This window comes from Isoptericola sp. Y581 (assembly GCF_059445475.1).
The window spans coordinates 245,477-359,680 of record NZ_JCAIUK010000001.1 but is presented as its reverse complement, the minus strand read 5'-3'; the positions used below and the strand labels follow the sequence as shown (position 1 = coordinate 359,680).

Annotated in this window: 98 protein-coding genes, 3 tRNA genes and 1 pseudogene (1 of these 102 running past the window's edge); 34 read left to right on the top strand and 68 right to left on the bottom strand. The window is 73.0% G+C overall.

What is annotated here, in order from left to right:
- The 3 genes in view from AC1C2W_RS01685 to AC1C2W_RS01675 are tightly spaced (at most 1 nt apart) and all read right to left on the bottom strand, a layout consistent with a single transcriptional unit that may run on beyond the window.
- On the bottom strand, nt 1-141 hold the 5' portion of the coding sequence (locus AC1C2W_RS01685; RefSeq protein ID WP_495412191.1) for a class I SAM-dependent methyltransferase. The gene continues 1,002 nt to the left of window position 1, outside the view; only the first 141 of its 1,143 coding nucleotides appear in the window; its start codon is at nt 139-141; its stop codon lies beyond the left edge, outside the window.
- A 1-nt stretch (nt 142) separates the two neighbouring features.
- The gene (locus AC1C2W_RS01680) at nt 143-1,384 is read right to left on the bottom strand and encodes a class I SAM-dependent methyltransferase (protein ID WP_495412190.1); all 1,242 of its coding nucleotides are present in this window, start codon (nt 1,382-1,384) and stop codon (nt 143-145) included.
- A complete protein-coding gene (locus tag AC1C2W_RS01675; RefSeq protein WP_495412189.1) occupies nt 1,381-2,412 on the bottom strand; it encodes an NAD-dependent epimerase/dehydratase family protein in 1,032 nt (343 codons plus the stop codon). Before AC1C2W_RS01675 ends, AC1C2W_RS01680 begins: the two co-directional genes overlap by 4 nt.
- Nucleotides 2,413-2,594: 182 nt before the next feature.
- Here AC1C2W_RS01675 and AC1C2W_RS01670 point away from each other — a divergent pair, with 182 nt between their 5' ends.
- The 4 genes from AC1C2W_RS01670 to AC1C2W_RS01655 are packed head-to-tail and all read left to right on the top strand — an operon-like array spanning nt 2,595 to nt 8,285.
- A complete protein-coding gene (locus tag AC1C2W_RS01670) occupies nt 2,595-4,646 on the top strand; it encodes a glycosyltransferase (protein WP_495412188.1) in 2,052 nt (683 codons plus the stop codon).
- On the top strand, nt 4,643-5,992 hold the full coding sequence (locus tag AC1C2W_RS01665; protein ID WP_495412187.1) for an O-antigen ligase family protein: 1,350 nt from the start codon (nt 4,643-4,645) through the stop codon (nt 5,990-5,992). The genes AC1C2W_RS01670 and AC1C2W_RS01665 overlap by 4 nt, the downstream gene beginning before the upstream one ends.
- On the top strand, nt 5,989-7,086 hold the full coding sequence (locus AC1C2W_RS01660) for a glycosyltransferase family 4 protein (protein WP_495412186.1): 1,098 nt from the start codon (nt 5,989-5,991) through the stop codon (nt 7,084-7,086). Before AC1C2W_RS01665 ends, AC1C2W_RS01660 begins: the two co-directional genes overlap by 4 nt.
- The gene (locus AC1C2W_RS01655; protein ID WP_495412185.1) at nt 7,083-8,285 is read left to right on the top strand and encodes a glycosyltransferase; all 1,203 of its coding nucleotides are present in this window, start codon (nt 7,083-7,085) and stop codon (nt 8,283-8,285) included. Before AC1C2W_RS01660 ends, AC1C2W_RS01655 begins: the two co-directional genes overlap by 4 nt.
- Here the strand turns inward: AC1C2W_RS01655 and AC1C2W_RS01650 are convergent.
- The 9 genes from AC1C2W_RS01650 to AC1C2W_RS01610 all read right to left on the bottom strand — a co-directional run bounded on the left by AC1C2W_RS01650 (nt 8,233) and on the right by AC1C2W_RS01610 (nt 18,261).
- Nucleotides 8,233-9,447, bottom strand: a complete 1,215-nt coding sequence (locus AC1C2W_RS01650; protein WP_495412184.1) for a glycosyltransferase — start codon at nt 9,445-9,447, stop codon at nt 8,233-8,235. The two genes, AC1C2W_RS01655 and AC1C2W_RS01650, sit on opposite strands and share 53 nt — an antisense overlap.
- Nucleotides 9,444-11,297, bottom strand: a complete 1,854-nt coding sequence (locus AC1C2W_RS01645; RefSeq protein WP_495412183.1) for a polysaccharide biosynthesis tyrosine autokinase — start codon at nt 11,295-11,297, stop codon at nt 9,444-9,446. The genes AC1C2W_RS01650 and AC1C2W_RS01645 overlap by 4 nt, the downstream gene beginning before the upstream one ends.
- Nucleotides 11,294-12,448: a glycosyltransferase gene (locus tag AC1C2W_RS01640; protein ID WP_495412182.1), complete on the bottom strand. Its 1,155-nt coding sequence runs from the start codon at nt 12,446-12,448 to the stop codon at nt 11,294-11,296. The genes AC1C2W_RS01645 and AC1C2W_RS01640 overlap by 4 nt, the downstream gene beginning before the upstream one ends.
- Before the next feature lie 105 nt (nt 12,449-12,553).
- Nucleotides 12,554-13,156 (bottom strand): aminoacyl-tRNA hydrolase, encoded by a 603-nt coding sequence (gene pth, locus AC1C2W_RS01635; protein WP_495412181.1) that lies wholly within the window; start codon nt 13,154-13,156, stop codon nt 12,554-12,556.
- Nucleotides 13,157-13,265: 109 nt separating this feature from the next.
- A complete protein-coding gene (locus AC1C2W_RS01630; RefSeq protein WP_495388108.1) occupies nt 13,266-13,886 on the bottom strand; it encodes a 50S ribosomal protein L25/general stress protein Ctc in 621 nt (206 codons plus the stop codon).
- 301 nt (nt 13,887-14,187) lie between these two features.
- Entirely contained in the window at nt 14,188-15,333 is a 1,146-nt protein-coding gene (locus tag AC1C2W_RS01625) for a glycosyltransferase (RefSeq protein WP_495388109.1), read from the bottom strand.
- Nucleotides 15,334-15,372: 39 nt separating this feature from the next.
- On the bottom strand, nt 15,373-16,356 hold the full coding sequence (locus AC1C2W_RS01620; RefSeq protein WP_495388110.1) for a ribose-phosphate diphosphokinase: 984 nt from the start codon (nt 16,354-16,356) through the stop codon (nt 15,373-15,375).
- On the bottom strand, nt 16,353-18,020 hold the full coding sequence (glmU, locus tag AC1C2W_RS01615) for a bifunctional UDP-N-acetylglucosamine diphosphorylase/glucosamine-1-phosphate N-acetyltransferase GlmU (RefSeq protein WP_495388111.1): 1,668 nt from the start codon (nt 18,018-18,020) through the stop codon (nt 16,353-16,355). The genes AC1C2W_RS01620 and glmU overlap by 4 nt, the downstream gene beginning before the upstream one ends.
- A 169-nt stretch (nt 18,021-18,189) precedes the next feature.
- Nucleotides 18,190-18,261, bottom strand: a tRNA-Gln gene (locus AC1C2W_RS01610).
- 222 nt (nt 18,262-18,483) lie between these two features.
- Between AC1C2W_RS01610 and AC1C2W_RS01605 the strand changes: the two genes are divergently transcribed.
- A complete protein-coding gene (locus tag AC1C2W_RS01605) occupies nt 18,484-19,083 on the top strand; it encodes a TetR/AcrR family transcriptional regulator (protein WP_495388112.1) in 600 nt (199 codons plus the stop codon).
- A gap of 57 nt (nt 19,084-19,140) precedes the next feature.
- Here the strand turns inward: AC1C2W_RS01605 and fdhA are convergent, their stop codons facing one another.
- Entirely contained in the window at nt 19,141-20,364 is a 1,224-nt protein-coding gene (fdhA, locus tag AC1C2W_RS01600) for a formaldehyde dehydrogenase, glutathione-independent (protein WP_495388113.1), read from the bottom strand.
- A 133-nt stretch (nt 20,365-20,497) separates the two neighbouring features.
- On the opposite strand from fdhA, the gene fdhD reads away from it, so the two are divergent.
- Together fdhD and AC1C2W_RS01590 are read left to right on the top strand one after the other, a co-directional pair.
- Nucleotides 20,498-21,388: a formate dehydrogenase accessory sulfurtransferase FdhD gene (gene fdhD, locus AC1C2W_RS01595; RefSeq protein WP_495412180.1), complete on the top strand. Its 891-nt coding sequence runs from the start codon at nt 20,498-20,500 to the stop codon at nt 21,386-21,388.
- Entirely contained in the window at nt 21,385-23,730 is a 2,346-nt protein-coding gene (locus tag AC1C2W_RS01590; protein ID WP_495412179.1) for an FdhF/YdeP family oxidoreductase, read from the top strand. Before fdhD ends, AC1C2W_RS01590 begins: the two co-directional genes overlap by 4 nt.
- A gap of 22 nt (nt 23,731-23,752) precedes the next feature.
- On the opposite strand, the gene AC1C2W_RS01585 is transcribed toward AC1C2W_RS01590, so the two are convergent.
- Complete coding sequence (locus tag AC1C2W_RS01585) at nt 23,753-24,421, bottom strand: TetR/AcrR family transcriptional regulator (RefSeq protein WP_495412178.1); 669 nt, start codon at nt 24,419-24,421, stop codon at nt 23,753-23,755.
- A 104-nt stretch (nt 24,422-24,525) separates the two neighbouring features.
- Here AC1C2W_RS01585 and AC1C2W_RS01580 point away from each other — a divergent pair, with 104 nt between their 5' ends.
- From AC1C2W_RS01580 to AC1C2W_RS01565, 4 genes are all read left to right on the top strand, one after another.
- Nucleotides 24,526-25,395, top strand: coding sequence for an alpha/beta fold hydrolase (locus AC1C2W_RS01580; RefSeq protein WP_495388117.1), 870 nt, complete (start codon nt 24,526-24,528; stop codon nt 25,393-25,395).
- A gap of 15 nt (nt 25,396-25,410) precedes the next feature.
- Nucleotides 25,411-25,701 carry a hypothetical protein gene (locus AC1C2W_RS01575; RefSeq protein WP_495412177.1) on the top strand — a complete coding sequence of 97 codons (291 nt, stop codon included), beginning with the start codon at nt 25,411-25,413 and terminating at the stop codon, nt 25,699-25,701.
- Nucleotides 25,702-26,023: 322 nt separating this feature from the next.
- Nucleotides 26,024-26,527: a MarR family winged helix-turn-helix transcriptional regulator gene (locus tag AC1C2W_RS01570; RefSeq protein WP_495388119.1), complete on the top strand. Its 504-nt coding sequence runs from the start codon at nt 26,024-26,026 to the stop codon at nt 26,525-26,527.
- 52 nt (nt 26,528-26,579) lie between these two features.
- Nucleotides 26,580-27,824, top strand: coding sequence for an MFS transporter (locus AC1C2W_RS01565; RefSeq protein ID WP_495412176.1), 1,245 nt, complete (start codon nt 26,580-26,582; stop codon nt 27,822-27,824).
- 13 nt (nt 27,825-27,837) lie between these two features.
- Here AC1C2W_RS01565 and AC1C2W_RS01560 read toward each other — a convergent pair whose 3' ends face one another.
- The 7 genes from AC1C2W_RS01560 to AC1C2W_RS01530 form a co-directional block, all read right to left on the bottom strand.
- Nucleotides 27,838-28,635 carry a serine hydrolase gene (locus AC1C2W_RS01560; protein ID WP_495412175.1) on the bottom strand — a complete coding sequence of 266 codons (798 nt, stop codon included), beginning with the start codon at nt 28,633-28,635 and terminating at the stop codon, nt 27,838-27,840.
- The gene (locus AC1C2W_RS01555; protein WP_495412174.1) at nt 28,635-29,450 is read right to left on the bottom strand and encodes a type 1 glutamine amidotransferase; all 816 of its coding nucleotides are present in this window, start codon (nt 29,448-29,450) and stop codon (nt 28,635-28,637) included. The genes AC1C2W_RS01560 and AC1C2W_RS01555 overlap by 1 nt, the downstream gene beginning before the upstream one ends.
- Nucleotides 29,451-29,452: 2 nt before the next feature.
- Entirely contained in the window at nt 29,453-30,721 is a 1,269-nt protein-coding gene (locus AC1C2W_RS01550) for an ABC transporter ATP-binding protein (protein WP_495412173.1), read from the bottom strand.
- Nucleotides 30,714-31,730, bottom strand: a complete 1,017-nt coding sequence (locus tag AC1C2W_RS01545) for an ABC transporter ATP-binding protein (RefSeq protein ID WP_495388123.1) — start codon at nt 31,728-31,730, stop codon at nt 30,714-30,716. Before AC1C2W_RS01545 ends, AC1C2W_RS01550 begins: the two co-directional genes overlap by 8 nt.
- 17 nt (nt 31,731-31,747) lie before the next feature.
- Entirely contained in the window at nt 31,748-32,680 is a 933-nt protein-coding gene (locus AC1C2W_RS01540) for an ABC transporter permease (RefSeq protein ID WP_495412172.1), read from the bottom strand.
- Nucleotides 32,673-33,677, bottom strand: a complete 1,005-nt coding sequence (locus AC1C2W_RS01535) for an ABC transporter permease (protein ID WP_495388125.1) — start codon at nt 33,675-33,677, stop codon at nt 32,673-32,675. Before AC1C2W_RS01535 ends, AC1C2W_RS01540 begins: the two co-directional genes overlap by 8 nt.
- 90 nt (nt 33,678-33,767) lie before the next feature.
- Nucleotides 33,768-35,429 (bottom strand): peptide ABC transporter substrate-binding protein, encoded by a 1,662-nt coding sequence (locus AC1C2W_RS01530; RefSeq protein WP_495412171.1) that lies wholly within the window; start codon nt 35,427-35,429, stop codon nt 33,768-33,770.
- A gap of 628 nt (nt 35,430-36,057) precedes the next feature.
- Between AC1C2W_RS01530 and AC1C2W_RS01525 the strand changes: the two genes are divergently transcribed.
- A complete protein-coding gene (locus AC1C2W_RS01525) occupies nt 36,058-36,738 on the top strand; it encodes a putative endonuclease domain-containing protein (protein ID WP_495412170.1) in 681 nt (226 codons plus the stop codon).
- 68 nt (nt 36,739-36,806) lie between these two features.
- On the opposite strand, the gene AC1C2W_RS01520 is transcribed toward AC1C2W_RS01525, so the two are convergent.
- The 10 genes from AC1C2W_RS01520 to AC1C2W_RS01475 all read right to left on the bottom strand — a co-directional run bounded on the left by AC1C2W_RS01520 (nt 36,807) and on the right by AC1C2W_RS01475 (nt 50,400).
- Nucleotides 36,807-37,400 (bottom strand): hypothetical protein, encoded by a 594-nt coding sequence (locus AC1C2W_RS01520; protein ID WP_495412169.1) that lies wholly within the window; start codon nt 37,398-37,400, stop codon nt 36,807-36,809.
- A gap of 214 nt (nt 37,401-37,614) precedes the next feature.
- On the bottom strand, nt 37,615-38,979 hold the full coding sequence (gene lat, locus AC1C2W_RS01515) for an L-lysine 6-transaminase (RefSeq protein ID WP_495412168.1): 1,365 nt from the start codon (nt 38,977-38,979) through the stop codon (nt 37,615-37,617).
- Nucleotides 38,980-39,036: 57 nt separating this feature from the next.
- The gene (locus tag AC1C2W_RS01510) at nt 39,037-39,507 is read right to left on the bottom strand and encodes an Lrp/AsnC family transcriptional regulator (protein ID WP_495388130.1); all 471 of its coding nucleotides are present in this window, start codon (nt 39,505-39,507) and stop codon (nt 39,037-39,039) included.
- Nucleotides 39,504-41,459: an ABC-F family ATP-binding cassette domain-containing protein gene (locus AC1C2W_RS01505; protein WP_495412167.1), complete on the bottom strand. Its 1,956-nt coding sequence runs from the start codon at nt 41,457-41,459 to the stop codon at nt 39,504-39,506. Before AC1C2W_RS01505 ends, AC1C2W_RS01510 begins: the two co-directional genes overlap by 4 nt.
- Before the next feature lie 13 nt (nt 41,460-41,472).
- A complete protein-coding gene (locus tag AC1C2W_RS01500) occupies nt 41,473-42,663 on the bottom strand; it encodes a glycoside hydrolase family 76 protein (RefSeq protein WP_495412166.1) in 1,191 nt (396 codons plus the stop codon).
- Nucleotides 42,664-42,743: 80 nt separating this feature from the next.
- A complete protein-coding gene (locus tag AC1C2W_RS01495; protein ID WP_495388133.1) occupies nt 42,744-45,809 on the bottom strand; it encodes an alpha-mannosidase in 3,066 nt (1,021 codons plus the stop codon).
- A 66-nt stretch (nt 45,810-45,875) separates the two neighbouring features.
- On the bottom strand, nt 45,876-46,793 hold the full coding sequence (locus AC1C2W_RS01490) for a carbohydrate ABC transporter permease (protein WP_495412165.1): 918 nt from the start codon (nt 46,791-46,793) through the stop codon (nt 45,876-45,878).
- Nucleotides 46,793-47,722, bottom strand: a complete 930-nt coding sequence (locus AC1C2W_RS01485; RefSeq protein ID WP_495412164.1) for a carbohydrate ABC transporter permease — start codon at nt 47,720-47,722, stop codon at nt 46,793-46,795. Before AC1C2W_RS01485 ends, AC1C2W_RS01490 begins: the two co-directional genes overlap by 1 nt.
- Before the next feature lie 4 nt (nt 47,723-47,726).
- Complete coding sequence (locus AC1C2W_RS01480; RefSeq protein ID WP_495412163.1) at nt 47,727-49,085, bottom strand: ABC transporter substrate-binding protein; 1,359 nt, start codon at nt 49,083-49,085, stop codon at nt 47,727-47,729.
- A 79-nt stretch (nt 49,086-49,164) separates the two neighbouring features.
- Nucleotides 49,165-50,400 carry an ROK family transcriptional regulator gene (locus AC1C2W_RS01475; protein WP_495412162.1) on the bottom strand — a complete coding sequence of 412 codons (1,236 nt, stop codon included), beginning with the start codon at nt 50,398-50,400 and terminating at the stop codon, nt 49,165-49,167.
- A gap of 171 nt (nt 50,401-50,571) precedes the next feature.
- Here AC1C2W_RS01475 and AC1C2W_RS01470 point away from each other — a divergent pair, with 171 nt between their 5' ends.
- Nucleotides 50,572-51,555 carry an acetylxylan esterase gene (locus AC1C2W_RS01470; protein WP_495412161.1) on the top strand — a complete coding sequence of 328 codons (984 nt, stop codon included), beginning with the start codon at nt 50,572-50,574 and terminating at the stop codon, nt 51,553-51,555.
- A 287-nt stretch (nt 51,556-51,842) separates the two neighbouring features.
- Here AC1C2W_RS01470 and AC1C2W_RS01465 read toward each other — a convergent pair whose 3' ends face one another.
- From AC1C2W_RS01465 to AC1C2W_RS01430, 8 genes are all read right to left on the bottom strand, one after another.
- Nucleotides 51,843-52,781, bottom strand: coding sequence for a 4-(cytidine 5'-diphospho)-2-C-methyl-D-erythritol kinase (locus tag AC1C2W_RS01465; RefSeq protein WP_495388139.1), 939 nt, complete (start codon nt 52,779-52,781; stop codon nt 51,843-51,845).
- The gene (gene rsmA / locus AC1C2W_RS01460; RefSeq protein WP_495388140.1) at nt 52,778-53,653 is read right to left on the bottom strand and encodes a 16S rRNA (adenine(1518)-N(6)/adenine(1519)-N(6))-dimethyltransferase RsmA; all 876 of its coding nucleotides are present in this window, start codon (nt 53,651-53,653) and stop codon (nt 52,778-52,780) included. The genes AC1C2W_RS01465 and rsmA overlap by 4 nt, the downstream gene beginning before the upstream one ends.
- A gap of 45 nt (nt 53,654-53,698) precedes the next feature.
- Nucleotides 53,699-55,072 carry a resuscitation-promoting factor gene (locus AC1C2W_RS01455; protein WP_495412160.1) on the bottom strand — a complete coding sequence of 458 codons (1,374 nt, stop codon included), beginning with the start codon at nt 55,070-55,072 and terminating at the stop codon, nt 53,699-53,701.
- Between the two features lie 345 nt (nt 55,073-55,417).
- Nucleotides 55,418-56,725, bottom strand: coding sequence for a resuscitation-promoting factor (locus tag AC1C2W_RS01450; RefSeq protein ID WP_495412159.1), 1,308 nt, complete (start codon nt 56,723-56,725; stop codon nt 55,418-55,420).
- 259 nt (nt 56,726-56,984) lie between these two features.
- A complete protein-coding gene (locus AC1C2W_RS01445; RefSeq protein ID WP_495388143.1) occupies nt 56,985-58,091 on the bottom strand; it encodes an aggregation-promoting factor C-terminal-like domain-containing protein in 1,107 nt (368 codons plus the stop codon).
- 262 nt (nt 58,092-58,353) lie between these two features.
- The gene (locus AC1C2W_RS01440) at nt 58,354-59,394 is read right to left on the bottom strand and encodes a TatD family hydrolase (RefSeq protein WP_495388144.1); all 1,041 of its coding nucleotides are present in this window, start codon (nt 59,392-59,394) and stop codon (nt 58,354-58,356) included.
- Nucleotides 59,395-59,399: 5 nt separating this feature from the next.
- The gene (metG, locus tag AC1C2W_RS01435) at nt 59,400-61,022 is read right to left on the bottom strand and encodes a methionine--tRNA ligase (RefSeq protein ID WP_495388145.1); all 1,623 of its coding nucleotides are present in this window, start codon (nt 61,020-61,022) and stop codon (nt 59,400-59,402) included.
- Between the two features lie 63 nt (nt 61,023-61,085).
- Nucleotides 61,086-62,354, bottom strand: a complete 1,269-nt coding sequence (locus AC1C2W_RS01430; protein WP_495412158.1) for a PQQ-dependent sugar dehydrogenase — start codon at nt 62,352-62,354, stop codon at nt 61,086-61,088.
- Nucleotides 62,355-62,445: 91 nt separating this feature from the next.
- On the opposite strand from AC1C2W_RS01430, the gene AC1C2W_RS01425 reads away from it, so the two are divergent.
- Nucleotides 62,446-62,622 (top strand): hypothetical protein, encoded by a 177-nt coding sequence (locus tag AC1C2W_RS01425; RefSeq protein WP_495412157.1) that lies wholly within the window; start codon nt 62,446-62,448, stop codon nt 62,620-62,622.
- Between the two features lie 50 nt (nt 62,623-62,672).
- Nucleotides 62,673-63,275: an isochorismatase family protein gene (locus AC1C2W_RS01420; protein ID WP_495412156.1), complete on the top strand. Its 603-nt coding sequence runs from the start codon at nt 62,673-62,675 to the stop codon at nt 63,273-63,275.
- A gap of 144 nt (nt 63,276-63,419) precedes the next feature.
- Here the strand turns inward: AC1C2W_RS01420 and rsmI are convergent, their stop codons facing one another.
- Nucleotides 63,420-64,349 carry a 16S rRNA (cytidine(1402)-2'-O)-methyltransferase gene (gene rsmI / locus AC1C2W_RS01415; protein ID WP_495412155.1) on the bottom strand — a complete coding sequence of 310 codons (930 nt, stop codon included), beginning with the start codon at nt 64,347-64,349 and terminating at the stop codon, nt 63,420-63,422.
- A 34-nt stretch (nt 64,350-64,383) separates the two neighbouring features.
- Here rsmI and AC1C2W_RS01410 point away from each other — a divergent pair, with 34 nt between their 5' ends.
- Nucleotides 64,384-66,168, top strand: coding sequence for a dolichyl-phosphate-mannose--protein mannosyltransferase (locus AC1C2W_RS01410; protein WP_495412154.1), 1,785 nt, complete (start codon nt 64,384-64,386; stop codon nt 66,166-66,168).
- Between the two features lie 66 nt (nt 66,169-66,234).
- Here AC1C2W_RS01410 and AC1C2W_RS01405 read toward each other — a convergent pair whose 3' ends face one another.
- The 12 genes from AC1C2W_RS01405 to AC1C2W_RS01350 form a co-directional block, all read right to left on the bottom strand.
- Nucleotides 66,235-67,704 carry a beta-N-acetylhexosaminidase gene (locus AC1C2W_RS01405; RefSeq protein WP_495412153.1) on the bottom strand — a complete coding sequence of 490 codons (1,470 nt, stop codon included), beginning with the start codon at nt 67,702-67,704 and terminating at the stop codon, nt 66,235-66,237.
- Between the two features lie 136 nt (nt 67,705-67,840).
- The gene (locus AC1C2W_RS01400; protein WP_495412152.1) at nt 67,841-69,367 is read right to left on the bottom strand and encodes a hypothetical protein; all 1,527 of its coding nucleotides are present in this window, start codon (nt 69,365-69,367) and stop codon (nt 67,841-67,843) included.
- Nucleotides 69,368-69,845: 478 nt separating this feature from the next.
- Nucleotides 69,846-71,282 (bottom strand): IS1380 family transposase, encoded by a 1,437-nt coding sequence (locus AC1C2W_RS01395; RefSeq protein ID WP_495412151.1) that lies wholly within the window; start codon nt 71,280-71,282, stop codon nt 69,846-69,848.
- 59 nt (nt 71,283-71,341) lie between these two features.
- A complete protein-coding gene (locus tag AC1C2W_RS01390; RefSeq protein WP_495412150.1) occupies nt 71,342-71,680 on the bottom strand; it encodes a hypothetical protein in 339 nt (112 codons plus the stop codon).
- Nucleotides 71,681-71,940: 260 nt separating this feature from the next.
- Nucleotides 71,941-72,189: an RHS repeat-associated core domain-containing protein gene (locus tag AC1C2W_RS01385; RefSeq protein WP_495412149.1), complete on the bottom strand. Its 249-nt coding sequence runs from the start codon at nt 72,187-72,189 to the stop codon at nt 71,941-71,943.
- 186 nt (nt 72,190-72,375) lie between these two features.
- Nucleotides 72,376-72,756 (bottom strand): hypothetical protein, encoded by a 381-nt coding sequence (locus AC1C2W_RS01380; protein ID WP_495388154.1) that lies wholly within the window; start codon nt 72,754-72,756, stop codon nt 72,376-72,378.
- Between the two features lie 933 nt (nt 72,757-73,689).
- On the bottom strand, nt 73,690-75,087 hold the full coding sequence (locus tag AC1C2W_RS01375; protein ID WP_495412148.1) for a site-specific integrase: 1,398 nt from the start codon (nt 75,085-75,087) through the stop codon (nt 73,690-73,692).
- A 5-nt stretch (nt 75,088-75,092) separates the two neighbouring features.
- Nucleotides 75,093-75,323, bottom strand: coding sequence for a helix-turn-helix domain-containing protein (locus AC1C2W_RS01370; protein ID WP_495388158.1), 231 nt, complete (start codon nt 75,321-75,323; stop codon nt 75,093-75,095).
- Nucleotides 75,324-75,539: 216 nt separating this feature from the next.
- Nucleotides 75,540-75,612 (bottom strand) — tRNA-Ala (locus AC1C2W_RS01365).
- Nucleotides 75,613-75,662: 50 nt separating this feature from the next.
- Complete coding sequence (locus AC1C2W_RS01360; protein WP_495412147.1) at nt 75,663-77,054, bottom strand: hypothetical protein; 1,392 nt, start codon at nt 77,052-77,054, stop codon at nt 75,663-75,665.
- A gap of 97 nt (nt 77,055-77,151) precedes the next feature.
- Nucleotides 77,152-77,526, bottom strand: a complete 375-nt coding sequence (locus AC1C2W_RS01355; RefSeq protein ID WP_495412146.1) for a VOC family protein — start codon at nt 77,524-77,526, stop codon at nt 77,152-77,154.
- Between the two features lie 56 nt (nt 77,527-77,582).
- The gene (locus tag AC1C2W_RS01350) at nt 77,583-78,224 is read right to left on the bottom strand and encodes a GNAT family N-acetyltransferase (RefSeq protein WP_495412145.1); all 642 of its coding nucleotides are present in this window, start codon (nt 78,222-78,224) and stop codon (nt 77,583-77,585) included.
- 120 nt (nt 78,225-78,344) lie between these two features.
- Here AC1C2W_RS01350 and AC1C2W_RS01345 point away from each other — a divergent pair, with 120 nt between their 5' ends.
- Nucleotides 78,345-79,001, top strand: a complete 657-nt coding sequence (locus AC1C2W_RS01345; protein ID WP_495388162.1) for a 5-formyltetrahydrofolate cyclo-ligase — start codon at nt 78,345-78,347, stop codon at nt 78,999-79,001.
- 88 nt (nt 79,002-79,089) lie between these two features.
- Here the strand turns inward: AC1C2W_RS01345 and AC1C2W_RS01340 are convergent, their stop codons facing one another.
- Nucleotides 79,090-81,810: a penicillin acylase family protein gene (locus tag AC1C2W_RS01340; RefSeq protein ID WP_495412144.1), complete on the bottom strand. Its 2,721-nt coding sequence runs from the start codon at nt 81,808-81,810 to the stop codon at nt 79,090-79,092.
- A 102-nt stretch (nt 81,811-81,912) separates the two neighbouring features.
- Here AC1C2W_RS01340 and AC1C2W_RS01335 point away from each other — a divergent pair, with 102 nt between their 5' ends.
- The 3 genes from AC1C2W_RS01335 to mscL all read left to right on the top strand — a co-directional run bounded on the left by AC1C2W_RS01335 (nt 81,913) and on the right by mscL (nt 83,692).
- Complete coding sequence (locus tag AC1C2W_RS01335; protein ID WP_495412143.1) at nt 81,913-82,263, top strand: FmdB family zinc ribbon protein; 351 nt, start codon at nt 81,913-81,915, stop codon at nt 82,261-82,263.
- 153 nt (nt 82,264-82,416) lie between these two features.
- On the top strand, nt 82,417-83,181 hold the full coding sequence (gene cpaB, locus AC1C2W_RS01330) for a Flp pilus assembly protein CpaB (RefSeq protein ID WP_495412142.1): 765 nt from the start codon (nt 82,417-82,419) through the stop codon (nt 83,179-83,181).
- Between the two features lie 100 nt (nt 83,182-83,281).
- Nucleotides 83,282-83,692: a large conductance mechanosensitive channel protein MscL gene (gene mscL / locus AC1C2W_RS01325; protein ID WP_495412141.1), complete on the top strand. Its 411-nt coding sequence runs from the start codon at nt 83,282-83,284 to the stop codon at nt 83,690-83,692.
- Nucleotides 83,693-83,724: 32 nt separating this feature from the next.
- Here the strand turns inward: mscL and AC1C2W_RS01320 are convergent, their stop codons facing one another.
- Nucleotides 83,725-83,925 carry a hypothetical protein gene (locus AC1C2W_RS01320; RefSeq protein WP_495388166.1) on the bottom strand — a complete coding sequence of 67 codons (201 nt, stop codon included), beginning with the start codon at nt 83,923-83,925 and terminating at the stop codon, nt 83,725-83,727.
- Between the two features lie 46 nt (nt 83,926-83,971).
- On the bottom strand, nt 83,972-88,144 hold the full coding sequence (locus AC1C2W_RS01315) for a PDDEXK-like endonuclease domain-containing protein (RefSeq protein ID WP_495412340.1): 4,173 nt from the start codon (nt 88,142-88,144) through the stop codon (nt 83,972-83,974).
- Nucleotides 88,145-88,779: 635 nt separating this feature from the next.
- Here AC1C2W_RS01315 and AC1C2W_RS01310 point away from each other — a divergent pair.
- On the top strand, nt 88,780-90,021 hold the full coding sequence (locus AC1C2W_RS01310; protein WP_495412339.1) for an MFS transporter: 1,242 nt from the start codon (nt 88,780-88,782) through the stop codon (nt 90,019-90,021).
- Nucleotides 90,022-90,118: 97 nt separating this feature from the next.
- Here the strand turns inward: AC1C2W_RS01310 and AC1C2W_RS01305 are convergent, their stop codons facing one another.
- A complete protein-coding gene (locus AC1C2W_RS01305) occupies nt 90,119-90,646 on the bottom strand; it encodes a DinB family protein (protein WP_495412140.1) in 528 nt (175 codons plus the stop codon).
- Between the two features lie 315 nt (nt 90,647-90,961).
- On the opposite strand from AC1C2W_RS01305, the pseudogene AC1C2W_RS01300 reads away from it, so the two are divergent.
- Nucleotides 90,962-91,284: pseudogene (locus AC1C2W_RS01300) on the top strand (DUF8462 domain-containing protein).
- Between the two features lie 29 nt (nt 91,285-91,313).
- On the opposite strand, the gene AC1C2W_RS01295 reads toward AC1C2W_RS01300, so the two are convergent.
- Nucleotides 91,314-91,389: transfer RNA gene (locus tag AC1C2W_RS01295), tRNA-Arg, on the bottom strand.
- Between the two features lie 90 nt (nt 91,390-91,479).
- On the bottom strand, nt 91,480-92,709 hold the full coding sequence (locus AC1C2W_RS01290; RefSeq protein ID WP_495388168.1) for an ROK family transcriptional regulator: 1,230 nt from the start codon (nt 92,707-92,709) through the stop codon (nt 91,480-91,482).
- Nucleotides 92,710-92,848: 139 nt separating this feature from the next.
- Between AC1C2W_RS01290 and xylA the strand changes: the two genes are divergently transcribed.
- Nucleotides 92,849-94,015 carry a xylose isomerase gene (xylA, locus tag AC1C2W_RS01285; protein WP_495412139.1) on the top strand — a complete coding sequence of 389 codons (1,167 nt, stop codon included), beginning with the start codon at nt 92,849-92,851 and terminating at the stop codon, nt 94,013-94,015.
- A 97-nt stretch (nt 94,016-94,112) separates the two neighbouring features.
- A complete protein-coding gene (locus AC1C2W_RS01280) occupies nt 94,113-95,645 on the top strand; it encodes an FGGY family carbohydrate kinase (RefSeq protein WP_495412138.1) in 1,533 nt (510 codons plus the stop codon).
- A gap of 212 nt (nt 95,646-95,857) precedes the next feature.
- Here AC1C2W_RS01280 and AC1C2W_RS01275 read toward each other — a convergent pair whose 3' ends face one another.
- The 3 genes from AC1C2W_RS01275 to AC1C2W_RS01265 are packed head-to-tail and all read right to left on the bottom strand — an operon-like array spanning nt 95,858 to nt 97,478.
- A complete protein-coding gene (locus AC1C2W_RS01275; protein ID WP_495412137.1) occupies nt 95,858-96,097 on the bottom strand; it encodes a hypothetical protein in 240 nt (79 codons plus the stop codon).
- 20 nt (nt 96,098-96,117) lie between these two features.
- Nucleotides 96,118-96,678 (bottom strand): dihydrofolate reductase, encoded by a 561-nt coding sequence (locus AC1C2W_RS01270; protein ID WP_495388172.1) that lies wholly within the window; start codon nt 96,676-96,678, stop codon nt 96,118-96,120.
- Nucleotides 96,675-97,478 carry a thymidylate synthase gene (locus AC1C2W_RS01265; RefSeq protein WP_495388173.1) on the bottom strand — a complete coding sequence of 268 codons (804 nt, stop codon included), beginning with the start codon at nt 97,476-97,478 and terminating at the stop codon, nt 96,675-96,677. Before AC1C2W_RS01265 ends, AC1C2W_RS01270 begins: the two co-directional genes overlap by 4 nt.
- A 193-nt stretch (nt 97,479-97,671) precedes the next feature.
- Here AC1C2W_RS01265 and AC1C2W_RS01260 point away from each other — a divergent pair, with 193 nt between their 5' ends.
- Both AC1C2W_RS01260 and AC1C2W_RS01255 read left to right on the top strand, forming a co-directional pair.
- Entirely contained in the window at nt 97,672-98,262 is a 591-nt protein-coding gene (locus AC1C2W_RS01260) for a hypothetical protein (protein WP_495388174.1), read from the top strand.
- Nucleotides 98,263-98,377: 115 nt separating this feature from the next.
- Nucleotides 98,378-99,754: an NAD(P)/FAD-dependent oxidoreductase gene (locus AC1C2W_RS01255; RefSeq protein WP_495412136.1), complete on the top strand. Its 1,377-nt coding sequence runs from the start codon at nt 98,378-98,380 to the stop codon at nt 99,752-99,754.
- A 27-nt stretch (nt 99,755-99,781) separates the two neighbouring features.
- Here AC1C2W_RS01255 and sigJ read toward each other — a convergent pair whose 3' ends face one another.
- Nucleotides 99,782-100,699, bottom strand: a complete 918-nt coding sequence (gene sigJ, locus AC1C2W_RS01250) for an RNA polymerase sigma factor SigJ (protein WP_495412135.1) — start codon at nt 100,697-100,699, stop codon at nt 99,782-99,784.
- A 35-nt stretch (nt 100,700-100,734) separates the two neighbouring features.
- Nucleotides 100,735-101,487 (bottom strand): SDR family oxidoreductase, encoded by a 753-nt coding sequence (locus AC1C2W_RS01245; RefSeq protein ID WP_495412134.1) that lies wholly within the window; start codon nt 101,485-101,487, stop codon nt 100,735-100,737.
- A gap of 112 nt (nt 101,488-101,599) precedes the next feature.
- Between AC1C2W_RS01245 and AC1C2W_RS01240 the strand changes: the two genes are divergently transcribed.
- The 5 genes from AC1C2W_RS01240 (at nt 101,600) to AC1C2W_RS01220 (ending at nt 106,294) form a co-directional block, all read left to right on the top strand.
- Nucleotides 101,600-102,109, top strand: coding sequence for an OsmC family protein (locus AC1C2W_RS01240; protein WP_495412133.1), 510 nt, complete (start codon nt 101,600-101,602; stop codon nt 102,107-102,109).
- Nucleotides 102,106-102,996 carry a hypothetical protein gene (locus AC1C2W_RS01235; protein ID WP_495412132.1) on the top strand — a complete coding sequence of 297 codons (891 nt, stop codon included), beginning with the start codon at nt 102,106-102,108 and terminating at the stop codon, nt 102,994-102,996. Before AC1C2W_RS01240 ends, AC1C2W_RS01235 begins: the two co-directional genes overlap by 4 nt.
- A gap of 19 nt (nt 102,997-103,015) precedes the next feature.
- The gene (locus AC1C2W_RS01230; protein WP_495412131.1) at nt 103,016-103,531 is read left to right on the top strand and encodes an SRPBCC family protein; all 516 of its coding nucleotides are present in this window, start codon (nt 103,016-103,018) and stop codon (nt 103,529-103,531) included.
- A gap of 10 nt (nt 103,532-103,541) precedes the next feature.
- Nucleotides 103,542-104,822: an aspartate aminotransferase type Ic gene (locus AC1C2W_RS01225; protein WP_495412130.1), complete on the top strand. Its 1,281-nt coding sequence runs from the start codon at nt 103,542-103,544 to the stop codon at nt 104,820-104,822.
- 272 nt (nt 104,823-105,094) lie between these two features.
- Nucleotides 105,095-106,294: a hypothetical protein gene (locus AC1C2W_RS01220; protein ID WP_495412129.1), complete on the top strand. Its 1,200-nt coding sequence runs from the start codon at nt 105,095-105,097 to the stop codon at nt 106,292-106,294.
- Between the two features lie 105 nt (nt 106,295-106,399).
- Here the strand turns inward: AC1C2W_RS01220 and ehuA are convergent, their stop codons facing one another.
- The 4 genes from ehuA to ehuB are packed head-to-tail and all read right to left on the bottom strand — an operon-like array spanning nt 106,400 to nt 109,475.
- Nucleotides 106,400-107,185, bottom strand: coding sequence for an ectoine/hydroxyectoine ABC transporter ATP-binding protein EhuA (gene ehuA / locus AC1C2W_RS01215; protein WP_495388183.1), 786 nt, complete (start codon nt 107,183-107,185; stop codon nt 106,400-106,402).
- A gap of 28 nt (nt 107,186-107,213) precedes the next feature.
- Nucleotides 107,214-107,861, bottom strand: a complete 648-nt coding sequence (ehuD, locus tag AC1C2W_RS01210; protein ID WP_495388184.1) for an ectoine/hydroxyectoine ABC transporter permease subunit EhuD — start codon at nt 107,859-107,861, stop codon at nt 107,214-107,216.
- A complete protein-coding gene (ehuC, locus tag AC1C2W_RS01205; protein ID WP_495388185.1) occupies nt 107,858-108,604 on the bottom strand; it encodes an ectoine/hydroxyectoine ABC transporter permease subunit EhuC in 747 nt (248 codons plus the stop codon). Before ehuC ends, ehuD begins: the two co-directional genes overlap by 4 nt.
- Before the next feature lie 4 nt (nt 108,605-108,608).
- Entirely contained in the window at nt 108,609-109,475 is an 867-nt protein-coding gene (ehuB, locus tag AC1C2W_RS01200; RefSeq protein WP_495388186.1) for an ectoine/hydroxyectoine ABC transporter substrate-binding protein EhuB, read from the bottom strand.
- 411 nt (nt 109,476-109,886) lie between these two features.
- Between ehuB and AC1C2W_RS01195 the strand changes: the two genes are divergently transcribed.
- Complete coding sequence (locus tag AC1C2W_RS01195) at nt 109,887-110,657, top strand: GntR family transcriptional regulator (RefSeq protein ID WP_495412128.1); 771 nt, start codon at nt 109,887-109,889, stop codon at nt 110,655-110,657.
- 55 nt (nt 110,658-110,712) lie between these two features.
- On the opposite strand, the gene AC1C2W_RS01190 is transcribed toward AC1C2W_RS01195, so the two are convergent.
- Nucleotides 110,713-112,119: a serine hydrolase domain-containing protein gene (locus AC1C2W_RS01190; RefSeq protein ID WP_495412127.1), complete on the bottom strand. Its 1,407-nt coding sequence runs from the start codon at nt 112,117-112,119 to the stop codon at nt 110,713-110,715.
- A 117-nt stretch (nt 112,120-112,236) separates the two neighbouring features.
- Here AC1C2W_RS01190 and AC1C2W_RS01185 point away from each other — a divergent pair, with 117 nt between their 5' ends.
- Both AC1C2W_RS01185 and AC1C2W_RS01180 read left to right on the top strand, forming a co-directional pair.
- Nucleotides 112,237-113,292 (top strand): ATP-binding cassette domain-containing protein, encoded by a 1,056-nt coding sequence (locus AC1C2W_RS01185; RefSeq protein ID WP_495388189.1) that lies wholly within the window; start codon nt 112,237-112,239, stop codon nt 113,290-113,292.
- A complete protein-coding gene (locus tag AC1C2W_RS01180; protein ID WP_495388190.1) occupies nt 113,289-114,125 on the top strand; it encodes an ABC transporter permease in 837 nt (278 codons plus the stop codon). Before AC1C2W_RS01185 ends, AC1C2W_RS01180 begins: the two co-directional genes overlap by 4 nt.
- The last annotated feature ends 79 nt before the right edge of the window (nt 114,126-114,204 follow it).

Sequence of the window (114,204 nt, the reverse complement as noted above, 5' to 3'; positions counted from 1 at the left end):
GTCGGGCGGGTCGTCGGGCGCCGGAAAATGGTCGGCCGCGGGCTGGTCGCCCAGGTCCAGCACGACGTCGCCGTCGGCGGAGCGGCACCACCGGCACCGCCAGGCGGCGACCGGCCGGTCGCCGACGGCCGCGCGGGCCACGTCAGGTACCCGGCTCGAAGACCTCGAGGTGCGGCAGCGCGACGAGGAGCTTTCCGCCCCAGTCCGCGACGTGCGCGAGCTGTGTCGAGATCTCCTTGCGCAGGTTCCACGGCATGATCACGACGTAGTCCGGGCGGGCCTCGTCCAGCGCCTCGGGCGCGTGCACGGGGATGTGGGTGCCCGGGAGGAAGCGGCCGTGCTTGTAGGGGTTGCGGTCCACGGCAAACTCGAGCAGGTCGGCGCGCACACCGCAGTGGTTGAGCAGGGTGTTGCCCTTGCCCGGCGCGCCGTACGCGACCACCCGCTCGCCCCGGCGAGCCCGCTCGATCAGGAAGTCCAGGAAGTCGTTGCGTACCTGGGCGACCTGCCGCGCGAACCCGCTGTGACCCTCCACGGTGTGCAGACCCGCGCTCGCCTCCAGAGCCAGTACCCGCTCGACCGCTGGGCTCGGGACGGGCGCGTGCTCGCTCGGCGCCGACCAGGTGCGCAACGAGCCGCCGTGACTCGGGAGCTCCTCGACGTCGACGACGGCCAGGCCCGCCGCGGCGAGAACGCGCTGCGTCGTGAGCAGCGACAGGTACGAGAAGTGCTCGTGGTAGATCGTGTCGTACTCGTTGCCCTCGATGAGCCGGAGCAGGTGCGGGATCTCGATGCTCACGCGGCCCTCGTCCGCGACGAGGGCGCGCAGGCCCTTGGCGAAGTCGACGATGTCCGGCACGTGCGCGAAGACGTTGTTCGCGACGACCAGATCTGCCCGTCCGTGCTCGTCGGCGACACCCTTGCCCGTGGCCTCTCCGAGGAACTCCACGACCGTCGGGATGCCACGCTCGACGGCGGCCGCCGCCACGTTCTCCGCGGGCTCGATCCCAAGGCTCCGGATCCCCCGGTCACGCACGTGCTGGAGGAGATATCCGTCGTTGCTCGCGACCTCGACGACGAAGGCGTCGGGACCGAGCACCAGCTGCTCCACGGCACGGTCCACGAACCGCCGCGCGTGCTGCACCCACGAGTCCGAGAACGACGAGAAGTAGGCGTAGTCGGTGAAGATCTCCTCCGCCGGGATGTACGCGGGCAGCTGCACCAGCAGGCATTGCGTGCACACGCGGACGTGCAGCGGGTAGAACGTCTCGCCCTGATCGATCTCGTCGGCGCGCAGGATGCGCTCGCACGGAGGCGACATCCCGAGGTCGACGAACGTGCGCGTCAGCTCCGTGCCGCACAGCCGACACTTCGGGGCGCTCATGCGTTCACCCGCATTCGAAGAGTGGAGAGGTCGAGGGCTCCGCTGTCCGCCAGCGCGTGGATCCTTCGGAGGCGCACGTAGCGCGCGCCGTCAAAGTCTTCCGCCGTCAGACCGCGTGCACCGGCGTCCGTCCAGATCTCCCGGATGCCGTCCGCCACGGTCCAGCCCGGGGCGGCAGCGGGGAGCTCGTCGCGGATCCGCGTGAAGTCGACGCGATAGTTGCGCGCGTCCGCGCCGGCACCGTCGGCGAACGTCACCGGCGCCCCGGTGATCTCGCTGACCTGCTCGGCCACCGTGCGGATCTGCATGACATCCTCGTCCCGCCCCACGTTGTACGCGCGGTCGTGAACCACCTCGCAGGGCGCCTCGATCGCAGCCAGGAAGGCACGCGAGATGTCCTCGACGTGCACGAGGGGGCGCCACGGGCTCCCGTCGGACTGCAGCCGCACCTCGCCCTGGGTGAACGCGGTGCCGGTGAGGTTGTTAACGACGATGTCGGCGCGCAGCCGCGGGGAGGACCCGTACGCGGTGGCGTTGCGCAGGTAGGTCGGCGAGAAGGCGTCGTCCGCGAGCGCCGAGATGCCACGCTCGGCGTGCACCTTCGAAGCTCCGTACGGGGTGACGGGGTGGAAGTCGGAAGCCTCGTCGACCGGAGCATCACCTGCCGCCCCGTACAGGGAGCACGACGACGAGAAGAGGAACCGGGGCACGCCCGCGGCCTTCGCCGCCTTCGCCATGCGGACCGCGCCGTCGGTGTTCACGGAGTACGTGGCCTGCGGGTTGAGGTGCCCCACCGGGTCGTTGCTGATCGCGGCGAGGTGGACGACGGCGTCGAACCCTTCCAGGTTCTCCGGTCGGGCGTCCCGCACGTCGCCGGTGCGCTGCTCGTAGCCGCGCACCGGCGGCCCGAAGTCGCAGCCGTCGTACCAGCCGGCGTCGAGACCCACAACCTCGTGCCCGGCCGCCTGCAGGAACGGGACGAGCACGGCACCGATGTAGCCCCGGTCGCCATCAACGAGCACCCGCATGGTCCACCCCCAGTTTCGTTGGTCGGCGATCCTGCGGACACGTCCCGCAAGTTCAGCCGTCTCGACGCTAACCAGCGCCCGCCGCGAGCCGTAGACGCAGCGGGGGTGAATTCGTCCTCAGCCCGGGTGATTGCTGCTCCGGGACATTCCGGTGCTGTGCCGCACCGGTCAGGATCGAGCGCATGAGAGTACTGCGCGTCTCGCACAGCGCCGTCGTCGATGCGTGGCGCGCGCGGGAGCGGGAGCTGCGCGCGCTCGGGCACGACGTGCGCACGCTGTCCGCGCAGGCGTGGGACGAGGGCGGCCGGCGCGTGCCGCTGGAGCCGCGGCGCGGCGAGCTCGTGCGCGGGGTGCGCACCCTCGGCCGCCACCCGGCGCTGTTCGTCTACTCCCCCGGGCCACTGTGGCGCGCGCTCGGCGAGCGCTGGGACGTCGTGGACGTGCACGAGGAGCCGTTCGCCCTCGCGACCGCGGAGGTGTTGGTGCTGCGGCGGCTGCGCGCGCTCGTGGACCGGCGGCCGGCTCCCCCGGTCGTCCTGTACTCCGCGCAGAACCTGGACAAGCGCTACCCGTGGCCGTTCCGGTCCATCGAACGGCGCGCACTGCGCGCGGCGGCGGGCGTCAGCGTCTGCAACGACCGCGCGGGCGAGATCCTGCGCGCCAAGGGTGCCCGGGGCACGGTCACGACCATCCCGCTGGGCGTGGACCTCGAGGAGCTCCGCCCCGGCCACGACGGTTCCCCCGAGGCATCGAGGGCCGACGGCAAGGTGCGGGTCGACGGCGCGGTGCGGGTCGGCTACGCCGGCCGCCTCGCGCCGCACAAGGGGGTGGCCGTGCTGCTCGACGCGGTGGCGGGCGACGACCGGCTGTACCTCGATATCGCGGGCGACGGCCCTGACCGGGCCGTCGTCGAGCGGGCTGCCCGCGTGCTGGGAGCACGGGTGCGGCTCCACGGCGCGCTGTCGGGGGACGCGCTCGCAGACTTCTACCGCTCCGTGGACGTCCTCGCCGTCCCCTCCCTCGACACCCCCGGGTGGGTCGAGCAGTTCGGCCGCGTCGCCGTCGAAGCCATGGCGTGCGGCGTCCCCGTCGTCGCGTCCGACTCCGGCGCGCTGCCCGACGTCGTGGGCGGCGCCGGGCTGCTGGTGCCGCCCGGGGACGCCGGCGCCCTGCGCGCCGCGCTGCTGCGGGCGGGCACCGAACCGGGGCTCGCAAGCCGGCTGCGGGCCGCGGGCACCGAGCGGGCCGCGTCGTGCTCGTGGCCGCAGGTCGCGCGGTGGCAGGAGGCGCTCTACCGCGCCGCCGTCGCCGGGTCGCCCACCGGGAACGCCACGACCACTGAACCCACCGCGAGCACAGAGACCCCCCGGGGGCCGGCCGTCGCGCCGCCCGAGGTGGTCGTCGTGGCCTACGGGTCCCCGGACCTGCTGCGCGCCGCGCTGGAACCCCTGGCGGGCAAGTACCTCCTGACGGTGGTCGACAACTCCTCGATGCCGCGGATCCGCGAGCTCACCGAGCTCGCAGGCGGTCGCTACCTCGACCCCGGCCGCAACGGCGGCTTCGCCGCGGGCGTCAACCACGCGCTCGCCCACCGCCAGTCGCCCGGCACCGACGTGCTGCTGCTCAACCCGGACGCGGTGATCGCCCCGGAGGACGTGCTCTCACTGCAGCACGCGCTGCGCGCCGGGCCCCGGACCGCCAGCGTGGGCCCGCGGCAGGTCGACGACGCCGGGGTGCCCGCGCGCGTCGTCTGGCCGTTCCCCAGCCCCGCGGGCGCGTGGCTCGAGGCCGTCGGGCTGGGGCAGCTGCGCCGCACCCCCGCGGCCCGGTCGTTCGTCATCGGGTCGGTGCTGCTGCTGCGGGCCGAGGCCCTGGCCGAGGTGGGCGGGCTCGACGAGCGCTTCTTCCTCTACGCCGAGGAGACCGACTGGGCGTACCGGGCGGTGCGGGCGGGCTGGCGGCACGCCGTGGTCGAGGCCGTGCGGGCCACGCACGTCGGCGGGGCCACGAGCAGCGACCCGACGGTCCGCGAGCTCCGGTTCCACGCGTCCCAGGAGCGCTACTTCCGCAAGCACCACGGGCCGGTCGGGTGGGCCGCTGTCCGGGGCGCGGTCGTGGCGGGCTCCGCGGTGCGCGCCGTCGTCCTGCCGGGCGACCGCGCTCGCGAGGCGCGCCGCCGCCTGCGGCTGTACCTGCGCGGCCCCGTCCGCGCCGGGTCCGGACTGGCCCCGTGAGCGCCGTCCCGCTCCGCGCGGTCTCCGCCCGGTTCGCCGTCGCCCTCGTCGTCGGCGTGCTGCTGCTCGCGACGGGGTTCCTCGTGCCCGTCGAGCCGAGGCTCGCGCTGGCCGTCGCCGGCGGCCTGCTGCTGGTCGGCCTCACCGCCCTGCGCGCCGAGGCCCTGCCCCTGGCGAGCATGGCGACCCTCGTGGTGATCGCGCGCGCCGGCGGCGAGTCGGTCAACCTCTCCGTGAGCGACGCCGTGCTGTTCGTCGCGTTCTGGGCGGCCGTCGTCCTCGCGCCGCGCCCGTTCTCCCCGCCCCTGCGCGCCCTGCTGTGGCTGACGGTGGTCTACCAGGTGGCAACGCTGTTCACCGTGATCGCCAACCCCTACCAGGCGAACACGGTGGAGTGGTTGCACGCGTGGCTCCTCACCGGTGGCGCGCTCGTCGTCGGGTGGGCGGTGGGGCGCTCCGGCAGCGCGTCCCTGGGCCTCGCGCTCTTCGTGGGCGGCGCCTGCGCGATCGCCCTCCTCACGCTGGTCGCGGCCGCGACGACCTACGCGACGACGGGCGAGCTCGCCCCCGTCTACCTGGACCAGCCGTGGGGGATGCACAAGAACTTCATCGGCTGCGTCCTCGGCTTCGCCGCCACCGTGGCATACGCCCGCCCCTCCTGGCTGGCCTGGCCGCGCGTCCTGACCTGGGGGGTCTTCTGGCTCTGCACCGTGGGCGTCGTCGCCTCGCAGGCCCGGCAGGCCCTGATCGGGCTGGGGGTCGCCGTCGTGGTCCTCGCGCTGCGGCCCGAGCCCGGCCGGCGCCGTAACCTCGTCGTGCTGCTCGCCGTCGTGCCCGCGATGTTCGCCGTGGTCTCGATGGTGCGCGAGCAGCTCGAGTCGGGCAACGAGTTCAACTCCGCGTACACGCGGCTCACCTGGTACCAGCAGGCGATCGAGGTGTGGCAGTCCAGTCCCTGGGTCGGGGCCGGGCTGCGCTGGTGGACGGCGGGCCGCACCGAGTACGGCTTCCAGCCGCCCAACGCCGAGCTGGAGGTGCTCACCTCCAGCGGGATCGTGGGCCTCGTCGGCTTCCTCGTCCTGATGCTCGGGTCCGTCATCGTGCTCTGGCGGGTCGACCGCCGCTTCGGCACGCTCGCCGCTGCGCTCGTGCTGAACCGGTTCGTGCAGGGGCAGTTCGACCTGTTCTGGGTCTCCGTGCAGGTGTCGGTGCCGTTCGTGCTCGCCGGGGTGGTGCTCGGCGCCCGGGCATGGGAGCAGGCAAGGGCCGCGCCCCCGCGGTTGCTCGTCATCCCGGAACTGGTGGCGACGGTGTCTCCGCCCGCGCGCACGGAGGTGCCGGCATGAGGGTGCTGCACGTCGTCGTGACCGACGCGTTCGCCGGGGTGGAACAGCACGTCGCGCGCCTCGCAGAGGCGCAGTCAACGCTCGGTCACGCCGTCACGGTCGTGGGCGGCGAGCCGCGCGGGATGGCCGCGCATGCCCCGCACGCGCGGCACGTGCCCGCCGCGACCCTGCCGGCCGCGGCACGCGAGGTCCGCCGCGCCGCGCGCCACGTCGACCTCGTGCACGTGCACATGACGGCGGCCGAGATCGCCGCCGGCCTCGGGCTCACCGGCGTGCCCGGCGCCCCGCCGGTCGTCACGACCCGCCACTTCGCGCTGCGCCGGGGTTCGGGGCCGCTGGGGCCCGCGGTGGCGCTCGTCGCCGCCCACCGGGTGCGGGCGCAGATCGCCATCTCGCGGTACGTCGCGGAGGCCGTCGAGGGTGCGAGCACGGTCGTGCCCCCCGGCCTCGACCCGGCCACCGATCCGCCCGACGTCGGCGCGCGGTCGTCCGTCGTGCTCGTCGCTCAGCGGCTGGAGGCCGAGAAGGACACCGCCACCGCCCTGCGGGCCTTCGCCGCCTCCGGCCTCGCTACGCACGGATGGTGCCTGAAGGTCGCCGGCGACGGCGCGCTGCGGGGCGCCCTGACAAGGCACGCCGCCGAGCTCGGCGTGGGCCCGGCCGTCGAGCTCCTGGGCCACCGCCACGACGTCGACGCCCTCATGCGCGACGCGTCCGTGCTCGTCGCCCCCTGCCCGCGCGAGGGGCTCGGGCTGAGCGTGCTGGAGGCGATGCGGGCCGGCCTGCCGGTCGTCGCGTCGCGCTCGGGCGGGCACCTGGAGACCGCGGGCGCCGTCCCGGGAGCCCCCCTCTTCCCACCCGGCGACCACGAGACGGCCGCCCGCCTGCTGCGCGCGGTCGCGCTCGACGACGGCGCTCGACAGCACCTTGCGGACGGCGGTCTGGAGGTGGTGCGGCGCGCAACGCCGCAGGCGCAGGTCGCCGCCACCGACGTCGTCTACCGCTCCGTGCTGCCCGCTCACGTCGCCGCCCGCCTGGCCGCGTCCGCGCAGAGTGGTGCCGCCGCGGTCCCGGAATCGAGGGCGACGACGTGACCACCGCGGCGGGGCGCCCGGGGCGGGACCTCGTCGTCGTCTCCCTCGAGGCCTGGGACGACGTGTGGCGCCGCAACCAGTACCTCGTGGCCGGGCTCCTCGTCCGCGACCCTGGGCTGCGCGTGCTCTTCGTCGAGCCGCCCGCCGACCCGACCTTCGCCGCCCGCCGCGCCCGCCTCCCCCGCCCCGGCCGAGGGCTGCGCCGCGGCCCCGGCGACGACGGTCGGTCGGGACGCCTCTGGCTGCACGAGCCGACCAAGCTCTGGCCGCGCCGGCTCGACCGCCGCGCGGACGACCGCATCGCCGGGTCCGTGCGGCGCGCCGCCGCGCGTGCCGGACTGCACGATCCCGTGCTGTGGATCAACGACCCGGCCGCCGCCGGCCTGCTCACCGCGACCGGCTGGCCCGCCCTCTACGACGTCACCGACGACTGGCTGCTCGCGCCCCGTGACGACGCCGAGCACGACCGCCTCGTCGCGGCCGAGGCGGTGCTGCTCGCCCGCTGCGCCGAGGTCGTGGTCTGCTCGCCCGCCCTGGCCCGGTCGAAGGGCGCCGCGCGGCCCGTGACGCTCGTGACCAACGGGGTCGACGCCGCGCGGTACCGGGAGCCGCGCCCGCGCCCGGCCGACCTGCCTACCGGTCCGGTGGGGCTCTACCTCGGCACGGTGCACCCGGACCGGTTCGACGTCGGCCTCGCACTGCGCACGGCGCACGCCTGCGCGGGGACCGGGACCCTCGTGCTGGCGGGTCCCGTACTGGACGTCGACCGGGCGACGACGACCGCGCTCGAGGACGCAGGAGTGCGACTGCTGGGGGCAAGGCACCGCGACGAGGTGCCGGCGTACCTCCAGCACGCCGACGTGCTCGTGGTACCGCACGTCGTGTCGCCGTTCACCGAGAGCCTCGACCCGATCAAGCTCTACGAGTACCGCGCGGTCGGCCGGCCAGTGGTCTCCACCCCCGTGGCCGGGTTCCGCGAGGCGGCCGGCCCGGGGGTCGTGATCGCCGCGGGCGACGCGTTCCCGGCGGCCGTACGCGCCGCGCTCGAGGCGGGCGGCGGCCTGGCCGACAACCAGGCCAACAACCAGGCCGACAACCAGGCCGACAACCAGGCCGACGTCCCGACCTGGACGGGGCAGGCCGCGCTCATGGGCGACGTCGTCGACCGCGTCGCGCGGCGTCCCGCCAGGCTCCGCTGACCACCTCCGCCGTGCCGGCCACGCCGAACCGCGCGGCCACCACCCCGCGCGCCCGATCGGCTCGACGCGCCGCGGCCGGGAGATCGCCGAGCACCGCCAGCACGGCGTCGGCGAGCGCCGCGACGTCGCCGGGCGGCACCAGGACGCCGAGCGCGTCCGGCCCGCGCCCGACGATCTCGGGCACGCCGCCCGCGTCGGTGGCCACCACGGGGACGCCGCGTGCCAGCGCCTCCACGACCACCTGGCCGAACGGCTCGGGCACCGGGGAGGCGTGCACGCACACCGACATCGCGTCGAGCTCGGCCCGCGTGTCCAGCACCGTGCCCACCCACTCGACGTGGCCCGCCACCCCGAGCCGCTCCGCCTCGGTCTGCACGAAGGTCAGGTGATCCTCGGCGCCGAACGTAGGCCCGCCCACCACCCGGAACCGGACGTCTGGCCGGCCCTGCAGCACGCGCGGCGCGGCGCGCACCAGCTCGAGCTGCCCCTTCGTGGGGCTCACCCGGCCGACGAGGCCCACCACCGGCGCCCCCGTCCGCGCCGGGACGGGCGCCCCCGGGTCCAGCATCTGCTCCGGATCCAGGCCGGGGTAGGCGACGACGGCGGTGCGCCCCAGCGTCGCGGCCGTGGCACGCGAGTTGGCGATCACCGTGCGCGGCAGCCGCCCCACCGCGCGGACGAGCAGCACCACCGCCCGGGGCAGGTAGTCGGGGGCGACGCGGTCGTGCGCGTACCAGACCAGCCGCCGACCGGCGGCGAGGGCCGGCACCGACGCGAGCAGGTGCGCCTTGAGCGAGGTGGTGTGCACGACGTCGGCGTCGGAGTGGCGCAGCGCCCGCCAGAGGGCCACCTGGGTGCGCACGATGCCGCGTACCCGGCGCAGCGCGCCGTCGCGGGCGAGGCCGTCCCGCGAGACGGCGACGACGTCGCGGGCGGCGGGCAGTACGTCGACGGGCACCCCGACCTCCTCGAGCCGATAGGTCAGCGGGCCGTCCGAGAGCAGCAGTGCCCGCACGTCGAGGTCGTCGGCGGTCGCGACGAGCTCCCGGCACAGGCGCAGCAGCGCCAGCTCCGCACCCCCGAGCTCGGCCGTGTGGTCCACGACGAGCACCCGCAGGGGCACGCCCACGCGCCCGCCCGGGGGGCGGGCCGGCCGGCTCATCGCCCGAACGGCCACTGCCGGTCGGGGTCTGCCAGGCCGTCGGCGCCGCCGCCGCCGACCGGGGCCGGCGCGACGACCTGGTCGGCATAGCCCGGCCCGGGCCATCCCCCCTCGGGGGCGCGCACCTCGGCGGCGCGCACGCGGGGATCAGGCGGCGGCGTCCGTGGCCGGACGGCGGGCGGGCCCGCTGCGGCGTCGCCGTCGGGCTCCACCTCCGACCGGGTGCCGCCGTCCGCGTCATCCTCTCCGTCGTCCGCGGGCCCGCCCGCCGCCTCCGGCGGGGTGCCGTCCACCGTCTGGTCGATGCCGTACGTCGAGGCATAGAGCATGCGCCGGTCGCCCTTGACCCCGGCGAGCGCCACCCCGACGAGAGGCACGTGGTTGATGCGCAGCCGCTCGGCGGCCTCGCGCAGTACCTCGCGCGCCGTCTTCGCCGCCGTCGCCACGAGGACGACGCCGTCGGCGTAGCCGCCGAGGATCGTCGCGTCCGCGGCGGCGAGCACCGGGGGCGCGTCGATCACCACGACCGCCGCCTCGCGGCGCAACCGCTCCACGACGCTGCGGACCTGCGCCGTGGCCAGGTAGTCCGCCGGGTCCATCGTGTTGTCCTGGATCGTCATCACGCGCAGGTTGGGCACCCGGGTCGGCCGCAGGCCGCCGGCCGACACCTCGCCGTCCCCGTCCGCGTGTGCCGAGGCGTCGGGCCCGAGGTCCGGATCGTGGTCCGGCACCAGGTCGGGCAGCAGGTCGGGCAGCAGGTCGGGCAGCAGGTCGGGCAGCAGGTCGGGCAGCTCGGAGCGGCGCAGGTCGCCCGCGAGCACGACCGTGGGCCGGCCGCTGAGCGCGAACGACGCCGCGAGGTTGGCGGCGATGAACGCCCGGGGGGCGTGGGGATCCGCGGCGGTCACGACGACGACCTTGTGCGGCTCGTCGCCCAGCGACACGCGGACGGCCGTACGCAGCTCGCGGATCGACTCGGTGAACGGCGTCGCGTGCCTGCTCGTCACCGGGAGCTTGGCGCTGCGGCGGAACTCGCGGTCGGCTGCCGGCACGCCGTACAGGTCGGCGAGCACGGGCGCGGCCGCGATCTCCGAGGCGTCGGCCGGGGTCCGCACGGTGACGTCCAGGCCCCGGCGCCCGAGGGCGATCCCGACGCCTGCCACCAGCCCGGCGAGCGCCGCAAGCGCGAGCAGCACCGTCGGCGGCAGGCCCACCCGCTCCCCCGGGCCCGCCGGGTCCTGGACCTCCGCGGGGGCGCCGATCGACGTCAGCGCGCTGCGTTGCGCCGACAGGCCCTGGTACTGCTCGACGATCGACTCCCGCTCGGCCGTCGCCAGCGGGTCTCTCCTCTCCTGGCGCAGGGTCGCCTGCACGTCGTCGAGCTGGTCGCGCAGCTCGCCCGCTCGCGCGTCGAGCGCGGCGACCTCGGCCTCGAGGTCCGCCGGGAGGGCGTCCACGTACGCCTGTGCCACGGCGTCGGCGTGCGCCGCGGCCGCCTCCGGTGAGCCGCCCTGCGCCGTCACGGACGTGATCAGCGACTCGGAGTCGACGCTGCTCTGGGTGCCCGCGCCGAGCGCTGCGGCCGTGGTCCCGTCGCCGAGCGCGCTGGCGGCGGTGGTCAGCACCTCAGGACTGGTGACGAGCGTGGGGTCGGTATCCACGGTGACCGTCGTGCTGTCCCCGTCCGCGCCCACGGTCGGGGCGGAACGGATCTGCACGGTGGCAGTCGCCTCGTAGACGGGCACCGCCCGCTGCAGATACAGCACGGCGCCCGCCACGACCACCAGGACCGTCACGACGACCAGGTACTTGCTCGCCCACAGCGTCCGGAGGAAGTCCCTGACCGTCATGCGCCCTCCTCCGCGACGGCGGCGGCCGGATCCGCCCCCGGTACCAGTCCGTCGACGACCGCCCGCAGCCGCGCGGCGAACCGGTCGACACCGAACCGCGCGGCGTGCGACACGAGCTTCTCGGTGTCCCACGCCCGGGACACGGCCTCCTCGATGCCGCGCGCGACGTCCTCGGCCACCGGCCGGTCGAAGAAGACGCCGGTGACGCCGTCGACGACGGTGTCGAGATAGCCGCCGTCTCGCAGCACGACGGCGGGGCGGCCGAACGACGCGGCCTCGAGCGGAGACAGCCCGTAGTCCTCGTACGACGCGGCCACGAGCGCCGACGAGTGCCGGTACACCCACCTCAGCTGCGCGTCGTCGACCCGCCCGAGCAGACGCACCGACGCCCCTCGTGCGAGCAAGGTCAGGCGAGCGCGGTCGGGGCCGTCGCCCACGACCACGAGCTCGCGTCCGGTGGCCCGGGCCGCCTCGATCACGAGATCGACGTTCTTGTACGGCAGGAGCCGCGCCACGCACAGCAGGAACCCCGGCGCTAGCCCGTCGATCGCACGCTCTTCGCCACCCGGCAGCATCGCGGGAGGCGGGGGCAGCACCTCGGCGTCGAGGCCGTAGGCGTCGCGCACCGCCTGTCGGGTCACGGTCGAGTTCGCGAGGTACACGTCCGCGCCGGCCGCCGCCTCGGCGTCCCAACGGCGTAGGGCCGGGGACAGCAGCCCGAGGGCCGCGTCGGCCGCGAGCCGGCGAGCCCGGTGCGCGACGCTCCCGGCGTCCGGCCCGAGGTACCGGCCCCGCTGGAAGAGCCATCGCGCCGGGGCGTGGCAGTAGACCACGGTGCGCCCCGCGCCCCGGTAGCCGTGGGCCCAGCCGGTGGAGCTGGCGAGCAGGACGTCGGCCTCCACGGTGGTCCGGTCGACGGCGCCCGCGAGGAACGGCAGGGCGAGCCGGTGGTGCCGGCGCAGCAGGCCGACCCGGTCGAGGTCGGAGGTCCGCAGGTCCAGCGCCCCGAACTGCGGGTAGGTGCCCGCCGGGTCGTGGAGCGTCGTGTACATCGGCGCGCCGGGGAAGGCGTCCGCCATCATGAGCGCCACGCGCTCCGCGCCGCCGCGCTGGGTCGCATAGTCGTGCGCGAGCGCCACCGTGGAGCCCATGGTTCCTCCTCGTGCGGACGGTCTGGACCGCCCGACGAGCGTAAGGAGACCGGGGCACGAAATGGGGCCGTTCCAGGCCTTTCCACCCGGGTGAAACCCCCGGCGTCAGACCTTCGTGTGGTACTTCCCCTGCGCCGCGAGGAGGCCCTCGACGAGCACCAGCTCGACGGCGTCGGCGGCGTCGTCGACGAGGATAGGCAGGTCCTTGCGCTCGGTGGCGGAGAAGTCCTTGAGCAAGTGGTCGGCGGTGTCCATCCGGCCGGGCGGGCGGCCCACGCCCACACGCACGCGCACGAAGTCCTTGGTGCCGAGGGCCTTGGTGATGTCGCGCAGGCCGTTGTGGCCGCCCTCGCCGCCGCCCACCTTGAGCTTGATGGTGTCGAACGGGATGTCGACCTCGTCGTGCACCACGACGAGGTGCGCGGGGTCGATGCCGTAGTACTTGACCAGCCCGGAGACGGGCCCACCGGAGGTGTTCATGTACGTGGTGGGCTTGGCGAGCACGACGCGCGGCCCGGGACGCCCGCCGGGCAGCACGCCGAGCCGCGTCTCGGCGACGACCGCCTGCGCGCGGGCGTGCCGGGCGAACCGGGCGCCGGTGCGCCCGGCCAGCAGGTCGAGCACCATCTGCCCGACGTTGTGCCGGTTGCCCGCGTACTTCGGGCCGGGGTTGCCCAGCCCGACGACGAGCCAGGGGCTGTCGGTCATGGGGTCTCACTTCCTCTCCTGCGCCGGCACCGAACTGTTGTGAGCATGATTCTGGCCCACCTCCGAGGCCGGAAGCGGGCCAGAATCATGCTCACAGCGAGGGGGTTGCTCAGCCCTCGGTGGACTCGGCGGCCGCGGCGGACTCCGCGGCGGCGGCCTCGGCCTCGGCGGCCTCCTCGTCGGCGGCGACCTCGGAACGCGGCTCGGCGACCATGACGACGGCGGCCTCGGGGTCGGTGAGCAGCGTGGCGCCCTCCGGCAGGGCGACCTCGCCGGCGGTGACGTGCGTGCCGGCCTCGAGGCCCTCGATCGACACCTCGATCGACTCGGGCAGGTTGGTGGCCACGGCCTCGATCGACAGGGTCTGCGTCTCGACGTAGTGGATGGTGCCCGGGGCCGACTCGCCCACGACGTTCACCGTCACGTCGACGGCGATCTTCTCGCCGCGGCGCACGATCAGGAAGTCGATGTGCTCGATGGTGCTGTTCACCGGCGTGCGCTGCACGTCCTTGGCGACGGCGAGCTCGCTCTTGCCGTCCAGCTCGATGGCGAACAGGGCGTTCGAGTGGCGCATCGCGAGCATGGTCGCGTGGCCCTGCAGGGTGATGTGGACCGGGTCGGCGCCGTGCCCGTACAGGACGGCGGGGATCTTGTTCTCGCGGCGGATGCGGCGGGCGGCGCCCTTGCCGAACTCGGTGCGGGCCTCGGCTGCGAGCTTGATGTCGGACACGTGGATCACTCCTGGGATGTCTGTGCGTGCCGACGACCAGAGGGAGCCATCGGCTGTCCACGAGGTGGTGGTCCCCGCGGAACTGCGGCTGCGTCGGCGTGGGACACATGACGGACGCGATCGGGAGCGCGCCGTGGGGCACCCGCGCGAGCGCACGGTGCACCGACAGCCGCCCAGTCGATCACGGAAATCCGACGGATCCTGTTCTGCGGGTGCGCGGCCTGGTCGCAGCTTCAAACCCGCATGGACCGGCGCCCGTCAGACGTCCCTCGCCGAGGCAACCGGACGAGTATAGCCCGGCTCAGGGCTGCGCGTGCTCGTCCGGGCTGCGGCCGGGCTCCTCGACGGCGTCACGGGTGCCGCCGGGGCCGCTCGGGCGGTACACCACCTGCGCCTGGAAGACGAACCGGATGACGAACGCCACGAGGATCAGCACCGCCTGCACCAGCTCGGGGTGCGGCACCGCGCGCTCGACGATCCACCACAGCAGCAGCGTGCGGATCGCGGCCTCGGTGCCGTTGAACGCGAACGACCGCACGAACCGGCCCCAGAAACCGTGGGCGCCGGCGCGCAGGTCGGCGAAGACGAACCGCTCCTGCAGGATGAAGTTGATGACGATCGTCACGCCGTTGGCCGCGATCACGGCCGGCAGGTAGTGCACCCCTGTGACCTGCAGCACCGCGAGGATCGCGAGGTTGAGCACGGCCCCGATCGCGCCGATCAGCGCGAACGGGGAGAGGCGGCCGAACCGCAGCAGGGTCAGCTGGTGCACGTAGCGCAGGCCGTTGGCCACGGTCGCCTTGGACCGGCCCGCGTACCGCTCGCCGAAGACGAACGGTTCCTCGACCACCGCGAGGCGCTGGCGCGCGAGGATCTCCAGCAGGATCTTGAACCCCCGGGGCCGCAGCGCCGCCAGGTCGACGGCGCCGCGGCGCACGACGAAGAACCCGGTCATCGGGTCGGAGACGTCGCGCAGCTTGACGGGGAACATCGACCGGGCGAGCAGCCCGGACGCCTTGGAGACCCACCGCCGGTAACCCCCGTCGAGGCCTCCGGCGTCGCCGCGGCCGGTATAGCGCGACGCGACGACGACGTCGGCCCCGGTCTCGCGGGCCGTGGCCAGCAGCACGGGCACCATCTCGGGCGGGTGCTGCAGGTCGCCGTCCATCACGACCGTCAGCTCCCCGGCGGCCTCCTGCAGGCCGGCCGCGACCGCCCCCGACAGGCCGCCGTCGGGGGCGACGCGGTGGATCAGCCGTACCGGGAGGTCCGTCGCCGCCGCGACGCGCGCAATCTCGGCGGGGGTGCCGTCCGTCGAGTCGTCGACGAACAGCACCTCCGCGCCGCCGGGCGCGACGTCGTCACCGAGCGCCGCGGCGAGCCTACGCACCAGCTCCGCGACGTTCGGCCCCTCGTTGTAGGTCGGGACCACCACGGTCACGTCCACCAGGCGCCTCCCCTCGGACGACCTCCGCGCGTGCGTCGCTCAGACGTTGCCGTCGAACAGGCTCGTCACGGAGCCGTCGTCGAAGACCTCGCGGATGGCCCGCGCGACGAGCGGGGCGATGGACAGCACGATGAGCTTGTCGAACCGCTTGTCGACCGAGATGGGCAGCGTGTCGGTGACGACCACCTCGGTGGCCTGGCACTCCTGCAGACGCTGCGCGGCAGGGTCGGAGAGCACGCCGTGCGTGGCCGCCACCGTGACGGACCGGGCGCCGCCGTCCATGACCACCTTGACGGCCTCGGCGATGGTGCCGCCGGTGTCGATCAGGTCGTCGACGAGCACGCAGTCGCGACCCTCGACCTCGCCGACCACACGGTTCGCGACGGCCGAGTTGGGGCGCGTGACGTCGCGCGTCTTGTGCACGAAGGCGAGCGGGCAGCCGCCGAGCTTGGCCGCCCACTGCTCGGCCACGCGGATGCGGCCGGCGTCGGGAGAGACCACGGCGACGTTGGACAGGTCCACGCGGGTGCGCACGTAGTCGACCAGCACGGGCATCGCCCACAGGTGGTCCACCGGGCCGTCGAAGAAGCCCTGGATCTGCGGCGTGTGCAGGTCCACGCTGAGCACACGGTCGGCGCCGGCGGTCTTGAGCATGTCCGCCACGAGGCGTGCGGAGATGGGCTCGCGCCCGCGGCTCTTCTTGTCCTGCCGGGCGTAGGCGTAGAAGGGCGCGACGGCGGTCACGGAGCGCGCGGAGCCCCGCTTCGCGGCGTCCACCATCAGCAGCTGCTCCATGAGCCACTGGTTCACCGGCGCGGTGTGGCTCTGCAGCAGGAAGATGTCGCTGCCGCGCACCGACTCGCTGAACCGCACGTACGTCTCGCTGTTCGCGAAGTCGTACGCCGAGACGGGCAGCAGCTCGATGCCGAGCTCCTTCGCGACCGCCTCCGCGAGCTCGGGGTGCGCCCGTCCCGAGGCGAGGACCAGGGTGCGCTCGCCGGTTCCGGGGATGAAGTTGTTCATCGCTGCGTGCTTCCTTCGCTGTCGGTAGCGGGGCTGTCGGAGGCGGGGCTGTCGGGGGCGGGACTGTCGGAGGCGGGTCGTTCGTCGGACGGGTCGGGCCGGACCACGGGGATCGCGCCGGTCAGGGCATTGTGCTCGGCGAGCTGGCGCTGCGCCTGCGCACCGAGCTGCCCGCTCGCCTCGTCGTCGTCGGTGCGGGCGCGCGCGGCGGCCTCGGCGGCCGGGGTGTGGGGCCAACGGCGCTCCACCCAGCCCTCGATGTTGCGCTGCTGGGCGCGGGCGACGCCGAGCGCGCCCGCGGGCACGTCCTTGACGATGATCGATCCCGCACCGGTATAGGCCCCGTCGCCCACGGTGACCGGCGCGACGAACATGTTGTCCGCGCCCGTCTTCGCGTACGAGCCGATGACCGTGCGGTGCTTCTGCACGCCGTCGTAGTTGACCGTGACCGACGCTGCGCCGATGTTGGTGTGCTCGCCGATCGTGGCGTCCCCGACGTACGACAGGTGCGGCACCTTGGAGCCCTCGCCGATCTGCGCGTTCTTCGTCTCGACGAACGTGCCGATCTTGCCCTTGGTACCCAGCTCGGTGCCCGGGCGCAGGTAGGCGAACGGGCCGACGCTCGCGTCCGGGCCGATCACGGACAGCGAGCCGTGCGTGCGCACGACGGTCGCGCCGGTACCCACCTCGACGTCGGTGAGCGTGGTGTCCGGGCCGATCGTCGCGCCGGAGTCCACCTTCGTGGCGCCGTGCAGCTGGGTGCCGGGCAGCAGCGTGACGTCGGCGGCGAGCTCGACGTCGACGTCAACCCAGGTGGACGCCGGGTCGACGACCGTGACGCCGGCCCGCATCCAGTCGGTCAGCACGCGCCGGTTGAGCTCGGCGCCCAGGGTCGCGAGCGCGACACGGTCGTTGACGCCCTCCACGAGCATCGGGTCGTCGCTGAGCAGGGCGCGCACGGCCCCGCCCTCGGCGCGGGCACGGGCCACGACGTCAGTGAGGTAGACCTCGCCCTGGGCGTTGTCGCGGTCGAGGCCCGCCAGCCCGCGGCGCAGCACCGCGGCGTCGAAGACGAAGACGGAGCTGTTGATCTCGCGGATCGCGAGCTGGTCCGCGGTCGCGTCCTTGTGCTCCACGATCGACAGGACGTCGCCGGTGTCGGCCTCGCGCACGATGCGCCCGTACCCGTTCGCGTCGGCCACCTCGGTGGTGAGGATCGTGACCGCGTTGCCGTCCGCGTGGTGGGCGGCCAGCAGCTCGCCGAGCGTCGCGCCGTCGAGCAGCGGGATGTCCCCCGCGAGCACGACCACCGCGCCGTCGAGGCCGTCGCCGAGCGGGTGGTCGCCGCCGTTGGCGTGGTCGGCGTGCAGCTCGTCGTCCACCGCGTCGTCGTGCACGAGCTGGGTGGCGCGCCCCGCGTGGGCCCGCGCGTCGAGCGCGTCGAGCGCGCACTGCACCGCGCGGCCTGTGCCGGGGATCTCGTCCTGGTCGACGACGAGCGCGGCGGGGTCGAGCTCCGCCACCGCGGCCGCGACCTGGTCACGCTCGTGCCGTACGACGACGGCCACGTGCTGCGGGTTGAGCTCGCGGGAGGCCGCCATCGCGTGCCCGAGCATCGTGCGGCCACCGAGGGCGTGCAGCACCTTCGGGACGGACGACTTCATGCGCGTGCCCTGGCCCGCGGCCAGCACGACGACCGCTGCGGGCCTGGGGGTGGGGGGTGCGGCATCGGCCCCTGTGGGGGCCGGTCCTGCGGCGGTCGAGCCTGCGCTGTCCTGAGCCTGTCGATGGGTCGAGACCACGAGTGCTCCGTCTCTGTCGGGTGTGCACGAGCTCCGCCCCCAGGATTCGAACCTGGACCAAAGGCACCAAAAACCTCTGTGCTGCCGATTACACCAAGGCGGATCGGGCCCCCGGGCCGGTTTCGCGCCCGGGAGCGCGGCACCGTCGGGCGTCCGTTCTCAGTCTGCCAGGTCCGCGGGGGCGCTCCGGCACGCCGTCCACCCTCTCGCGGGCGCCGGCGCCGTGGCGCGCACCACATCGCGAGACCGATCCGCATCGCAGGACCGATCCACACTGCAGGACCGATCCACATTGCAGGACCACCCCACAGAGGGAGCGGGCACAATGGGCGCATGCCTGCCGACCCGCGTGCGCCCAAACGTCAGCCGCGGCCTCTTCGCCGAGAAGGGCTTCGACGGCACCAGCGTCGAGGAGATCGCGGCTCGCGCCGAGGTGTCCAAGCCCGTCGTCTACGAGCACTTCGGGGGCAAGGAGGGCGTCTACGCCGTCGTCGTCGACCGCGAGGTCCGCGCGCTCGCCGCCGCGCTGATCGGCGCGCTGGAGCAGGGCGGGCACCCCAAGGTCATCGTCGAGCGCACCGCGCTGGCGCTGCTCGGCTACATCGAGGCGTCGGAGGACGGGTTCCGCATCCTGGTGCGCGACTCCCCCGTCGCCCAGGCCACCGGCACGTTCTCCAGCCTCATCGGCGACGTCGCCACCCTCGTGGAGCACATCCTCGGCGACCAGTTCAAGGCCAACGGCCTCGACCCCGAGGCCGCCCCGCTCTACGCGCAGATGCTCGTGGGCATGGTCGCCCTGACCGGGCAGTACTGGCTGGACGCCCGCAGCCCCGACAAGACCGAGGTGGCCGCGCACCTGGTAAATCTCGCCTGGAACGGGCTCTCCGGCATGGTCACGAAGCCCGAGCTGACCAAGTCCTCCTGACCCACCCGTCCGACCCCTGCTCGCCGGTCGAGCCCGCGCCCGGCGAGCAGGAGTCCGTCACCGGCCGTCGAGGTAGCCGTTGGCGTTGATCACGTACTTCGTCGCCGAGCCCGCGTCGAACTCGGCGTAGCCCTGCGGCGCCTCGTCCAACGTGATCGCCTTCGCGTTGACGTTCTTCGCGATCTGCACGCGGTCGTGCAGGATCGCCTGCATCAGGCCCCGGTGATACTTCATCACCGGACACTGGCCCGTGGTGAACGACAGCGACTTGGCCCAGCCGGTGCCCAGGCTGAGCGACAGCGCCCCCTTCTTCGCGGCCTCGTCGACGCCGCCCGGGTCGCCGGTGACGTACAGCCCCGGGATACCCATCGCGCCGCCCGCGGCGGTGACGTCCATCAGGGAGTTGAGGACGGTCGCCGGGGCCTCGTGGCCCGAGTCCGAGCCGTGGCCCTTGGCCTCGAACCCGACGGCGTCGACCGCGCAGTCGACCTCGGGGACGCCCAGGATCTGCTCGATCTGCTCGCCGGGGTCGCCCTTCGTGAGGTCGACGGTCTCGCAGCCGAACGAGCGGGCCTGGGCGAGCCGGCCCTCGTTCAGGTCTCCGACGATCACGACCCCCGCCCCCAGCAGCAACGCCCCCGTCGCGGCGGCGAGCCCGACGGGCCCGGCACCCGCGACGTAGACCGTGGACCCGACCTCGACCCCGGCCGTCACGGCGCCGTGGAAGCCGGTCGGGAAGATGTCGGACAACATCGTCAGGTCCATCATCTTCTCGAGCGCCTGGTCCCGGTCCGGGAAGACCAGCAGGTTCCAGTCGGCGTACGGCACCAGCACGTAGTTCGCCTGCCCGCCGACCCAGCCGCCCATGTCGACGTACCCGTAGGCGCTGCCCGGGCGGTCCGGGTTCACGTTCAGGCAGATGCCGGTCTTGCGCTCCTTGCAGTTCTTGCACCGCCCGCACGAGATGTTGAACGGCACCGAGACCAGGTCGCCGACCTTGACGAACTCGACGCCGGGGCCCGTCTCGACGACCTCCCCCGTGATCTCGTGGCCGAGCACCAGATCGGTCGGGGCGGTGGTGCGGCCGCGGACCATGTGCTGGTCCGAGCCGCAGATGTTCGTCGCGACGGTCTTGATGATCGCGCCGTGCGGCACCTTCCGGCCCACGTTGGCCGGGTTCACCCCCGGCCCGTCCTTGAGCTCGAACGTCGGGTAATCGATGTCGATGACCTCGACCTGGCCGGTCCCCTTGTAGGCGACCGCGCGGTTCTTCTCTGCCATGGTGCTCCTCCTTGAACACGCCCTGCACGACCGGCACCGGTCCGGGCCGGTACGACGACGGTAGGCGCCTCGTGGCCGACCGGCAGGCCGGGCTGCCGTTGTGTGCACCACGGGGGTCTGCTAGGCCTGCCGTATGCCTCGGGTCACCGTCCGACGCCGCGTCAGGCGCATCACGATCGGCGAACGCACCTCGAGCCGCGAGGACCTCCTCGCGGGTGAGGAGCCGCTGGAGATCCGCGTGGGCGGGCGCTCGTACGCCGTCACGATGCGCACCCCGGGGCACGACGTCGAGCTCGCCACCGGGTTCCTCGTCTCCGAGGGCGTCGTGACCGCCGGCGACCAGGTCGCCGGCGCCCGCTACTGCGCCGGCTCGCCCGGCACCCCGGGCAGCGGGTCGAACACCTACAACGTGCTCGACGTCGGCCTCGCCCCGGGGGTGCGGCCGCCGGACCCGGCCCTCGCGCGGGAGTTCTTCACGTCCAGCGCATGCGGGCTGTGCGGCAAGGCGTCGGTCGACGCGGTGCGCACGCGCAGCGCATTCGAGGTGGCGGACGACCCGGTGCGCGTGGACGCCGGGCTGCTCGCGACGCTCCCCGACCGGCTCCGCGCGGCGCAGGACCTGTTCGCCCGCACCGGCGGGCTGCACGCCGCGGGGCTGTTCGACGCCGCGACCGGCGAGCCCCTCGTGGTCCGCGAGGACGTGGGCCGCCACAACGCCGTCGACAAGGTGGTCGGCTGGGCCGCCGCGGCCGGGATGCTGCCGCTACGCGGCACGGTGCTCGTGGTGTCCGGGCGGGCGAGCTTCGAGCTCACCCAGAAGGCGGTCATGGCCGGCGTGCCGGTGCTCGCGGCGGTCTCCGCCCCGTCGTCGCTGGCCGCCGAGCTCGCCGACGAGGCCGGGCTCACGCTGGTCGGCTTCGTCCGCGACCCCTCGCTTGTCGTCTACGCCGGCGGGCACCGCGTCGTCGAGCAAGACGCCGGGACCGAGCACGCGCGGGACCATCGCAGAGGAGACGCCGCATGAGCGACCGGCCGGATGACCGCACGAACGACCGCACGAACGACCGGCCTGACGACCGGCCCGACGACCGGCCGGCACGGACGAGGCCGCCGAAGGAGTGGGCGGCGGGCGTGCCCGGCGTCATGCACGCCCTCCTGCCCGCGGTGCGCGGGATGGGGCCGGCGAGGACCGCGAAGCTGCTGCTGTCGATGAACCACAAGGACGGCTTCGACTGCATGAGCTGCGCGTGGCCGGACCCGGACCGGCGCAAGCCCGCGGAGTTCTGCGAGAACGGCGCGAAGGCCGTCACGTGGGAGGCGACGCCGCTGGTCGTGGGCGCGGAGTTCTGGGCGGAGCACCCGGTCGCCGACCTGCGCACCCGCTCCGAGCACTGGCTGGGGCAGCAGGGCCGGCTCGTCGAGCCCGTGCACAAGGCCGCGGACTCCGACCGGTACGAGCCGATCGGCTGGAACGAGGCGTTCGCCCTCCTCGCCGACCGGCTGGGCGGCCTCGAGGACCCCGACCAGGCCGCGTTCTACACGAGCGGGCGCGCGTCCAACGAGGCGGCGTTCGTCTACCAGCTGTTCGTGCGCGCCTTCGGCACCAACAACCTGCCCGACTGCTCGAACATGTGCCACGAGTCCACAGGGGCCGCGCTCGGCGAGACCATCGGCGTCGGCAAGGCCACGATCACCTACGACGACTTCGGCAAGTCCGACCTCATCGTGATCATGGGCCAGAACCCGGGTACCAACCACCCGCGCATGCTGACCGCGCTCGAGGAGGCCAAGGAGAGCGGGGCGAGCATCGTCGCGGTGAACCCGCTGCCCGAAGCCGGGCTCATGCGCTACAAGAACCCGCAGACGGTGCGCGGGCTGGCCGGCCGCGGCACGCAGCTCGCCGACCAGTTCCTGCAGATCCGGCTCGGCGGGGACATGGCCCTGCTGCAGGCCGTCTCGAAGCGGGTGCTCGACGCGGAGTCCGCGGCCCCCGGGACGGTGCTGGACCACGCGTTCCTCGCGGAGCACGCGTCGGGGCTCGAGGAGCTGACCGCGCACCTGGCGGACCTCGACGAGGAGGCCGTGCTCGTCGCGACCGGGCTGACGAGTGCCGAGATCGACGAGCTCGCGGACCGCTACCTCCACGCCGAGCGCGTCATCGTCACGTGGGCGATGGGCCTGACCCAGCATGCGAAGGCCGTCCCCACGATCAAGGAGATCGTCAACCTGCTGCTCCTGCGCGGGAACATCGGCCGCCCGGGTGCGGGGGCGTCGCCGATCCGCGGCCACTCCAACGTGCAGGGCGACCGCACCATGGGCATCTGGGAGCAGATGCCGGCGGACTTCCTCGACGCGCTCGAGGCGGAGTTCGGCTTCGCGGTGCCGCGCGAGCACGGCGTCGACGCCGTCGCCACGATCGAGGGCATGGCGGCCGGCCGCATCCGGGCGCTCGTCGCGCTCGGCGGCAACCTCGTCTCCGCGATCTCCGACACGGGCGCCGCGGAGGAGGCCCTGGGCCGCGCCGACCTCACGGTGCAGATCTCGACCAAGCTCAACCGCTCCCACGCCGTCGTCGGGCGCGAGGCGCTGATCCTGCCCACGCTCGGGCGCACGGAGGTCGACCGGCAGGCGTCGGGCGAGCAGTTCGTCACCGTCGAGGACACGGTGTGCGCGGTGCACGCGTCGCGCGGCAAGGTCGAGCCCGTGGGGCCGGGGCTGCTGTCGGAGGTCGCGATCGTCACGCGGATGGCGCGGGCCGTCCTCGACGCGCGGCCCGACGCGCCGGGCGGCCGGTCCGGGTCGGTCGACTGGGCGGCCATGGAGCGCGACTACGACGCGATCCGCGAGCACATCGCGCGTGTGGTGCCCGGGTGCGAGGACTACAACGCGAAGGTCCGCCGCGAGAGCGGGTACCTGCTGCCGCACGGGCCGCGCGACTCACGCACGTTCCCCACGCCCGACGGCCGTGCGCACCTGACGGTCAACGAGCTCGCCCCGGTCGAGTGCCCGCCGGGCCGGCTGCTGCTGCAGACCATCCGCTCCCACGACCAGTTCAACACCACGATCTACCGCCGCGACGACCGCTACCGCGGCATCAAGGGCGGGCGCGCCGTCGTCCTCGTCCACCCCGACGACGTCGCGGAGCTCGGCCTCACCGACGGCGCGACGGTCGACGTGCACAGCGAGTACCACGACGGCGTCGACCGCGTGCTGCGCGGCCAGCAGGTCGTCGCCTACCCGACGGCGCGCGGGTGCGCGGCGGCCTACTTCCCCGAGGCGAACGTCCTCGTGCCGCTCGGCGCGATCGCCGAGACGAGCAGGACGCCCGTCTCCAAGGCCGTCGTGGTGCGGCTCGAGCCCGTGTGACCGGCCTGCCCGGCCCGGCTGTCTACGCGGCCCGGCCTGCCGGGCCGAGCACCCGGTCGAGCAGCCGGTCGACGATCGCGAGCGCGGCCTCGGGCGAGTAGTGGCCGGGCAGCATCCCTTGGGTCAGCCCCGCGACCGCGGCGAGGACCAGCTCCGCGTCCAGCACCGCGGCGTCACGGTCGGAAGCGCCGTCGGACGCGCTGTCGGAGCCGTCCTCGGAGCCGTCCTCGGAGCCGTCGCCGTCGGAATCACGCAGGAGCTGCGCGGCGACCAGGTCGACGAGGGCGCGCGGCGCCCCCAGCAGCGCGTCCGCGCCGACGGTCGCGCTGGTCAGCGCCGCGGCATGGAACGCGGCGAGGACGACGGCGTCGGCCCGGCGCGCGTCGTCGAGCGGGAGCAGCGCCGTGAGGACCGCGCGCAGGAGGTCGCGGGGCGGCGGCTCGGGCGCGTCGTCCGGGGCGCCGCCGCCGAAGCGGGAGGCGGCGTCCTCGATCACGGCGCGGTGGGTCGCGACGAGCAGGCCGTGCTTGTTGCCGAAGAAGTACTGCACCAGCCGCACCGAGACCCCCGCCTCGCCGGCGACGGCCTGGAACGTCGCCGCCTCGAGCCCGTCGCGCGCGACGACGCGCCGGCTCGCGTCGGTGATCTGCCGGCGGCGCTCCGCATGGTCCACCCGTCGTGGCACAGGCACTCTCCCCTTCGTCGGTGGCGACCACAGCCGGTCGTCGCCTTGATGATACGTCCGTACCAAGTTGATGGTACGGTCATATCACCAACGACCCAGGAGTGCTCCCGATGACCACCACCGGCCGATTCACGAACGACGCCGCACGGACCGCGTACGAAACCGCGTACGGCGCGCTGGAGTCCCGCTGGCCGCTGCCGTCGTCCGACCTGCAGGTCGCCACCTCGTTCGGGACCACCCACGTGCGCCGCTCCGGTACCGGCCCACGCACGCCGCTGGTCCTGCTGCACGGCCTCAACGGCACCGGCCTGAGCTGGCACGGCGTCGTGCCAGCGCTGGCGGCCGACCGCGTCGTGTACGCGCCCGACGTCGTCGGCACGGCCGGCCGGAGCGAGCAGACCGCGCCGCTGACGACGCCGGCCGACTACGGCGCGTGGGGCGAGGAACTGCTGGCGGGGCTCGGCCTGGAGTGCGCGCACGTCCTCGGCTACTCCGAGGGCGCCTGGTTCGCCGCGCTCCTGGCGAGCCGCGCCCCGCGCCGACTGGCCAGCCTCACCCTCGGCGAGGGGATCACCGCGCTGGTCAAGCCGTCGCGGAAGGTCGTCGCCCGGATGGTCCGCGCGGCCGCCGTGCCCACCGCGCGGAGCTTCGCGCGGCTCGACGAGTGGCTTACCCCGGGGGTCACGACGTCCGACGAGGACCGCGCCCTCGCGCGTGCCGCGACGCGCTACCGCCGGCGGACGCCGTGGCCGACCCCCCTGACCGACGACCAGCTGCGCGCGATCACCGCGCCCACGCTCGCCGTGTTCGGCGCCGAGACCCGCCTGGGCGACCCCGTCGTCGCCGGACAGCGGGTCACGGCGCACGTGGCGGACTCGCGGGTCGAGCTGGTGCCCGGCGGCGGCCATGGCGTCCTGTGGCAGCTCCCCGACCAGGTGCTGCCGATCGTCGACGAGTTCCTGCGAGCCCACGACGCCTGAGCCGGCACCGCCGTCATGTCCTCGCTCGTCGCGGCACGAGTGCACTCCGGCACGGCAGCCCTGGGCCTGGACGAGGCCGAGCTCCAGGGCCTCGCCCAGGGGTCGGTCCCCGCCCATCTGGACGCCTCCGCCGCGCAGGTCGCCGGGAGCGCCTACGTCAGCGGGATGCACACCGCGTTCCTCGTCGCGGCGGTCGTCGTCCTCGCCGCCGCCGCCGTTGCGTTCGTCACGCTGCGCGGCGCGCGACACGTCACCGTCGAGCAGGTCGTCACCGAGACCGCCGAGGGCGAGGCCGCCCAGGCCTGACAGCCCAGGAAGTCCGGGTCTCGCCGAGGTAGTCCGAGATTCCGCGAGGTAGTCCGAGATTCCGCGAGGTAGTCCGGGTTCGGACCAGATAGTCCGACCTCAGGCGAGGTAGTTCTTCGAGCGGAAGCGAAGCGGCGCGCAGGACGAAAGCGCGAGGTGGTACGGGAGGTCTCGTCGCGAGGCTGGTCGGGCCTGGCGGGAGCCGCGAGGAACGAGCGGCGGATGGCGCGCCTCGCGACGAGACCTCCCGTACCACCTCGCCGCAACCCAAGTGTCGCGTCAAGATTCTTGACGTCGAGAGACCGGCGGTAGTCTCGTCCCCATGGATGTCGAGGCGCGTTCCGACGAGGTCGACCGGATCGTCGACGCGTGGCACCGCGAGCGCCCGGACCTGGACGTCGAACCCCTGACGGTGTTCTCCCGGGTGAGCCGGCTGGCGCGCCACCTGGACCGGGCACGTCGGGGCGCGTTCGCGCGGCACGACCTGGAGACGTGGGAGTTCGACGTCCTGTCCGCGCTGCGTCGCGCCGGCGATCCGTACCGCCTGTCCCCCGGCGTGCTGGTCGCCCAGACGCTCGTCACCAGCGGCACGATGACCAACCGCATCGACCGGCTCGAGGAGCGCGGCCTGGTGGAGCGGCACCGAGCGCCGGAGGACCGGCGCGGGGTGCTGGTACAGCTGACGGCCTCGGGCCGCCAGCGGGTGGACGCGGCCATGAGCGACCTGCTCGACGTCGAGGCGCGCGTGCTGGACGCGCTCCCCGCCGCGGTGCGACCGCAGCTCGCCGACCTCCTGCGCACCGTGGTCGGCCAGTTCGACGAGTGACGACCGGATGACCGACCTATCGACGACCGAGTGATCATCGAGTGATCATCGAGTGACTCAGTACCCCTCCCCGTCCGGCGCCCGGGACGACGGCGCCCGCACGGGCCTGCTGCTGGCCGCACTGCTGCTGGTGGCGCTCAACCTCCGGGCCCCCATCACGTCCCTGCCGCCGGTGGTGGACGAGGTCGCGGCGGGGCTGGGCCTGACCCCCACGGGGGCCGGGCTGCTCACGTCCGTGCCGGTGCTGTGCTTCGCGCTGTGCACGCCGCTGGCCTCGGTGCTGGTGGCGCGGATGGGCCCGGAGCTCGCGCTGGGCGCCGCACTGGCCGGCATCCTCGCCGGCACGGTGGTGCGCTCGGCGGGCTCGGTGCCGGCGGCCCTGGCCGGCACCGCCGTGGTCGGCATCGCCATCACCATCGGCAACGTGGCGGTGCCGGTGGTCATCACCCGGGACTTCCGGCGCCGGGCCGCGGCCGTGACCGGCGCGTACAGCGCGATGATGAACCTGGGGTCCACGTTCACCACGATGCTCACGGTGCCGCTCGCGACGGCGTTCGGCTGGCAGTGGGCGTTGGCCGGGTGGGGCGTGCTCGCGGTGTTCGCGCTGGTCGCGTGGGTCCCGGCGGGCCGTCGGCTCGCGGCCCACGGGCGCGCGGCGACAGGGGACGGGGTGCGGGCGGCGCGCCCGGCGTCCGCCCGCGCGGAGCTTGCGGCCCTCGACCCTGCCGCCCGGGCGGTGGTGCGGCGCCTCGTCGTCCTGCTGTCGGTCGCGTTCGCGGGCCAGGCCAGCGGCTACTACGCGGTGACGGCGTGGCTGCCGGAGATGCTGCACGACCGCCTCGGCATGACCGCCGTCGGCGCCGGCGGCGCGGCGGCGCCGTTCCAGCTCTGCGCGGTGCTGGGCTCGTTCATCGTGCCGGCCGGCATCGCCCGGGGACTGTCGGCACGCACCGTGGCCATGCTGCTGTCGGCGCTGTGGATCTCCCTGCCGCTGGGGCTGCTCCTCGCGCCCGACCTGTGGCTCCTCTGGGTGTGCCTCGCCGGGGCCGCGCAGGGCGGCAACTTCACCGCGATCTTCACGCTGGTGGCGCAGCGCAGCCCGGGAGTCGCGGTGGCACGGCGGGCGTCGGCGGTCGTGCAGACGGCGGGCTACGGGTGCGCGGCTCTCGCGCCGACGACGATGGGCGCGGTGCACGAGGCGACGGGCGGCTGGACGGCGCCGCTGGCCGTCGTCGCCGCGCTCCTCGGCGTCATGGCCTCGGCGATGTGGCTGGCGTCGGCCCGGCAGCGCAGCTGAACCGCCGACCCGCTCAGCGCGCGCTCGTGAGGGTGAGCGCGAGCTCGCCCAGCGCCTTCAGCGTCTCCTCCGCCTGCACCTCGTCGTAGCCGCGGGTGCAGACCGCGACGACCAGTGCGTCGGGACCGGGTTCGCCGATGTACGCGACATCGTGCCGGATGCCGTCCACCCAGCCCGACTTGGACCCGTACGGCGCGCCTTCGGGCGCGGCGGCGGTGAGCTGCCGGTCGGTCTGGCGGGCGAGCAGGTCGAGCATCCAGGCGGTGCGCTCGGGCCCCGCGAGGCGCCCGGTGACGACGGCGGACATCAGCGCGGCGAGGTCGGCCGCCGTGACGCGGTGGCTGTCGCCGCGGTCCTCGGCGGCCAGGTCGCTGTACTTGCGGCCGACGACGCTCCCGGTGGCTCCTGCGTCGGCCAGTACGCGGTTGGAGGCGTCCAGACCCACCAGGTCGATCACCATGTTCGTGGCCTCGTTGGAGGAGACGACCACCATCCGCTCGACCACGAGCCCCACCGGCATGAAGGTGCCGGGGGCGGGCATGCCGGGGTCGAGGTCGTCGGGCTCGATGCGATAGTCGGGCGCGCCCGGCACCTGCGAGCGGAACGTGTCGGTGCTGGCCACCTCCTGCTCGAGCGTCATGGCACCGGAGTCCAGCGCCCGGGCCGCCGCCGCCAGCACCGCGAGCTTGACCGTCGACGCGGCGTAGAACGAGGCGTCCGCGGACCGCTCCGCGAGCACCTCCCCGCCCGCCCACCGCACCTGGTAGGCGACGACGGGCACGCCGTCCGAGTGCGTCCCGGTGGCCGGCATCAGCGCCCACCCCCCACGCCGTGGGCGCGCGACTGGCCCTCGACACGCCGATCGGCGGGGCCACCTGCGCGCTCACAGCGATGGACGACGGCGGCGAAGGCGGCGGACAGCGCGCGGGCCTGCCGCTCGTTGACGGGCGCTTCCTCGAGCGCGGCCGCCAGCAGCTCGTCGCGGTCGAAGCCGAGGCCGGCCAGCTCGTGCGCGTCCCAGGTGCCGATGCGCTCGGGCGCCGCCTCGGGGTGGAACTGCAGCCCCCAGGCGACGTCTCCCACCCGGAACGCCTGGACGCCACACGCGTCGCTCGTGGCGAGGTGGACGGCCGCCGGCGGCAGGCCGGTGATCGAGTCCACGTGGCTCTCGACCATGCGCACCACCCCGTCGTCGGCCAGCGGTCCGACGGGACCGAGCAGCGGGTCGTCGGCCGCATCGTCCAGCAGTCGCACGGGGCACAGGCCCTTCTCGGTCTCCCCCGAGCGCCCGGTGACCGTGCCGCCCGTGACGTGCGCCAGCACCTGGCCGCCGAGGCAGATGCCGAGCACCGGTACGCCCACGTCCAGCGCCTCGGCCACGAGCGCACGCTCGTGCGGCAGCCAGGGGGCGTGCTCGTCCTCGTCGGGCAGCAGCCCGCCGCCCAGCAGCACGAGGCCATCTACAGAGGCGCCGTCACCGGCGAGCGCGGGGACCTGCTCGGCGAGGTCGGCCCCCTGGACGACGACGGCGGCGGCGCCGTCCTCCTCCAGCCAGCCGGGCATGCGCCCCGGCCCGCTGCGGGGGGAGTTCTGGACGAGGACGACGGTCGGTCGGGGGTCGGGCACGGTCAGCGCTCCCTGCTCTCGAGGACGGTGCTGTCGGGGACGGTGCTGTCGGAGACGGTCTCGGGCACGGGATCGGTCTGGGCGTGGTGGACGACGGCGCGGGCGGTGTCGGGGTCGAGGGTCGCCTCGGGGTCGACGTCGGGCGCACCGCCCAGCGCCGCCGCCTCGCGGGCGAAGTGGCAGGCGGTGGCGTGCGGCACGAACGCGTCGTCGCGTCGGCCGAGCGGCACCAGCACCGGGTCCTCGGTGCGGCACCGCTCGGGCACGGCGTCCGGCCCGTCGCCGGACACGCCCTGCTGCGCGGCGAGCTGCCGGGCGAGCCAGCAGCGCGTGTGGAACCGGCAGCCGGACGGCGGATCGGCGGGCGACGGCGGGTCGCCCTCCAGCAGCAGCGCGCCCTCGGCGGGTCGGGCCGTCGGATCCGGCACCGGCACCGCGGAGAGCAGGGCTCGGGTGTACGGGTGGTGCGCGTCGTCGTACACCGCGGGCCCGTCGCCCTCCTCGACGACGCGGCCGAGGTACATGACGGCCACCTCGTCGGCGATGTGCTGCACGACGGCCAGGTCGTGCGCGATGAACAGGTACGCCAGGCCGAGCTCGTCCTGCAGGTCCTCCAGCAGGTTGATGACCTGCCCCTGCACGGAGACGTCCAGAGCGGAGACCGGCTCGTCGCACACCAGCACGCGCGGCTTGACCGCGAGCGCCCGGGCGATGCCGATGCGCTGGCGCTGGCCGCCGGAGAACTGGTGCGGGTAGCGGTGGGTGTGATCAGGGTCGAGGCCCACCAGCTCGAGGAGGTCCGCGACGGCCTTGCGCCGCCCGCCGGCGGGGACGGCGTCGGGGTGGATGCGGAACGGCTCGGCAACGATCTCGCCCACCGACATCCGCGGGTTGAGCGACGTGTACGGGTCCTGGAAGACCATCTGGACCGACCGGCGCAGCTCGCGGCGGGCGGCCCGCGACATCGTCGACACGTCCTCGCCGTCCACCAGCACCTGGCCGCGGGTGGGCTTCTCGATCCCCACGAGCACGCGCGCCAGCGTGGACTTGCCGGACCCGGACTCCCCCACCAGGCCCAGCGTGCGCCCGCGCCGCAGCGCGAGCGAGACCCCGTCCACGGCCTGCACGTGGCCCGTCGTGCGCTTGATCACGACGCCGCTGCGCACCGGGTACGACTTCGCGAGGTCGCGCACCTCGAGCACGACGTCGGAGGAGGTGTCGGGCGGGACGTCGGACGAGGTGTCCGTCGTGTGATCGGGCCGGTCAGGCACGGACGCCTCCCAGGAGCTCGGCGGCGAAGTGACAGGCCGACGACCGCCCGGGGGCGACGTCGTCGAGCGGCGGCACGTCGGTGCGGCAGACGTCCTGCGCCATGTCGCACCGGGGGTGGAAGGGGCAGCCCGAGGGCACGCGGCCCGGCACGGGCGGGCGGCCCGGCACCACGGGCAGCCGGCCGCCGGCGGTGCGGTCGTCCGGCGCGTCGACCCGCGGCACCGAGCGCAGCAGCGCCCGGGTGTACGGGTGTGCGGGGGCGGCGTACAGGTCGCGCACGGGTGCATGCTCCACGGCCCGCCCTGCGTACATCACCGTCACGTCGTCGGCGACGCCGGCCACCACGCCCAGGTCGTGCGTGATGAGCACCAGCCCCATCTGCCGCTCCGCCTGGATCTCGGCGAGGAGGCGCAGCACCTGCGCCTGCACCGTGACGTCCAGCGCCGTCGTCGGCTCGTCCGCGATGAGCACGTCCGGGTCGAGGGCGAGCGCGGACGCGATCATCACGCGCTGCCGCATGCCGCCGGAGAACTGGTGGGGGTACTCGTCGACCCGCTGACGGGCATTCGGCACCTTCACGAGGTCGAGCAGCTCGACCGCCCGCTTCCGCGCCTCGCGTCGGGACACCCCGGAGCGCGCCCGCAGCGACTCGGAGAGCTGGTAGCCCACCGTGTGCACCGGGTTGAGCGCGGCCAGCGCGTCCTGGAACACCATCGCGACGTGCGTGCCGCAGTGCGCGCGGTGCTTCGTGGGCGACAGCCCGAGCAGGTCCGTGCCGCGGTAGCGCGCGGCCCCCCGCACGACGCGCGCCGTCGGCGGCAGCAGGCCCATCACCGCGAGCGAGCTCACGGACTTGCCGCACCCCGACTCGCCCACCAGGGCCAGCGTGCGCCCCGCCTCCACCCGGTAGCTGAGCCCGTCGACCGCGCGCACGGCGCCGTCGTCGGACCGGAACTCGACGGCCAGGTCCTCCACCTCGAGCAGCGTGGCGCCGAGATCGGGTTTCATGTCGTTCACCTGCCCCCTCACCGGAGCCTCGGGTCGAGGGCGTCGCGCAGGGCGTCGCCGAGGACGACGAGCGCCAGGACCGTGAGGATCAGGCACCCGAGCGGGTACAGCAGCAGGTACGCATACCCGCCTGTCACCCAGTCCGCACCGTTCGTGATCATGATCCCCCAGCTGATCGCGGGCGGGCGGACCCCGATGCCGAGGAACGCGAGCACCGCCTCCGCGCTGATCACGCCCGCGATCGCCGTGGGCACGAGCGCCGTCACCGGGCCGATCGCGTTGGGCAGCACGTGCCGCACCATCACCCGCAGGTCCGACGCACCCAGCGCGCGGGCGGCGGTCACGTAGTCGAGGTTCTTCGCCTCCAGCACGCTCGCCCGCACGTATCTGGCATACCCCATCCAGCCGAACATGGTGAGCACCACCGCCGGCAGCAGGATGACGTCGAACGTGCCGCCCCCCACGCTCACGTTGCGGAACAGCGACAGCAGCAGCAGCGCGGCGAGCAGCAGCGGGATGACGAGGAACACCTCGATCGTCCGGGACACGAGCGTGTCCACCCAGCCCAGGTAGTACCCGGCGAGCAGGCCGAGCACCACGCCGATGATCAGCGACACGCCCACGACCACGAACGCCAGCAGCAGCGACGGACGGGCCCCGTGGACCAGCTGCGCCAGCAGGTCGCACCCGTGCACGTCGGTGCCGAGCGGGTGGGTGGCGCCGACGCCCTGCGGCCGGATCTTCGAGTCCCCGATGACGCAGCGCTGCGGGTTCGTGCTGGTGAACAGCGTCGGGAACGCCGCCATCACGGCGAAGAAGACGACGACGATCGCGGAGACGATCACGTCCGGCCGGCGGCGGAGCTGGCGCCAGGCGTCCCCACCGAGCGACGCCGACGCGTCCACGCCCGGCGCCTCCGGGGTGGCGATGGCGGCGGAAGGCTCAGGCATATCGGATCCTCGGGTCGAGGGCGGCATAGGCGATGTCGACCACCAGCATCACGGCCACCGTCACCGCCGCAAGGATCGTGACCACGCCGAGGACGAGCGCCACGTCCGCGGCGCGGACCGCCTCCCACAGCACCCCGCCCATGCCGTAGATGTTCATCATCCCCTCGGTGATGACGGCGCCCGCGAGCGCCTCGGTGAAGGTCAGTCCGATCGCCGTCACGACCGGCACCGCCGAGTTGCGCACCACGTGGTGCAGCACCACGTGCCGCTCGTTCAGCCCGCGTGAGCGTGCCGTGCGGACGTGGTCGCCCGCGTACGACTCGAGCTGGCTCGCGCGCACCAGCCGGATGAACGCCGCCGACCCCGCCAGGCCCAGCAGGATCCCGGGCACCAGCAACGTCGCCCACGGATGGTCGTCGTCGAACGACGGCCGGAACCACAGCGCGGGCAGGCTGCTCGCCCCGAACGTCTCCTTGGCCCAGCCGTTCAGAGGCACCGAGAACACGTACCGGTACACCAACAGGAGCACGAAGATCGGGAACGCGTCGATCAGCACCGACGTCAGCCGGATGCCGTGGTCCCCGGACCGGCCGCGCCAGCGCGCCGCCATCGTGCCCAGGCCCATGCCGAGCACGAACCACACGATCGTCACGATGAGGAACAGCTTGAGGGTGTTCGGCGCCGCCGTCGCGACGATGTCCGTCACCTCCCGCCCGCGCAGGTTGGTGCCGAAGTCACCCTGCGCGTACTGGCCCAACCGCTCGACGAACGGGCCGAGGCACGGGTTGCCCGGCTGGTCGTAACAGGGGTCGTCGAGGCCGTAGCGCGCCTCCACCGCGGCGAGCTGCGACTTCGTCGGGATGTGGTCGCCGAAGAACGCGAGGGCGGGGTTGCCGTTGAGCTGGATCGCGAACGTCGTGAGCAGGTGCAGCACGAACATCACGAGCAGCAGGGTGGCCGCGCCCAGGAAGACACGGCGCAAGATGTAGCGGGCCATTCACAGTCTTTCTGGTGGTGCGGGGAGGGAACGCCGGTGGAGCTTGTCGAAACCGATGCGACGTGGTTTCGACAAGCTCAACCGGCGGTGTCACATGCCGCTGCTGACCTCGAGGAGGCGCAGCTTGGGCTCGCCGCTGAACGGGTCGAGCACGACGTTCGAGACGTTCTCGCTGTAGTAGTACGTGTTCTGCGCCACCACCACGGGCACCGTCGGGAAGTCGGCGGCCAGGATCTTCTCGGCCTCCTGGTACTGGGCGACCGCCTCGTCGAGAGTCGCGGCTTCGTCGCCGGCCTTGATCGCCGCCTCGAAGTCCTCGCTGAAATACCCGAACTCCGTGTTGCCGTTCTTCGCGTCCCCGCTGGCGTAAACCGGGGCCAGGTAGTTCTCGTTCAGCGGGTAGTCCGGGAACCAGTTGGAGCGGAACGGGCCGGAGAAGTCACGCGCCGAGCGGCGGGCGAAGTAGTCCGGCGTCGCGTCCAGCTCGTACGGGATGCCGAGCGTCTCCTGGATGGAGTCGCCGACCGCCTTGAACAGCTCCTGCTCGGTCGCGTCCTGGCCGAGGTGGATGGTCATCGTCTCGCCCTCGGGCCAGCCCCCGGCCTGCTCCAGCGCCGCCTTGGCCGCGTCCGGGTCGAACTCGCAGAACTCGCACGTACCGCCCGTGCCGCCCGGCACGACGTCGGGCACCACCCAGCTGTCGGCGGGCACGCGCTGACCGGGCAGCAGGGCGTCGATGATGCCCTGCCGGTCGATGGCCATCGAGACCGCCTTGCGGAACTCGACGTCCTGCCACGGACCGTCCTTGTACAGCGGGAAGGCGAGGTACGTGAGCGCGGCGCCCGGGCCCTCGACGTAGCGCTCCTGCAGGTCGGGGTCGTTGGCCGCGGCCGCCTGCTCGGCGGGCGGCGGGACGGCGAAGTCGAGGTTGCCGGCCTGGAAGTCCGGCCAGTTGTCCTCGCCCGTGTACTCGGTCCACTCGATGGCGCCGTACTCCGGCGTCTCCTCCAGCGTGTAGTCCTCCCAACGCTGGGCCGTGAGGTTCACGCCCTGGTCCCACTTCTCGACCTGGAACGGACCGTTGCCGATGGGCTGCACCGCGCACGCCTCGATGTCGTCGAGGCACTCCTGCGCGATCGGGAAGAACCCGGTGTAGCCGAGCATCGTGGAGAAGGCGGCGAACGGCCCGGTGAGAGTGACCTCGAGCGTCTGCGGGTCCACGACCTTCAGGCCCGAGAGCTCTTTCGCGGCGGGCTCCTCGACGACGTTCCCGTCGTCGTCCGTCTCGCCCTGCATCTCCTCGTAGCCGGCGATGCGCTCGAAGAAGTAGTTGTTCGCCATCGCGTTCGGTCCGTACGCGGCGTAGTTCCAGGCCCGCGCGAACGCGTCGGCGTCGACCGGCTCGCCGTTCTGGAACGTCAGGTCCGGCTTGATCTTGATGGTCCAGACCGTGTTGTCGTCGCTCTCGACGCTCTCGGCGACGTAGTTGTACGGCTCGGTGGTCTCCGGGTCGTACCGGACCAGGCCGTCGTACACGACGTCGAGCACGGAGATGTTGTCCCCGACGTTCGAGTCCATCGGCAGCAGCGTCTCGACGTCCTGCGCGAGCCCGAGGTGCAGCGTCGCGTCCGAGTCGCTGCCACCGCCGCCGTCCCCGCCGTCACCGTCGTCGTTCCCGCCACCACCGGAACAGCTTGCCAGCGTCAGCGCCACCGCTGTCGCCGCGGCCGCCATTGCGGCCCTTCGCCCCATCGTCACCGGCTTCTCCCCACGTCGTGGTCGCTCAAGGCCCCATTGCCATGCTGTCGTTCACGTCGTCGTGCACGTCGTCGCCGTCCGCACCCGCGAACCCACGGCAACACTGCCGTGGAACATATCGCCATCTTGAGCTGTCGTGGTGAAAATCACTGTTAAGGATGCGTAACGATCCCCGTGTGTCGCACCCCCGGCACGTCGGCAGCCCGCCGAGCGTTCGGCAGTTCCAGGACGGTGCGGCAGTTCGAACTGCCGCACCGTCTCGAAACTGCCGCGGCGAGCCTGCCCCCGGACGGCCGTCATCCACAGGTCCGCTTCCCCGGCGCCGCGCCCTCACGGCAGGCTCGCACTCTGACTGGATGACCGACGACCGCCAGATCCTTATCGCGCGCGAGCACGACCCGGTGATGCTCCGACGCACGGCCGGCACACCGGTGAGATCGAGCGGCTACGGCGCGGCGCCTACCGCAGCAGCGGCGACGGCGGCCCACAGGGTGCTCGCGCCCGCGCCCGGGACTGTGTCGGCGCCGTACACCGCCAGCTGCAGGCGGATCACGCGTTCAGCCACGAGAGCGCGGCGCTGCTGCACGGCGTCCCGCTCTGGGAGCCTCCGACGAAGACGCACGTGCTGCAGCGGTCCGGCGGCAGCACGCGGTCGGCGCGTGACATCGTGAGGCATCGCGGGCTGCCCGAGCGCTGGGTCGAGGTCGGCGGGCTGCCCGTCACCGACCTCACCCGGACCGTGGTCGACTGCATCACCACCCTGCACCCGCTCGACGGTCTCGTCGTCGCCGACTGGGCGCTTGAGCACGGTCTCGACCGTGCTGCCGCCGTCGCGGTGCTCCGCCAGCGGGGTCGGTGCAACGGCTCGGCTCGAGGTCGTCTCGTCCTCGAGCTCGCCGACGGCGGCGCCGATCCGCCGTGGGAGTCCTGGCTGCGGTACGTCGCGCTCCGGGCCGGGCTGCCCCGACCGCGGACGCAGTTCGAGGTCGGCACACACGCCGGGCGATTCTTCGTCGACCTCGCCTGGCCGGAGCACCGCGTGCTCGCGGAGTTCGACGGGCGGGTCAAGTACCGCGACGGCGCGTTCGGCCCAAGGTACGACGCCGAAGAGGCGCTGTTCGAGGAGAAGGTGCGCGAGGACGCGATCACCGAGCGCCTCGGCGTCCGGCCGCTGCGGTTCGTCGCACGCGACGCACAGGATCCCGACGACGTCACACGGCGCCTGCTCGCGCGGTTCCCACCCGAGGTGCGGCGCGCGGCGCGGCTCGTTCCGCTCCTCCCGTCGCCGCGCCGACGGTTCTGAGCGATGCGGCAGTTCGGGGACGGTGCGGCAGTTCGAACTGCCGCACCGTCCTGGAACTGCCGCACCGTTCAGTCGCGGCGGCGCAGGACCTCTTCGGCAAGGCCGAGGGCGGCGGAGGTCACGCCGTCGAGCACCTGCTGGGTCCGCGCTGGGTCGCCTACAACCTCGAGGGCATGGTCGGCCCCCACCACCTCGACGACGCGTGCCCCGGACGCCGCCGCGAGGGCGGGGTCCCACAGCTCGTCCGCCGTGCCCCCGGCGAGCAGCGCCGGGACGCCTGACTCCCCCAGCCCGGCCGCAGCGGCACGCACGTCCGGAGCCATGTCCGAGGTCAGCAGCGGCGTCAGCCACGCGCCAGGCAGCCCCAGCTCCACGGCGAGGGGCAGCGCCAGCGTGCCGAGCGACTTGGCCAGCACCAGGTGCGCCGCCGAGGGCGCGGCGTTGAGCCCCTCGCGCAGCACCGCGCCGTACACGGCGCGCGCCTCGTCGAAGTCCCGGCAGACGCCGTCCCACACGACCGTCCGCACCGACCACCCGGCGTCGCGCAGCGCAGCAGCCGGCCGCGCCAGCACCGGCCCCTCCGCGGTATACCCGCTGCCGGGCAGCACGGTCACGATCCGTGCAGGATCACCAGAGACGTTCTCGATGCGGTAGTCGGTCACGGCCCCACCTTGCCACCACCCGAAAGACGAAAGAAGGCAGGTCCGGGGATCGCGCGCACGGTAGTAGAAGTCCCGAAGCGGAGGGCGCCCTGGCGCCCGTGAACGCTACCGTGCGCGCGATCCCCGGACCTGCCGTCAACGGTGCGCCGGGTTTCGACAGGCTCAACCAGCGCCGGGTTTCGACAGGCTCAACCAGCGCCGGGTTTCGACAGGCTCAACCAGCGACGCGCGACACCACCCGATCGAGGGCGTCGACAGCAGAGTCGAGCACGGACTCCTCGACGGTGAGCGCCGGTCGGAACCGCACGGACCGCTCCCCGCACCCGAGGATGAGGAAGCCCTCGTCGTGCAGGCCGGCGACGACGGCGTCGCGCACGGCGCGCGACGGCAGCGACACCGCGCACATGAGCCCGCGCCCGCGGGGGTCGGTGACGACGCCTGGGTGCGCGGCCGCGAGCTCCTCGAGCCGCGCGAGCAGGCCGGCGCCGACGCTCGCGGCGCGCTCGATCAGGCCCTCGGCCTGGATCACGTCGAGGATGCGGCGCGAGCGCACCATGTCGGCGAGGTTGCCGCCCCAGGTGGAGTTGATGCGCGAGGTCACGTAGAAGACGTTGTCGCCGACCTCGTCCACGCGCCCGCCGGCCATGACGCCGCACACCTGGGCCTTCTTGCCGAACGCGACGACGTCGGGCTGCACGCCGAGCTGCTGGTAGGCCCAGGCGGTGCCGGTCATGCCGACGCCGGTCTGCACCTCGTCGAGGATGAACAGCGCGTCGTGCTGGTGGCACAGGGCCTGCATGGCCTGGAGGAACTCGGGGCGCAGGTGGTGGTCGCCGCCCTCGCCCTGGATCGGCTCGGCGATGAAGCACGCGATGTCGTGTGGGTGCGCCTCGAACGCCGCCCGGGCCTCGGCGAGCGCTGCCGCCTCGAGCGCCTCGACGTCGCGCGGCGTGCCGTCGGCGTCGTGCCCCGGGTAGGGCGAGCTGATGCGCGGCCAGTCGAACTTGGGGAACCGGGCGACCTTGCCGGGCTCGGTGTTGGTGAGCGACATCGTGTAGCCCGACCGCCCGTGGAACGCGTGCTGCAGGTGCAGCACCCGGGTCCCGAGCTCGGGCGAGCGACCGTGGCTCTCGTTGTGCCGCGACTTCCAGTCGAACGCGACCTTGAGTGCGTTCTCGACGGCGAGCGCGCCGCCGTCGACGAAGAACAGGTGCGGCAGGGCCGGGTCGCCGAGCACGTGGGCGAACGTGGCGACGAAGCTGGCCAGCTCGACGGTGTAGACGTCGGAGTTGGACGGCTTGTTGATCGCGGCGCGGGTCAGCTCCTCGCGGAACACCGGGTCGCGGAACAGGGCCGGGTGGTTCATGCCCAGGGGGTTGGAGGCGAAGAACGTGAACAGGTCGGTCCACTCCCGCCCGTCGCGGGCGTCGACGAGGGTCGAGCCGTGCGAGCGCTCGAGGTCGAGCACGAGGTCGAAACCGTCGACGAGCATGTGCTCGCGCAGGGACTCGAGGACGGCCGTGGCCTCGATCGAGCCGCCGACGCTGGAGGCTGGGCGCTGAGAAATTGTCTCGGTCATACTCCGACCGTAGGGGAGATTCTCCGGCCTAACCAGATGTTCGCAGGAGATCCTTCGTCAGGCGGTGACCGGACGCCCCTCGAAGTAGGTGCGGAGCACGATGGTGGACCGCGTGGAGACGCTCGCCTCGCGGCGGATCACGCCGAGCAGGTCCTCGAGCGCGGATGGCGACGGCACCCGCACGAGCAGCAGGTAGTTCGCGTTGCCGGCCACCGACCAGCACGCCTCGATGCCGGGCACGTCGCGCAGCCGTTCGGGGGCGTCGTCGGCCTGCGACTGGTCCAGCGGCGTGATCTCGACGTACGCCGCGATGGGCAGCCCCACGGCCTCGGGGTCGACGACGGCGCGGTAGCCGGTGATGACGCCGCGCGCCTCGAGCTTGCGCACCCGCGCCTGCACGGCCGACTGCGACAGCCCCGAGATCCCGGCGAGCACGGCGAGCGTGGCCCGCCCGTCCTCGCGCAGGGCCTGCACCAGCACGCGGTCGACGCCGTCCAGCACGCCGTCCACCACCCGGTCCGCCGTCATCCCGCCACCTCCGCCGCCTCGAGCCACGCCATCTCGAGCTCCTCCTTCTCGCGCGCCAGCTCCCGCAGCCGGGCGTCGAGCGCGGCGACCCCCTCGTAGTCCGTCGGGTCGGCCGCCATCTTCTCGTGCAGGGCGCGCTCCTCGTCCGAGATCCGCGACAGCCGCCGCTCGACCCGGGAGATCTCCTTCTTCGCGGCGCGCACGTCGGCAGCCGACGCCGACCCGGCCGTGGTCTCGACAGGCACGACCGACGGCGGGTTCGACACGCCCGACCCGACCCGCACAGGACGGCGCCGACGCAGCTCCAGGTACTGCTCGACTCCCCCCGGCAGGTCCCGCAGCGCGCCGTCGCCGAGCAACGCCCACTGCCGGTCGCACACCCGCTCCAGCAGGTACCGGTCGTGCGAGACGACGATCAGCGTGCCGGGCCACCCGTCGAGCAGGTCCTCGACGGCGGCGAGGGTGTCGGTGTCGAGGTCGTTGGTGGGCTCGTCGAGCAGCAGCACGTTGGGCTCGGAGACCAGCAGGCGCAGCAGCTGGAGGCGGCGACGCTCGCCGCCGGACAGGTCGCGCACCAGGGTGTGCGCGCGCTCGCGCGTGAAGCCGAGCCGCTCGGTGAGCTGCCCGGCGGTGAGCTCCTTGCCGTCCACGACGACGGTGCGCTTCTCGCGGTCGACGACCTGGACAGCGGTGAGGTGCGCGACGTCGTCGAGCTCGCTGACGTCCTGCGTGAGCTCGGCGACGTGCACGGTCTTGCCGCGCCGCACGCGCCCGGAGTCGGGTTCACGGCGACCGGCGAGCAGGGCCAGCAGGGTGGTCTTGCCGGAGCCGTTGACGCCGACGACGCCGTACCGGTCGCCCGGGCCGAGCCGCCAGGTGACGTGGTCGAGCAGCACGCGGCGCTCGCCCCTCTCGCCGGTCGAGCTTGTCGAGACCTTGGTTTCGACAGGCTCAACCAGCGAGGTGGTTTCGACAGGCTCAACCAGCGAGGTGGTTTCGACAGGCTCAACCAGCGAGGTGGTTTCGACGGGCTCAACCGGGGAGACAGGCACGGTGACGGTGACGTCCTCGAGGTCGAGCACGTCCTTGCCCAGACGCCGCGTGGCCATCTGGGTGAGCTCGAGGCTGTCGCGCGGCGGCGGCTCGTCGTCGATGAGCGCGGCCGCGGCGTCGAGCCGGAACTTGGGCTTGGAGGTGCGCGCGGGGGCGCCGCGCTTGAGCCACGCGAGCTCCTTGCGCAGCAGGTTGTTGCGCTTCTCGGCGGCGGTGGAGGCCTGCCGGGACCGTTCGGCGCGCGCCAGGATGTACGCCGCGTACCCGCCCTCGTACCCGTCGACGGCGCCGGTCCCGTCGCCGCGCACCTCCCAGGTGCGGGTGCACACGGCGTCGAGGAACCAGCGGTCGTGCGTGACGACGACGAGCGCGCCGGTGGCGCCGGGCCGCCCGTATCGGGCCTGGAGGTGCTCGGCCAGCCAGGCGACGCCCTCGACGTCGAGGTGGTTGGTGGGCTCGTCGAGGAGCAGCACGTCGGGGTCCTCGACGAGCAGCGCCGCGAGCGCGACGCGGCGGCGCTGCCCGCCGGAGAGGGTGGACGCCGGCTGGTCGAGGTCGAGGTCGGCCAGCAGGCCGGCGTGCACGTTGCGGATGCGCGCGTCCGATGCCCACTCGTGGGTGGCGTCGTCCCCGTGCACGAGGTCGCGGATCGTCGCGGCGTCGTCGTCCACGTCACGCTGGACGAGCATGCCGATCCGGGAGCCGCCCACGCGGGTGACGCGGCCGGCGTCGGGCGCCTGCGTGCCGGCGAGCAGGCGCAGCAGGGTGGACTTGCCGCCCCCGTTGGGCCCGACGACGCCGGTGCGATCGCCGTCGTCGAGCCCGAGGGAGACGTCACGCAGGAGGGTGCGGGTGCCGATGGTCAGGGTGATGCCGTCCGCACCGAGGAGATGTGCCACCCCCCGAGCGTAGTCAGTACAGGATGCCCGCCTTGCCGCGCGGCCAGGCGAGGGTCGCGTAGATCTGCACCATCGCGGCCTGGCCGAGCAGCTCCGTGGCCTCCCCGTCGGCCGGGAACAGCCCGGTCTCGGGGTCGCGCACGTCACGCCACTGCGAGTCCGCGTAGTCGGCCATCGCGTCCCGGTACCGGCTGCCGCCCGTCACCGACTCCAGCAGCAGGAGGTTCTTGAACCAGATGGAGTTGAAGAACATGGGCTGGTCGTCGAGCCGACCCTCGGTGACGTAGTACCGGTACGACGCGCGCGCCACCGACTGCGCCTTGCGCAGGTACTCCTTCTTCCCGGTGGCCTCGAACAGCAGGGCGTAAGTCCCCACGGGCACCCCCTGGTTGTACGACCAGTGGGTCTCGTCGATCGAGCCGTCCAGCTTGATGTTGTCCCAGTACAGCCCGTCCGGGGCGAGCAGGTACTCGTCGGTCCACGACGTCATCCGCTCGGCCCAGTGCAGGTACTCGCGCTCCCCCGTGATCATGTACAGGCGGGTGGCGAGCTGCGCACCCGGCATCGTGGAGACGGTGTTGCGGTCGGTGCTCCACTCCGCCTGGGTCCAGAAGACGCCGCCCGGCGCGGGGTGGGTGGGGTCGGTGTCCCAGCCCGAGACGACGAGGTCGAAGATCTCCTCGGCCCGGTCGAGCGCCGCGTCGTCACCGGTGTCGAGGTACTGCTGCACCTTGGCGAGCGCCACCCACTCGTTGTCGTCGTAGAAGATGTCGCCGCCGTCGCCGTAGGGCGCCCGCGGGTAGGAGTCGTACGCGGGCAGGCCCGTCGTCCCGCCGCCCGCGTTCCAGTAGCGCTCCTGCCCGACGCCGCGGTCGGCGAGGTCGTCGTCGAACTCCCGGCCGGTGCGCCCGGGGATGCCCGCGAGGTCGAGCGTCGCGATGTGCGCCTGCGAGAACGGCCACTCGAACGAGTACGCCCGGTCGTCCGCCTTGAGCGGGTAGCGCTCCAGGTACAGCGACGACCCGTCGTCGGCGTACAGGTGCTCCTGCATCGCCTCGTAGCCGGCGACCGCCCGCGCCACCTGCGTGCGCTGCGACGTACCGCCGTCGCCCCCGTGCCCGCCGCCCTGCGCGGACGCGGGCGCTGCCGCCCCCACCACGCAGGCAAGCGCCGCGACCGTGCCGACCATTCTGGTGAACTTCATCGTGCTCTCCTTCGCTCGGTGTCGAACGCTGGTTGAGCTTGTCGAATCCCGGGTTTCGACAAGCTCAACCAGCAGGGTCGTCAGCGGCGCACGCGCAGCGTGACGACCTGGAACGGCGACAGGTCGAGGAGCACGTCGTCGCCGTCACGCTCCGGCGTGCCGAGCGGGCGCTCGAGCAGGTCCGTCACCTCGACGCCGGCGTGCGCGAATGCCGGGGTGACGCGGGCGCGTGCCCGGCCGCCGCGGCTCTCGTAGAGCCGCACGACGACGTCCCCGGTGCTGTCCTCGGCGAGCTTGACCGCCTCGACCACCACGGCGTCGTTGTCGACCGTCACCAGCGGTTCCACCCCGTGGTCGCCGGTCAGCACGCGCTCGGGCAGGTTCAGCGCGTACCCGTGCCGGATGGCGTCGTCGATGCCGGCGCCGACGACGAGCTCGCAGCGCAGCACGTGCTCGCCCTGGTCGGCGTCGGGGTCCGGGAACATCGGCGCGCGCAGCAGCGACAGCCGCACGGTGGTGCCGGTCGCGCCCTGCTCGTCGGTCGCGTCGTCCGGGCGGGTGCGCGTGATGTCGTGGCCATACGTCGAGTCGTTGGCGACGGCCACGCCGAAGCCGGGCTCGCCCACGTGCACCCAGCGGTGCGCGACCGTCTCGAACCGCGCGTGGTCCCACGACGTGTTGACGTGCGTGGCCCGGTGCACGTGCCCGAACTGGATCTCGGACGTCGCCCGCTCGGCGTGCACGTCGAGCGGGAACGCGAGCTTGAGGAGCTTCTGCCGCTCGTGCCAGTCGACGCGCGTCGTGATGCGCAGCGCGCGGCCGTCCACCGGCAGCTCGAGGTCCTGCTCGACGCGCGACGACCCGACCTCGCGGAGCACCCGCAGCGCGGGGCCGGCGTCGCCATCGACGACCTCGACCTTCGCCGCGTCCACCAGGTCGGTGGTGCTGCGCCGGTAGTGCTCGTCGATGTCCCACGCCTCCCACTCGTTGGGGACGTCGCGGTGCAGCTGCAGCAGGTTCGCCTTCGCGCCCGGCAGGATCGCCTCGCGCCCGGTGGCCTTGTCGACGGCGGAGACGACGTGCCCGTTCGCGTCCACGGCCACGCGCACCAGGTCGTTCTCCAGCACCCAGCCGTCGCCCCACGGGCCGGAGCCGGGCACCGGCGTCGCCGTGCCCGCGCCGCGCGGCGCGTCGAGGGCCGCGACGCCCAGCCCGGCGACGCCGTTGCGCGCGAACGGCCCGGCGTTGACGGCGACCGGGCGGTCGCCCTCGCCGACCAGCGCGCGCAGCGACTCGGCGACGATCCCCTCGAGCTCGCGGGCCACCTCGGCGTAGTTGCGCTCCGCCTCGCGGTGCACCCAGGCGATCGACGAGCCGGGCAGGATGTCGTGGAACTGCTGCAGCAGCACGGTGCGCCACAGCTTCTGCAGCCGCTCGGCCGGGTATTCGGCCCCGGTCCGCACCGCCGCCGTCGACGCCCAGAGCTCGGCCTCGCGCAGCAGGTGCTCGCTGCGGCGGTTGCCGCGCTTGGTCCGCGCCTGCGAGGTGTAGGTGCCGCGGTGGTACTCGAGGTACATCTCCCCCGTCCACGTGGGCGGGGCGGCGTACTCGGCGCGTGCGGCGTCGAAGAACGTCTGCGAGTCGGACAGCTCCACGCGCGGCGAGCCCTCGAGGTCGTGGGTGCGGCGCGCCGCGGCCACCATCTCGCGGGTGGGGCCGCCGCCGCCGTCGCCGAAGCCGAAGGGCGCGAGCGAGGTGTTCGCGCGGCCCTTCTCGGCGTACTGCCGCTCGGCGCGGTGCAGCTCCTCGGCCGAGAGGTCCGAGTTGTAGGTGTCGATGGGCGGGAAGTGCGTGAAGACCCGGCTGCCGTCGATGCCCTCCCACCAGAAGGTGTGGTGCGGCATGGTGTTCGTGTCGTTCCACGAGATCTTCTGGGTGAGGAAGTTGTCGCTGCCCGCGAGCCGGGCGAGCTGCGGCAGCGCCGCCGTGTACCCGAAGGAGTCGGGCAGCCACACCTCCTTGGGCTCCACGCCGAGCTCCTCGATGAAGTACCGCTTGCCGGCCACGAGCTGGCGGGCCAGCGCCTCGCCGCCCGGCATGTTCGTGTCCGACTCCACCCACATGCCACCCACGGGAACGAACCGGCCCTCGCGCACCCGCTCACGGATCCGCTCGAACAGCTCCGGGTACTCCTCCTGCACCCAGGAGTACTGCTGGGCCGACGAGCAGGCGAACTTCACGTCCGGGTCCTCGTCCATCAGCGCGAGCACGTTGGAGAACGTGCGGGCGCACTTGCGCACCGTCTCGCGCGTGGGCCACAGCCAGGCGGAGTCGATGTGCGCATGCCCCACGGCGTGGATGCGGTGGGCGGACGCGGCCGCCGGGCTGGCGAGGGTCGCCGCGAGCGCCGCGCGCCCCGCCGCCGCGGTGCCGGCCACATCGTCCGGGTCGACGGCGTCGAGCATGTCCTCCAGGGCGCGCAGCACCTCGGCGGCCCGCGGGCTCGTGGCGGGCAGCACCCGCACCAGGCCCGACAGGGCGCGCACGTCCTGCAGCAGCTCCCAGGTGGTCTGGTCGACGAGCGCCAGGTGCATGGTGCGCAGCGCGTAGATCGGGTCGGGGCCGGAGGTGTCCCAGGCGCCCATGCGCGTCGGGCGGGTCCATGCCCCGCCCGGCACGTCGGGGTTGGCGGCGGCCTCGACGTAGAGGTCGACCCGCCCGTCGCCGTCGAGCGCCTGTCCGGGCGCCAGCGGCACGTGCTGGTTGCGGGGCTCGACGGCCTTGATGATGCGCCCGTCGGTGGTCCACGCGGTGCCCTCGGCCTGGAAGCCCGGGCCGGCGCCGGTGAACCCGAGGTCGACGACGAGCTCGACGCGCGTGCCGGCGGGCGCGCCGTCACCGGCCCACTCCGCGGGGACGGCCCCGGTGACGTGGAACCAGGTGGTGTCCCACGGGCGCCCCCACGGGGTGCCGATCGCGAAGGGCACGTAGGTCGCCGCGGTCGCCTCGGCGAAGGGCACCGGCTCGCCGCCGACGGTCCACGCCTCGACGTCGAGCGGGCGGGTCTCGCGGAGCACCGCGGGCTCGAGCCAGTCGTGGGTGAACCGCGCGAGGCGCGCGGTGGTGCGGGCGGTGGTGTCGTGCATGGATCAAAGCTCCTGGTGACGGGGACATGGATCGGGTGGGACGGGTTGATCGGACGCGCGGCGCCGTCAGCCCTTGACGGCGCCGGCGAGCGCGAAGGAGCCGCCGGAGAGCCGCGAGACGAGCACGTAGAGGGCGACGGCGGGGATGGAATAGAGCATCGAGTAGGCGGCGAGCTGCCCGTATGCGACCGAGCCGTACTGGCCGAAGAAGGCGAAGATGCTCACGGCCGCCGGCTGCTTCCCGGGGGTCAGCAGCAGCACGAAGGGGACGAAGAAGTTCCCCCACGCCTGGATGAACACGAAGATGAACACGACCGCGATGCCCGGGCGCATGAGCGGCAGCACGATCCTGCGCAGCGTGGTCATGGCCGACGCACCGTCGGTCCACGCCGCCTCCTCGAGGGAGATCGGCACGGAGTCCATGAAGTTCTTGGTCATCCAGATCGCCATCGGCAGGGACGTCGCGGCCATGAAGAACGTGGTGCCCGGCAGCGAGTCGAGCAGGTTGAGCCGCACGAACAGCGAGTAGACCGGCACCATCATGGCCGTGATCGGCAGGCAGGTGCCGAACAGGACGGCGTACATGAACGGCTTGTTGAACCGCATGCGGTAGCGCGACAGCGGGTAGGCCGCGAGCACCGACGCCAGGACCGTGATGACGCCGGTGCCGGTGGACAGCACGAACGCGTTCGCCAGCGGCACCCACGTCTGCTCGGGCGTCATGACCGCCGTGAAGTTCGCGAACGTGAACGCGTCGGGAAGGCGCACCGACAGGGTCGCGCTCGCGTCGAGCGAGGCGAGCACGATCCAGCCGAGCGGCAGCAGGAAGCACAGCCCGACGGCGACGAGCACGACGTTGGACGCCACGCGTGCGGCGCGCGGCCCGGGCGCGGCGACCGACGGCCTCGTGCGGCGGCGGGCCGGCGGCGCGGCCCCGACCTCTGCGGCGGGCACGGGCGACGGCGCGGGGACGGTCTGGGCCATCAGTCGACCTCCGGCTTCAGGCTGCGGATGTACACGACGGAGAAGGCGGCGCCGATGACGAGCATCACCGTGGCGATCGCGGTGCCGTAGCCCACCTGGGCGAACTTGAACGCCTCCTGGTAGGCGAGGATCGGCAGGGTCGAGCTGTCGGTGCCGGGGCCGCCGCCGGTCATCACGTAGATCAGCGTGAAGACGGACAGGGTCTGCAGCGTCGTGAGCATGAGGTTGGTCGAGATGCTGCGGCGGATGGTCGGCAGCGTGACCCACACAAGTCGCTGCCACCCGTTGGCGCCGTCGACCGTCGCGGCCTCCGTGATCTCCGGCGGCACCTCGGAGATCGCGGCCGAGTAGACCATCATCGAGAACGCCGTGCCCCGCCAGACGTTCGCGAGAATGACGGCGAGCATGGGGTAGTCGAAGAGCCAGTCGGCCCCGGTGATCCCGACGCCGGACAGCAGCGAGTTGAGCGTGCCGTCGGCGTGGAAGAAGGCGTACGCCGCGAAGGCGGCGACGATCTCCGGCAACACCCACGCCGTGACGACCAGCGTCGAGACGACGGCCCGCACGGGCTTCAGGGCGGAGCGCATAAGCATCGCCAGGCCGAGCCCGGCCACGTTCTGCCCGATGACGGCGGACGCGATGACGAAGAGCACCGTCAGCCACAGGGCCTTCGGGAAGTCGGGGTCGCTGAGCAGCGCGACGTAGTTGTCGAGCCCCACCCACTCGGGCGCGAGGGCGTTCGGCCCCGTCAGCGCCGCGTTGGTGAACGACCCGTAGAACGACCAGACCACGGGCCCGATCATGAACAACGCGAGCAGGACGACGGCGGGCAGCAGCGGCACGAGGCGGCCGGCGGTGCGGCGCACCGGAGTGCGCCGCACCGGCGACAGCCCCGCCCCCGGCGGTGCGGGGGCGAGGGCGGTGGTCACGTCGTCAGCCGTTCGTCGTGTTCTCTTCGCCGACCTGGGCGATCACGGCCTTGTCGTAGACCGCGGCCGCCTCCGCGGGCTCCTGCTGGCCGGTCATCACCGACTCCATCGCCACCTGGATGGCGTTGGAGATCTGCGCGTAGTCGGACGTGGCCGGGCGGAAGTTCGTCACCTCCACGAGGTCGGAGAAGAACGGCACCGTCGGGTTCGCCTCGGAGTACGACGGCTCCTCGGCGACGTCGGAGCGCACCGCGATCTGGCTGTTGTCGATCGCGAAGCGCAGCGAGTTCTCCTTGTCCAGGGCGTGGGTGAGGACGTCGAACGCCACGTCGGGGTTCTTCGACCCGGAGCCGATCGCCATCGTCCAGCCGCCCGACATACTCACCGCGCCGGGGGCCTGGCCCTCCTGCGTGGGCATGGCGGCCGTACCCATGACGTCGGTCCACTCGGGCCACGGCGCCGTGCCCTCCTCGAGCCAGGCGCCCGGGGTCCAGGACCCGTCGAGGGAGATGCCGAGCTTGCCCTGCGGGAACCACTCGGCCGAGACGGTGTTCCCCACGTTCGGGTCGAGCGCCTGCTGCGGCGTCGGGGCGAGCCCCTCGGTGTAGATGGTCTTGATGAAGTCGAGCGAGTCGACGAACTCCTGCGACCCGACCAACCACCTCGCCGCGTCGGTGTCGTAGAGCGTGCCGCCCGTGCCGTACAGCAGCATCTCGAAGCCCTGCATCGTGGAGCCCTCGCCCATGGGCTTGCCCGAGTACACGTTGAGCGGGATGACGTCCGGGTCGGCCTTCTTGATCGCCCGGGCCGCCGCGAGGAGCTCGTCCCAGTTCTTGGGGGCCCAGTCGTCGGGCAGCCCGGCCTTGGCGAGCACCTCCTTGTTGAACCACAGGCCGCGCGTGTCGGTGCCCATCGGGACGCCGTAGGTCTTGCCGTTGTCGCCCATGCCGGCCTGCTTGGCCTGGTCCACGAACTGGCCCCAGTCCTCCCAGCCGGCGAGGTAGTCGTCCATCGGCAGCAGGTACCCGGCCTCGACGTCCGACTTGATCATGAACGTGTCCTCGTACATGAGGTCTGGCGCGGTTCCGAGGGCCCGGTTCATCAGGGCGAGCTTGGTGAAGTAGTCGTTCTGGCTGGCCTCGATGGGCACCAGCTCGATGGTGACGTCGGGGTTCGCTTCCTCGTACTCGGCCTTGACGTCCTTGAAGAGCTCGTCGGCCTGCGTGAAGTTGCCGAACTTCTGGTACGCGATCTTGATCGTCGCGTCGCCGTCGCCCCCGCCGTCTCCCGAACCGCAGGCTCCGAGGGCGAGGACGAGCGCAGTGACCGCGGTCCCCGCGGCGAGGGTTCGTGCCAGTCGCATGGTGCTCCTTTGCCACATGTGCGGCCCGACGACATCGGGCCGGCTGACATATTAACTCAATCTAATGGAGTTAATAGTGTCAAGGTGTCCGCGGCACGCCGTCGACGAGCCCGGACGGCCGCGGGGTGAAGAGCCCGTCGAGCACGAGGCTCGCCGCGCCGACCGCCCCGACGTGGTCGCCGACGGCGGAGCCAAGCACCTCGACCGGGTGCACCTCGCGCAACGTCGCGGCGAGGGTGAGCTCGCGGCGCACCACCGGCAGGTAGTGCGGCGACAGGCGTGCCCAGGCCGGGCCGCCGAAGACGACGACGTCCGCGTCCACGAGGTCGGCCACCACGGTGATCCCCCGCGCCACCCGGCGCGCCGAGACCACCAGGATCCGAGCCGCCGCCCCGTCGCCCTCGGCCGCGAGCCGGCACAGCGTCGTGAGCGCCGCGTCCAGCTCGCTCGGCGACGACGCCGGGGTCCCGGGCGGCAGCACCCCGCCCCCCACCGCCTCCGCCACGAGCGTCCCGGCCGCCGCGGAGATCCCGATGCACCCCCGGTTGCCGCAGCCGCACAGCGGGCCGTCGTTGTCGACCACCAGGTGACCCACCTCGCCGGCGTTGCGCGACGAGCCCGCGAGCAGCTCGCCGTCGTGCGCCACGGCGACGGCGACGCCGAACCCGGTGTAGAAGAACAGCGACGTGCCCCGGAGCATGCGGTTGCCGCGCCACAGCTCGGCCACCATCGCGGCCGAGACGTCCTTGTCCAGGACGACGTCGAAGCCGGTCGCGACGCCCAGGAGGTCGCGCACGGGCACCTCCTGCCAGCCCGTCAGGAGCGGCGGCCGGAGGACCGTCCCCGCCCGCAGGTCCACCGGGCCCGGCGCGGCGACGCCCAGGCCGAGGACGGCGGACCGGTCGACGCCCGCACGCCCCAGCATGGCCTCGGTGGCCGCGGCCACGGAGGCGGCGACGGCCTCGGGGCCCGCCGGCGTCGGCTCGACGACCTTCTCCACGGTGCGCCCTTCGAGGTCGACCAGCACCGACGTCACCACCACCGGGTCGATGTGGACGCCCAGCGCGTACGCGCCCTGCGGCTGCAGGTAGAGCATCGTGCGGGGCTTGCCCCGGCCCTCCACCCGCCGCTCCCCCTCGACGACGTACCCGAGCACGATCAGGCGCGACACGATGTTGGACACGGCCTGGGGCGACAGCCCGATGCTCGCCGCGAGCTCGCTGCGGCTCGAGCCGTCCGGGGACCGGCGCACCTGGTCGAGCACCACCATCTGGTTGAAGTCGCCCACCCGCGGCAGGTTCGTCCCGCGTCGCACCGTGTCCCCATCTCGCCGTCCGGCCGGGGGCGCCGCCGCAGCACCGCGGTCCACGCGCCCAAAGTGGGAGCAGCCTAGACGTCAGCCAGAGGACGCGGCGCCGGCCCCGCCGTCGGCCCCGCTACAGTGCAGCCGACACCGCTGTCGCGGAGAATGCCCCGGAGGAGACCGATGGCCCAGTTCGACCTGCCCGTCCCGGAGCTCGAGGCCTACGTGCCCGAGGTCGACGAGCCCGCCGACTTCGACGCGTTCTGGTCGCAGACGCTCGCCGAGACCCGCGCGCACGACGCCGCGCCCGAGCTCGCGCGGGTGGACTCCGGCCTGACCGAGCTCGTCGTGGACGACGTGACATTCCCCGGCTTCGGCGGCCACCCGATCAAGGCGTGGCTGGTCCGGCCGGCGCACGTCGACGGGCCCCTGCCGGCCGTGGTCGAGTACGTCGGGTACGGCGGCGGGCGTGGGCTGGCGCACGACCACCTGGGGCTCGCGGCCGCCGGCTACGCGCACCTCGTGATGGACACCCGCGGCCAGGGCTCCGGCTGGGGGCACGGCGGCGACACGCCGGATCCCGTCGGCAGCGGCCCCGCCTCCCCGGGCTTCATGACGCGCGGCGTCCTCGACCCCGCGACGCACTACTACCGCCGCGTCTTCGCCGACGGCGTGCGGGCCGTGGACGCGGTGCGCCGGGTCGACGGCATCGACCCCGCGCGCGTCGCGGTCACCGGCGCCAGCCAGGGCGGCGGCATCGCGGTCGCCGTCGCCGGCCTGGTCCCGGACCTCGCGGCCGCCGTTCCGAACGTGCCGTTCCTCAGCCACTACCGCCGCGCCGTGCAGATCTCGGACGCGATGCCGTACGGCGAGATCACGCGCTACCTCGCGGTGCACCGCGAGCACGAGGACGCCGTCTGGCGCACGTTCTCCTACCTGGACGGCGTCTCCTTCGCTCGCCGCGCCCGCGCGGCCGGCCTGTTCTCCACCGCCCTCATGGACGCCGTCTGCCCGCCGTCGACGGTCTACGCCGCCTACAACCAGTGGGGTGCGCTCGGTGACACCACGCCCGAGAAGGCGATCGATGTCTACCCGTACAACGGCCACGAGGGCGGCCAGGGCTACCGCTTCGCCCCGACCCTCACCTGGCTCGCCAAGCACCTCTGAACGCGCCGACCCGTCGCTGGTTGAGCCTGTCGAAACCCGAGTCGCTGGTTGAGCCTGTCGAAACCCGAGTCGCTGGTTGAGCCTGTCGAAACCCGAGTCGCTGGTTGAGCCTGTCGAAACCCGAGTCGCTGGTTGAGCCTGTCGACACCCTGCCCCTTTGGTTTCGACAAGCTCAACCAGCGGGTCCCCCTGGGGTTCGACGAGCTCAACCAGCGGGTCTCCCTGGGTTTCGACAAGCTCAACCAGCGGGTCCCCCTGGGTTTCGACAAGCTCTCCAGCGGCCCCGGTCAGGGCAGCAGGCGGGCGCCGTGCGCGGGGCTCGAGGTGCACCAGACGGAGTCGGCGGCGCCCTCGGCGGTCCACGACGCGGCGATGACGAGCGCGTGCTGCCGCGAGCGGGCCAGCGCGGCCACGGTGGGGCCGGAGCCGGACACGAGCGCGCCGAGCGCACCCGCCTCGCGGGCGACGTCGAGCGTGCGCTCCAGCTCCGGGCGCAGCGAGAGCGCCGCGGGCTCGAGGTCGTTGTGCAGGGCCCGGCCGAGCGCGTGCGCGTCGCCCGCGCGGAGCGCCTGCATGAGGCCCGTGTCCTCCGCGAGCCCCGGGTCGCCGGCCGCGTCCCCGACGGCCAGATCGTCGAACCGGCCGTAGACGGCGGGCGTCGACAGCCCGTCCTCCTGCACCGCGAACGCCCAGTGGAACTCGCCCCGCGTCATGGCGGGCGTGAGGAGATGGCCCCGGCCAGTGCCGACTGCCGTGTGCCCGAGCATTGCGAACGGCACGTCCGACCCGAGCCCGGCGGCGAGGTCCGCCAGGTCCTCGCGGCTCAGCCCGGTCTGCCACAGGGCGTCGCAGGCGACGAGCGTCGCGGCCGCGTCGGCCGATCCCCCGGCCATGCCGCCGGCCACCGGCACCCCCTTCGCCAGGTGCAGCGCGACGTCCGCCGTCATCCCGACTCGCTCGGCGACCGCCACCGCCGCCTTCCAGGCGAGGTTGGACGCGTCCACCGGCACGTGCGCGGCCTGGGGGCCGTCCACGGTGATCGTCACGCCGGCGCCCTCCGGCACCTGCGTGGCGGTGATCTCCTCGTAGATCGAGACCGCCTGGAAGATCGTCGCCAGCGGGTGGTACCCGTCGTCCTGGACCGCGCCGACGCGCAGCGACAGGTTGACCTTGCCCGGCGCGCGCACCCGGACGGACGGCGACGGGGCGGCGGCGAGGTGGGTCACGCGTCCACCGTGCCAGCAGCGACCGGAAGCTGCTCGGCGATCCGCGCGAAGTCGCCGACCTCGAGCCGCTCGCCCCGCAGCCCCGGGTCGACGCCGGCGGCACGCAGCGCCACCTCGGCGGCCGCGCCCGAGCCGAAGGTGCTCGCCAGTGCGGCACGCAGCGTCTTGCGCCGCTGGGCGAACGCGGCGTCGACGACGGCGAACACCTGCTCGCGCGTCGCGGTCGTGACCGGCGGGTCGCGCTTCTCCAGCGCCACGAGGGCGGAGTCGACGTTGGGCTCGGGCCAGAAGACGTGCCGGCTGACGTTGAGCGACCGCCGCGCGTCGGCGTACCAGGCGGCCTTGACCGATGGGATCCCGTAGGTGCGCGAGCCGGGGCCGGCGGCGAGCCGGTCGGCCACCTCGGCCTGCACCATCACGAGCACGCGCTCCAGCGTGGGGAAGCGCTGGAGGAAGGTGAGCAGCACGGGGACGGCCACGTTGTAGGGCAGGTTCGCGACGAGCGCCGTCGGGGGCTCGCCCGGCAGCGAGGTGACCTCGAGCGCGTCGGCGGTCACCACTTCGAAGTCCGAGTCCGGGGCGTGCCGGCGGACGGTCGCGTCGATCTCCCGCGCCAGCGCCCGGTCGATCTCCACGGCGACGACCGAGGCCCCCGCCTCGAGCAGGCCGAGGGTCAGGGATCCCAGGCCGGGGCCGATCTCCACGACGCGCTCGCCCGGCCGCAGCCCGGCGGCGCGGACGATCTTGCGCACCGTGCCGCCGTCGTGCACGAAGTTCTGACCGAGCGTCTTGGTGGGGCGCACACCGAGGCGCCCTGCCAGCTCGCGGATCTCCGCGGGGCCGAGCAGGGCGCCAGGGGTGGTGTTCGTCATGGGGGCGAGTCTATTCGGCGACCCGCACCGTGCGGTGCCGGCGGCTCAGTACCAGCCCACCGACTGCGAGTGGCCCCACGCGCCGCACGGGGTGCCGTACACGTCGGTGATGTAGCCCAGGCCCCACTTGATCTGCGTGGCCGGGTTCGACTGCCAGTCGGAGCCGGCGGACGCCATCTTCGAGCCGGGCAGCGACTGCGGGATGCCGTAGGCGCCCGACGACGGGTTGGCTGCCGAGGCGCTCCAGCCCGACTCCTTGGTCCACAGCGACTCGAGGCACGTCCACTCGGAGCCGGACCAGCCGCGGGCGGCCGCCATCTGCTTGCCGATCGAGCGGGTGGACCCGGAGTAGCTCTTCGTCTCGGACGTCGTGGCGGGCGTCTTGGCCTTGGGCTCCGGGCGATCCTTGGTGCCCTTCACCAGCACGCGGGTCACGGGCTTCGTGGTGACCTCGTCGGAGACCTTGGTCTTCTTGACGACCTTGCCGTCGATCGTCGTGACCTGCTGCACGATCGTGCGCTCGCCGTCCTTGCCCTTCGTCACGACCTTCGCGTCCTGGTCGGAGTAGCGCTTGTCGGACTTCTTGGTCTTCGACTCGTTCGCGACGGCCTTGGTGGTGGCGACCTTCTTGGTCTCGACGCGCTGCACGACGACGGCGACCTGCGGGGTGGCCGGCGCGGTGGCCGCGTCCTCGACCTGGGTCGCGTTCTCGCCCGCATCCTTCTCCGCCTGCTCCGCGGCCCTCTTCTCTGCGGCCTTCTTCTCGGCCGCGACGGCCTGCGCCACGCTCTTCTTCACGTCTGCGTTGGTCGTTTCGGTGACCTGCACGCGGTCCCTGCCGCCCAGCTCCACGTCCGCCTCGGTGAGCACCGCGGCGACGTCCTCCGCACCCTCCACGACGTCCGTCCCGCCGTCGTGGACCACGGCCACGGGGCCGTCCACGTCGACGTCCACGGGCAGCGAAGCCCGGTCACCCGAGCGCGAGGCGACGATCCGCACGTCGCCGCCGCGGGCGGTGAGCGTGTCGAGCGCCTCGTCTGCGTCGAGGGCGTTGACCCACGTGTCGGTCTCCTCGCCGTCCACCTGGACAGTGAGCTCCTTGCCGGTGCGGACGACGACGTCGGCGCCGTCCTCGAGCGAGGCGCTCGCCGTCGGGGTCACGGTGTCGCGGTCGTCCACGGCCACCCCCTGGGAGTCGAGCATCGCATCCACGGAGTCGGAGTACGAGGTGACGGTGCGCAGATCGCCGTCGACGTCGAGCGTGATGGTCTTGCGGGCGTCGGCGTAGGCGACGGCGCCGCCTGCCACGGCGACCGCGGCAACGGTCGCGGCGGCCAGGAGGGGCCAGCGGCGGCGGCGGCCGCGGGTCGCGGTCCCGTCGGTCGCAGGCTCTGGCGAGGTGTGGGGGATGAAAGTCACGGGGGTCCAGTCGTCGTGCTGTCCGGGCACGGTCGTCGGGGGCGGGCCTCGAGGGCCTGCCGCACCGGGCCGGCGCGTTCGCGCCTGGCTCCGGCCTCCGCACCCTGGGTGCCGAGTATCGACCCACCGATCCGGCGGCCACCCCGCGGTGCCATACACCAGAACAGTGCGGCTCGCACGCGGGACACCCGAACGTAACTGATTCGTTATTGCAAACCTAATCCTCGGGGCCCGACGTGACGAGCCCCACGCCCTCCGGACACACGAAGACCCGCTGGCGGAGCCTGTCGAAACCCAGGGCTCCGGGTTCGACAGGCTCAACCAACGGGTCGTCGGTCAGTCAGGTCAGAGCAGGCCGAGCTTGGCCGCGCACCCGGGCCACTGGCCCCAGCCCGACTGCGCCTGCAGCTTCTTCGCGATCCGCGTCTGCTCGCCGGCGGAGTTCTCGGACGGGAGGCCGCTGCCGCCCATCGCCTGCCACGTCTGTGCCGAGAACTGGTACAGGCCGTAGTAGCCGTTACCGGTGTTCGTCGACGGGTTGCCGCCGGATTCGCACTGGGCCAGCTGACCCCAGACACCGGCGGGCGCGGACCCACCGGCCGACGACGAGCTGTCGTCCGACGAGTCGTTGGAGGAAGAGCCGTTGGAGGAAGAGCCGTTGGAGGAAGAGCCGGAGGACGAGTCGCTCGAGGAGGACTCCTTCTCCGCGGGCTCCGGCTCGGGCTCGGGGCGCTCCTTGGTGCCCTTGACCACGATCTCCGTGACGGGCTTGGTCGTCACGTCGTCGGAGAGCTTCTTCTTGCTCACGACGTCGCCGTCGACGGTCGTCACGCGGTACGCGATCGTCCGCTCGCCGTCCTTGCCCTCTTGGGCCACCTTGCTGCCCAGGTCTGCGTACCGGTCGCTGTCCTTCTTGGTGCGCGACTTGTGGTCTACCGCGACCTTCTTGGTGACCTTCTTGGTGTCCACGCGCTCGACGACGATCCGCACGGTGGGGTCACCCTCGGCCTTGGCGGCCTGGCGCTCCACGAACACATGGTCGGCCTTGTCGACCGTGACGTCGAGCCCCTCCAGGATCGCGTCGAGGCCCACCGAGCCGTCGTCCACCACCGTCGTGGTGCCGTCCGCGACGACCGCGACGGCCTGGTCGGCGTCGAGCCGCAGCGGGAGCGACGCACGGTCGCCGGAGCGCGACGCGACGAGCGAGACGTCGGAGCCGCGTGCGTCGAGGCCGCGGAGGGCCTCGTCGGCGTCGAGGGCGGTCACCCACACGTCGTCCTGCTCGCCGTCGACGTCCACGGTGAGCTCGCGGCCGTAACGGACCACGACCTCCGAGCCGTCGCGCAGGGCGGAGTCGGAACCGGGGGTGACCGCATCACGGTCACCGACGCGGACGCCCTGGGCGTCCAGCAGGCCGGCGACCGAGCCGGAGAACGTCTCGACGCTGCGGGTCTCGCCGTCGATGTCGAGCGTCACGCTCTTGCGCGCGCTCTCGTAGGCCGTGGCGGCACCGCCCGCGAGGACGAGGGCGCCGGCCGCGATGCTCGCGATCAGCGGCAGGCGCCGCCGACGGGTACGGGTCGTCGTGTCGGCGCCGGGCGCCTCGGGCGTCGACTCGGCCGAAGGGTTGGGAGTCTCGTTCGAGGAGTTCACACAGGTCCAGTCGTCGTGCGATCCGGCCACGACGACGGGGTCCCGGCTGGCTGCTGGGTCCGGTATCGATCCGGTGGCTCCGAAGACCGTAACCGGATCGTGATCGATGTCCAAGCCTGGTTGTGGTAAGGATGCCCCCGTCTGTCCGGGGCTGTCCGATAAGTCTGGCCGAAACCCGTGGGTCGACTCACACCCCGTATCGCTGGTTGAGCCGGTCGAAACCCGGCTCGAGGTCTCGACAGGCTCGACCGACGAGCGATCAGTAGAAGCCCTTGGCCATCGAGTGGGCCCACGCGTCGCACGGCGCGCCGTACCGTCCGGCGATGTACCCCAGCCCCCACTCGATCTGCGTCGACGGGTTGGTGCGCCAGTCGGAGCCGACGGTCGCCATCTTCGAGCCCGGCAGCGCCTGCGGGATGCCGTACGCCGTGCTCGACGGGTTGTCGGCGTTCCATCGCCAGCCGGACTCCTTGTCCCACAGCTTCTCGAGGCACGCGAACTGGTCACCGCCCCAGCCGCGCTCGGCCGCCATCGCCTTGCCGATCGCCTTGGCGGAGCCAGGGTCCGGGTTGGCCGTCGAGGCCTCGAGGGTGCCCACCACGATCTCCTCGTCCACCGGCTCGCGGGTCACCTCGCGGTCGAGCACCGTGCGCTCCACCTCGGCGCCGTCGAGGGTGCGCACCTCGTAGGTCGTGACGCGCTCGCCGGGGACGCCCGCGGTGCGCACCACCTCGTACCCCTTCGGCAGCTCGTCGGACTCGATGCGCTCGGTCTCGAACGGGATGACCTCGGTGACGCGGTCGGCGTCGGTGTCCCCCCGGCTGACCATCACCACCATCCCGTCCACGGCGGCAGCACCGAGCAGCACGGACGTGTGGTCGTGCTCACCGAGCGTGATGCCCGCGGTGCCGAGCACGTCCCGCACCGTGGACTGGGTGGTGCGGATCGGCAGCACCAGCCCGTCGACGGCGATCTGGACCGTCTTCGTGGTGGAGACCCGCACCTCGTCACGGTCCAGGCGGGTGGAGCGCGACGCCGAGGTCACCGCGTCGGTCCCGCGCGGGCCGAGGGAGGCGAGCAGCTCGCCCACCGTGTGCGCCGTCGTCGGGAACGTCGTGACCTCGCCGTCGATCTCGACGGTCACCTCTCGGCTCGTCCGCACCACGACCTCCCCGCCGTCCGCGACCACGGACGCGGACGCCGGCTGCACCAGGTCGTCCGGGCCGGGCGTGATGTGGTGGTACTTCAGCACGTCGGCCACGGAGGCGCCGTACGCGTCGACGGTGGCGACGTGGCCGTCGTAGTCGATCGTCACGGTCTTGTGCACCTGCGCCACGGCGGCGGCGCCACCGACCAGCGCGATCACCACCGCGCCGTGCACGAGGTGGCGCGCGGGCCCGGTCAGCGCCGCGGCCCGGGGCCGTGAGCGGCCGGGCGCGGTTGGCGTGCGCGTGGACCCGTCAGCCGTCGCCGGGGGGTGCGTCGACGCTTCCGACGCCCTCTTCGCCCTCGACCTCCGCACGAGCACCAGACCGTAACGGAACCGTGACCTCGTGGGAAGCCCCTCGGGCGGTTCGGCGGGCTGCCCGGCGGCGTCCGCCTGGTGCGAGGCGCGGCTCACCGCGCCGTCACCATGCGCCGTAGACCCGTTCGGAGGTGGCCGAGACGGCCGCGCAGACGTCGGGCAGCGGCCGCTCGAGGATCTCCGCCATCGCCCGCACCGTGTGCCCGACGACGTACGGGGCGTTCGGCCGCCCGCGGTACGGGTGCGGCGGCAGGTACGGCGCGTCGGTCTCGACGAGCACGAGGTCGAGCGGCACCGCGCGCAGGGCGGCGCGCAGGTGGTCGTTCTTCGGGTAGGTCACGGGGCCGGCGAACGAGAGGAACCAGCCGCGGGAGGCGGCGAGCGCCGCCATCTCCTCGTCGCCGGAGTAGCAGTGGAAGACCGTACGCTCGGGAGCGCCGTCCGCCAGGAGCACGTCGATCACCTGAGCGTGCGCGTCGCGGTCGTGGATCTGCAGCGCCAGGCCGAGCTCCTTGGCCAGGGCGACGTGCGCGCGGAAGGCGTCGCGCTGCGCCTTCTCCCCCTGCGGGCCGGTGCGGAACAGGTCCATCCCGGTCTCGCCGATCGCCCGCACGCGCGGGTTGGTGCGGGCGACCTCCGCCACGCGCGCGATCGCGTCGTCGAGCGGCACGTCGTGGTGCGCGGCCGGGGTCGGCTCCAGGCCGTCCGGGCCCACCTCGCGCACGCCGGCGTGCAGCACCGCCTCGTTGGGGTGGATCGCCACGGCGCCGACCACCCTCGCCGCTGGTTGAGCTCGTCGAAATCCGGGGGTGGTCTCGACAAGCTCGACCCACGAGGTGTCGACAGGCTCGACCAGCGGGTCGCGCAGCAGGTCGTCGGTCCAGGCGATCGCGGGCAGGTCGCAGCCCACCTGCACCACCCGGTCGACGCCCGCCGCCGCGGCGCGGGCGAGAAGCTCCGCAACACTCGGCGCCGGGACGTCGTCCGGCTTCCGGTCACTCTCGTCCTGCGCTCGCAAGCTCGCTCCGGACGAACGCTCAGCCAGCACCTCGGCGATCGCCTCGAGGTGCGTGTGATTGTCGGCGACCGGGACGGGCAGGGGCTCCGGGTCCGGCGGGAACCCGCGTTCGCGCTGGCGTGCCACGCGGCTCAGGCGTCGTCGGCGAGACGCGGGAAGAGTGCGGCGCCCTTGGTCACCGTGGCCCCCGCGGGCAGGACGCCGAAGATCGCGGCGCCCGACATCGGCTGGGCTTCGAGCGCACCGAGCGCGGGCTCCGCCCCCAGCGCCTCCCACAGCGCCTGGGCAGCCTGGGGGGTGACCGGGTGCAGCAGCACCGCGAGCGCACGCAGGGCCTCGGCCGCCGTCACGAGCGACGTCGCGAGTCGGCCGCCGTCCACGCCGCGCCCGTCCTCGTCCGTCTCGCCGGGCTCCTTGGCGACCTTCCACGGCTGCGTCTCGGTGATGTAACCGTTGGTGGCGTCGACCAGTGACCACACGGCCGCGAGGGCGTCGTGGATCGCGAGCCGGTCGATCGCGTCCTCGGCGTCCGCCACGGCCTTGGCCGCCACCCGCTCCAGCGAGGTCTCGAGGTCCGTCCGCGCGCCCGCCGTCGGCAGCGTGCCGCCGAAGTACTTGCCGATCATCGCCGCCGTGCGCGAGGCGAGGTTGCCGAAGCCGTTGGCCAGCTCGCCGTTGTACCGCGCGACCATGTCCTCCCACGAGAACGAGCCGTCCCCGCCGAAGGCGATCGTCCGCATGAAGTAGTAGCGGAACGCGTCGGAGCCGAAGGTGTCGATGATGTCGCCCGGCGCGATACCGGTGAGGCGAGACTTGCTCATCTTCTCGCCGCCCACGAGCAGCCAGCCGTGCGCGAACACCTGCTTCGGCAGCGGCAGCCCGACCGCCATGAGCATGGCCGGCCAGATGACGGCGTGGAACCGCAGGATGTCCTTGCCGACCAGGTGCACGTCGGCGGGCCACGTCCGGGCGAACTTCTCGCGCGCGGCCTCGTCGTCCGCGCCGTAGCCGATCGCGGTGACGTAGTTGAGCAGCGCGTCGAACCACACGTACAGCACGTGCTTGTCGTCCCAGGGGATCGGGATGCCCCAGTCGAACGTGGACCGCGAGATCGACAGGTCCTGCAGGCCCTGCTTCACGAAGCCGATGACCTCGTTGCGGGCGCTGGCGGGCTGCACGAACTCCGGGTGCTCCTCGTACAGAGCGAGCAAGCGCTCCGCGTACGCGCTCATGCGGAAGAAGTAGTTCTCCTCCGAGAGCATCTCGACCGGCGTGAGATGGATGGGGCACAGCTTCTGCCCCTCGTACTCGCCGGTGCCGTCGACCAGGTCGCCCGGGAGCTTGTACTCCTCGCAGCCCACGCAGTACGGACCCTCGTAGGAGCCGGCGTAGATCTCGCCCTTGTCGTACAGGTCCTGCAGGAAGGTCTGGACCGCGGTCTCGTGCCGCTCCTGCGTGGTACGGAGGAAGTCGTCGTTGCGCACGTCGAGCGTCTTCAGCACCGGCTGCCACGCCGTCTCGACGAGGCGGTCCGCCCACGCCTGCGGGCTGACGCCGTTCGCCTCGGCGGTGCGCAGCACCTTCTCGCCGTGCTCGTCCGTCCCGGTCAGGAACCAGACGTCCTCCTGGCGCTGGCGGTGCCAGCGGGTGACCACGTCTGCCGCGACGGTCGTGTACGCGTGCCCGATGTGGGGGGCGTCGTTGACGTAGTAGATCGGCGTCGTCAGGTAGAAGGTCTTCGCGGGCTCGGGCATGGTGCCCATCGTAGATGTGTCGCGACGGCAGTCTCACGATGTTTCACGCCGCCGACCGGCGGGTCAGCCGAACGTGACGCGCACCAGCCGGTCGTCGCCGTCGTGCGGTGTCCCGCGGCCGTCGGTGTTGTTGGTCAGCACCCACAGGCCGTCGGCGTCGCCTCCGTCGGGGACGACCGGCGCCACGTTGCGCAGCCGGCCGAGCTCGCCCGTCAGCAGCGCCTGCGGCTCCCCGAGCGCGCGGACGCTGCCGTCGGCGTCGACTCCGGTGCCCTTGCTCGGCTCGGCGCTCGCACCCTCCTCGGCTCCGGACGCCGTGTCGCCGAACGGCACGCGCCACAGCCGCTCGCCCCGCAGGCCTGCGAGGTACACGGCGTCGTCCGTCACCGTGAGGCCCGACGGCGACGCCTCGTCGGTCGACCACCATGCGACCGGCGCGACCGTACCGTCGCCGGCGCCGTCCGGGCCCTCCACCTCGGGCCAGCCGTAGTTGCCGCCGGCCTCGATCACGTTCAGCTCATCCCACGTGTTCTGCCCGAACTCGCTCGCGAGCATCCGCCCGGCGCGATCCCACCCGAGGCCCTGGACGTTGCGGTGCCCCAGCGTCCAGACCGGCGACGCCTGGGCGTTGTTGCCGGCAGACGGGTTGCCGGGAGCCGGCTCGCCGTCGGGCGTGATCCGCAGGATCTTGCCGCCCAACGAATCGGGGTCCTGGGAGTTCTCCCGGTCCCCCGCGTCCCCCGTGCCGACGTACAGGTGGCCGTCCGGGCCGAAGGTGAGCGCCCCGCCGTCGTGGTGCCCGGCCCGCGGGATGCCGTCGAGGACGGTCGTGAGCTCGCCGAACACGGCGCCGTCCAGCGCGCCGCGCAGCACGGCGTTGTCGTCGGCGCCGGTCCGGTAGACGAAGACGTCGCCCGACGCCGGGTCGACCGCGACCCCCAGCAGCCCGCCCTCGCCGTCGGGCGTCGTCTCGGCGGCCAAGCGGTCCGCCCCGGGCCCGGTGACCTCCGTCGTCGTGCCCTCGTCCGGGTCCACGACGACAAGCCGGGCCTCGTCGCGCAGGCTGACGAGCAGCGTGCCGTCGTCCAGCGCCGCGAGCCCCCACGGGACGTCGAGGCCGTCCACGACGGTCTCGATCGTGACCTCCGGCGTCGCCGACGACGGCTCATCGGCGGTAGGGACCGCCGGGCTCCCCGTCCCGTCCGGGGGCGCCGCAGTCCCCGACACCACGGGCGGCTCTCCGTCGCCGGCCGAGCCGCAGCCGGCAAGGACGAGCAGGAGCCCCGCGACGAGGCCGGCGACGGCCCCGGTACGACGCAGGTGGCGGGTCATACCCCCATCTTGGAGCGCCCGACCCGCCACCGTCGACACCAGGGCCATGCAGCGGCATGCTGTCCCCAAAGGTTGGTCAAGGGAGGTCGTCATGTCGATCATCGAACGCTTCCGACGCGTGTTCCAGCGGCACGAGGAGCCGCCCCTGGAGCGGCCGCGCGACCTGCCACCGGACTCCCTGGCTCACGAGAGGGGGTGGCCGGTCGCCGGCACCATGGCCGTCCAGCCGCTCTACTGCCCCGACTCGTCCGGCGGCGGGTACTGCTGACCGACCGACAGGCCTGACGCCGCGCAGCCCGCGGTGGCAGGGTGGGCACCATGAGCTCAAGCACCTCCCCCGAGAGCGTGCCCCGCCGCGCGCTCGTCGTCGTCGACGTCCAGCCCACCTTCTGCGAGGGCGGCGAGCTCGCCGTGGACGGCGGCGACAAGGTCGCCGAGGACGTCGCCGCGCACGCCGTCGCGCACCGCGACCGGTACGAGATCGTCGTGACCACGCAGGACTGGCACATCGACCCGGGCGACCACTTCAGCGACCACCCCGACTTCGTCGACTCGTGGCCGCCGCACGGCCTCGCCGGCACGCCGAACGCCGAGCTGCACCCTGCGCTGACCGACCTGCACCCCGACGTGTCGGTGAAGAAGGGCCAGTACGCGCACGGCTACTCCGGCTTCGAGGGCACGGACGGCGAGGGCCGCACGCTGGAGCAGGCCCTGCGGGACGCCCGCATCGAGGCCGTCGACGTCGTCGGCCTGGTCGAGTCGCACTGCGTCAAGCGCACCGCGCTCGACGCCGTCGGCCTCGGGTTCGCCACGCGCGTGCTCACCGACCTCACCATCCCCGTGAGCCCCGAGCAGGGCGTGCAGGCCCGCGCGGAGCTCACCGCGGCCGGAGTCGTCCTCGCCCCGTCCACCGCGAGGTAGTCCCAGAAATCGCGAGGTAGTTTGAAAATCCGCGAGGTAGTTCCAAAAATGGCGAGGTAGTTCCAGACCCGTCGAGGTAGTCAACTACCTCGCGCAGGTTCGAACTACCTCGCCATTTTTGGAACTACCTCGCGGAGACCTGGATTACTTCGCGGCGAGGGCCGCGGCGTACAGGTCGCGCTTGGGGACGCCGGCGGCGGTGGCGACGTCGGCGACGACGGTCTTGAGCCGCTCGCCCGCCCCGACGCGGGCCAGCACCTCCGGCACCAGCTCCTCGACGCTGGGGGCGCCGCCCGCGGGCGCGCCTCCGACGACGACGCAGATCTCGCCGCGCAGGCCGTCGCCGGCGGCGGCGCGCGCGTCGGCCTGCGCGACCAGGTCGGCGAGGGGCCCGCGCAGCACCTCCTCGTAGGTCTTGGTCAGCTCGCGGCAGACGGCGGCGGGCCGGTCGGCGCCGAAGGCCTCCGCCATCGCGCGCAGCGTCTCCGTGATCCGGTGCGGCGCCTCGAAGAACACCATCGTGCGCGGCTCGGCGGCCAGCGCCCCCAGCCACCGCGACCGTTCCCCCGCCTTGCGTGGCACGAACCCGTCGAACGTGAACCGGTCGGTGGGCAGGCCGGACAGGGCGAGCGCCGTGAGCACGGCGGAGGGCCCCGGCGCGGCGGTCACCCGCTCCCCGCGCTCCACGGCGCGCGCTACGACGCGGTAGCCCGGGTCCGACACCGCGGGCATCCCGGCGTCCGACACCACGAGCACCGTGCCGCCGTCGGCCACGACGTCCAGGAGCTCGTCGGCCCGCGCCGCCTCGTTGTGCTCGTGGTACGACGTGACCCGCCCGCCGACGACGATCCCCAGCCGCGCCGCGAGCGCGTGCAGCCGGCGCGTGTCCTCGGCGGCGACGACGTCCGCCTCGGCGAGCAGCCGGCGCAGCCGCGGCGACGCGTCCTCGGCGTTCCCGATCGGCGTCGCCGCGAGCACCACCGTCCCGGCCTCGGCGCGGAGGGGGGTCTCGGCCGCTCCGCCGCCGCCGTCGGGTGACACGGCGCGGCTGTCGGTGGACGGGTCGGAGGTCATGGTGACCAGCGTCGCACGCCCCTACGATGACCCGGTGACCGCCCCCGACGCCGACGCCACCGCCTCCGGCGAGCCCGCGCCCGCGGGCACGCCGCCGGCCCCTGCCCGCCATCTGGCGGTCGACGAGCCGGAGAGCACGCCGCCGCCTGCGTTCCCCGGCTCGCCAGCGCCCGCGTTCCACCCGACGCCGGAGGAGGACGACGGCCGCTCGACGCAGGCGCGGCTGCTGGAGCGCCTGCTCGGAGGCCGCCGGGTGCGCCTCGACCTGCGCCGGCGCGACCGGTTCTGGGGCTGGTTCGGCACCCTGGCGGTGACGCTGCTGGCGGCGGTGGCCCGGCTGTGGCAGCTCGGCCAGCCGCACAAGCTCGTCTTCGACGAGACGTACTACGTCAAGGACGCCTTCACGCTGGGCCGGCTCGGCTTCGAGGCCCAGTGGCCCGACGAGCCCAACCCCGCGTTCGAGGCCGGCGACGTCTTCACCTACCTCGACAAGGCCGCGTACGTCGTCCATCCGCCCGTGGGCAAGTGGATGATCTGGCTCGGGATGGAGGCGGGCGGCGGGGCGACCAGCTCGTTCGCCTGGCGGCTCGCGAGCGCGGTGGTCGGCATCCTCGCCGTGTTCCTCCTGGTGCGGATCGCGCGGCGCCTGTTCGCGTCGTCCACCATGGGTGTCGTCGCGGGGCTGCTGCTCGCCGTGGACGGCGAGGCGATCGTGCACTCGCGGACCGCCCTGCTCGACCAGTTCGTCATGCTGTGGGTGCTGGTGGCGTTCGGCTGCCTGGTGCTGGACCGGGAGCAGGCCCGACGGCGGCTCGCGTCCCGGGTGGCGGAGATCCTGGACGCCGGCGGCACGGTGGCCCGCTACGGACCCCGGATCGGCTTCCGGTGGTGGCGGCTCGCCGCCGGCGTCAGCCTCGGGCTCGCGTGCGGCACCAAGTGGTCCGGCCTGTGGTTCCTCGCCGTGTTCGGCATCCTCACGGTCTTGTGGGACCTCGGCGCACGGCGCGCGGCCGGCATCGGGCGCTGGTGGGAGGACTCGCTGGTCGTCGACGCCGTGCCCGCCTTCTTCACGCTCGTGCCCACCGCGCTGGTCACGTACCTCGCGTCGTGGTGGTCGTGGTTCACGCACCCGGGCGCGTACATGCGCCAATGGGCCTCCGAGCATCCCGGCGAGGGCATCACCTGGCTGCCGGGGCCGCTGCGCAGCCTGCTCGAGTACCACCGGCAGATGTGGGACTTCCACACCGGGCTGTCGTCGGAGCACCCGTACGCCTCGCACCCGCTCGGCTGGATCGTGCAGTGGCGGCCCACGTCGTTCTTCTGGGAGAAGGACGCCGCCGGTCAGGGCACCTGCCCCGCCGACGCAGCCGACGCCTGCGCGCGGGCGGTGACCTCGCTGGGCAACCCGCTGCTGTGGCTGCTCGCCGCCCTCGCGATCGTCGCGACCGTGTGGCTGGGGATCCGCCTGCGCGACTGGCGCGCCCTCGCCGTGCTCAGCGGCACGATCGCGGGCTGGCTGCCGTGGCTGGTCTACGCGACGCCGTTCACCCTCCTGCCCTGGTTCCACGAGCGGACCATCTTCACGTTCTACTCGATCGTGTTCACCCCGTTCGTGGTGCTCACGCTCGTGTACCCGATGGTGGTGGCGCTGGAACGGACGGAGGGACGGCGCAGCGCCCGGGCACGCGTCGTCGCGGCCGTCGTCGCCGTCCTCGTCGTGATCGTGGCCGTCTCCGCCGTCTTCTACCCGCTGTGGACGGGCACGCAGGTCCCCTACCCGTACTGGCAGTCCGTCATGCGCTTGGAGTCCTGGATCTGATCCCGCGCTGGTTGAGCCCGTCGACACCGGGTCCGTGGTTTCGACAGGCTCAACCGACGACCACCCCTACCAGTCGACCTGCGGGGTCGGGTGGAACTCCCACCCGGCGTCGCGCCACGCGGGGGCCTGCGCGGCCGTGCGGACACGGAACGCCTCCCAGTCCTTGCGCTCCGGAGCCGTCCACGCGACCTCGGCGACGGCGCCCAGGCGGGGCAGCAGCATGGAGAACAGCTCGTCGCGGGTGGTGATCGTCTCGGTCCAGACGGCGGCCTCGACGCCTTCGATCGAGTCGGCGGGCAGGCCGTCGATGACCTGCTCCGGCTCCCAGTCGTAGGAGTCGCGCAGCTCGACGTAGCCCGCCCAGTCCAGGCCCAGCGGGTGCTCGGGCGTGTACTGCATGTCCAGGTAGGCGTGGTTGCCGGGCGACATGACGAACCGCGCGCCGCCCTTCGCGGCCGCGACGAACCGGTCGAACTCCTCGCCCTTGGGCTCCCAGTACTGCAGCAGCGTGCCCGGCTCGACGGGGCCGCGGGCGCCCTCCTGCCAGAAGATCGGCGTCTTGCCCGACTCGCGCACGATCCGGGCGGCGAGCTCGACGAACTTCGCGAACTCCTCGACCTCCATCGTGTGCACCTCGTCGCCGCCCACGTGCACCCACTCGCCGCGGGTCATGGCGGCCACGTCGCCGATGACGTCGCGCAGGAACGGCTCGGTGGCGGGGTTGTCGAACCACAGGCGGGAGAAGCCCACCTCGATGCCCTCGTAGGCCTCGGTCGGCAGGCCGTCGTGCGTCAGCGCGCCGTACACCTGCGTGGCGGCGTTGATGTGCCCGGGCATGTCGAACTCCGGCACGATCGTCACGAACCGCTCCGCCGCGTACTCCTGCAGCTCGCGGTAGTCGCCGGTGGTGAGGAAGCCCGCCGTACCGCCGCCCACCTGGTTGTCGGACGCCTTCTCCAGCTCCGGGCGCGACGGGATCTCGAGGCGCCAGCCCTGGTCGTCCGTGAGGTGCAGGTGCAGCACACGGAGCTTGAACGCCGCGACGAGGTCGACCACGGCGCGGATGTCCTCGGGCCCGAACCAGTGCCGCACGACGTCGAACGACAGGCCGCGCCAGCCGTAGCGCGGCGCGTCGTGGACGACGACGGCGGGCACCTCCCGCGCGCCACCGTCCGCCTCCCCCGGGCCGGCGGGGACGAGCTGGCGCAGGGTGCGCACGGCGTGCAGCAGCCCGACGCGCTCGGGGGCCGTGGCCTCGACGCCGTCGGTCGTGACGCGCAGGGTGTACCGCTCGGGGTTGTCGGAGCCCTCCGGACCCGCGGCGGCGTCGAGGCGGAGCACGACGGCGGCGGCGCCGCCCACGGGGTCGGCGCCGTCAGCGACGACGCGCACACCGGCAGCCGCGAGCTGCTCGGCGGCAACCGCCGCGAGCGCGGCGTCGGGCGCGTCGAGGCGCACGGCGTCCAGACGGAGCGTGTCCCCATCCTGCCGGTCGACGACGGTGGGCCACGGGATCAACGGCAGCACGGCGATCATTCTCCAGACGTGGTTCGGCACAGCGCCGGGCACGTGGTGGCACGGTCGGCACGGGAGCAAGGCGAAACGTTAACGATCCTGCCGAATCCGGCGATCCGGTGTCAACGTCACCCCGGACTGCCCCGTCGTCGCGCCCTCAGGAGGCGGCGATGAGCACGGGCGCCGGGGCGGGCGGCACGAGGGCCGGGTTCGCCGCCGTCGTCGTGGCCGGCCCGGACCAGCCGAGGTGCACGCCCTCGGGGACGTCCGTGCTGACCTGGTTCCACACCCACTCGCCCGTGGTGACCCCGCCCGTGCGGTCCGCGAGGAGCACCACCTCGACCTGGGGCAGCGGGCGCAGCCGGTCGCGGTCCGGGACGGACTCCGGACGCGTCTGGTGCACCACGAGCATCGTGGGCGGGAGACCCTCGCGCGTCGCGAGGTCGGCGAGGTAGTCCGTGACGCCCTGCAGCTCGGCGGCGGTCATCTCGTGCGACGTCGTCGACGAGCCGTCCCCGACCCGCGACTCCGGGTGCACCGCGACACCCACGCCCGGGTTGCGCAGCAGCGGCTCGGCGGCCCGCACCTGCTCCACCACCGGCGCCGGCCCCGCGCCCACGTCGAGCAGCACGTACACCCCCGCGTCACGGGCGGCCTCGATCGTCGGCCGCAGCGCGTCGACGTCCTCCTGGGTCACCCAGTCGCCGTCGTCGCCGGGCCCGCCGGCCGTGGCGCTCACGGGCACGACGAGCGTCGGCACCAGCGGCCCGGCGTCGGCCGGGGCGCCGTCGTCGCCCTCTGCCGGCTCGTACGCCGCGGCCGCCGCCTGCGCGCGGGCCACGGCCGCCGCCGGGTCGTCCCACCGGGCGACGTCGACCGTGACGTACCGGCCCGGCAGCAGGTGCTGCGACTTCGTGGGGAGCAGGGCCGCGCGCTCCGCCGCCGCGACACGCCACGCGAAGGTCGCGGCGTCGCCGAACGAGCCGCCCACCCCCACGACGGTCAGCGCCTGCGCCCGGTCGACGTCCTGCACGATCCGCCGGGTGCCGAGGTCCCCGCCCGGCACCTCGCTGGTCACGGCGCCGGCCGCGCGGAGCGAGGCGATCGCCGCCTCCTGCCCCGCCACCGGATCGACGAGCGCGAGGACCTCACGCAGGAGGCTCGGCTCGCCGCGTTCGGCGACGGACCCCCCCGGGTTGGCGGTCGCGCCCGTCGTCGGGCCCCCGCCCAGCATCGTGTCGAGCCGGGACCTCAGGTCCTGCAGGTCGTCGTCTTCGAGCGCGGGGTCGCCACCCTCCCCGCCGTTGTCACCGTCGTCACCGCTGTCACCGTCGTCACCGTTGTCACCGCTGCCGACGACGTCGGGGGCGACGCGGACGGTCTGGACCCCGGCGGCGTCCGCCACCGCCTGGGACGCCTCGCCCGTAGCAGCGGCGTCGTCCTCGCCGGTCACCACGACCGCGACGCGGGCGCCGAGCCGGCCCAGCTCCTCGGCGAGCCCGCCGTCGGAGTTGTCGCCGCCGGCCAGCAGCGCGGGTCCGTGCACCGCCACCGCGGTCGCGGCGAGCGCGGGGCGTGCCGCCTTGTCGGCGGCGTCCGCGAGCACCACGACCTCGGACCGCGCGTAGACGGTCTGGCTCGTGGTCAGGGCGAGCTCGACCGGGTCCGCGGAGTCCAGCAGCACCGTGTGGGTCGACAGGTCGCGGACCGCGACCGCCGGGGCAGACGACGGGGAAGCCCCACTCTCGCTCGGCGGCGACGCTGCGCACCCCGCGAGGGCAAGTGCGCCGGTCACGACGACGGAAGGAAGGACGAATCGGACGTTCCGGAGGGACACGCCGCTCATCTTTGCGCATCCCCGGCGTCCCGGTCGACGGCCTCCACGGAGAAATACGCGGGCGTTCGGATCGTGGTCGCCGATGTTCCGGTAGCGAATGACGAAGGCCGCCGATCTGCGGAGTGCAGATCAGCGGCCTTCGATCTCGGTGGAGCTAGCCTCGATCTTTCATCGGGCCGGTGAGCATGTTGGTGACGGCGTCGGTGCCGTTGTTCGGGCGTGATTCTGGCAGCAGGGTGTGACAGGTCGCCGCAGGTCGCCTGCGGGGGCCGGGTTCCACTGATCCGGAGAACTGTTGGGCGTCGTCGGGGCGTGGTACCGGGCGTCAGCCGGGCGCTGGTCCGAGTCCGCGTAGCCGGTCGAGTCCGGATAGGGCGAGGGTGGCGAAGGGCGCGTGCTCGGCGAGGTGCAGCACCTCGGTGCGAGCCCGGCGGGCCAGGGTCGCGGGGATGGTGAACAGGCGCAGTCGTATGCGTTTGGGTTCCCATCGGCGGGCGGCGTGGCCCGTCAGGGCGAGCATCTGCATCCACGCGGTCAGGTCGCCGGCGAGGGCGACGATGGCGCACCAGATCCGGTTGGCGTCGAATCCGTGCAGGGGCAGGTTCGCCAGGCCGGTGTCCTTCGCGATCCGGATGCAGTCCTCGCACCGGGCGCGGCGGCGGTGGCGCAGCTCGAGGTCGGGCAGCTGGGTGCCAGGCCCGCCGGGTGGTGTGTTGGTGGCGAACGCGGTGATCCTCATGCCGTCGACGTCCTCGAACCGTAGTTGTGCGCCGGGATGGGGGCGCTCCTTGCGGACGATGACCCGCATCCCGGGCGGCCAGCCGGTCAGGTCGAGCAGGTCGGTGAGCTCGGCGACCCACGCCCCGTCACGTACTTCGTCGTGGGCGTCGTAGGCCGGGGTCCACGCGCCCGCGGTGTTGAGCATCGCGATCAGGTCGGGTGTCTCGGGTGGCAGGGTGAACCCGACCGAGTACCCCAACCGTTGCTTGTGCAGCCAGGTGACGAACGCGCGGGTCCCGCCACCGCCGTCGGTGCGCACCAAGATCTTCTTCGACGCCCGCGTTCGCCTGGTGCGCCCGTTGCTGCCGGTCAGGTGGTCGGGCAGCTGCGCGAGTGCGGCCTTGACGACCTCGATGTGGTCGGTCGCGGTGTTGGAGCCCGCGTTTCCCGTCCGCAGCTTGATCTCGAGCGTCTCCCCGGTCCCCGTCTGGCCGTGGTCGACGAACGCGGCCAGCGGGTGGAACCCGAACCCGCGCTTGAACGTCGGCGCCGCCCGTTCCTTCTCCGAGTGCGCGGTCACCAGGGTCGCGTCCAGGTCGATCACGAGCGGGTGGCGGGTGTCGATGTCGTGGTCCGGCGCCTGGTCGCCGGCCAGACTCCACGCCCGCGCCCGTGCGCCCGCCCGCGCCCGCCCGATCGCGGCCAACGCGGTATCGGCGTCGCCGGCAAGCGCGCTGATCATCCGGGAGACCGTCGGGTCCGATGCGACCGGGCCGTAGACCCCGGGCTCGGCGCGCACCATCGCGATGTCCGCGAGACAGTCACCGCCCATGGCCAGCGCGATCGCCAGATCGCACAGCACCTTGCCCGGATCGTGCACCGCGAGCGGCTTGCGCCACGACGACAGCGCCGCTCTCAACTCCCGGTCCAGGGCGGTCGAGCGGATCGTCTCGGTCAGCAGCACACCACCCGCCTGCCCGACCGCGCCCGAGGCGCGGACGTCCGCCTTCAACCGCGGATAGAACCCGCTACTCTTCCTCACCTGAAAGGTGCTCCTCGCCCTGGACTGCTACGACTCTCGACAAGCCGTATCTTCCCAGGTCAGGAGCACCTTTCTTCGTTCAGTCCGTCACCCGGACCGCCCCGCGATGAAAGCCCGAGGCTAGCCATCAACACGACCGTGGCGCCGGTGAACGAACACGCCCTCGCGCCCGTCCTCGCGGCTCGCGCAGCGTCGATGCCTGCGTCGGCGACCTCGAAGCCGACCTTGCCCAGCTTCGCGAGCTTGCCCGCCGGGAGGAATCCGGCCAGCAGCCAGGCGCAAGACTGCCACTTGCCGTCCGCGAGACATCCGAGCGCGTCACTCACACCGAGAACGCCCGCAAGTACGGGGTGGTCCTGCTCGAACCCCCGCACCCACGAGACGATCTCGTCCTTCACACTCGCCTCGGACCCGCCCACGATCGACGACTTGCCCGACGAGCCACCAGAGGAACCACTCGAGCTCGCCGTACCCCCGCTCGAGCCCGACCCCGAGCCGCCGCCACCTGCATTCGACGACGTCTTCACCGGTGGAATCACGAACTGTGGGGTCCACCCATTGCCCTTCGCGGTGTGGCGCACGGCGCTCTGGAACTGCCCCTGGGTGTCATGACGCCCATCCCCGGTGACCTCGCGCAGCCCGGTCGGGTCGGAGAACGTCAGTGCGCGTACGCGTAACCGTGCCACTGCTGCGGATCCGCCAGATCCATCACCGGATCCACACTGACGAACCTGCCGATGGCCGGGTCGTAGTACCGGGCCCCGATCGCCGTCAACCCCGTGGCATCGGCCGGCTTGTCCAGGAACCCGTGATCCCCCGACCACGACACCGGCGCGGTACCACGGGCCTCACCAAACGGCGACTGATACCGGCGCGTCACCTTCCCCGTCACGTTCGTGACCGACACGCTCGCCGTCCCGTGACGATCACTCACCAGCGTGGAGACGCATCATGCCCAGGCAAATGCACGCCGTCGCGGTGTCGTTGCGAGCCAACGACTCAACCTTCGCCTATACAAGTATTTTGGGATTCGACTGGCGAGGCCCGGCGCTACTCGGAATGTGGCTTCCCTAGCATCGACGAGGCAGCAAATTCAATTTACCGAGAGAAAGCTCAGTGTCGGCCGGCGAGATTCAATCTCAAGACGCCCAAAGTCCCCTTGAAGCTCGAACCGAGTACCATTGGCAATAAATTCATCAATGGACCCAAGATCGCGTTCGCCAGATGCGTCTATCGCAGGCTTGACCCGGTCCTGACCGGTCCAGTGAATGTTGGAGACCTGCATAAACCGGATCTGTCCACGTCTGTAGCAGAACTGCTCCCCATTCCGCGGCGGAAGGTAATCAGGATGTCGATCGGTAAGAACTACCTCGATGTCGATCGTCGCCATCGTGAGCTCTAGTTCGATCCCGAGAACCCAGCTGTCCTCCAGGTATACGTCTTCGAATCCTGCAAGACTTACATAGTTGCTCATCCTTCGTCACCAGTCCCAATTTATCGGAGTGTGGTTCTCGACACTCCTGCGCATTACCTCATTGCCGTAGGGTCCCACCCGATTACCGGCGGCGTTTCGCATCTCCACGTGGGGGTGGCCGCTGCCCGGAGCGTTCGGGCTTCCCCGCGTGATTGTAATTCGAACCACACCGTTGTTGTCAGTATATTTGACTGGACCACTCGTCGTTTGGCTCCGCGTCCAACCCTGTGACTGGCCGAAGTTGTCGAGTTGCGACGCAGTGGTGCCGCCCACGCGGCGGCACCGCGCGGCGCCGGAGACGTGCGGCGTATCGCGGCTCGCACGGTCACCGGCGCGGCGTCCTACACCCGCCTGGAACGGATCAACTGGATGCTTGCCGTCTCCAAGGACTTCGACCTCCCCAAGCCGGTGCGCGAGCTCGCTTCCGCCGAGGTCGAGGAGCTGCGACAGGGCGCCGGGGTCGCGCCGGCCGTCAACCGGGTCAGGGCCGCTATCCGCCAGGCGGGCAGGACGCGGAGCGCAAGCACCAGTCGTGGGCCGCCACGCCCTTCGACGCCACTCCCGCGGACGTCGACGAGGCGGAGCACCTGACTCTTGTCGAGAGCGACCACGGCGGACGGCTGGAGGACGCACAGAACCCGGCCCGCGCCTCCAGCCGGCCAGCAGTCACAGCAGTCACAGCAGTCACAGCAGTCCAGGCACGCAGGTCCGCGCTCGAGTTCTCGTCGGTGCTGGATGGTGCCTCGGCGATCCTCCAGTTCGATCCCGCCGTCGTCGGCCCGCACCTCGACGAGGACACGTGGGCGACGCTCCATCGCACGGTCGAGTCCCTCCGGGTCTTGAGGTCGCCACCGAGACGCGCCGCGGAACGGTGCCGAAGAGCGCCTGATCACGACGGGCATCGAGCCTGGTCGCGCATCCGGACGCGGCGGCCTACCACCCTCCATCCGGGTCGTCAGGCAGCGTCGGCTGGACCCATCCGATCGGTGCGAGGACGGGCTCCCCTGGCGCGGTGACGGTCGGGTGCAGCGCCTCGTCGACACGTCCCCAGCCGACGCCGCTCGCATCGCCCTCTTCCTGCCGAATCAGCTCTGCCTCGCCGATCTCGACCATCTCCTGCAGCACGGCGGAGGTGTCCGGCGCCAGACGGAGTCGCTCGATGTAGTGGCGCCCGGTCACCCCGGCGTCGATCTTGTGACCGAGCAGGGCCGCGGCCTCCGCGACGCCCATCTTGCGGGCCACGACCGTCGCTACGGTCTTGCGCAGCAGGTGTGGGTACACGCCGCTGAGCTGCGCCGCCGCCAGCGCGGCGCGCAGCGACCGGCGCAGGTTCGCCGGGGTCTGCGGCCTGCCGACGTTGCGGCCGTCACGGAACGTCCGTGAGGGAAACACCGGCATGTCAGCGCTGATGACCGCCGGACGGATCGACTCCAGCGCCTCGGCGGTGAACTGCGGCACGATCATCGAGCGCTGGCCGGCGTCGGTCTTCGGTCGTTCCTGCCGCACGGTGCCCTGCCCCTTGATGTCGACCATGGTGGCCGTGACCGCGATCGTCGGCAGCCCGTCCGGCGACAGGTTCACCTCGCCCCATCGCAGGGCCATCACCTCGCCGATCCGTAGGCCGGTGCCGAGCATGACGTCGACCACGGCCGGAAGGTGCCCGGTCGGCTTCGGGCCCGGCTGGCTGCGCCTCGAGGCCTGCCAGTCGCGCGTCGCTCTGCGCAGGCGCGCCACGTCGAGCGCGGACATGGCCACAGGTTCGGGCCGCTTCTTCCCCGGCGCGATCGTCTTGCGGGCCGGGTTGTCCCGGAGCGCGTCGTGGATCACCGCACGGTCGAGCACGGCGACCAGCGCGGCCCGCGCCTGGATGGCGGTGGCGAGCATGTCGTGCTTCCCGCCGGCCCTGCCGCGTGCCAGGACCCCGTCCAGCCACTGCTGGCACGCCGCCGGGGTCAGCTCGTTCAGCTGCCGCTTGCCCAGGTGCGGCACGACGTGGTTCCCCAGGACCCGTTCGTACTCGTCGACGGTCTGGGGCAGCACCGGCGGATTCGGCCATGCCGTGCGCGCCCGCATCTCGTTCACCCACTGCCGGCACGCCAGCCCCACCTTGGAGTCCGGGCGCAGCTCCGCCGAACCCCGTGCCGCGCCGAGCCGTTCGACGATCGCGGCCTGCACAGCCAGCCTCGCCTCGACCGCGGAGTCGCGCGTGCGCGACACCTGCGTGTCGTCGCCGTCGAGCAGCCTCACCCGCACCTTGGCGCGCCACTTGGTGCCGGTCCGATAGACGAAGATCTCCCCGTGCTCGCCGGGCTTGAGCCTTCTCGCCGACATCGCGATCACCACCCCGACCCGTCGCCGTCGTCCGCGTCGGCGGCCGTATTGGTCGCCGCCCGGTTCCCGGGGCGCTCCGACGCGTGGTCGGACAGCCAGGTCGCGATGTCGTTCTCGTCGAACATCAGGTGCCGGCCGACCTTGTACGCCTTCGGCGCCGTCCCGCGACGGCGCCAGGCGTGGACGACGCGCGGCGTCGTGTGCAACTTCTCGCACAGTTCGTCGAGCGTCCACATCGGGATATGGGACAAGTTGGTCCCGGGATCGTTGGCTTCCATGCCCCGTAGGTGTGATCCGGTGTACCTCACCGCCGGATCGTCCTCGGACGCACCCTCCGAACCGCGCACTTCGCGTGGCACAAGGCGTGGCATTTCCATGGTTCTCGCCCTTCGTCAGGGCGCCCCGGGAAAGCAAGAGGGCCGCTGACCTGGTGGTCAGCGGCCCTCAGCCGGTGGAGCTAGGGGGATTCGAACCCCCGACCTTCTCATTGCGAACGAGACGCGCTACCAACTGCGCCATAGCCCCGAGAGCGGTGCCAACATTAGCACCACGCCAAGGCAGGTCGCCAAATCGGGTCAGCCCGCCGCGCGACGTCGCGCGAGGATCTCGTCCAGGGGCAGTCCGAGCGTCTCGGTCCGGGGACGAGGCTCCTCTGTGGCGGCCGGAGCGGCGTCCGGACCGGGCGCGGACGACGCGCCCCGGCCGACCCCGGACGACCGGTCGGCACCGGCCCGACCCGAGCCCGCCGGCGTCACCGTCGAGCCGAGCGCGGCCTCCGTCGTCGCGGCGAGCGCGGCGGCACGAACCGCGTCACCGGCCGTCAACGCGCGGCCGGCGGTCGGTGCGGTCCCCGTGAGCGGGCGGGGCTGACGACGCGGGGCCGCCGGCTTCGTCACGTACGTGGGCAGGGGCACGGGCACCGGGTCCCAGGGCGCGCCCCCGACGCCCGGCGAGTTCACGACCACCACCGGTACCGCCGCGGGGGCGCCCGCAGGCGCGGCCGCCCTGTCGAAGACCGCCCGGCCCGTCCTCGAGCCCGTCGCCCCGGCGGGCCCAGACGACATCGCGGAGGGCGTGCGGGCCGGCTCGGGCTCCGCGCCCTCGTCGTCCGCTACCGCGCCGGGCGCTCCGCCGACCCCGGCGGGCACGGACGACGGCGCAGGCACGGGCTGTCGTGTGGCACGACGGTCGACGCGCTGCTCCGGCCGCTGCTCGGCGGGCCGCGGGTCCGACCGGCCGCCGGACGCGGCGGGCACGGGCACGCGCGGGATCATCTGCGTGTGGGTCGCGGACGGGCGCACGGCGTGCCCGGTGACGCGGGCCCGGTTGCGGGGTGCGTGCGGTCCGCCGTTCGCGAGCGCGCGGGCCTGCGTCGCCTGCCGCTGCGCGGCCTTGCGGTCCGCGGCCCAGCGCGCGTCGGAGCGTCGTGCCTGCAGCACGGCGACGCGGCCGAGCACCAGGGCGACGAGCAGCAGCGCGGTCGGCGCCACGGCCGCGTACCAGCTCACTGGCCCGAGGCCCACGACCACCCAGGCGACCGCCGTCGCGAGCAGCAGCAGGAGGGTGAGCAGCAGGCGGCGGCGCGCACGGGCCGCGCGCCGCTCGAAGAGCGCGAGGCGCGGGGCACGGGGCGCGTCGTTCGCCGCGGCCTCGGTCCGCGGGAGCCCGGGGGCACGCGGTGTGCGCCTGTCGTCGTCCTGACCCATCGGTCGCTCCCCTCGTCCGCCGTCTCCGCCACCGTCCGACGACGGGCCGGGCCCCAGCAGCGGCACCGACCCGCCGGACGGCGTCACCCCGCGCGCGCCGCCCGCGCCGGCCACCGCCAGCACCCGCAGCCCGGCAGAGAACCTGTCGTCCACCCGGGAGTCGAGCAGCTGCTGGCGGTGCCGCAGCCGGTGCGGCACCCAGAAGCCCAGCCACAGGACGAACAGCGCGAGCACTGCGAGTCCTGCCGCCGACGTTTCCACGTCACGACGGTAGGGGACCGCGCTAGTTCACGGACGGCACCGGTCCGGCGTGTCCGGTGTCGGGATGCCCGACGGGGCTCGTCAGTCGAGGCAGAACTCAGTCGACGCAGAACTCGTTGCCCTCGACGTCCTGCATCGTGATGCACGACTCCTCCTCGCCGTCGGCGAGCTGCGTGTACAGGTAGACGGCGCCCAACGGCTCGAGCCGGGCCTGCTCCGCCTGGAGCGCGGCGAGCCGCTCGTCCCCCTCCAGCCCCGTGCCGACCCGCACGTCGAGGTGCACCCGGTTCTTGACGACCTTGCCCTCGGGGACGCGCTGGAAGTACAGCCGCGGGCCCACGCCCGTGGGATCGACCGCGACGGACGTCACGCCCTCGGGCAGGACGTAACCGAGCACCTCGCACCAGAAGCGGGCGACGCGCTCGGGCTCCGCGCAGTCGAAGGTGACCTGGAACTGTTTGACCGATGCCATCGGCCCACCGTATCGGCGCGCGACATGCACTGAGCAAGCCACGGGAAAGAGCCGTCCTAGCCCTCGTCCCGCGTCTGCTGCCAGCGGGCGAGGAGCCCCTCGGGCACGTCCTCGGTGGTGAGCGCGAAGGTGCGGTGGTCGCGCCACTGCCCCCGGATGTGCAGGTAGCGCTCGCGCACGCCCTCGTCGCGGAAGCCCAGCTTGGCCACCACCCGCAGGCTGGGGGCGTTCTCGGGGCGGATGTTGATCTCGATGCGGTGCAGACCGAGCACCGCGAGGCAGTAGTCGCCCGCCATGGCGACCGCCGTCGGGATGACGCCCCGGCCGGCCACCTCCTGCGACACCCAGTAGCCGATGCTGGCCGAGCAGAGCGACCCGTACACGATCTGGGAGACGGTCAGCTGCCCGACGAGCTCGCCGTCCAGCTCGACGGCGAAGGGCAGCGTCGTGCCGGCGCGGGCCTGCGCGGACAGCGCCCTCAGGTACTCGCCGAACGTCGCGGAGGTCGGACGCTCGCCGGGGGACGTGGCCTCCCACGGCTCGAGCCAGCGCGCGTTCCGGTTGCGCAGGCGCAACCAGTCCGGTCCGTCCTTGCGCCGCAGCGGCCGCAGCAGCAGGGCCCCGGACGGGCCGTCCTCGCGCAACGTGACCGGCCACGGTCGCGACACGGCCCATCCCCTGGCGTGCTTGTGCGTCATGCCACCTTGCTCCGTCCCGACGCTGCTGCCCGGATCCCGCCGGTCACCGCGGCACGGGCCATCCTCGGCGTCACCGGCGCGCGCCGGGACTCCCGGACGGGACCCTGCCACAATGGCCCCATGCACGGCGACCGCAAGGGATCGAGAGCACACCAGCCGTACCCGGTCGTCGCCGGGATGGAGCTGTCCGACGCCAAGGAGGAGCTCCGCCGGGTCATCCGTGCCCACCGCGCCGAGCGCTCGCCCCGCCTGCGGGACGAGGCCGCGCGAGCGTTCGCCGACATCCTCGCCACCGTGCCAGCGGTGCGCGACGCGCAGGTCGTCGCCACCTACGTCTCCCGCCCCACCGAGCCGGGCACCCACGTGCTGCTGCAACAGCTCGCCGACCGCGGCGCCCGCGTGCTGCTGCCCGTGCTCGGCGCGGGCCTGGCCCGCGACTGGGCCGAGTACCAGGGGCCGGACGACCTGCTCAAGCGTGCGCCCGGCCGCCCGCCCGAGCCCGGCGGCCCCGCGCTCGGCGCCGACGCCATCGCGCAGGCGGACGTCGTCGTCGCGCCCGCCCTCGCCGTCGACGACCGGGGCGTGCGCCTCGGCCAGGGCGGCGGCTGGTACGACCGCTCGCTGAAGATGCGCCGGCCGGGCGTGCCCGTCGTCGCGCTCGTCTTCCCCGAGGAGGTGTACGACAGCGCCGAGCACCCGCTGCCGTCCGCGGACCACGACGTGTCCGTGCACGCCGTCGTCACGCCCGAGGGCTGGCTGTCGCTGCCCGTCGGGTGAGCCTGTCGAAACCCACAGCCCCGCTGGTTGAGCCCGCTGGTTGAGCCTGTCGAAACCAGGTCTCGACAGGCTCGACCGACGAGATCGCTCAGGGGGTCAGCGTCGTGCGGACCACCGCGGCGGCTTCGACGGCCTCGCGGGTGAACGGCCACGGGAACGTCTCCCCCGCGGCCCACTCGTCGAGCTGGTCGTCGTAGTGGGACGACGCCGGGTGACCCGACGTGCCCGTCACCGTGACCCACGTTGACGCGTCCAGGTCGGCCATATCCACCACCATGCGCATCGACGGCCCCGTGGTCACCGCGAAGCTGCCGGTGCCGGCGTCCCAGCCCGTGGCGTTGACGATCGCCGACCCGCCGGGCATCCGCACGCCGTCCGGGTTGACGAGGTCGCGCACGAGGACGGGCACGTCGGTGCCGCCGAGCACCGAGTGCTCGAGCCGCAACGTGTGCAGCGTTCCCCAGTCCCAGTCCTTCGGCTCCTTGGACAGCTCGACCGTGAGGTCGCGCCGGGCGCTGGTGAGCGCCCGCGTGAGGATCTCGTCGCGCGTCTCGACGACGTTCACCGTGGCGCGGTCATCCCAGAAGGTGTCGTCGGAGCGCTCGAGCATCGACTTCACCACCATGAGCCACTGGTCGCCGCCCGAGGGGCGCATGCTCGCGGGCAGGTCGTCCCAGAACGTCTCCTGCAGCAGGTTGCGCCACACGGCCGCGAAGTACGCGGCGGCCGGGGAGTCGGCGTCCATCCGGTAGTCCCAGTCGGCGAGGAGCTCCTGCCCCGCGGCGTCGAACGAGTCGTCGAGGTCGAGATCGACGAGCACGGGCACGAGCGCTTCGGCGAAGGCCGACCAGTCGTCGTTCTGGATGCGGTTCATGTCCTCGGCGGTGAACGGCCGGCCCGCCGCGATCTGCTCGGTCAGGAGGGTGCGGATGCGCTCCGAGCGATAGCCGTAGTCCCAGTCGTCGGTGAGGAACGAACTCGCCCCGTCGCGCAGCACGGCCTGGTTGGCGGCCACGACGAACCCCTCCTCGGGATCGAGGGAGCGGGGCATGTCGCCGTCGTCCACCCAGCCCTTCCAGTCGTAGCGGGGGTCCCAGCCGGGCCGCGGCCAGGAGCCGTCGGACGGCACCGGGCCCTTGACGTCGGAACGCACCGGGATACGGCCGGGCGCCTGGAACCCGATATGTCCGTCGGAGGTCGCAAACACGATGCTCTGCGCGGGCACCTCGAAGAGCGCGGCCGCGGACTTGATGTCCTTCGCGTCCTTCGCCGTGTCGAAGGCGAAGACGGCGTCCGCGGTGCGGCCCGGCTGCAGAGCCGTCCACTGCAGCGCGACGGCGTACTCGCCGAACTCCGTGCCGTCCTCGGTGGGCGAGCCGACCACGTCCCCCACGCCGAGCGCGTCCGAGACGATCGGGCCGTGCTCCGTGCTGCGCACCGTGAGATCGACGGGACTGGCCCCCGCGACCCGGATGGTCTCGGTGCGCACGTCGAGGGGCTCCCACTCCTCGGCGTCCGCGTCGCGCAGCCAGGTGTCGCCCCGCACGCGTTCGATGAAGAAGTCGGTGACGTCGGCGCCCATGTTCGTCAGGCCCCACGACAGGTCACCGTTGTGCCCGATGACGACGCCGGGGAAGCCGGCGAACGAGAAGCCTGTGACGTCGAACGGGCACTCGGCAGTGACCTCGTTGCAGTGCAGGCCCACCTGTGACCAGATGCCCGGGGCGGACAGCTCGAGGTGCGGGTCGTTGGCGAGCATCGGCTCGCCGGACGCCGTGTGCTCCCCCGACACGGCCCACGAGTTCGAGCCTGCGGCGTCGCCGCGGCCCACCAGCACGGGCACCGCCTCGAGCGCACCGCGGGCGGAGTCGACCGCCGCGCTCAGCGCGTCCGTCGCCGCCCCGCCGCCCGACGTCCGGCCCGAGAGCGCGGACGCCAGCTCGGCGTTCGTGGCCGGATCCTCCTCGGACTTCCCGTCCTTGTCCGACGTGCTGTCGTTCGCCAGGTCGCGGTTGCGCAGAACGGGGTGGTTGCCGCTGTCGTCGTAGGCGGGGAACAGCTCGTCCACCAGGTCCGACTCGCCGAGCGTGCTGTAGGCGAGGGCGCGGTCTAGCTCGCTGTCATAGTTGCCGCGCAGGTCCCACGCCATGGCCTTGAGCCAGGCCAGCGAGTCCACCGGGTCCCACGGCTCAGGCTCGTCGATGTCGACGCTCGCCCCGAGCACGGTGTACTCGACGGCGATCTCCTCCGGGTCGCGATCCTCGAGGTAGGCGTTGACGCCCTGCGCGTACGCCTGGAGATAGGCGCGGGACTCGTCCGAGATCAGGTGCCACTCCTGCTCGGCCACCTGGCGCCAGCCGAACGTGCGCGTGACCTTGTCGGCCTCGATCGCGGCCGGGACGTTGCCGACCAGCTCCGCGACCCGGCCGGCCGTCACGTGGCGCCGGTAGTCCATCTCGAAGAAGCGGTCCTGCGCCTGCAGGTAGCCCTGGGCGCGGAACAGGTCCTCGGCCGTGTCGGCGTACACCTGCGGCACATCCTGGGCGTCACGACGCACCTCGACCGCGGAGGTGAGGCCCGGCACCTGCTGGGTGCCGTCGTGGTCCGGCAGCGGGCGGCGCCCGGTGACGACGCCGAACACGACCGTGGCCACGACCGCCAGGACCACGACGACGGCGACGCCGACGGCCGCGCTGCGGAGCCGCGAACGGGGCCGCCGAGGGGGTGCCGGCTCGGTCTCCGTCACGTCCGACGAGAGGTCCGGGTCGGACGGGCTTCCAGGTGCTGCAGGGCTGGCGGTCGCTGACACGCAGGCGAGACTACCGCCCGGCGTATGCTTGGCACTCGCATCACCCGAGTGCCAGCACCGTCCGTCGCGCGGACGTGCCAACGTCCGCCCCGAGGAGATCACGTGCCCACCTACGCGTACCGGTGTGCCTACTGCGGCCACGCCTTCGACGTCCACCAGTCGTTCACCGACGACTCGCTGACCGTCTGCCCCGAGTGCGGCGGCCAGCTCCGCAAGCAGTACGGGTCGGTCGGGGTGACGTTCAAGGGCACAGGCTTCTACCGGACGGACTCCCGCGCCGGCTCGGACAAGAGCGCGGTGTCGGCAGAGAGCTCCGCCGGCAAGAGCTCCGATTCGTCGACGAGCAAAGAGTCCGCGGGCAGCTCGTCCTCGTCGGGCAGCTCGAGCTCTTCGAGCGGCTCGTCGTCCGCCTCATCCACGTCGTCGGGCTCCTCCAAGGCCGCGTCCAGCTGAGCCCTGCGCCGTCCGCCGGCCTGTCGGCCGAGTCCTCGGCCATCCTGACGACTCCGCGCCGTCCCGGGCGCTGACCCTGCCCCCAGACCGGCGTCGTCCACAGATCGCGCCCGGACGCGGCCGGAGCCGGTGGCCGCACCTAGCGTCGCCGCCATGCCGTTGCCCGACGCGCCCGTCCGCCCCTCCCGCCCTCGACGCCCCGACCCCTCGGCCCGCCACGAACCGGGCGGTCGGACCGGCCGGCGACGTCTGGCCCGGCGGCTGCGCGGTGTCCTCTGGCGCGGTCGGTTCGTGCTCGCCGCGCTGTGCTGCGGCCTCGCGGCGACGACCGTCGTGCAGGCGCTCCGCCCTGCGCCGCCACCGACGGTCGACGTGGTCGTCCCCGCGCATGTCCTGCCGGCCGGCGAGGTCGTGCACGCCGACGACCTCGCCACGGCGACCGTGCCCGCCGCCCTCGCCCCCGACGGTGTGGTCACCGACGCCGCCGCCGTCGTCGGCCGATCGCCCGCGATCGCGCTCCCCGCCGGCATCCCGCTGCATCCCGACCTCGTCCCGGGCGGCGGCGTGGTGGCGCAGGCGCCCGACGGCAGCGTGGTGGTGCCCGTGCGCCTCGACGACACGGCGTCCGGGTGGCTGCGGCCGGGCGACCGCGTCGACCTGGTCGTCACGGGTGAGGCCGCACGGGCGGTCGGCGACGGCGAGGACGGCGGCGCCGACACCTACCTCGCGCGCCGGGCCCTGGTGCTGCCCCGGCCGGCGGACGACGGCCAGGAGGGTGCGGCCGGCGGCCTCCTCGGCGGTGGCGGCACCACGCCCGACGGGGCCGACGTCACCCTCGTGGCCGTGTCCCCCGACGAGGCCCCGTCACTGTCGGCGGCGTCCGGGTGGGGCACCGTCGGCGCCGTGCTCGTGCGGTGACCAGGCCGACCAGCCGTTGCACCCCGCGGCTTCCCCCGCGAGAATCGGCCACCGTCAGTCGTCCCCGGGACACCCCGGGGGAACAGCAAGGGGGAACTACGTGAAGAGCTTGCTCGCGGGCTTCAAGGAATTCGTCATGCGGGGCAACGTCGTCGACCTCGCGGTCGGCATCGTCATCGGCACCGCGTTCACGGCCGTCGTCGCCGGCCTGCTCGACGGCATCATCAACCCGCTCATCGCGGCGATCTTCGGCGAGCCGGACATCTCGGATGTCGGTCGGTTCGTGATCAACGACTCCGTCTTCAGCGTCGGAGTCTTCCTCAACGCCGTGCTGAACTTCCTCATCATCGCCGCCGCCCTGTACTTCGTCGTCGTCGCGCCGCTCAACCACCTGGCCGAGCGCCGCGCCCGTGGACAGGAGCCCGAGCCAGAGGCCCCGGCCGAGGACACCGCCCTGCTGCAGGAGATCCGCGACCTGCTCGCCGCGCAGTCGGGCCGCCCCCAGCCCTGACCGGTACGGCGGCCGCACAACGGCCACAGCCGTCAGCGTCGACCCCAGTGCGGCGGGACGTCGCGCGTCAGGCGGTCGTCGTTGTCGCCGTGGCCGCCGCGGTCGTCGGCGGTCTCCCCCAGCACCGTCTCCCGCTCCCCGCCGCGCCGCACCGCGCGGCGGGGCCGCCTGCGCCGGGGCTCGCCGGCCGACGTCGAGCCCGACGTCGGCGGGTTCTCGTCACGTTCGCTCACCCGACCATTGTCCGGCACCGTCCGGCACCGCACGGCGTGGGACCGCTCAGTCGTCCGACCGCGGCTCAGTCCGGCCGTCCTCGACATCCCCATCGGCATCGACTCCATCGCCGTCCCCGGGAACTACCTCGGCGTCCGGAGGAACTACCTCAGCGTCCGGAGGAACTACCTCGGCGTCCGGAGGAACTACCTCGGCGTCCGGAGGAACTACCTCGACGTCGTCGTGCGCGTCCTCGATGTCCTCGTCGGGGAGCACGGGCACCACGACGTCGCGCGGTGGCACGACCCCGCCCGCGGTGCCGATCCGCTCGTCCCGCACCCGCTGGACCAGCCGGCGCACGCGGTCGGCCTCGCCGTCGGGGTCGAGGAACGCCGCGGCGGACCAGACCTGGGTCACGACCCACCCCACGCGCTCGAGCCGCTCCGCGAGCTGGCGGTCGCGGACCCGGACCGACGGCTCCGCCACGTACGCGGCGTCGTCGGTGAGCACGGCGACGAGCAGCTCGCCCGGCAGGTCGGGGTGCCCGACCGCCAGCGGGATGCGGTCGCCGTCGGATGCCCCGTAGTCCGTCTCGACGAGGTAGCCGAGCTTCCAGAGACGCTCGCCGAGGTCGACGAGCAGCCGGTCGGGGGCGCGGCCCACGTCGACGCCGTTGCCGAGGAGCACCTGGTCGGCGACGCCGGAGCGCCGCTCGGCGAGCTCCAGGGTCTCGACCAGCAGCCGCGGCCCGGCGCCCCGCAGGCGCTCCGGGTCGAGGGCATCGGCCCGGAAGCACGAGACCACGTGCAGCCGCTTGCGGGTGGCGCCGAGCGCGCCGACGAGCATGGCCTCTCCCCCGGCGTCGCCCAGCACACCGAAGCGGTGCAGCACGCGGCCGTGCGGCGTCCGGCCGAAGCCCACGGACAGCAGCACGGTGTCCCGCGAGAGGCCGGCCACGCCGGTGATGTCGGCGACCACGACCGGCTCCGGCCGCGAGCCGGAGAAGAACGGCGCCAGCGCCGGGTTGGACCGCACCTCCGCGAGCAGCGCCTCGCGCACCCGGTCGGCGTGCGCGGCCGTCACGGTGACGATCGCGAACGTCTCCTCGGGGCGGGTCAGGGCGTGCTCGATCGAGACCTCGACCACGCGGTCCACCTCGGCCTGCGTGCTCTCGACGCTGCCCGAGACCGGGTCCGGCATCCCGGCGCCGTCCACGACGTCGAGGTGCACCAGGGCCTCCGCGCGTGGCAGCGGGGCGGGGCGCAACAGCCCCTCGTACCCGTGGGCGGCGAGCAGGCGGGTCAGCCCCGGGTCGCGGCTGTTCTCGTGCGGCTGGAGCGTCACCGTGGGCAGCAGCGCGGCGAGCTCCCGCACGCTGGAGCCGGACGCGGACCGCGGGTCACCCACCACCACCACCTGGCGCCCGCGCGCGAGGGCTGGCACCACCACCTCCGTGGGCACGTGCTGCACGGCGTCCAGGATCACGACGTCGGCCGTGCGGTGCTGGGGCAGCAGGTGCGGCACGAGCGTCGGGGTGGCGACGAGCGCGGGGCGCAGCCGGCGCAGCACGTCGCCGTGCCGCTCCGCGATGTCGCGCAGCGTGGTCATCCGGCCCTCGATGAGCTCCGTGAACAGGGCTTCCGCGCCGTCGCGGTTCTCCCGCATCGCGGTGCCGAGGTGCGCGCGAGCCGCGACCCGCACCGGCTGCGAGAGTGCCGCGAGGTGCTCGCGGTCGAGGTTGCGGAAGCGGCGGGCGAGGGCGTCGAGCCCGGTGCCATCCTGCCCGGCGAGCACGGGGTCGGCGGCCAGCAGCTGCTCGAAGACGGACGACCACCAGGCGAGCTCGAGCTCGGCCGAGACCAGGTCGCCCGGCACCCGCCGGTCGGTGAGGTCGTCGACCAGGTCGCCGATCCCGGCGGCCCGCGCCAGGCGCAGCAAGTTCGTGCGCTCGGGGAGCACACCCAGCGCGTCGGCGGAACCCGCGAGCCGCTGCAGCCGCTCCGTGAGCCCGTCGAGGTCGAGGTCCAGCAGGTGGCCGCCGAGCATCGTGGGCGCGAGCACCGGCTCGAGGGCCTCGAGGTCGATGCGCACCGCCCCGTAGGTGTCCTCGATGGACGCGAGCCCCTCGGGCAGCGTCGGCCAGCCGCCGCGCTGGGCGTGCTCCGCCCAGACGTCCCGCTGCTCCTGCACCTGGACCAGCGCCTCGTGCAGGTTCGACACCCGCACGCCCGGGCGCACCATGTCCTTGGCCCGCTTGCGCAGCCGCCGCCCCGCGAACCAGCCCATATCCACCCCGTGCTCGGCCCGCCAGCGCCGCGACGCCGTCGCCTGCACCAGGTCGGCGGCGGTGCGCTCGAAGACCATCGGGTGGAACAGGTCGAGGGTGCTGCGCATCCCGCCCAGCATCGCGAGCTGGTCGCCCCACCCGCGCACCGTCGTCGGCGCCGTCAGGCCGGTGACCTCGCCCGTGTACGCGAGCTGGCGGCGCAGCTGCGGCACCGTGACGTCGCGCAGCCGCTCGACGCGCACGAGGGCCTGGCGCGCGTCGTCGTCGGTCAGCAGGAGCGCCCCGTACCAGGGGGTGGACGACGGGCGCAGCGTGAAGGCGCCCAGCACGGCCGCGCGCTCCAGCCCGCCGGCGATCTCGCGCCGCCGCTCGGCGCTCAGGGCCAGCACGGACTCCGACGCCAGCCGCACGGTGGTCGACGGCGCCGGCCGCTCGGAGGTGAGCCGGGCGAGCGCCTGCAGCGCGTCGTAGGCCGAGACCTGCCACGGCGAGCGCGGCTGGTGCAGGGCCTCGATGTACCCGCTGAGCTGGGCACGCGTGCCTATCAGCGCGTCGCGCACCCGCGCGGCGCCGTCCACGTCCACCTGCTCCGGCTCGCTCGCCATCGCCGACAGCAGCCGCCGGGTCACGTCCTCGCGCCAGGTCGGGTGCGGTGGCACGTCGAGCAGCAGGCTTTCGAGGCCGAGCGAGTCGAGCCGCAGCGCAAGCCGGTCCGCGGCCCGCCGGTGGCCCGTCACGTAGAGCACGGACCGGCCGGCCGCGGTCGCCTCGCCGACGACGGCGGCCAGCGTGCCCGCGACGTCCGAGCCCACGGGTGCGTCCACGAACAGGTGCCCGCCCGTGGCCAGTGCGTCGAGCACCGAGCGCTGCTGCGGGTCGAGGTCGCCCACGCCGCGCTCGCGCGTCGGGTCGGCGTCCCCGCGTCGCGGCGCGGGGAGCTCGAGGGCGGCGAGCCTCTCCGCGGCGGCGTCGACGCCGGCGAGGGCTGCGACCACCTCGTGCCGGTGCAGCGCGGGCGCGAGCTGGTCGAGGTCGTCGACGAGGGCCTGGCCCGGGTGCACGAAGGTGCCCACGAGCACGCGCCGGTCGAGGTGGAAGTCGTCGAGCACGGCCTCGCCGAGCGCGGTCACCCGGGCCAGCACGTCGGCGGGGTCGAACCCGGCGAGCGTGAACGTCGCCTTCGCGAGCGACGCCGGGTCCAGCAGGGCCCCGTGCGCCCGCAGCGTGCGCGCCACCACGGGGTTGATCTCGACGGTCGGTTCCAGCGTGAGGTCGTAGTCGGCGCCGCCGTCCCCGCGGGGGGTGAGCGTCACCGGGCGCAGCACCACCGGCGCGTGCACCACACGGCCGGTGGGCGGGGCGTCGTCCGGGCTCGACGGGGTCGCGCGCGGGGCGGCCGGCTTCTGCGCCGCCATCGACACGACCGGGATCGAGGCGGTCAGCGCCGGGCCCTCCTCCGCGTCCGAGGGATCGCCGTCGGGCGCGCCACCCGGGGTGTCGGCCGCCGTGCCGCCCGGCCCGGCGCCCGGCCCGGCGTCGTCGGGTGCCTCGGCGTCGGGTGCGCCGTCCGTCCCGAGTGCGCCGTCCTCGGCGTCGGGCTCGGTGGCGGACACCGAGGCGACGCGGGCAAGCGCCGCGACGTCGTGCCGCTGCGGGCCGCCGCCGCCGAACGGCACCTCGGGCCCGTCGTCGTGCTCCACCCAGGTGGCGACGCCGATCGCGAGGTACGTGGGCGCGACGCCGTAGCGCGAGGCGTGCTCGGCGGCACGGGCCGCGACCGCCCGGGCACGACGACGCGCCGCGGGCAGCGCGTCGCCCTCGCGGATCAGGTTGGACAGGCGCGTGGGGCGGCCGGCGAAGAGCCCGGCGACTCCCGACGGGTGCGCCGCGGAGAGATCGACGACCGCCTCCCCGAGCAGCCCCACGTCGGACAACGACGAGCCGCCCACCATCTCCACCAGGGACGACCGCCACCGCCGCGTCGCGGCCTCGACCGCGGCCGCGGCGGCGGACGACGCGCTCTCGGACACCCTCCGGCCGGACGGCCCGCTCGAGCTCCCGGCCGCGGCCGGTGGCCCCGGAGGCGCGGCGGACGGGGAGTCGAGGCTCGCCGCATCGTCGTCGGCCGCCGCCGGGTCGCCGGCGGCCCGACCCGTCCCTGGGGACGCGGCCGGCGCGGCGGGCACCCCGGCAGAGGGGTCGACCGCGGTCGTGGCGTTGGATCGTCGGGCGGCTCTCACGCCAGCACGGTAGAACGGCCGACCCCTCGCGGAGGCCTCGGCACGCCGACCTTCGGCGGTTGAGCCTGTCGAAACCACCGCAGCGGCTCCGACGCCAACCGGGTGCGACCACGTAGACGCCCCCTCGGCGGGGGGTCCGAAGGGGCGTCGGGCCGGGCACGGCCCGGCAGAGGACAGCGCGCACCGCGCAGGGGGCGGGCGATGCGCGCCGTCACCGTGAGTTTGCCGCTCGGCCGGGGCGGCGTCAATATGCGAAGCGGACGATCCTCGCAACTCGAAGCCGCACCCCAGGAAAATGCGGCGTGGCCCGCGGTCGCCGCCACCTAGGCTGGGCGCCCGTGAAACGAATGGTCGAGACGGTGGCACCCGCCCGGATGGGCACCGGGTTCCGGTGGCTGATGTCGTCGTCGTGGGTGAGCAACATCGGCGATGGCGTCGCCCTGGCGGCAGGCCCCCTGCTGGTGGCCTCGCAGACGGACTCGGCGATGCTCGTCGCCCTGGCCGCGATGCTGCAGCGGCTGCCCTGGCTCGTGTTCGGCCTCTGGGCCGGCGTGCTCGCCGACCGGCTCGACCGCCGTCGTCTCGTCATCGTCGCCAACCTGCTGCGCGCCGTCGTCGTCGCCGCTCTCTGCGTGGTCATCGTGACCGGGCACGTGAACATCGCCGTGGTGCTGGCCGCGATGCTGCTCATGGGGGTCGCCGAGGTGTTCGCCGACACCACCTCGCAGACCCTGCTGCCCATGCTGGTGCGGCCCGCCGACCTCGGCATCGGCAACTCCCGCCTCCAGGCCGGGTTCCTCACCGCCAACCAGCTCGTCGGGCCGCCCGTCGGCGCGGCACTCTTCGCCGCCGGCGCCGCGTGGCCGTTCGTCCTGCAGGTCCTGACCGTGCTGCTCGCGGTGCTGCTGGTGCGCAAGCTCGTCCTCACGCCCGTACCGCCGCGTGACGGCGCGGCGGCGGGGGCAGCGGACGTGCCCCGCAAGGTGCGGCACGACATCGCCGAGGGCCTGCGGTGGATCTGGACCAACCCGCCGGTGCGCACGCTCGCTCTGGTCATCCTGGTCTTCAACGTCACCTGGGCGGCGCCCTGGGCCATCCTCGTGAAGTACTCGCTGGACCACCTGCACATGGGGCCGGTCGGGTTCGGGCTGCTCATCACCGCCTCCGCGATCGGCGGGCTGATCGGCACCTTCTCCTACGGGAGCCTCGAGCGGCGCTTCTCCCTCACCACCCTGATGAAGGTGTGCCTGTCCCTCGAGGTGCTGTTCCACCTGGCGCTAGCCCTCGCGACGACGGGATGGGCCGCGATGGCGACCCTCTTCGTCTACGGCGCGTACGCGTTCGTGTGGGGCACGGTGTCGAACACCGTGCGCCAGCGCGCCACGCCCACCCGGTTCCAGGGCCGCGTCGGGTCGGTCTACATGATGTGTGTTTTCGGCGGCATCGTCGTCGGCAACGCCATCGGGGGCTTGCTGGCCGAGCACTGGGGACTCACCGCGCCCATGTGGTTCGGCTTCGTCGGGGCCGGCCTCACACTCGTGCTCGTCTGGCGCCAGCTCGCGCACATCGCGCACACCCGGGCCGACTGACCGCGAGGTAGTCGAGATCCCCGCGAGGTAGTCGAGATCCCCGCGAGGTAGTCGAGATCCCCGCGAGGTAGTCGAGATCTCGGCGAGGTAGTCCGGGCTACTCCCCCGTCACGCCGTCGGCGAGCTCGCGCGCGACGTCGAGGTGCCCCGCGTGCCGCGCGTACTCCTGCAGCACGTGGAAGCAGATCCAGGCGAGCGTGGGCGGGTCGCCGTCGTCGGCCGTGAAGCGCCCGCCGGTGGCGCCGCGCTCCGCGAGGTCGTGCGCGGCGAGGATGCGGCGCGTGCGTTCCCCGCCCGCGTGCAGCGCGGCGAGCAGCTCGTCGCGCCCGACGACGGCCGGCACGCTCCACGGCGCGTCGAGGGTGGCGTCGGCGTTGTCACCCCAGGGCCTGCCCACCTGCTCCCCGAGGAACCCCCACACGAACCAACGGCGCTCCATGTGCACCAGGTGCGTCAGCATCTCCAGCGGTGTCCAGCCCGACGGGAGCAGGCTCGTGCGCAGCTGCTCGTCGGTCAGGCCGTCGAGCTTCCGCTCCACCGTGGCGCGGTAGAAGTCGAGGTAGGACACGAACTGCGCCGCGGAGTCGGCAGAGTCCAGGCGGGGTTCGACGTCGGAGAGCGGCATGGCCCGAGGATACGGCGCACCGATCTGCGCGGAGTGCCTGCTACGCCGACTCGCCCTTCCTGGGACGAGGACGGGCGAGGCCATTGTCGTCGTTCGCGCGAGTCGCTACGCGACTCTCGTTGTCGACGGCATCGTCGACCCGGAGCCCGCCGCACGGGAGGCACTCGTTCTTCCCGCGCGGCTTCCCGCGCGGGCCGAGGGAGTCGACTTCGAAGTCTCGGCCGTGAACGAGATCATCCGTTACACAGAGGGATACCGTCCTTCCTGCAGGAGCACGGTCGAGCCGCGTGGAATGTCGCCGAAGAGCCGACAATCATGGGCGCGGACGTCGCCCCCGCGTGCGACGTCGTCGAAGCCGAGCTGGACGAGAGCTTCTTCCGCGTGCGCGTCCAACGCTGCTCCCCCGAGGAGCTGCGATACATGCGGGCAATGGCCGAGCTAGGACCTGACGCTCAGAAGGACAGCGACGTGGTCGCAGTCCTGAGCAAGACTTCGGAACAGGTCGCACCGATCCGCGCACGACTCATCAGCGGGGCCTGCTCTACAAGCCGCGCCATGGGTACGCGAAGTTCACGGTTCCACAGTTCGACCGCTTCATGAAGCGCTACATGGAACTCGATTCCGTGCCGACCGCATGACTGCCCCCACGTCGGAATGTCCGGCCAGGTGGTGCCCGCGGCGCGACTCGAACGCGCGACCTACCGCTTAGGAGGCGGTTGCTCTATCCACTGAGCTACGCAGGCTCGACCGCCGAGACGGTCGTTCGTACGAGCGCCCCTGCGGACCGCTCGACGACGCCCACAGCCTAGCGTCCGACAGCTCGACGACCGGAATCAGACCCAGCCGGCTGGGTCTGCCACCACCGACCGCAGCACTTCGCGCGCACCGCCGGTGAGCGCAGCGTGCTGGCCGGCGGCGGCGGGGCGCACGTCGACCGGCGCGAAGGGCGCGGCGAGCGCGCGCTCCTCCACCACGTCGGCCACGACGTGCCCGACCCAGCCGTACAGCTCGGAGTACGCGCCGCCGAGCACGATCGTCGAGACGTCGACGAGGTTGACGAAGGTCGCGAGCGCGGCGCCGAGCGCCCGACCCGCGCGCCGCACGGTGTCGAGCGCGGCGGCGTCGCCGGCGCGCAGCAGGTCGACCACCGCGTCCACGGGGGCGGACGTCGGCAGACCCGATCCGCGCAGCAGCACCTCCTTGCCTGCGTACTGCTCGAGGCAGCCCGTGGCGCCGCAGGAGCAGCGGGGCCCGGCCGGGTCGACGACGACGTGCCCGATCTCGCCGTTCCACCCCCGCTCCCCCAGGAAGAGCTGCCGGTCGACGACGATCCCCGCCCCCACGCCGACATCGCCGGAGACGTACAAGAACGACGGCGGCACGTCCCCGGCGAGCTCGGCGAGCGCCGCGAGCTTCGCCTCGTTCGCCACCTCGACGGCGAGCGCCCGCCCGTCGCCGGCGCGCAGGTCGAGCTCCGGCACGGGCTCGAGCGACGACCAGCCCAGGTTGGGCGCCACCTCGAGCCGGGCCCCGCGGGCGTCGACGAGCCCGGGCAGCGCGAGCCGCGCCCCGGCCACCCGCATGCCGGCGCCTTCCACCTCGGCGATCGCCTCGGCCGCGAGCGCCCGGAGCCGCCGCAGCACCTCGCGCGGGTCGGAGTCGTGCAGCGACCCGGTCACGACGCGCTCGGCGACGACGTCACCCACGAGGTCGAGCGCGCGCACCCCGAGGTAGTCGACGTTCACTTCGAGCCCCAGGCCGACGACGGACCTCCCGGCGGGCACGAGCGGGACGGCGGGCCGGCCGGCGCGCTGAGCGGCGACCGGCGGCAGCTCGACCACCAGCCGACCGGCGACGAGGCGGTCGACGAGGGTCGACACGGTGGCGCGGGTGAGGCCGGTGGCGGCGGCGACGTCGGCGCGCGACGGTGGTGTCTCGGCCTCGAAGACGGCGGCCGCGACGAGTCTCAGGTTCCGCTCGCGGAGGGTGTGCTGGCGCGAAGCCGCACTGCCGGCGGGCGCTGGTCGCGCCGGAGCGGGCGTCGTCGTCGAGGTGGCTGGCACGTGTTGACTCTAGCCCAGCGACACGCAATAGTTCAGCCATACAACAAAACGCCGTGCGGACGCGACGCCGCTTCACCGCACGCCGTCCCGGCACCGCTCGACACCCCGACCCGGCACCCACCTCAACGAGGAGAATCCCGTGAGCGACATCAAGTACTCGTTCGGCCTCTGGACCGTCGGCTGGCCGGCTGCCGACCCGTTCGGCACCGCCACCCGCCCCGACCTGGACCCGGCGGAGTCGATCCGCAAGCTGGCCGACCTCGGCGCGTGGGGCTTCACGTTCCACGACAACGACGTCTTCCCGTTCGGCGCCGAGGGCGCCGAGCGCCAGAAGCACATCGACTCGGTGAAGAAGGCCTCCGAGGAGTCCGGTCTCGTCTGCGAGATGGTCACCACCAACACCTTCACGCACCCGATCTTCAAGGACGGCGCGTTCACCTCGAACAACCGCGAGGTGCGCCGCTACGGCCTGCGCAAGGTGCTGCGCAACGCCGACCTGGCCGCGGAGATGGGTGCCTCGACGTTCGTCATGTGGGGCGGCCGCGAGGGCACGGAGTACGACAACTCCAAGGACCTGCACGCCGCGCACGCCCGCTACGCCGAGGGCATCGACACCGTCGCCTCCTACATCAAGGAGAAGGGCTACGACCTGCGCATCGCACTGGAGCCCAAGCCCAACGAGCCCCGCGGCGACATCTTCCTGCCGAGCATCGGCCACGCGATCGCCCTCATCGACACGCTCGACAACGGCGACATCGTGGGCCTCAACCCGGAGACGGGCCACGAGCAGATGGCCGGCCTCAACTACACCCACGGCCTCGCCCTGGCGCTGTACGCGGGCAAGCTGTTCCACATCGACCTCAACGGCCAGCACGGCCCGAAGTACGACCAGGACCTGGTCTTCGGCCACGGCGACCTGCTGAGCGCGTTCTTCACGGTCGACATGCTCGAGAACGGCTTCCCGAACGGCGGCCCGACGTATGACGGCCCGCGCCACTTCGACTACAAGCCGAGCCGCACCGAGTACCTCGACGGCGTGTGGGAGTCGGCCAAGGCGAACATGGAGACGTACGACATGCTCGCCGCGAAGGCCAAGGCCTACCGCGAAGACACCGAGGTGCAGAAGGCCTTCGAGCACGCCGGCATCTTCGAGCTGGGCGAGACGACGCTGGCCGCGGGCGAGTCGTTCGACGACTTCCTCGCCGACCGGTCCGCCTACGAGGACGTCGACATCGACGCGGTCGCCGAGCGCGACTACGGTCTGGTGCGGCTGCACCAGCTCGCGCTGAAGCACCTCATCGGCTGACCCGAACCACCGATCGCAGGTTGAGCCTGTCGAGACCGCGCCCGCGGGTTTCGACAGGCTCAACCTGCAACGCCCCCGTACCGAGAAGGAAGCAACGATGCCCCTCGTCGCCGGCGTGGACACCTCCACGCAGTCCTGCAAGATCGTCGTCCGTGACGCCGAGACCGGGCGGCTGGTGCGCTCCGGCACCGCCAGGCACCCCGACGGCACGTCGATCGACCCGCAGCACTGGTGGGACGCGTTCGTCGCCGCGTCGGCCGAGGCCGGCGGGCTCGCCGACGTCGCCGCGATCTCCGTCGGCGGGCAGCAGCACGGGCTCGTCGCCCTCGACGCCGAGGGCCGCGTGATCCGCGACGCGATCCTGTGGAACGACACCCGCTCCGCGCCTGCGGCCGAGGACCTCATCAGCGAGCTGGGCGACCCCTCGACCCTTCGACAGGCTCAGGACGGCGCAGGCTCAGGACGGCGCGGCGACCGCGACGCCGGCGCGCAGGCCTGGGCCGACGCGGTCGGCTCCGTGCTCGTCGCGTCCCTCACCATCACCAAGCTGCGCTGGCTGCGCGACGCCGAGCCCGAGAACGCGGCGCGCGTCGCCGCCGTCGCGCTCCCGCACGACTGGCTGACCTGGCGCATCGCCGGGTACGGGCCCGAGGGCGAGTCGCCGCTCGGCCCGCAGCTCGACGCGCTCTTCACCGACCGCTCCGACGCGTCCGGCACCGGGTACTACGACGCCGAGGCAGACGGAGGCGCGGGCGCCTACCGCCCCGACCTGCTGCGGCTGGCCCTCGGCCGCGACGACGTGCTCCTGCCCCGCGTGCTCGGCCCGGCGGAGTCCGGCGGCGTGGCGCACGCCTCGGTGGCCGGCACGGACGTCCCGGACGGCGCCCTGCTCGGCCCCGGCGCCGGCGACAACGCCGCCGCGGCCCTCGCCCTCGGCATGAGCCCCGGGGACATCGCCATCTCCATCGGCACGTCGGGCGTCGTGTCCGCCGTGGCGCCGGCGCGCACTGCCGACGGCACCGGCGCGATCAACGGCTTCGCCGACGCGACCGGCAACGCCCTGATGCTCGCCGTCACGCTCAACGCCGCCCGCGTGCTCGACGCCGCCCGGTCGGTGCTCGACGTCGACGTGCACGCGCTCGCCGACCTGGCGCTCGCCGCGCCCCCCGGCGCGGACGGCCTCGTGCTGGTGCCCTACCTCGAGGGCGAGCGCACCCCGAACCGGCCCGACGCGACCGGCACGCTGCACGGCATCCGGCTGGCGACGTCCACCCGCGAGCACCTCGCCCGCGCGTACGTCGAGGGCATGCTGTGCGGGCTGGCGGACGGCCTCGACGCCCTGCGGGAGCGGGGCGTGCCCATCGAGCGGGTCATGCTCATCGGCGGCGCGGCGCAGTCGCCTGCCGTGCAGCAGGTGGCCACCCAGGTCTTCGGGCTCGAGATCGCCATCCCCGAGCCCGGCGAGTACGTGGCCGACGGCGCCGCGCGCCAGGCGGCGTGGGTGCTCGCGGCGGCCGACGACGCCGGCGCGGACGCCCCGGCGTGGTCCACGACCGTCGCCACCACGCTCGACGCCGACCCGCAGCCGGTGATCCGCGAGCAGTACGCCGCCGTCCGCGACCTGGCCTGAGCCGTTGACCTGGTCGACGCGGTCCGCGCGGCCCACCTCGCAGCGGTCGAGGAGCGGGCCCGGCCGTCGGCCTGCTGGCCGCCGAGGGCGCGGTGAGCCTCCACGACCCCGTCGTTACCTCTGGCTACCCCGCACGGCGGCTGGCTGATGTTCGGCATGGGCGGGCTCCCGAGCAGGCAGACCAGCCCCGCAGCGAGGAACCACCAGCCCGACTAGCCGGCGACGGGGTCGGCGGCGAACGAGACGGTGACGTCGTCGAGGGTGACGTCGGTCAGCGGCTGCTCGGGCAGGCCGTACAGGAACCCGGCTGCGGCGTGCACGTCGCGCGCGGTGACGTGCGCGAGGTGGATGCGCCGGAAGACGGGCGTGGACGCGTCCACGGGGTGCGGGTTCCGGTCGGACACGTGCGGCTCCTTGCCGTCCCGGCCGCAGAAGTAGAAGGGGTTGATCACGAACGGACACAGGTTTCGCACTACCTCGCGGGAGGTCGGGGCTCCCTCGGGGTTGCGCGGGTGTAGGTGCGGATGCGGTAGCTCACGGCACCAGGACCGGACGAGGTCGCCCACTCCGCGCCGTCGTCGAGCGCCACGATCCCGTCGGCAGGTACCCACGCGTCGGGGGCGACGGCGGGGGCGAACGTGTCGCCCTCGACGTCGAGGTCGATCTGCGTGACGACGAGCCGGTCCGCGAGCGCCAGCGCGGCGGCGTAGAGCTCGCCGCCGCCCATGACCCAGGTCTCGTCGCCGCCCGGGGCGGCGGCCGCCACGGCCAGTGCCTCGTCCAGGGAGCCGGCCGCGACGGCGCCGTCGTCCGCCCAGCCCTGCTGCCGGGTCACGACGACGTTCGTCCGGCCGGGCAGCGGGCGGCGCGGCAACGACTCCCACGTGCGGCGCCCCATGACGACGGGATGCCCGGCGGTGGTGGCCTTGAAGTGCGCGAAGTCCTCGGGCACTCGCCACGGGATGGTTCCGGACGCGCCGATGACGGGCCGGCCCGCGGCGTCGCGCGCCTGGGCCCAGATCAGCCCGATCACACCGCGACCGGGGCCTTGATGCCCGGGTGGTGCTGGTAGCCCAGCACCTCGATGTCCTCGTAGGCGTAGTCGAAGATCGAGTCCCGCGGCGCGAGCGTCAGCCTCGGGTAGGGGTACGGGTCGCGCGCGAGCTGGGTGCGCACCTGCTCCACGTGGTTGTCGTAGACGTGGCAGTCGCCGCCCGTCCAGACGAACTCCCCCACCTCGAGGCCGGTCTGCGCGGCGACCATGTGCGTGAGCAGCGCGTACGACGCGATGTTGAACGGCACGCCGAGGAACAGGTCGGCCGAGCGCTGGTAGAGCTGGCAGCTCAGCTTCCCGTCGGCCACGTAGAACTGGAACAGCAGGTGGCACGGCGGCAGCGCCATGTCCGCGAGCTCGGCCACGTTCCACGCGCTCACGATGAGGCGCCGCGAGTCGGGGTCGACCTTGATCTGGTCGATGACGCTCGCGATCTGGTCCACGTGCTGTCCCCCCGGCGTCGGCCACGACCGCCACTGCACGCCGTAGACCGGGCCCAGCTCGCCCTCCGGCGACGCCCACTCGTCCCAGATCGACACGCCGCGCTCCTGCAGCCAGCGCACGTTCGACTCGCCACGCAGGAACCAGAGCAGCTCGTACGCGATCGACTTCAGGTGCACCCGCTTGGTGGTGATCAGCGGGAAACCCTGGCTCAGGTCGTACCGGAGCTGCCGGCCGAACACGCTGCGCGTGCCCGTCCCCGTGCGGTCGTCCTTGTGCGTGCCGTGCTCCAGCACGTCGCGCAGGAGGTCTTCATAAGGCGTGGGGATCGCGGCCATGCCGGCCAGTCTAGGTTCGTCCGCCAGTCGATGGCCGACGCCCTGACGATGTGTCGGGACCGTGGCAGGATCCGTCGCGACAACGAGAGAGAGGCAGCTCATGAGCACAGCCCCGGACGCCTCCGGCCGAGACGGCCAGGCACCACCTCGCCCGCGCCGCAGCCGTGCAAGCAAAGCTGCTCTGGCGGGTTCGGTGCTCGTCGCCGCCGGCGCGCTCGTCCGTCTGCCGATGCTCGTCGATGGAAGCGATGGCCCGTTCATCGGCGGGCTGGTAATCGGCCTGGCGATCGCCGTCCTGATCTTCGCCTGGTACGGGCGCCGGATGCGGCGCCAGCTGTCGACGGTCGCTCGTGCCCGCCCGTTCGCGGAGGTCGTGCTCGTCCTGACCACGCCGGAGCTTTTCTCCGAGGCTCGTCGCCTGGGCGTGGGCACCCGACGCATCTCCGCGACGAGCAGCGAATACGCCGTTCTCGCTGTTCTTCCCGACCTGGCCGAGATCTGGTTCCGGGGCGACGACGTGCCTCGGTGGCAGGTCGACCGGTCGCCAGCGACGTCGGTGCGCGTGGAGCAGGTCCGCATCCAGCTGGGCACCTTCGACCAGCTCCACGTCGCCGACACCCGGGCTTCTCTCGACGTCGTCCCCGTCGACCCGCGTGTGAGCCGGCTGCTCTCCCGGTCGGCGCGACGAGTCGAGCTTGAGCGAACACTCCGCGTACTCGGCGAGGAAGTCGCGGTTCGGGGCGGCAGTTCGGGTTCAGGTCGGCAGTTCGAACTGCCGACCTGAACCCGAACTGCCGTCCCGACGTCTCCGACGTCACACCGATCGGGTGTCACGTCGCGACCCCACCGTGCGGTCGACATGGTGAGAGCGCCCACAGGGCGCGGCGGAGGAGGAGACCATGCAGCGCATCGTCGTCGTCGGTGGTGGCTACGCCGGGTTCACGGCGGCCCGGGAGCTCGAGAAGGGCCTCCGGCGCGAGCTGCGCCGGGGCGACGCCGAGCTCGTCCTCGTCGACCCGCGCCCGTACATGACATACCAGCCGTTCCTGCCCGAGGTCGTCGCCGGGTCGATCGAGGCCCGGCACGCGGCGGTGTCGCACCGGCGGCACCTGCGCCGCACGCGGCTCGTCGACGGGACGGTGGAGCGCATCGACCACGCGGCCCGCGCCGTCGTCGTGCGCCCCCGCTCCGGCGAGCCCTACCGGCTGGCCTACGACACGGTGGTGGTCACGGCGGGCGCGGTGACCCGTGTCTTCCCGGTCCCGGGCGTCGCCGAGCACGCGATCGGCATGAAGCACGTGGAGGAGGCCGTCGCGATCCGCGACCGGCTGCTCACCTCGTTCGACGAGGCGGCGAGCCTGCCGCGCGGCCCGGAGCGACAGCGGCTGCTCACGGTGACGTTCGTGGGCAGCGGCTTCTCCGGCGTCGAGGGGTTCGCCGAGCTCCTGTCTTTCGCCCACGACCTGCTGCGCAGGTACCCCGAGGTCGATACCTCCGAGCTCCGGTTCCACCTGGTGGAGCGGAACGACCGCATCCTGCCGGAGGTCTCGGACCGCCCGGGCCGCTGGGTGGGGGAACAGCTCGAGCGGCGGGGGGCGCACGTCCACCTCGGCACAGGGCTGGCCTCGGCGGAAGGCGGCGTCGTGACCCTCTCGACGGGCGAGTCCTTCGCCTCGGGCCTGCTGGTCTGGACGGCGGGCAACGCGGCGAACCCCGTCGTCGCGACCCACACCGACCTGCCGGTCGACGCGCGCGGGTACGTCGTCGTGCGGCCCGACCTGCGGGTCGGGACCGACGACGCGCCGGTCGACGACGCGTGGGCCGCGGGCGACGGCGCCGCGGTGCCCGACCTCGCCGTCCCGCGCCCGGGCGCGCTCGCCGTCCCCAACGCGCAGCACGCCGTGCGGCAGGGCCGGCGCCTGGCCAGCAACCTCGTCGCGGCCCGCCGCGGGCGGCCGACCCGCCCGTACGTGCACGGGAGCCTCGGGGTGGTCGCCACCCTCGGCCTCGGCTCCGGCGTCTTCCAGTACCGCCGGCTGGTGGTGCGCGGGCGTCTCGCGTGGCTGATGCACCGCGGCTACCACGTCCTCGCGATCCCCACGTGGGAGCGCAAGGTCCGGGTGGCGGCGGTGTGGCTCACGGCCGCGGCGTTCGGGCGCGACGTCGTGTCGCTGGCCGCGGTGCAGACGCCCCGGGCCGCGTTCGCGGCCGCGGTACCGCCGGTCCCCGCCGAGCACGACGCGGCGAAGGCCGACAGGCCGCTCCGCACGGCCTGAGCACGACCGGGCTGAACACGACCGGGCTCAGCCCGCGGCGGCGTACCCGGCGAGCTTGTCGGGGTTGACCTGCACGTACAGGTGCTCCACCAGGCCGTCCACGACGTCGAGGGAGACGAGCGCGAAGGGCGAGGCGTCGACGTCGACGACGATCGCGGGCAGGCCGTTGGCTTCGACGGCGCGCACCTCGCCGACGTTCCAGTACTTGCGCCACACGTTGTCGAAGAACAGCGACACCCGGGCCGGCCCCGCGAGCTCGGTGCGCGACGCGTGCACGCGCCCGCCGCCGTCGGGGTGGGCGACGACGTCGTCGGCGAGGTAGCGCTCGAACCGGGCCAGGTCGCCCTCGTGCGCGGCGGCGACGAACTCGTCGAGCAGGCGCCGGTGCTCTCCCGCTTCCACGGGCACGGCCTCCCGGCGGCCGAACCGGTCGCGGGCCCGGCGGGCGAGCTGCCGCGCGTTCGCCTCGCTGAGGTCGAGGATCTCCGCGACGCGCCGGTGCGGGTACCCGAACGCCTCGCGCAGCACGTAGACGGCGCGCTCGACCGGCGTGAGTCGCTCCATCAGCAGCAATGTCGCCGTCTCCAGCGCCTCGGCCCGCTCGGCGCCCAGCGCCGGGTCCTCGGAGGTGTCGACCGGCTCGGGCAGCCAGGGGCCCACGTAGGTCTCGCGCCGAGCGCGCGCGGAGGTCGCGGCGTTGATGGCGAGCCGGGTCGTCACGGTGGTGAGGAACGCGGCGGGGTTCTGCACGGCGTCGTGGTCGGCGCCCTGCCAGCGGATCCAGGCGTCCTGCACCACGTCCTCCGCCTCCGCGACGCCGCCCAGCATGCGGTACGCGATGCCGAACAGCTGCGGGCGGACGGCGAGGAACGCGTCGAGCGCCCCGGAATCCTCGGTCTCGTCGAGGGCGCCGGGGCGCTCCCGCGCGGGCGGGCGCGTGGTCATGCGGTCACGCTACGCCGCGGGTCGTGCGAGAGCGGTCACGCGGCCCGTCGGGCGGCGACGAACTCGGAGTACGTCACCGTGCCGTGCCGCGAGTCGCCCTGCGGCACGATCGAGTCCTCGGCGAGCACGGCCCCGAAGTAGGGGGCGGCCGGATCGGCCACCACCTCGCGGTCGTCGCCGGCGGCGGCGAGCGCGGCCCGGATGAACCCGTCGAACCGCACCCGTTCCGGGCCCGCGACCTCGACGACGCCGTTCGTGGGCTCGGCCGCGGCGAGCTCCGCGACGGCCCGCGCCACGTCCGCCGACGCGATCGGCTGGAACGCGACCGGCGGGATGCGCACCACGCCGTTCGTCGTCGCGCCGTCGGCGATCCGCGGCCCGAACTCGAAGAACTGCGTGGCCCGCACCACCGACCAGCTGGTGCCCGCGGCGCGGATCAGCTCCTCCTGCGCCGCCTTTGCCCGCAGGTACCCGGAGTCCGGGTTGCGGTCGGTGCCGACGATCGAGAGCGCGACGTGGTGCCGCACCCCCGCCCGCTTCTCGGCGTCGAGCAGCGTGCGGGTCGACGTCGTGAAGAAGCGCAGCACGTCGTCGTCCGCGAAGGACGGCGAGTTCGACACGTCCACCACGACGTCGGCGCCCGCGAGCGCCTCGTCCACGCCCTGGCCCGTGAGGGTGTCCACGCCCGTGCTGGGCGCGGCCGTGACGGCCTCGTGGCCGGCACCCTTCAGGTCCGCGATGACCTGGCTGCCGATGAGGCCGGTCCCACCGACGACGACGACCTTCATGACGATCTCCTCTCCTGGGTGCGGCCCGTGGCCGCCTGACACCTGCTCGACCGGACAGGGCGTCGCGGCGTGACACCGGGAGAGCTCGGCGCAGGAGTGCGAGGATCGACTCATGACGGACCAGAGCCCCACGACCGACAGCTCGAGCGACCCGGCGCCCGCCGTGACGCCGTCGCCCACCGACCCGCTGTGGGTGGAGCGCACCGGCACGCGCACGTATCGCGGCTTCTCCGCGCGCGGCGCGACCGTCGAGGTCGGCCCGGTCGAGGCCGGCGCGGTCTTCACCCCCGGCGAGCTGCTGAAGGTGGCGCTCGCCGCGTGCGCCGGGATGAGCAGCGACGTGAAGTTCTCCCGCGTGCTGGGCGACGACTACAAGGTCGTCGTCCGGGTGGAGGACCCCAAGGACCTGGACGAGGACCGCTACCCGGTGCTCACGGAGCGCTTCGAGATCGACCTGTCGGGGCTCGACGAGCAGACCCGCAACAAGACGCTCCTGCTGGCGCAGCGCTCCATCGACCGCGTCTGCACCGTGGGCCGCACGCTCAAGGCCGGCGCGCTCGTGCCGCCCGCGGTGTTCGAGCAGCCGGAGGCCGAGGACGAGGCGGAGGCGGAGGCCTCATGATGCCGCGCGACGTGGACCCGACCGACGAGACCACGCCGGGCGGCGAGGTCGTGCAGCCGGACGGCGCGGAAGCGGGCGCCACCGGCGACGCCGTGTCGCGGCGCGAGGAGTGGGCGAAGTACCGACCGACGCCGATGCTCGACTCGCTCCTCGACAAGGCGGTCACCATCCCGTCGGCGGCGATCCACAAGCACGTGGACCGGCTGCGGGCGCGCAACCCCGAGGCCGACCCTGCGCACATCGTCCGGCTGCTGGAGAAGGAGTACCTGACCCTGCTCACGACGGCCGGCGGCGCGGTGGGCGCCGCCGCGACCGCGCCGGCGGTGGGCACGGCGGCTGCCACCGCCCTCACCACGGGCGACGTCGCGACGTTCTTCGCCTCCTCCTCGGCCTTCGCCCTGGCCGTGGCCGACGTGCACGGCGTCGAGATCGACGACGTGCCGCGCCGCCGGGCGCTGCTGCTCGCGACCGTGCTGGGCGACCGCGGCGCGCGTGACGTGGAGAACGCGATCGGCGGCTCGACCGTGGCGTGGGGCAAGGTGCTCCTGACGTCGATGCCACAGACCACGCTCAAGCGGGTCAACAAGATGCTCACCCGCCAGTTCCTCAAGCGGCAGGTCGCCAAGCAGGGGTCGTTGGCGCTGGGGCGGCTGCTGCCGTTCGGCGTCGGGATCGTCGTGGGCGTCACGGGCGGACGCGCGCTCGGGCACGGCGTGGTGGCGCAGTCGCGCCGTGCGTTCGGGCCGCCGCCGGATCGCTTCCCGCGCGTCGTGGAGGGATCGCTCGAGGGCGGGCCGCCCCGCCGTCGGGCGCTCGACGCGGGCGGCGGACGGCGGACGCCGAGCCGGTGGCTGCCGCGCCGCAAGGGCCCCAAGGAGGAGCAGTGACGCTCGTGCGGGCCCGGCGATGACGGCGGAACGTCCCGCCCGTCGCGTCGAGGTGGCGCGGATCGTGCCCGCGGAGGCCTCCGTCGCGTTCGCCTGGGTGGCGGACCTGCGCACCCACCCCCGCTGGATCGTCGCGACCCGCCTCGAGGGCCCGGCGGGGCCCGGGCCCGAGGTCGGCTCCCGCTACGCGATGGCCAGCGGCCCGGGCGCCCGCCGCGATCCCCGCAGCGCCCTGGGCCGCCTGGTGGTCGTGGACCACATGGCCGTCGAGCTGCTCGAGCGCCCGTCCACCACGGCGGCGCGCGTGGGCCGCACCCGGCTGCACAAGCTCGGGCCCGTGCTTCGGGGCGACGCCGGGTTCGACGTCGTGCCCCTAGACGCCGGGCGGTGCCGCGTCGTGTGGTGGGAGGAGGCGTACCTCGCCGGGCCGCTCCCCCGCGTCCTCACGGACCCCCTGGTCGGGCTGTTCCTCCGCAGGTTCATGCAGGTCTCACTGGCCCGCCTGTCCCGGCGGCTCACCCGCCCGGGCCGGTAGAGTCGCCGACGTGAGCACCGAGCCAGCCCCTGCACAGGACCTCACCGGCCGCCTTGGCGACCTACGCCGCGAGTATGCGGACCTGCAGGCGCGCAGCCTGAAGCTCGACCTCACCCGCGGCAAGCCGTCGGCCGAGCAGCTCGACCTCGCCGAGCCGCTGCTGGCCCTGCCGGGCGAGGGCGTGCACACCGACGACACCGGCGCCGACGCCCGCAACTACGGCGGGCTCGCGGGCCTGCCGCAGCTGCGACGCATCTTCGCCGAGCTGCTCGGGGTACCGGTGGACCAGCTGCTCGCCCAGGGGAACGCGTCCCTCACCCTCATGTACGACACGGTGGTGCAGGCCCTGCTGTTCGGCGTGCCCGGGTCCGAGCGCCCGTGGTCGCGCGAGGAGCAGATCACGTTCCTGTGCCCCGTGCCCGGCTACGACCGGCACTTCGCGATCTGCGAGGAGCTGGGCATCCGCATGGTCACGGTGCCGATGACCCCCGACGGCCCGGACGCCGAGGCCGTCGCCGCGCTCGTCGCCGACGACCCGAGTATCAAGGGCCTGTGGGTGGTCCCGACCTACGGCAACCCGGACGGCTCCGTGGTCTCCGAGGCCGTGGCCCGCCGCCTGGTGTCGATGCCCGCCGCGGCCCCCGACTTCCGCATCATCTGGGACAACGCCTACGCCGTGCACCACCTCACGGAGCACGAGACGAAGTCGGCGAACGCGATCGAGCTCGCCGCCGAGGCCGGCCACCCCGACCGGGTGCTGATGTACGCGTCGACGTCCAAGATCACCTTCGCCGGGTCCGGGATCGCGTTCTTCGCGGCGTCGCCCACCAACGTCGCCTGGTTCACGAAGCACCTCGGCATCCGGTCCATCGGCCCGGACAAGGTCAACCACCTGCGCCACGCCATCTTCTTCGGCGACGCCGAGGGCGTCCGCGCCCACATGCGCAAGCACCGCGAGATCCTCGCGCCCAAGTTCGCCGCCGTCACGACGACCCTGGCCGAGCGCCTCGGCGACCTCGGGATCGCGACCTGGACGGAGCCTCAGGGCGGCTACTTCGTGTCGGTCGACGTCGAGCCGGGGACGGCGTCGCGCGTGGTGCAGCTCGCCAAGGAGGCGGGCATCGCGCTGACGCCGGCCGGGGCCACCTTCCCGTACCGCCGCGACCCGCTGGACCGCAACATCCGGTTGGCGCCCACGATGCCGCCGCTGGACGAGGTGCGCGTCGCCATGGACGGCGTCGCCACCTGCATCCTGCTCGCCGCCGCGGAGGCCGCCTCGCTCGCGGGTTGAGCCTGTCGCACCCGAACGCTGTGGGCACGAAATCGGGGACTATTCGGTCACGGATAGTCCCCGATCTCGTGCCCACAGCGATGTCATGTGGGGCGTCACAGGATCTCCCCGCTTCCTCTCGGCCGGGCTCACCGGGGCACGATGCGGCGCGCACACCGCCGTCCTAGGCTGTGAGGGACGCCCGCGGCCGACGCCGAGCCCGCGGCGCGCGGCTCGTGTGCCGGCGGTCAGCGGGCGTCGGACCGACGACCCCCGACCTGGACGCGACGCCCGTGACCTCTCCCTCCCCCTCCCGCACGCCGGACCCCGCCGGCCAGAGCACCGACACCTCCCCTGCCCCCAGGGACGAGCCCGTCAAGGCTCGGCTCTCGCTCACGCAGGTCCTGGCGAGCGGCCTCGCGGCGGTGAGCGCCACCGTCCTCCTGTCGTTCTTCGGCGCCGCCGGGACCATCATCGGGGCCGGCCTGGCGAGCGCCGTCACGGTGATCGGCAACTTCCTCTACACGCGCTCGATCGAGAAGACGCAGGAGCAGCTGAAGCCCGTCGTCAACCAGATCGTGGCGCGCGGCGTCGTACCGGCGGGGGCGCGCTCGCGCTCGACCATCACGATCCCGCTCGACGGCGGCCAGGGACAGGCAGGCGAAGACGCGACGACGCCCCTTGCCCGCGTCGAGCCCACCGCCGAGCCCACCGTCGAGCGCCGCTCCGTCAGCGCGCTGCGGGAGGACCCGGTCACGACGACGGCGCCCCTCGGCGCCCTTCCCGGCGAGGTGTCCCCCACCGAGGTGCTTCCTGCCGAGGACGCTCTGGCCGAGAACCTTCTGGCAGAGGGTGTGGCTACCGGCGACGAGCAGCCCACCAACGCCTGGCTGCGCCTCGTGGAGCGGCACGGCAGGGCGAAGGTCCTGACGGTATCGGCCCTCGCGCTGTTCGTCGTGGTCATGGGCGTGGTGCTGGTCGTCGAGCTCGTGATCGGCAAGCCGCTCTCCGACGCGGTGCGCGGGCAGGAGGGCTCCGGCACCAGCATCAGCCGGGGCACCACGGACACGCCCGACGACTCGACCACCGTGCCGACCAGCCCGACGGACGACCCGGCGAACGTGCCGGACGACGACTCCGGCCGCGGCACCGGGGACGGCTCCTCGACCGACCCGACCGACGACCCCACCGACCAGCCGACCGACGGGTCCACGCCCACGGAGGGCACCGACGGGTCAGGCGACACGTCGACGGGCGGGGACACCGGCGGCACGGACGGCAGCACCGGAGACAACGGCGACACCGGCGGCTCGACGGACGACGACACCGAAGACGACACGACCGGCGGCTCGGACGGCTCCGGGAGATCCGGTGAAGACACCGGCGGCACCGGCTCGGACACAGGATCCGGCACGGACACCGGGTCGGGCACGGACACCGGGTCGGGCTCGAGCAACGGGAGCGCCGAGCAGGCCCCCGCGCCGACCTCCTGAAACCACCCCTCAAACGCCGAACAGGCGGTTGCTGTCGCTATGCCGTCCGAGGACGCGCCATAGCGACAGCAACCGCCTGTTCGGCGGCACGGGCGCGGAGGGAGCTCAGCCGAGGACGGCCTTGAGGAACTCCTGCGTGCGCTCGTGCTTCGGGTTGGTGAACATCGTCTCGGGGTCCGCCTCCTCGACGATCTTGCCGTGGTCGAACATCAGCACCCGGTTGGATACCTCGCGGGCGAACTGCATCTCGTGCGTGACCAGCAGCATCGTGATGTCCGTGTTCTGGGCGATCTCGCGGAGCACGCCGAGCACGTCGGCGACGATCTCCGGGTCGAGGGCCGAGGTGACCTCGTCGAGCAGCAGGATCTCCGGGTCCATCGCGAGCGCACGGGCGATCGCGACGCGCTGCTGCTGACCCCCGGACAGCTGGTTCGTGTTGAAGTCCCGTTTCTCGGACATGCCGACCTGCTCGAGGAGCTGCTCGGCGCGCTCGATGGCGTCCTTCTTCGACTTGCCCAGCACGTGGATCGGCGCCTCGGTGATGTTCTCCAGCACCGTCATGTTCGGGAACAGGTTGAACTGCTGGAACACCATCCCCACGCGCTTGCGCACCACCCGGCGGCGCTTCTCGGGGATCTCGACCCACTTGTCACCGCGGTACTCGTGCGTGTATGGGTCCCCGTCGATGAGGATGAGCCCCCCGTTCGCCTCCTCGAGGGTCATGAGGAGGCGCAGGATCGTCGTCTTGCCGGACCCCGACGGGCCGATGAGCGTCACGCGGTCGCCCTGCGCGACGCTGAAGTTCAGCTTGTCGAGCACGACGTTGTCGCCGAAGCGCTTGACGACGTCCTTGAACTCGATGGCGGGCGCGTCGCCCGGGGCGGTAGTCATGGTCTGGCTCCCAGCGGAGGTTTTCGGGTCAGGCAAAGCGGATCTCCATCCGTCGCACGAGCAGCGACGTCGGGTAGCTCACGATAAGGAAGAGCAGGCCCACCATCGTCAGCGGCTCGACGTAGGAGAACGTGTTGGCGCCGAAGTTCTGCGCGGCCTGGTACATCTCGACCACGGTGATCGCGAAGAGGAACGGGGTCTCCTTGAACATGGAGACCGCATAGTTCCCCAGGCCCGGCAGGGTCTTGCGGATCGCCTGCGGCAGGATGATCGCGAACCAGGTCCGCGACTTCGGAAGGTTGAGCGCCGTGGCTGCCTCCCACTGACCCGCCGGCACCGCCTCGATGCCGGCGCGGTACACCTCGGACATATAGGTGGCGTAGTGCACGCCGAGCACACCGAACCCGATGACGAGCGGCGGGATGTCGACCAGCAGCAGCCATACGAACACGAGCTGCACCAGCAGTGGCGTCATGCGGATGAAGTCGACGACGAACCGCAGCGGTCCACGGATCCACCGGGTCGGCGCCCGCATCGCCAGGGCGATGAAGAGCCCCAGGATCGAGGCGATCACCATGCCCACGACCGTCGCCTCGATGGTGACGACCAGTCCGCGAAGGAGCTCGGGCAGGACCTCCCAGGCCGTCTCCCAGTTCCAGAGGCTGTCCTCGTTCATGCCACGCCTCCCTTCACGCGGACGATCTCGGTCGGGACGCCCGGCTTCAGGCCGAACACGTCACGCAGCCGCGGCCGGGTGCCGCGGCCGAGGCGACGCTTGGCCTGCTCCTCGAGCCAGTTCATTCCCCAGGTGAGGACGTAGGCGATCACGAAGTAGATGATGAGACCGCAGCCGAAGCTGAAGAACGTGTCCCGCGTGCTGCGCTGGAGCTCGTCGGTCCACCAGTACACGTCGTGCAGAGTGATGTAGTAGGCCAGCGCCGAGCCCTTGAGCAGCTGGATCAGCAGGTTCGCCAGCTGGGGGATCATCAACGCCCAAGCCTGTGGGAAGACCACACGACGCACCTTGTGGAACCAGCCCAGGTTGAGGGCCGTCGCGGCCTCCCACTGCCCGGACGGGACGGACGCGATGGAGCCTCGCACCACCTCGGCGCCGTAGGCCCCGTAGTTGAGGCCGAGGGCGACGATGGCGACCGCGAGCGCCTCCATCTTGAAGCCGAACTGCGGCAGGACGTAGAAGATCCAGAAGATCTGGACCACCAACGACGTGCCCCGGAAGAACTCGATCACGACTCGGGACGGCCCGCGCACCCAGAGCGACCGGGTGCGCGACCCGAAGCCCAGGACGAGCGCGACGGTCATCGCGAGGACGGCGCCGCCGAGCGTCATCTCGAGGGTGACGACGACGGCGCTGCCGAGGTTGGGAAGACGATCGATCAGTGTCTGGATGTCATCCGACATGCGGTCAGGAATCCAGCCCCAGCTCGTCCTGGATGGCCTTCAGGTCGCCCTCGCAGAGCATCTCGGTAGTCAGGCCCTCCGGCGGGAACTCCGCCTCCGTGAAGCCGAACGGCTCCATGATCTCGAGCCACTTCTCCTTGTCGCCCGTGATCTTGGCGAGCTCCTCGTTGTAGGCGTCGAGCAGCTCGGTGTCGCCCTTGCGGAAGACCTCGGAGCCGGCGCCGATCTGCGGCACGCCGTCGATCGTGGCGACGAACGCGTCGGTAGCCTCGACGGGCTCGTCGGTGCTCTCGGCAAGCGCACGGATCGAGATCCCGGTGAGCGCGAACGCGTCGGCACGGCCCGTCACGACGGCGTTCAGGCCGTCGGTCGAGTCGCCGACCGTGATCGTCTTGACGCCCGTGTCCTTGGCGTAGCCGTCCTCGATCGCGCCGCTGGTGACGGCGAGGGTGAGGCCGGAGTCCTCCACCGACTGCCAGTCGGTCAGGTTGTCGGGGTTGCCCTCGGGCACGAGGAACGCCGTCGTGTACATGATCGTCGGCTCGGCGAAGGCCGCCTGCTCGCAGCGCTCCGGCAGGATCGACATGCCCGCAGAGACCGTGTCGTAGCGGTCGGCGTTGAGCCCGGGGATGAGTGAGTTCCACTCGGTCTGGATGCCTTGGACGTCGTCGACACCGAGCGCCCCGAAGATCTCCTTGTCGAGGGCGATGGTCGCGCCGGTGAGCTCGCCGTCTTCCTCGTAGCTGTAGGGCTGCTCGCCGTTGAATGCGACGTTGACCGTCCCGGCGTCCTGGATCTTCTGCAGGGTCGAGCCTTCGCCGTCGCCCGAGCCGCCTTCGTCGACGCTCGAGCAGGCGGCCAGTGCGGTCATGGTGAGAACGGAGCCGGCGGCAAGGAACGCTCGGCGACGCTTCGTGGTCCTGGTGGACGGCACGATGTCTCCCTTCCGTGGTCCGACGTCGGGATCCGTCGCCGGATCCGTCGTCAGGGCCTGGGGTACGTGGACGATCGGACACGGTAGCGCCGATGTTGCTGGTGCGACAATCTACGTGTCCGGCTGTCGGATTGTCTACAATCGCTCCGTGCGGCCGGAGTACACCCTCCGATCGCGCAACGCCGCAGGTCAGCGAAGTGCGGCCGCGATCGGCCGGTCGTGTCACGGGCGTGTCAGAGCCTCGACAGGACTGCGTCACAGTCTGGTCACGATCTGGTTCGTGGCCGGATCGCGAGATGATGTGCCGGCTCGGGACACCACGCCCCGGGCCTCGCGGAAGGAGAGCAGATGACCGCGTCGTCACGGGTCCCCGTCGGCAGCGCACCCCACCTGTCGCCGGTGACACGACCGTCGACGGTCGACCTCATCACTGTCGAGCTGCGCAACGCCGTCTACTCGGGCGCGCTGCCGGTGGGGTCGTCGATCCGCGAGGTCGAGATGTCGAGCCAGCTCGGCGTCAGCCGAGGCCCGTTCCGGGAGGCCGCGCAACGCCTCGTCCAGGAGGGGCTCCTGCGGTCGACCCCCGGCCGGGGGCTCAGCGTGAAGCGGGTCGGGGCGGACCGGGTCCGCGCCCTGTACGAGGCGCGCACCGTCGTCGAGACGTCCGCCGCCCGCCTCGCCGTCGAGCACGCGACCGCGGCGCAGGTCGCGGCCGTCCGTGCCGCGCACGACGCCCTCGTCGGCGCGGAGCGCGACGAGGACGCCCGGCGCGTGGGCGACACCGACCTCAACGTGCACTGGACCCTCGTCGCCGCCGCCGGGAACCCGTGGCTGCTGCGCTGGATGACGACGCTCATCGTGGAGGTCCGCATCGCGACCTTCACCCTCAGCGAGGACTACGCCGTGCGCAAGGACGCCGCCGAGTCGCACGTCGACCTGGTCGAGCGCCTCGAGGCCCGGGACGCCGACGGCCTCGTCGCCGCGATCCGCGCCAACCTCGACGACGCCGTCGTCCGCCTGCTCGCGCCCGAGACGGTCGAGGTCGAGACGTTCGACGAGCCGCGCCCCGCCCCTCCCCCCCGGCTCGAGCCCATCACGCCCACGTTCCCTGAGCCCTGAGTGTTGTGAGTGCGTCTGGGCCTGTTTCGCCCCCGGAACAGGGCCAGACGCACGCTCACAACCCGGCACGGCGGGCGAGCTGCGCCTGCCGCTCGCGCTCGTAGTCCTCGGCACGCCACGACGTCTGCCCGCCGACGACGATCGCCGCGACGCTGCCGTCGCCCTCCCGCAGCACCTCCACCGGCTCCCCCACCGGCCCGAAGCCGTCGTGCAGCTCCGGGCGCAGCACCTCGCCGTCGATCGTCACCGGCTCCGCCCCGGCGAACGGGTCGGCCTGCGCCGGATCGATCAGCCACAGCCGCCCGCCCAGGCGCACGACGTCCGTCAGGCCCCAGAGGTTGGCGAAGCGACCCGTCCAGCGGTCGAGCTCGGCAGGGTCCGGACCGGCGTCGGGACCGGTGTCGCGGGCGTCGATGGCCGCCACCACCAGGGCGAACAGGCCCGTCGCGACGGCGTCCGCCGGGCCGTCCACGGCGTTCGTCAGCACCGAGACGACGACCCGTCCGGCGGGATCGGCCCAGGTGCGGCTGAGCTGCCCGGGGAAGCCCCCGGAGTGCCCGACCACCCGCCGGCCGGCGATCTCGCGCGTCTCGAACCCCAGGCCGTAGCGCCGCAGCCGGTCGTGCGGACGGTCGATCACGGACTCGTCGCGCTGCAGCAGCCGCCGGGTCTCCGGCCGCAGCAGGTCGGACCCGTCGAGGTGCGCGGCGAACCACCGCACCAGGTCGCCCGCCGTCGAGCAGAAGCCCGTCGCGGGGGCGAGCGCGCCGGTCGTCGCGGATGCCACGGGCAGGCGCCCGTCATCGGAGACGCCCCGCGCGGAGTGACCCACGACCGCGAGGGCGTCGCCGTCCAGCTCGGGCGACGTGCTGCCCAGCCCGAGCGGTCCGAGGAGGTCGGCGCGCACGTGCGCCGCGAACGACGCGCCCGTGACCGCCTCGACCACGAGCCCGAGCAGCCCGTAGGCGAGGTTCGAGTACTTGAACCGCTCGCCGCGCCCGAGGACCTCGCCGTCCGCGCGGACGGACGCGATCAGCGTCTCCCGGTCGGGGAACGGCGCGCCGAGCTGCAGGAAGTCGGCGTCCCGGCCGTCGCGGCGCACCCCGCCGGTGTGGCCGAGCGCCTCGCGGAGGGTCACGCGGCCGACGGCGGAGCCCGCAAGTTCCGGCAGGTGCGCCTCGAAGGGGTCGTCGAGGCGCAGCGCGCCCCACTCCGCCAGTCGCGCCACCGCCGTCGCCGTGAACGTCTTGGAGTGCGACGCGACCCGGAACACGTGGTCGGTGCGCAAGGGCTCGCCGGTGGTCACGTCCGCGACACCCCACGCGCCGTCGAGCACCACCGAGTCGTCCACCGAGTCGTCCTCCACCAGGACGGCGTACTGGACGCCCGGCACACGGGCGAACCCGGCCTGGGTCGCGACCCACGCGGCGAGGTGGTCGGTGTCGAGGAGCTCCGTGGTCATGGCGGCCACCATGCCACGGGCCGCGAGGGCGATGAGCGATGAGCGATGAGCGATGAGTCCTCCGTCGGAGGGCCGTCCTAAAGTGGTACGTGACGCACGTCACCCACGGGAGACCTTATGACCGACCCGCCCACGAACCACACCCCCGCCGGCGGGCCCGCCCGCGACGACCTCGCCGTCGACGCCCGCGGTCTCGTCAAACACTTCACCACGCGCAAGCAGGTCACCAAGGCCGTCGACGGCATCGACCTGCACATCCCCGCCGGTAGCGTCTTCGGCCTGCTGGGACCGAACGGAGCCGGCAAGACCACGGTCGTCCGCATGCTCGCCACGCTCCTGCGACCGGACGCGGGCGACGCTCGCGTGCTGGGCCACGACGTCGTGCGGGACGCCGACACCGTGCGCAGCGCCGTCGGGCTCACCGGCCAGTACGCCTCCGTGGACGAGGACCTGACCGGCACCGAGAACCTGCTCATGCTCGCCAGGCTCTACGGCTTCAAGGGTGCCGCGGCGCGGCGGCGGGTCGAGGGTCTGCTCGAGGCGTTCGGCCTCTCCGACGCCGGCCCGCGACAGGTCAAGACGTACTCCGGCGGCATGCACCGCCGGATCGACCTGGCCGCGTCCCTCGTCCTCGCGCCGCGCGTGCTCTTCCTCGACGAGCCCACCACGGGCCTGGACCCGCGCAGCCGCAACCAGGTGTGGGACATCGTGCGCGTCCTCGTCGCCGACGGCGCCACCGTGCTCCTCACCACCCAGTACCTCGAGGAGGCCGACCAGCTCGCCGACCGGATCGCCGTCATCGACCACGGCAAGGTCATCGCCGAGGGCACGTCCACCGAGCTCAAGCGGTCGGTGGGCCAGGGCGCCGTGACCATGCGCCTCGCCGACGCGTCCCAGCGGGCGGCCGCCGCGAGCGTCGTCGAGAAGGTGCTCGGCTCCGGGCCGACGCTGCCCACCGACCCCTACGCCCTGTCGGCCCGCGTGCCCGACGACGGCGCTGACGCCGTGGCGCGGCTCCTCCCGGCGCTCGGCGAGGCGGGCATCGCCGTGCCGGAGTTCACGCTCGGCCAGCCGAGCCTCGACGAGGTGTTCCTGACCATCACGGGACAGCCGCTGCCGGCCGAGGAAGACGCCGAGGCCGAGCCCGCCGACGCCCAGGAGGTGTCCCGATGACCACGTCCACGGACCCCGCCGAGATCACGACCACCACGCTGCGCGAGGCAGTGGCGCTCACGGAGCGGCCCGCCCGGCCGTCGGCCGTCGCGATGACGCTGACCTTCGGGTGGCGGGCGCTGCTGAAGATCAAGCACGTGCCCGAGCAGCTCTTCGACGTGCTCGTCTCGCCCGTGATCTTCACGCTGATGTTCACGTACCTCTTCGGCGGAGCGCTGGCGGGGTCGACGTCGGCCTACATCCAGTTCCTGCTGCCCGGCATCCTGGTGCAGACGATCGTCATCGTCACCGTGTACACCGGCTACACGCTCAACACCGACATCACCAAGGGCGTGTTCGACCGGTTCCGGTCGCTGCCGATCTGGCGGCCCGCGCCGATCGTCGGGGCGCTGCTCGGCGACACCGTGCGCTACTCGATCGCGTCGGTCATGACCATCGGGCTGGGCCTCATCATCGGGTTCCGCCCCGACGGCGGGTTCGTGGGCGTGGTCCTCGGCGTGCTGCTGCTGCTCGTCTTCGCGTTCTCGCTGAGCTGGATCTTCACGATCCTGGGCCTGCTGCTGCGCACCCCGAACGCGGTGATGGGCGTGTCGATGATGGTGCTGATGCCGCTGACGTTCGCGTCCAACATCTTCGTGGACCCCTCGACGATGCCCGCGGCCCTGCAACGCTTCGTGGACGTCAACCCCGTATCCCACCTCGTCACCGCCGTGCGCGGCCTCATGGCCGGCCAGCCCGACAGCGGCGAGATCGTCTGGGTGCTCGTCGCCGCCGTCGTCCTCACCGGCATCTTCGGCCCCATCACCATGCGCCTGTACCGCACCCGCCACTGACCCCACCCATCGTTGTGGGCGTGGGGTGGGGGGACATTTCGGAACCAAAAAGGCACCCCCCCACCCCACCAACACACCC

Bases quoted from the DNA above. Each gene is read 5' to 3' on its own strand.
- AC1C2W_RS01230 (WP_495412131.1), top strand. From the start codon at position 103,016: ATGACGGCGGAACGTCCCGCCCGTCGCGTCGAGGTGGCGCGGATCGTG.
- AC1C2W_RS01315 (WP_495412340.1), bottom strand. From the start codon at position 88,144: ATGGTGGGCGGCTCGTCGTTGTCCGACGTGGGGCTGCTCGGGGAGGCG.
- AC1C2W_RS01420 (WP_495412156.1), top strand. From the start codon at position 62,673: ATGAGCTCAAGCACCTCCCCCGAGAGCGTGCCCCGCCGCGCGCTCGTC.
- AC1C2W_RS01650 (WP_495412184.1), bottom strand. From the start codon at position 9,447: ATGAGCCGGCCGGCCCGCCCCCCGGGCGGGCGCGTGGGCGTGCCCCTG.
- AC1C2W_RS01590 (WP_495412179.1), top strand. From the start codon at position 21,385: ATGAGCGACCGGCCGGATGACCGCACGAACGACCGCACGAACGACCGG.
- ehuD (WP_495388184.1), bottom strand. From the start codon at position 107,861: ATGAACGAGGACAGCCTCTGGAACTGGGAGACGGCCTGGGAGGTCCTG.
- AC1C2W_RS01350 (WP_495412145.1), bottom strand. From the start codon at position 78,224: ATGACGCACAAGCACGCCAGGGGATGGGCCGTGTCGCGACCGTGGCCG.
- AC1C2W_RS01190 (WP_495412127.1), bottom strand. From the start codon at position 112,119: ATGACCACGGAGCTCCTCGACACCGACCACCTCGCCGCGTGGGTCGCG.
- rsmA (WP_495388140.1), bottom strand. From the start codon at position 53,653: ATGACGAACACCACCCCTGGCGCCCTGCTCGGCCCCGCGGAGATCCGC.
- AC1C2W_RS01355 (WP_495412146.1), bottom strand. From the start codon at position 77,526: ATGGCATCGGTCAAACAGTTCCAGGTCACCTTCGACTGCGCGGAGCCC.
- AC1C2W_RS01310 (WP_495412339.1), top strand. From the start codon at position 88,780: ATGGTCGAGACGGTGGCACCCGCCCGGATGGGCACCGGGTTCCGGTGG.
- AC1C2W_RS01305 (WP_495412140.1), bottom strand. From the start codon at position 90,646: ATGCCGCTCTCCGACGTCGAACCCCGCCTGGACTCTGCCGACTCCGCG.
- AC1C2W_RS01575 (WP_495412177.1), top strand. From the start codon at position 25,411: ATGTCCTCGCTCGTCGCGGCACGAGTGCACTCCGGCACGGCAGCCCTG.
- glmU (WP_495388111.1), bottom strand. From the start codon at position 18,020: ATGAAGTCGTCCGTCCCGAAGGTGCTGCACGCCCTCGGTGGCCGCACG.
- AC1C2W_RS01180 (WP_495388190.1), top strand. From the start codon at position 113,289: ATGACCACGTCCACGGACCCCGCCGAGATCACGACCACCACGCTGCGC.
- sigJ (WP_495412135.1), bottom strand. From the start codon at position 100,699: ATGACCACGCGCCCGCCCGCGCGGGAGCGCCCCGGCGCCCTCGACGAG.
- AC1C2W_RS01605 (WP_495388112.1), top strand. From the start codon at position 18,484: ATGGGCGCATGCCTGCCGACCCGCGTGCGCCCAAACGTCAGCCGCGGC.
- AC1C2W_RS01430 (WP_495412158.1), bottom strand. From the start codon at position 62,354: ATGACCCGCCACCTGCGTCGTACCGGGGCCGTCGCCGGCCTCGTCGCG.
- AC1C2W_RS01640 (WP_495412182.1), bottom strand. From the start codon at position 12,448: ATGGGCTCCACGGTGGCGCTCGCGCACGACTATGCGACCCAGCGCGGC.
- AC1C2W_RS01345 (WP_495388162.1), top strand. From the start codon at position 78,345: ATGCACGGCGACCGCAAGGGATCGAGAGCACACCAGCCGTACCCGGTC.
- AC1C2W_RS01675 (WP_495412189.1), bottom strand. From the start codon at position 2,412: ATGCGGGTGCTCGTTGATGGCGACCGGGGCTACATCGGTGCCGTGCTC.
- AC1C2W_RS01235 (WP_495412132.1), top strand. From the start codon at position 102,106: ATGATGCCGCGCGACGTGGACCCGACCGACGAGACCACGCCGGGCGGC.
- AC1C2W_RS01480 (WP_495412163.1), bottom strand. From the start codon at position 49,085: ATGCGACTGGCACGAACCCTCGCCGCGGGGACCGCGGTCACTGCGCTC.
- AC1C2W_RS01195 (WP_495412128.1), top strand. From the start codon at position 109,887: ATGACCGCGTCGTCACGGGTCCCCGTCGGCAGCGCACCCCACCTGTCG.
- AC1C2W_RS01185 (WP_495388189.1), top strand. From the start codon at position 112,237: ATGACCGACCCGCCCACGAACCACACCCCCGCCGGCGGGCCCGCCCGC.
- AC1C2W_RS01495 (WP_495388133.1), bottom strand. From the start codon at position 45,809: ATGCACGACACCACCGCCCGCACCACCGCGCGCCTCGCGCGGTTCACC.
- cpaB (WP_495412142.1), top strand. From the start codon at position 82,417: ATGCCGTTGCCCGACGCGCCCGTCCGCCCCTCCCGCCCTCGACGCCCC.
- AC1C2W_RS01380 (WP_495388154.1), bottom strand. From the start codon at position 72,756: ATGAGCAACTATGTAAGTCTTGCAGGATTCGAAGACGTATACCTGGAG.
- AC1C2W_RS01620 (WP_495388110.1), bottom strand. From the start codon at position 16,356: ATGAACAACTTCATCCCCGGAACCGGCGAGCGCACCCTGGTCCTCGCC.
- AC1C2W_RS01280 (WP_495412138.1), top strand. From the start codon at position 94,113: ATGCCCCTCGTCGCCGGCGTGGACACCTCCACGCAGTCCTGCAAGATC.
- ehuB (WP_495388186.1), bottom strand. From the start codon at position 109,475: ATGACCGCACTGGCCGCCTGCTCGAGCGTCGACGAAGGCGGCTCGGGC.
- AC1C2W_RS01535 (WP_495388125.1), bottom strand. From the start codon at position 33,677: ATGGCCCGCTACATCTTGCGCCGTGTCTTCCTGGGCGCGGCCACCCTG.
- AC1C2W_RS01670 (WP_495412188.1), top strand. From the start codon at position 2,595: ATGAGAGTACTGCGCGTCTCGCACAGCGCCGTCGTCGATGCGTGGCGC.
- AC1C2W_RS01530 (WP_495412171.1), bottom strand. From the start codon at position 35,429: ATGGGGCGAAGGGCCGCAATGGCGGCCGCGGCGACAGCGGTGGCGCTG.
- AC1C2W_RS01680 (WP_495412190.1), bottom strand. From the start codon at position 1,384: ATGAGCGCCCCGAAGTGTCGGCTGTGCGGCACGGAGCTGACGCGCACG.
- rsmI (WP_495412155.1), bottom strand. From the start codon at position 64,349: ATGACCTCCGACCCGTCCACCGACAGCCGCGCCGTGTCACCCGACGGC.
- AC1C2W_RS01255 (WP_495412136.1), top strand. From the start codon at position 98,378: ATGCAGCGCATCGTCGTCGTCGGTGGTGGCTACGCCGGGTTCACGGCG.
- AC1C2W_RS01560 (WP_495412175.1), bottom strand. From the start codon at position 28,635: ATGCCGGCCACCGGGACGCACTCGGACGGCGTGCCCGTCGTCGCCTAC.
- AC1C2W_RS01580 (WP_495388117.1), top strand. From the start codon at position 24,526: ATGACCACCACCGGCCGATTCACGAACGACGCCGCACGGACCGCGTAC.
- AC1C2W_RS01540 (WP_495412172.1), bottom strand. From the start codon at position 32,680: ATGCCTGAGCCTTCCGCCGCCATCGCCACCCCGGAGGCGCCGGGCGTG.
- fdhD (WP_495412180.1), top strand. From the start codon at position 20,498: ATGCCTCGGGTCACCGTCCGACGCCGCGTCAGGCGCATCACGATCGGC.
- lat (WP_495412168.1), bottom strand. From the start codon at position 38,979: ATGACCGAGACAATTTCTCAGCGCCCAGCCTCCAGCGTCGGCGGCTCG.
- AC1C2W_RS01500 (WP_495412166.1), bottom strand. From the start codon at position 42,663: ATGAAGTTCACCAGAATGGTCGGCACGGTCGCGGCGCTTGCCTGCGTG.
- AC1C2W_RS01425 (WP_495412157.1), top strand. From the start codon at position 62,446: ATGTCGATCATCGAACGCTTCCGACGCGTGTTCCAGCGGCACGAGGAG.
- AC1C2W_RS01375 (WP_495412148.1), bottom strand. From the start codon at position 75,087: ATGTCGGCGAGAAGGCTCAAGCCCGGCGAGCACGGGGAGATCTTCGTC.
- ehuA (WP_495388183.1), bottom strand. From the start codon at position 107,185: ATGACTACCGCCCCGGGCGACGCGCCCGCCATCGAGTTCAAGGACGTC.
- fdhA (WP_495388113.1), bottom strand. From the start codon at position 20,364: ATGGCAGAGAAGAACCGCGCGGTCGCCTACAAGGGGACCGGCCAGGTC.
- AC1C2W_RS01240 (WP_495412133.1), top strand. From the start codon at position 101,600: ATGACGGACCAGAGCCCCACGACCGACAGCTCGAGCGACCCGGCGCCC.
- AC1C2W_RS01370 (WP_495388158.1), bottom strand. From the start codon at position 75,323: ATGTGGACGCTCGACGAACTGTGCGAGAAGTTGCACACGACGCCGCGC.
- AC1C2W_RS01660 (WP_495412186.1), top strand. From the start codon at position 5,989: ATGAGGGTGCTGCACGTCGTCGTGACCGACGCGTTCGCCGGGGTGGAA.
- metG (WP_495388145.1), bottom strand. From the start codon at position 61,022: ATGCCCGAGCCCGCGAAGACCTTCTACCTGACGACGCCGATCTACTAC.
- AC1C2W_RS01245 (WP_495412134.1), bottom strand. From the start codon at position 101,487: ATGAAGGTCGTCGTCGTCGGTGGGACCGGCCTCATCGGCAGCCAGGTC.
- AC1C2W_RS01570 (WP_495388119.1), top strand. From the start codon at position 26,024: ATGGATGTCGAGGCGCGTTCCGACGAGGTCGACCGGATCGTCGACGCG.
- ehuC (WP_495388185.1), bottom strand. From the start codon at position 108,604: ATGTCGGATGACATCCAGACACTGATCGATCGTCTTCCCAACCTCGGC.
- AC1C2W_RS01645 (WP_495412183.1), bottom strand. From the start codon at position 11,297: ATGACGGTCAGGGACTTCCTCCGGACGCTGTGGGCGAGCAAGTACCTG.
- AC1C2W_RS01510 (WP_495388130.1), bottom strand. From the start codon at position 39,507: ATGACGGCGGACCGGGTGGTGGACGGCGTGCTGGACGGCGTCGACCGC.
- AC1C2W_RS01470 (WP_495412161.1), top strand. From the start codon at position 50,572: ATGGCCCAGTTCGACCTGCCCGTCCCGGAGCTCGAGGCCTACGTGCCC.
- AC1C2W_RS01265 (WP_495388173.1), bottom strand. From the start codon at position 97,478: ATGGCCGCGATCCCCACGCCTTATGAAGACCTCCTGCGCGACGTGCTG.
- pth (WP_495412181.1), bottom strand. From the start codon at position 13,156: ATGACCGACAGCCCCTGGCTCGTCGTCGGGCTGGGCAACCCCGGCCCG.
- AC1C2W_RS01490 (WP_495412165.1), bottom strand. From the start codon at position 46,793: ATGGCCCAGACCGTCCCCGCGCCGTCGCCCGTGCCCGCCGCAGAGGTC.
- AC1C2W_RS01405 (WP_495412153.1), bottom strand. From the start codon at position 67,704: ATGATCGCCGTGCTGCCGTTGATCCCGTGGCCCACCGTCGTCGACCGG.
- AC1C2W_RS01545 (WP_495388123.1), bottom strand. From the start codon at position 31,730: ATGAAACCCGATCTCGGCGCCACGCTGCTCGAGGTGGAGGACCTGGCC.